Here is a 115343-nt window from a genome sequence, read left to right on the forward strand (position 1 = left end):
GACGGCAAATACCAGCCGCTTGGCCTGCACCACGCCTTCGAGCGCCGCGATCTGCCCCAGTTGCTCGTCGCTCAGCACGCTGTCGATCGAGAGCAACGCAATCGCGTCCTTGCCCTGCTCGAGCCGCCCGAGGTTGAAGTTCGCGATATTGATGCCAAGCTGGCCCAGAAGCGTACCGAGACGCCCGATAAAGCCCGGCTTGTCCTCATTGGTGATATAGAGCATCGAGGAGGTCAGCTCAGCCTCGAGGTTGATGCCCTTGACCTGAATGATGCGGGGAATGCCGCCCGAGAACACCGTCCCCGCAACGCCTCGCTCCTGCCGCTCGGTCAAAACCGTCAGGCGGATATAATTGTCATAGGCCCCCTGCTGGTCGCGGTTGACCGTCTCGATGGCAATGCCGCGATCCTTGGCCAGCGCGGGCGCCGAGACCATGTTCACATCGCCCAGCAAAGGCTTGAGTACACCATTGAGCGCCGCCGCTACCATCGGCTTGGTGTTGAGGCTCGCCACCTCGCCCTCGAACTCGATACGGATGCCCTTGATCGCGGTTTCGGTCAGCTGCCCCGCAAAGGAGCCGAGCAGTTCCGCGAGCTTGACAAACGGCGTCAGGCGCGGCGCTTCTTCCGCCGAGATCGATGGGAAGTTGAGCGCATTGGTCACTTCGCCGGTATTGAGATAGGCCGCAATCTGCTCGGCGACCTGCAAGGCGACATTCTCCTGCGCTTCGGTCGTCGATGCACCCAGATGCGGTGTGCAGATGACATTGGGCAAGGCAAACAAGGGATTATCGATCGCCGGTTCGGTTTCGAACACATCGAGCGCCGCCCCGGCGACCTTGCCCGATTCCAGCGCCGCCCTGAGCGCCGCCTCGTCGATCAGTCCGCCACGCGCACAATTGATGATCCGTACCCCGTCCTTCATCTTGGCGAACGCATCGGCATTGAGAATGTTGCGCGTCGCGTCGATCAGCGGCGTGTGGATGGTGATGAAATCGGCCCGCGCCAGAAGCTCGTCCAGCTCCGCCTTCTCGACCCCGAGATCGACAGCCCGTTCCGGCGTCAGGAATGGATCGAAGGCCACGACCTTCATCCGCAGCCCCTGCGCCCGGTCGGCAACGATCGAACCGATATTGCCCGCCCCGATCAGCCCCAGCGTCTTGGACGTCACCTCGACACCCATGAAGCGGTTCTTCTCCCACTTCGACGCCCGCGTCGAAGCATCCGCTTCCGGGATCTGCCGCGCCAGCGCCAGCATCAGCGAGATCGCGTGTTCAGCCGTCGTGATCGAATTGCCGAAAGGCGTGTTCATGACGATGATGCCCTTGGCCGTCGCTGCCGGAATATCGACATTGTCGACCCCGATCCCCGCGCGCCCGATCACCTTGAGATTGCCGGCCGCTGCGATGATCTTCTCGGTCACCTTGGTCGCCGAGCGAATGGCGAGCCCGTCATACTGCCCGATCACCTCGGCCAGTCTGTCCTTGTCCTTGCCGAGGTCCGGCAGATAATCCACCTCGACCCCTTCACGCTTGAAAATCTCGATCGCCGCCGGGCTGATCTTGTCCGATACGAGTACCTTGGCCATATCCATAGTCCTTGTTCAAAAGGGCTTTCACGCCCGAAAATTGTCTGTCAGCTACTGAGCGACATCGGTTTCTGCCCCGGCCCGCTCAAGCCGAACCGCTTGCGCACAAACTCGAGCCACAACCCATATGGTCGCCCCAGAACCAGCATCAGCCCTGCAAATCCCAGCGCTCCTGTGACGACCCCCATGCCCCTTGCCCCGCTGGCGAATATGATGAGCACGTAGATCGGAACCTGAAACGCCAGCAACGCGATGGAATCCATGATGACGGTCGCTGTCGGAGATGCGGGGCTGGTCGTCGTTAAGAACCAGTCCCGCCAATACCCTTAGGGCCGGGCGGTCAGAACCATGAGTGGCGCACCGATGGAGCGCGACAGCGCCACTTCGGACCAGCTCATACCAGCAATGAACCGCTCGTTGAGCCCACTGACGATGGTGAAAAACACCACCAGCGCCAGCGTATCGGCGACAAAGCTGCGCAGTTTTTCGCTTGCCATGCTGCCAGTTCCTGCTCTGCGTTCCTTAAGCCAGCGCCGCCTTCTTTTCCGCAGCAAACGCCCAATCAAGCCACGGCGTCAGCTTCTCGAGATCGGCCGTCTCCACCGTCGACCCGCACCAGATGCGGAACCCGGTCGGCGCGTCGCGATAGCCGCCGATGTCATAGGCAACGCCTTCCTTGTCGAGCCGCGAGACAATCGCCTTGGCAAGCTTTGCCTGAGCATCATCATCGAGCGCAGTCACCTCAGGATCGACGATCTTGAGACACACCGAAGTGTTGCTCCGCAGCGCCGGATCGGCACAGAGGAAATCCACCCAGGGCGTCTTTGCCACCCAATCGGAAATGGCCTTGGCATTGGCATCGGCCCGGGCCTGAAAGCCCTTGAGCCCGCCCACCGAAAGCCCCCATTCCATCGCATCCACCGCATCCTCGACACACAGCATCGAGACGGTGTTGATGGTCGCGCCTTCGAACACATCCCGCATCAGCTTGCCGCCCTTGGTCAGGCGGAAGATTTTCGGCATGGGCCGGTTGGCCGGGACAAATGTCTCGAGCCGTTCGACAGCGCGGGGCCCAAGGATCAGGATGCCATGCGCAGCCTCCCCGCCCAGCGCCTTCTGCCAGCTGAACGTCACCACATCGAGCTTGGAGAAATCGAGGTTCTGCGCAAACGCCGCAGACGTCGCGTCGCAGATTGTCAGCCCCTCGCGGTCGGCCGCGATCCAGTCCGCGTTCGGCACGCGCACGCCCGAAGTCGTGCCATTCCATGTGAAGACCACATCGCGGGAAAAATCGACTTGGGTGAGATCGGGCAATTCGCCATACCCGGCTTTGAGCACCCGCACATCGTCGAGCTTCAATTGCTTCTGAACGTCCGTGACCCAACCGTCACCGAACGATTCCCAGGTCAGCATGTCGACGCCACGCGCGCCCAACATGCCCCAAAGCGCCATCTCGACCGCGCCCGTATCGGACGCCGGCACGATGCCGATGAGATAATCGTCGGGGACCTCGAGCAACTCCCGCGTCAGATCGATCGCACGCTGAATGCGGGCCTTGGCAGGCTTGGCCCGATGGGACCGCCCTGTCAACGCACCAGCAAGCGCCTCAACCGTCCACCCGGGACGTTTCGCACAAGGACCAGAAGAAAAATTGGGATTGGCCGGACGCACGTCCGGAAGCGCGGCATTGGCCGCCAAAATATCTGTCATGTTGCTCCATCCTTACAGATGGGCGTCCCTCGTTGGGAAGGGATGGCCCGCAGCCCGTATAGGGGAGGATGGGGGTGGTTGGCAAGGGGACTATTCGTGAACTATGAAACGAGCACGTTCTAGCATCTCATCATACGTAACGATCTCAATGCTGGTCATTTCTCGTCGGAAAAGCTCAAAAGTGTCCCTTCGGATGTCTGCATCGCGTGCACCGACTCCCTCGCCAAACTCGCTACTTCTGCCGAAAACCAAAATCGTTTTTGCATTGCGCGTTCGTGCTTCTAGTCGTCGGCTTCCAGCTTTGTCGAAATGTGCCGCCGAATGTGCACAGGATAGCCACTCGGCTTTTTGTTCAAGCGCTTGCGAAACCGCGTCGGTGAACTCTGTGCTAAATCGCCAGACGCCCGCCCTTGCTGTCGATCGACCTTGGAATATCCTCGCAGTCGGCTTTTTGATTTCAACAAGCACTGTATAGTCGGAGAAAGTCATCAAAAAATCGATTATGGGCTTATTTCGATTATCTGCGCTGCCGCCACCGACCACCATCTCGCGGTCGAACTGACGCATGATTCGATAATCGAGTCCGTATCCAAACACCCATTGATTTTGATCGAAAAAATTTTGCCACTCAGCTTCGCTCCAGTGGCCCGAAGTTAATTGTGCCTCGTACTCCTCTAGCCCTTGCTTGCGGCCTAGTAAGAGATTGATCTCATCCTGAGATAATGTTTTTCGAAAGGCTTCGAGCAACGAGTATCGTTGATCAACCGGCAGTTCCTTCACGAGAGATAAAAAGTCGCGATCTGTTGCGTCGGTAAGAATTTTTGCGCCGTTACCACGCGATATATCTTCGATCTGGAACCGATCTTCATTGCTAAAATCGACAAATTTAATCTGCGACAAAAAAGATAGAAGTCGCTCAAACTCGTCGCCTCGGAACGTAAATGAATCTTTCTCGTAGCCTTGTAACCAGTCGCCTTTCCGTGTCTGGAAGGACTGAAATGTAAGCCGCTTAACAGCCTTGTCATCATTTGAAACGAGAGCCGTAACTTGCGTCTTTCGGGTTGTGCCTGACAGGCGCAAACACAGCGCGCCGTCTATCTCACCAATATGGAGAAATTCGTTTCCATCAGTAACCATATTCACGTTTCGAAGTCGCTCTGTATTTGAGTCTCCGAATGTGAAAACCTTACTGATGTACGTTTTTCCTTCTTTGCGAAGGTTGAAGAATTCGTAGTCCGATCCAGAGCCCATTTGCCACCTACACTTCCTACAAGTTAGCTTGGCGTCTTAACGGCAATCATACAAGCGCGTTGCTCGAAGGGTGTTACTATTGCACTCTTGGCAAACCTCCCCCTCCAAGCGTCACCCTTGGGCCCAGCCCGAGGGTCCGCGATGTTTCCGCTGGTCGCAGGGAGAAGCCGAAATGGCAACCGACTACCCACGCATCTCCCTGATGTTGGCGCGGCATGGCAGACCCTCGGGCTGGGCCCAAGGGTGACGACCGGAGAATGGGGAACGCGCGAAGAACAAGGTCCCCTCACCCGGCGCGTTGCTCCCATCCCTCCCCTCGTCGCCCGCGGGCTTGACCCGTGGGTCTCCCTTGCAGCGCCAGAGCGCAAAGTTGAGGTGACCGGGTCAAGCCCGGCCATGACGAAGGAGAGCGCACTTATCCCCGCCACCCCAAACGCCCCCATAATACCCTCACGAACCCGCGCTGATGGACGCAAGCGCTACGAACGTTTGGGCGGGTTTGGTTCGGGTTCCATGCGGGTCGCCGCAGGGAAGGTCCAAAGCGGACAGATGGCCGGATGTGGATAACATGTGAGGGGTGCGGGCCAGAATAAACGGCCCGTGTGCCTCTCCCACGTCGCACCGGGGAAACCCGGAGGGGCAGCGGGAGCCATTGGAAACGGTGTGCTCCCAACAATCCCCAGCCCGGGACGCCGCCATAAGCCCAAAATCCCGGATGCCTGGGGCGATGATCGCTTCATACTAAACAATACCAGTGCGGAGCGTTCATCGCCCCAAGCCGTCTTGAAATGTCTGGAACCACAGCGGGCACCGCGTGTGGCGTATCGGTGCGCGATTGGAGGGCATCGTCCGGCAAAGCGAACGGACGTCGCGTTCGCCCGAAACCTCATCGGGTCATCAGCACGGACAGCGTGGCCCAGATCAGCGGCAGGTCGAAAAGCAGGAAAAATGCCGATATCTGCGCAAAGAGCCCCAGGGCAATCAGATTGAGCGCAATCAATCCGCCGGACGCGATGGCAACGGCCCGTCCGCGGTAGTGCCGCCAGACCCGGAAGTTGCCGATCTGCAGGAGCACCCAAACGAGGTAGAACGCGCCCATATGGAGCACGCTGCCGCGATAGCCCGGAATGCCCCACCCCAAGATGTCCTGCACCAGCCGGAACAGCACGGGAAGAACGATATTGAGAACAACGAAATGGACGGAAATCGCGGCGAGGCGCTGCTCGCGCGTGCGCGGCATCCATGCCTGGAATTCACCGGGATTCAATCGTCCATCCCCCGCTGCAGCTAATGCCGCAACCCCGGCGCCTCGCGCCCGGTGCTCTCGACATATTCGTTATACCCGCCCCCATAAGCCACCACACCCTCGGGCGAAACCTCGAGCACGCGGTTGGAAAGCTTGGAAAGAAAATGCCGGTCGTGGGAGACGAACAGCATCGTGCCCTCATAGCTCTCCAGCGCCGCGATCAGCATTTCCTTGGTTGCGATATCGAGGTGGTTGGTGGGCTCGTCCAGCACCAGAAAATTGGGCGGATCGAACAGCATCATGGCCATCACCAGCCGCGCCTTCTCGCCCCCCGAAAGCACGCGGCATTTCTTTTCGATATCGTCGCCCGGAAACCCGAAGCATCCAGCCAGCGCCCGCAGCGGCGCCTGCCCGGCCTGCGGGAATTCCGATTGCAGCATGTCGAAAATGGAAAGATCGCCGTCGAGCCGGTCCATCGCGTGCTGCGCGAAATACCCCAGCTTTACGCTCGGGCCCCGCGCCACGCTGCCTGCATCGGGCTTGGCATCGCCGGTAACGAGCTTGAGCAGCGTCGATTTACCCGCGCCATTGACCCCCATGATCGCCCAGCGCTCCTTGCGCCGCACATGGAAATCGAGCCCGTCATAAATCACCTTCTCGCCATAGCGTTTCGAGATGTCCTTGAGAACAGCGACGTCCTCGCCCGAACGCGGCGCGGGCCGGAACTCGAACACCACTTTCTGCTGGCGCTTGGGCGGTTCGACCCGGTCGATCTTGTCGAGTTTTTTCACCCGGCTCTGCACTTGGGCGGCGTGGCTGGCCCGCGCCTTGAAGCGCTCGATGAAGTCGATTTCCTTGGCGAGCATCGCCTGCTGGCGCTCGAACTGGGCCTGCTGGTTGCGGTCGGCAATCTCGCGCTGGGCCTGGTAGAATTCGTAATCGCCCGTGTAAGACGTCAGCGTCCCCGCATCGATCTCGATGATCTTGTTGACCACCCGGTTCATGAAGGCCCGGTCGTGCGAGGTCATCAGAAGAGCACCGCTGAACCCGCGCAAAAAATCCTCGAGCCAGATGAGGCTCTCGATGTCGAGGTGGTTCGAGGGCTCGTCGAGCAAAAGCACGTCGGGCCGCGCCAGAAGGATCTTGGCCAGCGCCACGCGCATCTTCCAGCCGCCCGACAGGTTGCCCACATCCCCATCCATCAGGGCCTGCGAAAAGCCGAGCCCGTCGAGCACGTCCCGTGCACGCCCGTCCAGCGCATAGCCGTCGAGCTCTTCAAACTGTTCGGTCACCTCGCCATAGCGCGCGATGATGGCGTCCATCGCGTCGGTCTTGTCGGGATCGCCCATATCCGCTTCGAGCTGGCGCATCTCGGCGATGAGCGCCGCCACTGGCCCAGCCCCGTCCATCACCTCTGCGACGACGGACCGCCCCGCCATTTCGCCGACATCCTGGGAGAAATAGCCGATCGTCGTGCCGCGATCGATCGAGACCTGCCCCTCGTCGGGCGTCTCCTCGCCGGTGATCATGCGGAACAGCGTCGTCTTGCCCGAACCGTTGGGACCGACCAGTCCGATCTTCTCGCCCTTCTGGAGCGCGGCCGAGGCTTCGATGAAAACAAGCTGCTTGCCGTTCTGCTTGCCGATATTTTCGAGACGGATCATTTGGGCAGAATTATCCTTGGAAGGTTCCGCGCCCCTAAATCACCTCACTGGACCCATTGCAAGGTCGGCCTACTCGCGAACCTCAAAAACATGCCGCATCACAATCACATCGAGCATCAGCGGCCCACCCTCGGGGTCCTCGGAGTCCTCCCAGTCCTCGACCATCACATCGGCACCAATGCCGGTCATCCGCATCCCGGACGGATCGCCGGGCATGCTCCATGCGTGTTCGCGATCATGAAAAGTGAGCGGGGTAACGAAATTGCCGGCATCATCGGGCAGATATGCCCCGATGCCGCGCAGGATATTGCTCGCCACGTAATCGAACTCGACCCAATAAAGCGCGGGGCGGCCACGCAACTCCATCTCGAACCCGATCTCGAGCAGCAGCGAAGGATGGCGGACCAGCCAATTGTCGAGCGGGATGGTCCGTCCCTTTCGGGTGACTTCAGCGGTGAGGGCAAAGCGGCCTTCATCATCGGTGGTGACTGTTTGCCCGGACGCCGCACCGCGCGGGTCGGCATCGCTGCCAAACACGATCCGGATGCTCTCCCCGGCAATCGGCGCACCCTGCCCGGTCACCAACTGGCCCGAAAGGTTTAGCACCCCCGACTGATCCGCAGGCGCGGTACAACCGCCCAGAATGCCACCCATCAGTGCTGCCAGCACCAGACCACCCTTGCGCCACATTGCCATTCCCTTCCAATGCATTCGTCCGGCGGTAAAAGAGGGACAAATGCGAGGCAAAGCATAATAAAACCGGGGGCCGATTGGCCCCCGGCAGTGTTCAGCATTTGCCCGATCTCAGTGCGTGCCGAAGAACGCGAACTTCAAAACAAACAGCGCGGCCACCAGCCATGTTGCGGCATGCACCACATTGGCCTTGCCGCTCACGGCCTTGATGACAGCGTAGGAGATGAAGCCCACGGCAAGCCCGTTGGCGATGGAATAGGTAAAGGGCATGGTCAGCGCCGTGAGCGCCGCCGGAACCGCTTCAGTGATGTCGTCCCATTCGATTTCCTTGAACTCGCGCATCATCAGGCACGCGACATAGATCAGCGCCGGAGCCGTGGCATAGGCCGGCACCGACCCGGCAAGCGGAGCGATAAAAAGTGCCGCGAGGAACAACACGCCCACGACGAGAGCGGTCAGGCCTGTGCGGCCACCGGCCTGCACGCCCGAGGCGCTTTCGATATAGGCTGTGGTGCTCGACGTGCCGAGCGCTGCGCCACCGATGATGGCGCTCGAGTCGGCAATCAGCGCACGGCCCAGATTATTGGGCTTGCCCGGCTCGATCAGTCCCGCGCGCTTGGCAACCCCGATCAGCGTGCCGGTGGCGTCGAACACTTCGACCAGCACGAAAACGAGGATCACCTGGATGAACCCGAAGCTCAGTGCCCCGAGAATGTCCATTTGCATGAAAGTCGGCATCAGCGAGGGCGGCATCGAGAAAATGCCCCCGAAGGCCTGAAGTCCGGCGATCATCGCGATGACGGTGACGACGAGAATGCCGATAAGGATCGCGCCGCGTATCTTGAGGGCATCAAGACCTGCCATGATGAACAGGCCAAGTACCGCGAGCAATGCCCCTGGCGCAGTCAGATCGCCAAGTCCGACCATCGTCGCCGGATTGGCCACGACGATCCCCGCGCTATTGAGCCCGATCAGCGCAAGGAACATCCCGATACCGACGACGATTGCGCTCCTGAGCGAAGCGGGAATGCCCGCAATCAGCCACTTGCGCACGCCGGTCACGGTAAGGACGAGGAAGATCACGCCCGAAATGAAGACCGCGCCCAGCGCCTGCTGCCAGGAAAAGCCCATGGCGGCAACCACGGTGAAGGCAAAAAAGGCGTTAAGTCCCATGCCCGGAGCCATCGCCACCGGCCAGTTGGCGGCGAACGCCATGATGAGCGTGCCCAGCGCCGCGGCAAGACAAGTGGCCACGAATACGGCCCCCGCATCCATGCCGGTGGTCGACAGGATCTGCGGGTTTACAAAGATGATATACGCCATTGTGAGAAACGTGGTGACACCGGCCACCACTTCCGTGCGCACGGTTGTGCCGTGCTCCTTGAGCTTGAAGTATCCCTCCAGCACCGGTCTTTACTCCCCTGAAAACGGCGCCTTCGCCCCACGGACTGCGCCTGCTGCCCAGATTTGGCCGCATTTGCGAGTCGCGCAAGGGGTGAGACGATTTGGCGCCAATTATCCGGTGGAGATCGCCTTGCCGTCCTTTTTGCTTAAGGAATCAGCCGGCCATATGCACGCCGAGGAAATAGGGCCAGACGACCAGCGCGAGGACGCCGGTCCAGAACCCCAGCCCGAGATAGCCGATGGTGAACAGCCAGCCGATGAACCAAAGCACGCCGAGCGAGGAGTGTTGAACCACATTGATGCGCCGTTCCATTTTGCAATCCTCAAAAAAGAGTTGGATCGGCATATCCTACCGCCCTTTGGTCAAAGAGCATTGATCGGCGTCAAGCACGGCTTTGTCCTCGGCGTCCTCTCAACTATAAGCACCATTTACACTTTTTGAGTCGTGCCCATGTCCGACCACTCCCCAACGACCATTGCCCAACCGATCTTTGCCGGCGTCCTTGCATCGATCGTCGGGTTTGCCTCTTCGTTTGCCATTGTTCTCCAGGGCTTTGCCGCCGTCGGTGCCACGGCCGAACAGGCCGCATCCGGGCTTTTCGCCCTGACGCTCGCCGTGGGCCTTCTTGGAATCGTACTCGCCCTCTTGACGAAAATGCCGATCACGATTGCCTGGTCGACACCGGGCGCGGCGCTTCTGATCTCGACAGGCATGGTCGAGGGGGGATTCCCCGCGGCCATCGGTGCATTCATCGCCGCCGGTGCGCTGATCGTCGTCGCAGGCCTCTGGAGACCCTTCGGGCGCGCCGTCTCCTCCATCCCGATGCCATTGGCCAGTGCCATGCTTGCGGGGATCTTGTTCAATCTCTGCCTTGCGCCCGTCCGTGCGCTCAGCGAGATGCCGCTCGCGACGCTCCCGATCATACTCATCTGGGCCATCGCCCTGCGCTTTGCCAGGCTATGGGCCGTACCGCTTGCCGTGCTCGCGACCGGTCTCATCATCGGGCTTACGACGCCGCTGCCCGAAGGTGCGTTGAACGCTATCTGGCCGGCCCCCGTCCTCATCGTCCCGGGCTTCTCGCTCGATGCGATGGTCGGCATCGCCATCCCGCTTTTCGTCGTGACGATGGCCTCCCAGAATATCCCCGGCCTCACCGTTCTGCGCTCCAACGGCTACGCGCCCGAGGTCAGACCCATATTTATCTCCACCGGTCTCGTCTCCATGGTCATCGCTGCGTTGGGCGCACACCTCGTCAACCTCGCCGCCATCACCGCCGCGCTTTGCGCCGGCCCGGAAGCTGGCGCGGATAAAACCAAACGCTATATCGCTGTGGTTTCGGGCGGCATCTTCTACATCATCCTCGCCCTCGGTGCAGGCTTTGCCGCGGCCTTCGTCGCCGCCGCCCCGCCGCTGCTCATCGAGGCGGTTGCAGGTCTCGCGCTGATGAGCAGCCTTGCCGGCGCCCTGATGGGCGCAATGGCCGATGACGATCTGCGCCTGCCCGCCATAGTGACCTTCGTTACTGCTGCTTCCGGACTGACCATTTTCGGCATCGGCGCCGCATTCTGGGGCCTCGTGGCCGGCGGCGCACTGCTCGCGCTGTTGCGTATCGAGCGCGCCTAGGACGCAAAACAAAAAACGGCGCCCGAAGGCGCCGTCTGGTGGAAATCTTGTCGGGACGTCTAGTTGAACCGATAGCGCAGCGAGGCGCGGATTTCGTGGATCAATGCGTGATCGATCGAATAGGGATTGGGCGCGGTGGCGTTTTCCAGCTTGTTGATGTAGATGCCGCGATAACCGAGATCGGCCACCACGGCGCCGAAATCGTACCCGACACCGACCATGCCCGCAGCCGCCAGGCTCGTATTACCGCCCCAGTTGGTGGCCGTCGTCGCGCCCGGCTCGACATTGCCCATACGGTTGAAGGCAACGCCGGCGCCCGCGCCAACATAGGCGAATGCGCCACCGGCTGCCGAGAGCCCAAGGTTGCCCAGCCCGAAATCGTAGTAGACATTGGCGAGAGCGAGCGTTGAGCGCAGATGCAGGTCGTGGCGGCCAAGCGCTACCGGGCCCACCCCAGTGACCACCGTGGACATCCCGTCATTGTGCAAGTGGTCGACCGTAACGTCGAACCGCAGCCCGTCGCCGGTCTCGAAACCGGCACCGATGCCAGCGCTGTAGCCTACGCCCCACCGATCGATATCGAATTCGGAGGGGGTCTGCGTCGGGTGGTTGACCCGAGGCGCCCAGGCGAGATTGCCCCCAACGCTTCCACGCAAATAGAACGAGCCTTTCAGCCCGTGATCCACAGGTGGGATATAGGGTGGAACGTAATCCTTGTAGACCGGGTAGTTATACGACACAGGATCGGCTGCAAGGGCAGGAACGGAAATGAACGCCGCAACCCCCAGCGCAATAGATGCGACAAGTTTATTCATTGTTAACTTCCCCTAGACAGCGCAAATTGCCGTTCTCGATAGGGAAAACTATAGGGATTTTCTTAAAGCCTGCTTAACCGTACAATTTAACCGTCGGACTCAACAAAAAAAGGCCATGCGACGCACGGCCCTTTTCGTTCGTCTGTCTAGAGGAAGCGCCGTCAGGCGACCTTGCCGATCGCCGAAACGATCTCTCCGACCACCTGCTTTACGAGCCCGGCGTCATCGCCCTCGCCCATCACGCGGATGACCGGCTCGGTGCCAGATTCGCGGATCACGAGCCTCCCGTTCTGACCCAGCCGAGCCTCGGAGTCCGCGATAAGCTGCTTGATGTGCTTATCCTCAAGCGGCTTTCCACGCTGAAACCGAACGTTCTGCAGGAGCTGGGGGACCGGTTCGAATACATGGCAGACCTCCGACACGGGCCGCCCTTCCGCCTTGACCACTGCCAGCACCTGGAGCGCGGCCACCAGCCCATCGCCAGTGGTCGTGAAGTCGGACAAGATGATGTGGCCCGACTGCTCGCCGCCCACATTGAACCCCTTTCCGCGCATCGCCTCGAGCACATAACGGTCCCCGACCTTGGTGCGCTCAAGCACGAGCCCGCGGTCGGAGAGGAAGCGTTGCAGTCCCAGATTGGACATGATGGTGGCGACGATTCCGCCCCCTTCGAGTCGGCCGCTATCGAGCCACGACTGAGCGATAACGGCCATCAACTGGTCGCCGTCGACCACATTGCCGAGCTCATCGACGATCAGCACACGGTCCGCATCGCCATCGAGCGCGATCCCGATATCGGCGCGGAGTTCCTTGACCTTTTCGATCAACTGCCCTGGCTGCGTGGAGCCGCACCCTTCGTTGATGTTGTAGCCATCGGGAGAAACGCCGATGGATATCACTTCCGCGCCCAGTTCCCACAGCACTTCGGGCGCCGTCTTGTATGCTGCGCCGTTCGCGCAATCGATCACCACCCGCAGGCCCGTGAAATCGACATCGCGTGAAAGCGTGCGTTTTGCGTATTCGACATAGCGCGTACGCGCTTCTTCCACCCGCCGGGCCCGCCCGATATTCCGTCCCTGCGCAAGCCGCGGTCCGAGGTCCTGGTCCATCAGTTTTTCGATTTCGAGCTCAAAGCTGTCCGAGAGCTTATAGCCATCGGGTCGGAACAGTTTGATGCCGTTGTCGTCAAACGGGTTGTGCGAAGCCGAGATCATGACCCCGATATCAGCGCGCATGGAACGCGTCAGCATGGCAACCGCCGGCGTCGGCATCGGGCCGAGGAGCAGAACGTCCATCCCAACCGCGGTAAAGCCCGCCGTCAGCGCGTTTTCGATCATATAGCCCGAGCGCCGCGTATCCTTGCCGATCACGACGCGGTGGGCATAGTCACCGCGCTTGAACGCAAGGCCTGTCGCCATGCCGACCTTGAGCGCGAGTTCGGGGGTCAGCATCCTGCCGTTGACCAGCCCGCGAATTCCGTCCGTGCCGAAATACTTGCGAACCATTCCAGAAATGTCCTTGTTTGCCCGGCCACGGCGACTATACGCCCACCGATGAGTCGCGAAAAGCGGTCCCTGCAATCGCGGTAAACGGCTATTCAGCCGTCACTGCGGCGTTTCAATGACAGGAAGCGATAGGTATTGGCCTTTTCGAACGCCTCGGGACTGCGATAATCGGCCTTGAGCCGCGCGACAATGTTCTCGCGCTCCGCCTTGGGCACGAAGAGCTTGTACAGCGCGTTTCCGATCCAGGCCAGTACCGGACGTCTGGCGCGCAGGAGCGAGATGAGCTGCTCGGCAAGCGGGGCGACGAAGCCGCGATAGACTTGCTGGTCGACGGCCATTGTCTGGGCTACGGCCGCCGTGACGTCGTGGTTTGTCTCCACCTCAAATCCCTGCGCGGCGATCCGTTCGAGAAACAACGAGTAGCGATGCCCTCCCCCCGGTTGCCGGTCGCCCGCATAGGCCTCGCTCCGGAAACAATCGGCAATGACGATCCGCCCGTTCGGGGCGAGAATCCGGTCGAGCTTTTCAAGACTCTGGTCGAGATCGACATATTGAAAGCTTTCCGAAAAGAGGCACACTTCATAAGGCCCCGTCTCGGAAAAATCCTCGAATTTGGTCTCGAATACCCCCCCGTTCGACCCCAGCTTGTCGCGCGCGATTTCCGCCTGGATATGGCTGGGGGTCACCATGTCGACGACGTAACCCTTGTCGAGCAGGAGCTTGGCCATCTCCCCCGTGCCGCCCCCGATGTCAACAAGCCGTCGCGGCGGCGGCGGGATCAGGCTCAGCAAGAGATCGACATATCGTTCCTGCGCCCGGCGGAGCTGGGGGATATTGGGTCGTTCGCCCGGCTCCCAAAGCCCGTAATGAAGCCAGGGACTGTCGGCGAAGGTTTTGGCGACATGGACGTAGAGGTCCAGCCCTTCGGTCTTGGTGTCGATCTTGGCCAAACGCTTGGTCTCCGTTCTTTCCCGTGTGCCTAACCAAGCGACCGCCAAAAGACAAGGGCCGCATCCTGTCTGGATGCGGCCCCTGAGAATCAGGCTCTGGCGCTTAAGTTCCCGGCTGCGGCTCGAGCCCCGCGTCGGGTTCCCCAGCATCGCCGGACTTCTTCTTGCCCAACTTGCCGGCCTTGGGCACTCCGGTGCCCTTTGGCGTGGTGTCGATATCGGCATCGCGTATTGGCTGCTTGCCGTCCATCAGCCCGCGCAATTCGTCGCCCGTCAGGGTTTCGTACTCCAGAAGAGCCTGCGCAACCGTCTCGAACTGGTCGATATTCTCCTGGATAAGCTTGCGCGCTTCCGCTTCTCCGTCTTCGATCAGCTTGCGTACTTCCTCATCGATCAGCTTTGCGGTTTCGTCGGACATGTGCTGGCTCTGGGTGACAGAGTGCCCAAGGAACACTTCCTGATCGTTCGACTTGTAGCGCACGCGGCCGAGCTTTTCACTCATGCCCCATTCCATGACCATCGAACGCGCCAGATTGGTTGCCATCTGAATGTCGCCAGACGCACCGGACGTCACCTTCTCGGGACCGAACTTGTAAATCTCGGCCTCACGTCCACCGAACAGCATGGCCAGACGCGCCACCGCCTTTTCGCGACTGAACGAATAGGTGTCCTTTTCCGGCAGCGTCATCACCATGCCCAGCGCACGGCCGCGCGGGATGATCGTCGCTTTGTGAATCGGATCGAGCTTGCCCGCGAGCTTGAGGTTGATGAGCGCGTGACCAGCCTCGTGATAGGCGGTGAGCTTCTTCTCCTCGTCCGTCATCGCCATCGTGCGCCGCTCGGCGCCCATCAGGATCTTGTCCTTCGCGTCCTCGAACTCGGCGTGGGTAACGAACCGCTTGTTGCGCCGCGCCGCCAGCAGTGCGGCCTCGTTAACAAGGTTCATCAGATCCGCACCCGAAAAGCCCGGCGTGCCGCGTGCCAGCACCTTCAAGTCCACATCGGGCGCCAGCGGCACCTTGCGGACATGGACCTTGAGAATGCGTTCACGCCCCGAAACGTCGGGATTGGGCACCACGACCTGACGGTCGAAGCGGCCCGGACGCAGCAACGCGGGATCGAGAACGTCGGGACGGTTGGTCGCCGCGATGAGAATGATGCCTTCATTGGCCTCGAACCCGTCCATCTCGACCAGCAACTGGTTGAGCGTCTGTTCGCGTTCGTCGTTACCACCGCCAAGGCCTGCGCCACGCTGGCGGCCCACGGCGTCGATTTCGTCGATGAAGATTATGCAAGGGGCGTTCTTCTTGGCCTGTTCGAACATGTCGCGCACGCGGGACGCACCCACGCCAACGAACATTTCGACGAAGTCGGAACCCGAGATCGTAAAGAACGGCACATTGGCCTCACCCGCCACCGAACGCGCCAGGAGCGTCTTGCCGGTACCCGGAGGGCCGACGAGCAGCACGCCGCGCGGGATGCGTCCGCCAAGGCGCTGGAACTTGCCCGGATCGCGCAAGAACTCGACGATTTCTTCAAGATCCTGCTTGGCTTCCTCGACGCCAGCAACGTCCTCGAACGTCACCTTGCCACTCGATTCGGTGAGGAGCTTGGCGCGGGACTTGCCGAACCCCATCGCTCCGCCGCGGCCACCGCCCTGCATCTGGCGGATGAAGAAGAACCAGACCGCAATCAGAACGAGGAACGGCAGCCATGAGGAGAGGAGGATCGACCAGAAGGGCGAGCCCTCCGGTGCGCGTGCGGTGATATTGACCCCACGCTGCTCGAGCCGGGAAATGATATCGGCGCCCTGGGGAATGGTAACCTCGAAGCGGGTCCCGTCATTGAGGCGTCCGGTTATGACGTTGTCGGTGATGGTAACGTCGGAAACTCGGCCGTTTTCGATATCGCTGACAAACTGGCTATAGGTGCGCTCTGTTGCGGCGACGGTCCTTGTCGATGACTGGAAGACCTGGAACAGGCCCATCAGCATCATTAGGATCACCAGCCAGATAGCGAAGTTGCGAAAATTTCCGTTCATTAAACCTGTCCAGCAAACGCGGGGATACGCGCGACATGTCTGGCGCGCGAAAGTTGATCCGAATGTAAGCCCGCCATTCTGGCGATACAAGGGCAAGGTGCCCGGTCGGTGGCCGTTTGCCGCAGTTTCACCCTGTCAGGTTAACGCAACGTGCCACACTTTGATCCGTTCATCGAAGATGCGCGCGCCCACGGCCAGCACGCGCTCTTCCTTGTCGCGGATTGTCGGCGCGGCCCTTAGCGCGGCAACCGGAACGTCCGGCGCGTGTCCGGCGAGTGCGATGAAGCCCTGGCGGGTCATATCGACGCTCGGCTCGATGACAACGGGACATGGCGCCTGGACTGCAAACCGTCCATCCCAGATCGTCACCGCAAATGCTTCCATTTCCACCCTGGGGAGCCCCTTGCGGCCCGCTTCGCGGTAAACCAGAACATGGCCGGGTCCGGGCACGACGACCGCGCCCATCAACGTCGCCTGCGCGGGCGCCTTCCCCCCCACAACCTTTCCGTAAAGCGTCTCCACTGCCGAAAGATCGCCCCGCCGTCCGCCGCCGGCCCGCCGCAACGCCCGCCAGAACACCCTCAGCCCGGCTTCGTCCGGCACGCTCCCGAACACGCTCGCCGCGATATGGACCACGCCGAAATCATCGACCCGCACATCGGTTTTCCAGATGTCGTCCGCGATCTGCGCAGCCAGCCGGTCGAGCCGCTGCATACGCTCGGCGAACTGGGCCAGACGTTCGGGGGTCAACCCAGCTTTTTCCAGGCCCGGACGCATGGCCCGCCAGCGCGCCCGCTCATAATTGAGATCGGCATTGGTCGGATCGTCGGCAGCAACAAGCCCATGGGCATTCACGATTTCCACAAGGGTTTCCTTGCTGACGCCCAGCAAGGGCCTGTAGATACTTACGCCCTCGACCTCGGCGAATGGACGCATGGCACCGAGCCCTTGCGCACCGCTTCCATGAGCAAGCCGCATCAAGACGGTTTCGGCCTGATCGTTAAGATGGTGCGCAGTCATTAGGATATCGGCTCCATCCTGCGCCATTGCCGCACCGATCATCCGGTAGCGCGCCGCGCGCGCCGCAGCGAGCAGCCCCGTCTGGGGTTTCTCCCCTGACCAGGTAAGAACCCTCACCTCGAAACCGCGCTCGACGGCGATCCGGCGAACGAGTTCTGCCTCCTGTGCCCCCTCGGGCCTCAGGCCATGATCGACGGCATACACGATGGCGCCAGGAGCCTTTCCGTGCTCTCGCCAGGCGGCATAAAGAACCAGAAGCGCCAATGAATCGGGCCCACCGGATACGGCGAGCCCGATCTTGGTCCGGTTGGCGACAGGCTTGAACAATGCGTCCGGATCAAGTCCCGCCAGAGCGTCGCCCGTGGCGGTCAGCACCCGGCGCGTGCCTGTTCGCTGGCCACCCTGTCCTTGAAGGCCTGGGTGGAGTCGGGATAGCGGCGCAGCACTTCGCTATAGGTCCGGCACGCGGTGTCGAACTCGCCCGTCCCGTGGAGCGCAACGCCGAGTTTCAAGAGGATGTCCGGCGCGCGGGTGGAGGTGGGATAGCTCTCGAAACCGGTGAGCAGAACGTCTGCCGCCTCGTCGTACGCACCGCGCTGGATCAGAGCGTCTCCGAGCCAGTACACGGCATCGGATGCCTGTGGATGGTCGGGGAAGAGCGAAACGAACTGGCGGAACTGGTCCTCGGCGAATGCATATTCGCCCCGCACCACGGCCTCGTATCCAGCCTGGTATTGGGCGTTGGCGTCGCCTTCGTTGAGCGGACGCTGATTGGGGTCGAAGCTCAGGTTGAGCGGCTGGGAAGGCGGCGTTGCGCCGAGCGGGCCTTCCGGCGCGCCGAGAATGACCCCATCCTGGCCGTAAACCTCGCTGGCATAAAGCCCGTCACCATTGGAAGGGGCATCGCCGTAAAGATCCTCGTCACCCATCAGCACGCTGCCATCGATTTCGACGGGGACATTGGAAAGATCGCTCGGAAGCTGGGAGTCTTGCGGTAACCGATCGGCAGGCATCGCGCCGCCGGAGGAGGTTACCGCATCAGATTCCCCCAGGCCACCGCCCTCCAGCTGCTGGAAGCGGAACTCGTTGTCCTCCTGCATCCTCTCAAGCAGCGTGTGGAGCTGCGTAATCTGGAACTGCATGCCCTCGATCTGGCCCGAATATAGGCGGACCTGCTCCTCGAGTTGATCGAGCCGCACCTGCATGGAAGCAAGGTCGTTCCCCTGCCCCTGCCCGGCAACGGTCATCGCGACCGTCAAAAGACCGGCCACACCGGCGACGGCAAGACCCTGCCGCCCCCTTCTGACCAGACGTGAAACCATATTTGTCACGGGTGTATGCTCCTTGTAGCGCCCCTTTTTGTCCTCACGGACCGAATATAATCACGGGCGGCAAGTAAAGCACCATTTTGGCAAAAAAGAAGCGCCGGAACCAAAATACGCGGCTCCGACGCTATGCCTCCAGTTAACGGAGCGTTCTTTACGTGCTAGTTTGTCAGCACAGTGACCGCGCGGCGGTTCTGGCTCCAGCACGAAATGTCGTTACAGATCGCCACCGGCCGTTCCTTGCCATACGACACCGAGGAGATTCGGTTGGACGGGATGCCGCGCGAGACGAGGTAGTTGACCACCGCCGAGGCACGGCGCGCACCGAGCGCGATGTTGTATTCGCGGGTCCCACGCTCGTCGGCATGGCCTTCGATGACGATGCGATACTGCGAATACTGCTGCAGCCACTGGGCCTGCTTATCGAGGGTGGATTGGGCGTCGGCGGTCAGAACCGAGGAGTCGGTTTCAAAGAAAACCCGGTCACCGACCGAAACGAGAAACTCCTGCTGGCTGCCCGGAGGGCCACCACCCTCGCCGGGCCCGAGATTGCCCACCCCGGTAGAGGGTGTGCGCGCGCAAGCGGCGACAACGACAAGCAGCGCCACCATAAGGAAGCCTTTGCCAAGGCGATAAAGGGGCATGGTCGAACCCATAGCGAGATATGCTCCAGATCGGAAGAATTGTAGTTACCGCTTTTACACCCCGTTATCTTAATCGCGGGTGTGCTGGTGTGGTTAATTGGCGCTTAATCGGGCGCAAATACGGCGCTCGCCGCGAGAACTTGCATTCCTGGGTCGGGTGCGGAGTGAGTGTTGCATTTGTGCCGAAGGGAAAGCCCCAACCGGGTGGCCTAAAGCCATCCCGCCTCCCCCTTTTGCCTAGCGTGGGTGCCTGCTCGGCAGATATGGGACTAGAAAAACCCTCCCCTTGTAGGGGGAGGGTTTTTGGGAGAGGCGTGGTGCGTCACGCCCGAACCGTGGATATGTAACCCTGCCGCGAGAAGGCTAGGTCAGCAGCGGCGACCATGCCGGGTCGGACGCAAAGCCCTCGGTCGGCACGCGGCGTTCGTTGCGGCCCCAGATGTCGATCGAATAGAGCGCCGGTCCATCGTTCCCGCCGGGATCGCGGAAGAACATGAGAACGCGCCCGTTCGGCGCCCAGGTAGGCCCTTCCGCGTGATAGGAGGTCGCGAGAATCCGCTCGCTGCCGCCATCGGGGCGCATGACGCCGATCGAGAACTGTCCGCCCGATTGCCGGGTGAAGGCGATGAGATCGCCCTTGGGCGACCAGACCGGGGTGGAATAGGACCCGTCGCCATAGGAAATGCGTTCCGCGCCGCCACCATTGGCCGACATCACGTAGATTTGCGGACGCCCGCCGCGGTCGGACTCGAAAACGATCCGCTGCCCGTCCGGCGAATAGGAGGGCGAGGTATCGATGGCTGAACCGTTTGTCAGAGCGAAAGGCTGGCTCGAGCCGATGTCGAGCGCATAAAGGTTGGTCGTCGCCCCCTGCGTCACCGAAAAGGCGAGCCGGCGCCCATCGGGCGAAAAGCGCGGCGCAAAGCTCATCTGCCCGAACTGGCCGATGGACTGGTGCTGCCCCGAGGCGAGGTTCAAAAGGAAGATGCCCGAGGAATTCGGTCCGTCAAACGCCATATAGGCGATATTCTGCCCGTTGGGCGAAAGACGCGGTGTGATCGCTGCAAGCCGCCCATCTGTGAGGTACCGCGTGTTGAACCCGTCCTGATCCATGATTGCGAGGCGCTTGACGCGGTTAGCCTTGGGGCCGCTTTCCGAAACATAGACGACGCGCGTATCGAAATAACCCGTCTCACCGGTCAGCCCGGTATAGATCGCATCCGACGCCATATGCGCGATGCGGCGCCAGGAGTTTGCATCGGTTCCATAGGCCTTGCCGGTGACCTGCGCGCCGGCAGTCGTGTCCCAAAGCCGCAGACTCGACTGGATCTGGGCCCCACGATTGACATCGCCCATCACCACCGCATCGGCACCGGTTCCGCGCCAGGATGCAAATTCCGGGGTCACATTGGGGTTGCCTACGCGTTGGGGGTACCCGGCAGGATCAATGACACGGAAAAGACCGGAATTGGCAAGGTTGTTGCGCACGACCTGCGCCACCTCGGCCCCGAAGGTTGCGTCGGCCGAGGAAAAATCGGGAATGGCAATCGGCATCGGCGTGAAGTTACCGCCCGTCACTGTAATGCGCAGCTGCGCCAGGACAGGGCTGGCCGCGAGCATCGCCGCGCCGGAAAGACCAAGCCTCAAAGCCGACCTGCGGGTCAATAGCGTCATTTTCATTCGTCTCCATGTTCCGCCGGGTCACGTCCGGCAAGCCATCCATCCGGGGGCTCAACCCCGGAGAGGCTGAATTCGTTTCGCTCCCTACACGTCAATCGTGTCGGAAAATCGATAGTTCGCGCCCTTTACTCCAACCGATGCAAATGTGTCACTCCACATCTTCATTGCTGCCATTGCTAAAGATCGCGCGGATCGAACGTCACATCCACCTGCCGCCATTCCTCGTATTTGTCTGGCGGTAGCATGGTGTAGGGGCCGCATTGCTGCACAGCGCGCTGAGCGGCAAGCGCGGTCGAACGCACCAGATCGTCGGTGATCGCGGACAGGATCTGCGGCTGGCCGTTGACGGACCCGTTGGAATTGAGCGAGACGAGCAGGCGCACGACGAGCCCATCGGCGCTCATCGCGGCAATCGGCGGGTTCCAGCACCGGCGCATCGCCGCCGCCAGCGCATCCTGCTCGGATTGGGTCAGCCGCGACGCCTGCCCCGTCGGACGGCCGAGCGCCTGCTGGCCACCCTGCCCGGTCGTTGCGCCACGCGAGGTCTCGTTATTGATGAGGTCCTCGATGCGGTCGGCCCGATCCTGCGTGGTCTGCGAAGCGGTTTGCGTCGGTTGCTGCGGCGTCGGCGGCTGAGGGCGCGGCTGTTGTTGCTGCTGCTGCTGTTGCTGCTGTTGCTGGCGCTGCTGACGCGCAAATTCGGCGCGCAACTGCTCGACCGACGCTGTAACGCGGGGCGGCGTGGGCGGGACGATCTGCGGCTCGGGCTCGGGCGCAGGCGCGGGAGTTGCTACCACGGGGGGCGCCTCGACAGGCTGGGGCTCGGGCGCGGGTTCAGGTTCCGGTGCTGGCGCCGGTGCGGGCTCGGGAGCCGGTGCCGGCTGCGGCCGTGCGACAGGCGTAGGCGGGGTCGGCGGCTCGGGTTGCGGCTCGGGCTCCGGCGCTGGCGCAGGCTCGGGAGCCGTCTGGACAGTCGGCGCCGGCGTCACGACATCGGTGACCTCGGGGGTCGGCTGATCGGCTTCGGTATTCCCGGTGCGCTGGGCAAGCTCGGCCGGGTCCGGGGAGTCGACGGCAGAAGGCGCCTCGGTTTCGATGACATCGCTGTCGAGCGTACCGACGCGGATCGAGGAAAACTCCTCGATCGGGATCAGGTCGATGGCAATGGAATCCACCATATTGGGCTCAAGTTGACGCCCGCCCGTGAGGTTTATCAACCCCAGGGCGATTAGCGTCGCATGGCCGAGCACCGATACGGTGGTTCCAAGTTTCATTTCCGGGGCCTGCCCTACTGCCCTGCCGGCAGTGCAGAAGCCTGTTCCGTAATCAATCCGATCCTCGAATATCCCGCCCCCGACAGCGCCCCCATGACTTGCATCACCGCGCCATAATTGGCCGTCGCGTCACCGCGTACATAAATGCGGTCTTCGGTGCTTTCGGCGCGTTCGGAAACGGCGGCAACCAACCCGTCCAGCCCGATCGACTCGTCGTCGATGAACACCGCGCCATCGGGCGTCACCGATACCGTGATCGGCGTACGCGGCGTTTCCATCTCGCGCGCCTGCGTCTGGGGAAGGTCGATGGCGACGCCGACCGTCATCATCGGCGCGGCGACCATGAAGACGATGAGCAGCACCAACACTACGTCCACAAACGGGGTGACGTTGATCTCGCTCATCAGCCGGGCGCCCGATCCGCGCCTGCGGCGCCCGCCACCCCGGCCACCGCCTGAAACGCCCATGCCCATTACTTGCGGCTCCGCGCTTCGAGCTGGCGCCCGAGGATTGCAGCGAACTCATCGGCAAATCCCTCGAGCCGGCCCGAAAGCTTGTTCGCATCGCCCGAGAGCTTGTTGTAGGCGATAACCGCAGGGATAGCCGCCACAAGCCCGATGGCCGTCGCAAACAGCGCTTCGGCAATTGGGCCGGCCACAACACCAAGGCTGGCGCTTTGGGAAGCGGCAATCGATGAAAACGCGTTCATAATGCCCCATACCGTACCGAAAAGGCCGATAAACGGCGCCGCCGAGCCGACCGTGGCTAGAAAGGAAAGGCGTTTTTCGAGCTCTTCGCTTTCGCGCGCGATGGCAACATCGAGCACTTTGTCGAGCCGCGCCTGTACCCCGATATAGGAGGCCGCGTTCTGCTCGTGCGACCGCTTCCACTCCTTCATCGCCGCCACGAACACCGAGGCGAGCCCAGAAGTCGGACGCTGCGACAGGGTCTGGTAGAGTTCTTCGAGCGACTGCCCGGACCAAAAGGTCTTTTCGAACTGATTCATGTCCCGGCGCACACGCGTGAACATCATCGACTTGTCGATGATGATCGCCCAGCACCAGATCGATGCCGCCAATAGCCCCAGCATGACAAACTTGACCACGATATCGGCCATGAGAAACAGGCCGAGCGGTGAGAAGTCCGTATGGGCCGCCGCATTACCCACTGCTTCCATAGCTTCCATTTAGTTCCTATCCCCACGGGACGCACGGTTGCCCGCGCATAAAGACTGTCATTGCTGTGCGATGCGGGTCAAATTTGTCAAAATTAGGTGTCAAATGCCCGCAATCCGGGCGCCAACATGCGCTTGGGCTGCCCGTGCCATATTTATGGTCAAGGATTGGTTAAGAACCGCTCAACAGCGCCAGTAACGCTTTCGGGAGCCGCATGGGGCGCCCCCTCTCGTTCATCAGCACCGCCACCACCCGTGCGCGGGCAATGACCATGCCGTCCAGCGATATCGTCTGATCGAGAACAAACCGCGCCCCCGTCGCCTCGGCCATGCGCGTCTCGATTTCGAGGAGATCATCGATATGGGCCGGCTTATCATAGGAGACCGTGATTTCGCGCACCGCGAAAGCCAGTCCGTCCTTTGCCATCTGCGCATGATGGATTCCGTGCGCCCGCAGATATTCCGTCCGCGCCCGCTCGAAGAACTTGAGATAGGCGGCATGATAGACATTGGTCGAGAAATCAGTGTCCTCGAAATAGACCCGCACCGGAAACCGGTGTGCGCCGTCCTCTCCGAGTTCACCACCGAATACGCTCACGCCTCGCCCTCGCCCTCTTCGAAAAGACTTGCCTGCAAGCCGACAAAGCCCTGCGGCACAGCATAGCCCATGTGCTGGAAGGAAAGCGCGGTCATCATGCGCCCTCGCGGGGTCCGCTGGATGAAGCCCTGCTGGATGAGATAGGGTTCGACAATCTCCTCGATAGCGTCTCGCGGTTCGGAAAGCGCCGCCGAGATCGTCTCGATCCCCACCGGCCCGCCACCATAAAACTCGGCGATGGTCTTGAGGTACCGCCTGTCGAGCTGGTCGAGCCCCTTGGCGTCGACATCGAGCCGCAAAAGCGCGCGATCCGCCACGACGCGGTCGATGGCCTTGGCGCCATCGACCAGCGCGAAATCGGTGACGCGCCTCAGCAACCGCCCCGCGATGCGCGGCGTGCCGCGCGAGCGCCGCGCCACCTCCATCGCGCCATCGGGCGTCATCTCCATCCCCATCAGACGAGCGCCGCGTTCGACGATCTTGACCAGTTCCTCGGGCGAATAGAAGTTCAACCGCACCGGAATCCCGAACCGGTCGCGCAAGGGCGTCGTCAGAAGTCCCGCCCGCGTCGTCGCGCCAACGAGGGTAAACTTGGCAAGATCGATCCGTACCGACCGCGCCGCCGGACCTTCCCCGATGATGAGATCAAGCTGGAAATCCTCCATCGCCGGATAAAGGATTTCCTCAACCGCAGGATTGAGCCTGTGGATCTCGTCAATGAAAAGGACGTCACGCTCCTCGAGATTGGTCAAGAGCGCGGCGAGATCACCCGCCTTGGCAATGACCGGCCCAGAAGTGGCGCGGAACCCTACGCCCAGTTCGCGCGAAATGATTTGCGCCAGCGTGGTCTTGCCGAGCCCCGGCGGGCCGACGAACAGCACGTGATCGAGCGCCGCCTTGCGCTGCCGCGCAGCCTCGATAAAGACCTGAAGATTGGCGCGCGCCGCCTCTTGCCCGATAAATTCGGAAAATCCGCTCGGGCGCAGGGAAACGTCGAGACTGTCGTCACGCCCCGCGGCGGCATCGGTGAGGTCCGTCATCGACGCCACCCACCGGCAGACCGCCGCCCCAAAGGAACGGAAAAAGCAAAGCCCATAAGCGACCATCCAAGCATGCCCAGCAAGGCGATCTGCGGATACATCGCGGTCAGGTCGAAATAGCTGTCCCCGGCCCCCTCAGGCAATTCCTGCGGCGCAAAGGCGGTCATCAGCGCCCAGAGTGCGACATTTACGCCGCCGCCCAGCGTAAAGATAAACGGCCAGCCGGGCCGGCTCGCCCCGTTGTGTTCTCGCCAGGCGGCGACGAGAAAAAGGACTACCAATCCCCCGCCTGTCACCTCAAGGCAAATCGCAATCAAATCGCCAGCACCGAGGCCCGATTGCGCGCCGAGTCCGACAAAAGCGACGAGGGTGGGTACAAAAGCCACCATCACCGCCAGCATGGCATTGGTGTATCGCCTTGGCCTCACGCACTGAGCTCCCGCAATCCGAGACGGATGAGTTTTTCCGTCGCCGCGTCCTCGCCTTCCCGGGCGACCACCCGCGCGACGGCACCCGAAGCCTGGGCCTGTGCATAGCCCAGATTGACGAGCGCCGAAACCGCATCGGCCACATTGCCCCCGGCCGCCCCTTCCCCGAGCGCCGTCTGCAACCCGATGACCCCGGCATCCACCGCCCCAAACGCCGGCACCTTGCCCTTGAGTTCGGAAACGATGCGCTGGGCGAGCTTGGGCCCCACCCCCGGCGCGCGGCCGACCATCGCCTTGTCCTGCAAGGCAATCGCCGAGCTGAGATCGGAGGGCGAAAGCGTCGAGAGGATACCGAGCGCCACGCGCGACCCAACCCCTTGAACCGTCATGAGGAGCTTGAACCAGCTCTTTTCCGCTTCGCTCGCGAACCCATAGAGCCGGATCAGATCCTCGCGCACGATCATCTCTATAAAGAGAACCGTGGCTTCGCCGACCCGCGGCAGCGCCTGCAATGTCCGGCCCGAGCAATGGGCCTCGTAGCACACGCCATTGACGTCGATCAGCGCGTGATCGTCGGCGATGGTCTCGACCAGTCCCTTGAGCTTGCCGATCATGCGCCGACCGCCAGCTTGCGATGTTCCCGATGATGGGCGTGGCAAATGGCAATAGCCAGCGCATCCGCCGCGTCAGTCGACTTGAAGTTGGCTGCAGGCAAGAGTGTCTTGACCATCAACTCGATCTGCGCCTTTTCCGCGTGACCCGTACCGACCACCGATTTTTTGACGAGATTGGCCGAATACTCCCCGACCGGCAGCCCCATGGACGCAGGCGTCATTACCGCGATGCCCCGCGCTTGCCCCAGCAGGAGCGTCGACCGCGCGCCGGCGTTGACAAATGTCTCTTCCACGGCCGCCTCGTGCGGATGGTGCTCGGCAATCAGCCGCATCAAACCTTCGTGGAGATGGACCAGCCTTAACGCCAGGCTCTGATCCACGGCCGGGGTAAGCACCCCGCAGGCGACGAAGCGCAGCCGGTTCCCCTCACTTTCGATGATCCCCCAGCCGGTACGCCGCAGCCCAGGATCGATCCCAATGATTCGCACTTTCTCCACCATGGTCTTTTGATACGCGAGCGAGACCACCCTACCAAGTGCAAAGTGAACAAATGAGAAACATTTGTGCCACGAACGCGCCGCCACGAAACTGTTGACCATGCTGGCGGAGGCTGATTGTGGATGAGCGCATTTTGCCTTTCTGCGCAACGGCCCGTTCACGAATTTGCCCCTAGTGTCCGCACCGGACGCGGAAACGGGACGTTTGACAATCATGCAGCGCAAGCCACGCCTGACAAGGCGGGACTGGAAGTGGATCGCTTTGCGGGCGACTGGGCTCACGGCGATCGGCGTCGTCGCATCGCTCGGAGGAGCGGAACTCGCCCTCGCGACCTTTTCCGAAGGGCTCAGCCCACCGGGCAAGATTACCGCCGCGGTCTTGCCGATTTTTCTGGGCGGCCCGATCACGTTCTACCTCTCACTCCAAAATGCCCAGCTTCAGGCGGCTTACCGGCGTCTGGAAGCCGCGGCGGCCCGCGACAGCCTCACCTCCTGCCTCAATCACGGCGCCTTTGTAGCCCAGGCCAACGAGTTCCTGCACGGCGCGGAAGCCGGGGAGGCCAGGGGGGCGCTGCTGGTTGTGGACGCCGATTACTTTAAGAGCGTCAACGACCGGTTCGGTCACCATATCGGCGATGCCGCCTTGCGCCAGATCGCGGCCCGTATTCAGGGTGCGGTGCGGGAGGGTGATCTCGTGGGCAGGCTAGGAGGCGAGGAATTTGGCGTCCTGCTGCCTGGTGCTTCCCACACGCTTGCCGAAACGATCGCGGAAAGCATCAGACGCGCCGTGCAGACGATCGAATTCGAGATCGAGGGGAGCCGTTTTTCTCTTTCGGTCAGCGTCGGTGGCGCGGTCTTCGAGCAGAAGGTCGAATACGGCCAGCTGTTCCGCTTCGCCGACAAGCGGCTCTACAAGGTCAAGAATTCGGGCCGCAACAATGTCGACCTGATGTCGTTCGAGCCGGCCCCCGAATCCGGTCCCGTACTTCTCAAGGCCGGATAATAGATAGAGGCGCCAGCTGCCGGACGCCTCCCTTTTCACTTAGGCGTCTGAGACTCAGGCCGAGAGTTTGGCCATGTCCTCATCGCTCATCTCGAAATTGGCATAGACGTTCTGCACGTCGTCATCGTCCTCGAGATTGCCGATCAACCGCATCAGGCTTGCACCTTTCTCGGCGTCGACAGCCGCCGTCGTCTGAGGCTTGAACACCGGCTTGACGCTCTCGGCTTCCCCGAGCGCCGCCTCGAGCGCCGAGCTTACTTCCCCGATGTCCTCAAAAGCGCAATAGATCGTGTGACCGTCCTCGGTGCTCTCCACATCCTCTGCACCCGCCTCGATCGCCGCTTCCATCACCTTGTCGGCATCTCCAACGGAGGCCGGATAATAGATCTCCCCAACCCGGTCGAACATGAAGGAAACCGAATTGGTCTCCCCCAGCGCCCCGCCGGCCTTGGAGAATATGGCACGCACGTTCGACGCGGTGCGGTTGCGATTGTCGGTCAGGGCCTCGACGATTACGGCAACTCCACCAGGGCCGTAGCCCTCATAGCGCACTTCCTCGTAGTTCTCGCCTTCCCCCCCGGCGGCCTTCTTGATGGCGCGCTCGATATTGTCCTTGGGCATGGACTGCGCCTTGGCGTTGTTGACCGCCAGCCGCAGGCGCGGGTTCATGTTGGGGTCGGGCAGGCCCGCCTTGGCGGCAACGGTGATCTCGCGCGCCAGTTTGGAGAAGATTTTCGAGCGCACCGCGTCCTGACGGCCCTTGCGGTGCATGATGTTCTTGAATTGTGAATGGCCGGCCATGTGCGGACAATCCCTCGATAGTCAGATGATGTCGATTGGGTGCCGGTTTATAGTCGGCACGTTCGAGAAAATAAAGATCAGGCGAAATCGGGAAGCGCCTGTGCAAGACTCCCCCCGATACGCACCGGAGATACCTTTCGCGCCAGCCCGGTTGCCGGGTCGGTCTCCACCGCGACCCCGCACAGCGTGGCTTCTCCCTCGGCGGGCGTAAACCGGTTATTGGGAATGCCGGTGAGAAACCGGTTGAGCGGCTCCTCGGGCTCCATTCCGATCACGCTGTCATAATCCCCGCACATCCCGGCATCGCTCAAGAGCGCCGTGCCGCCTTTGAGGATTCGATGATCCGAGGTCGGGATATGGGTGTGCGTCCCCACGACGAGCGTCGCGCGCCCGTCGAGAAAATGCCCCATGGCCTGCATCTCCGAAGTCGCCTCCGCATGGAAATCGACAACGATCGCATCGGCCTGGACGCCCAGTGGACACGCCTCGATTGCCGCCTCGACCGCACGGAAAGGATCGTCCATCGGTGGCATGAACACGCGCCCGACCGCCTGCACGACGAGCACTTGGTGCCCCCTGCGCCCCGAAACGAAAGCGGCCCCGCGTCCTGGCGCGCCCTCGGAAAAGTTGATCGGCCGTACGATGGTATCGTGCCGTGCGATGGCGGTCATCATGTCGCGCTGGTCGAACGCATGGTCGCCAAGGGTGACCACATCGGCGCCCGCGTCGCGCAAAAGCTCGAAATGTGGCTCAGTCAGTCCGCGCCCGTGGCTGGCATTCTCGCCATTGACGATAACAAAATCGAAGCCATAGGCTTCGATGAGGTCCGGCAACCGTGCCGCGATGGCATCGCGCCCCGTCCGCCCTACCACATCGCCCAGGAACAAAAGCCTCATGCTGCCGGGAACTTTTGGACGCCGGCCTCGGTGACGAGCATGTCGAGCGGCAGATCGTGGGCTTCGCGCGGAATGAAATCGAGTTCCTGGCCCGAAAAGGCATAACCCACGAGAAGCGGCTTTTTGGCGTATCCCGCAAGTGTGCGGTCGTAATACCCCTTGCCGTAGCCAAGCCGCGTGCCGAGCCTGTCGAACGCAAGAAGCGGAATGACGACCAGGTCCGGTTCAACCACAGGCGCGGTCTCGGCCGGCGCAAGCGTACCGAATCCCGAAGGATAGAGCGGCTGCCCCTGCTCCCAGAGGCGCATCTCGAGCGGCTCGCCGTCGCCCAGAACAACGGGCAGACAGACCGGCTGGCCCGAATCCATCAGTGCCGTCAGGAGCGGTTTGCAGTCGATCTCGTCGCGGATCGGCCAATAAAGCGCCACCACATCGCTCGCGCTAAGCGGAACGCCTGCGAGAAAATGATTGGCCGCGACCTTGGCCATGTCCGCCCAATCCGCCCGCAAGATCGCCTTGCGCTGCTCGAACGCGCGCTGGCGGAGCCGCGATTTTTCTTCCTCGAACTGGGGAACGGGTTCGAACACGTGGAGCCTCGAAAACAACGCAATATTCAGGTGCCGCCCTGGCCGTGGGATGTGTCGATCCCGGGAAACCTACACAAGTAGGTGGGCGCCGTGTGTCCGAACCCACGGGTCCGGTCAGGGACAGCTCCCTTAAGGATCGATAAGGCCCCGGGGATGCAGTATCCTACACGCACCGGGCAGCACTGGTGATATAGGCGCATTTTGGAATACGGCAAAGGGCAAACCTTTTCATTTCCTGCCGAACCCAGAAAAAGAACAAAACAAAAACGGTAAAAATCGGCTAAGCTGCCGTAATGCAAATGAGCCATCTTCGATTCGCCGGTCTGCCAGAGCGCGACCAGCGCATGGCGGTCGAGGCCATCATCCGAGCCGAGCCGATCCTGATGGATGCATTGGAGCGGTTGCTGGCCATGGCGCTGCCCGATCATTACATCGCCTCGGGCGCCATCTACAACACGGTCTGGAACTCGTTGACCGGCAAGCCGCCACTCACCGGCATCAAGGATATCGACGTCGTCTATTTCGATGACGGCGATCTCAGTTACGAGGCGGAGGACGCCGTGATTAAGGCGGTCGATGCCCAGTTGGGCCATTTGCCTGTGCCTGTCGAGACCCGCAATCAGGCTCGCGTCCACCTCTGGTTTCCCGACCGTTTCGGCTTTTCGGTTCCGCCTCTCCGCTCAAGCGCGGAGTCTCTGGGCCGTTATGCCTCCAAAACGCACGCCGTCGCGGCGCGGCTCGAACGCGACGGCAGCCTGACCCTGGAGGCCCCGTTTGGCCTGGACGACATGTTTTCGTTCCGCATTACGCCCAACCCAGCCTGTGACAACCGGAGAACCCACCACGAAAAAGGCGAACGCGCAAAGAGCGTTTGGCCGCAAGTCGAAATCGTGCCGTGGGCCGAATAGGCCCTCAAATCCCGTCCAGCGAGATTTCCTTGAGCGGATCGCCGCCGTCGATGAACAGCTTGCCGCCGGGTACAAGCGCCGCCTTGATCCGAACAAGTGCCTTTTCGCCGGCTTGCGGATGCCGACCATCGAACGCCCCAACTCTTACAGCCACGGCAATGTCGAAGGGCGCCTCGCCGGGTTCCCGCACAAAGGATTCCGCTGCGACCTGCCGGAAGGTCAAACGGCCGGCGGATATTTCGTCGTCCGACCCTGCAACCGCCTGCCCAACGGCTTTGGCGGATCGGTCGATTGCCAGAACATGGCCCGAGCCGATTCTGTGTGACATCGCACGCGCCATCGCTCCTGGTCCGCAGCCGATCTCCAATACCCGCATCCCATCGCGCAGCGGCAAGGCGTCGACGATGGCCAGCAGTCGCGGCGACAATGCAGAAGCCATTTTGCTCGGCCCTCCCCTGGACGGGGCGACTATAGCGCACCCGCAATTCTGACAGCACCGTCCTCGAACCACGCGTCGATCCGATAGACCTCAGCAATCCTCTCAGGCGTCAACACCTTGGTCAGCGCACCTTGCGCCACCACCCGTCCGTGATCGAGCAGGACGGCACTATCGCAAAATCGCGCCGCCAAAGTAAGATCGTGGAACGAAGCCAGGACCGCTTTCCCGCGCGCCTTGACGGCCTCGAGCAGTACATACTGATAGTGCAAATCGAGATGGTTGTGTGGCTCGTCGAGCAGGTAGATTTCGGGGTCGAGCGCTAGGACCTGCGCGAAAAACAGCCGCTGTTGCTCCCCGCCCGAAAGATGCGTCGCGTCCTCTCCGGCACGGGCCAGTAGGCCCACGATGGCCAACGCTTCCTCGGCCCGCCGTTCAACCTCCGCGCCGCCGAGCCGCAACGGCAAGAGGCCCAGCCGCACAACCTCGATGAGCGAAAGCCCGGACAGCGTTACGGCCTCCTGCACCAACGCCCCGGCCATGGCCGCATAATCGCGCCGCGGCCAAGCCGATATCTCGCGGTCATCGATGACGATCCGGCCCCGGCTTGCCCTATCCGCGCGATAAAGCAGCCGCATCAGGCTCGACTTGCCCGCCCCATTTGGGCCCAGCAGCGCATGGAACTTCCCGCGCTCGAGCGTAAAGCTCACCTCGTCGAGCAGGATCGCATCGCCCTTGTTGAGCCCGACGCCATCCACCGCCACAATCGTATTAGAGACCACGGCGGACCCTCCTCAGGATGAGGACGAACGGTGGAGCGGCAAAGAGCGCGAGCAGCACGCCGAGCGGCAATTCCTCTGGCGCCAGAAGAATGCGGCACAGAAGGTCCACGATCACCAGCACGATCATCCCCAGGACAACAGCCAAGGGCACGAGCCGCCTGTGCGAAGCCCCCACCAGCAGCCGCGCCATATGGGGCACGACCAGCCCCACGAACCCCACGATGCCGGCAATCGCCACGGCCAGCCCGGCGAGAAGCGCGGCCGCCGAGAACAAGCCCGTTCTCAATGCATTGAGCGACACGCCCAGGGCGATCGCCCGCTCGTCCCCCAACAGCACCGCATCGAGTTGAGGCGTGAGTGCAAGGACAGCGGCAAAGACCACCGGAAGCACAAGGGCGAGCGGGACGAGATCGCCCCATTTGGTTCCCGAGGCCGATCCCATGAGAATGGACAGCGCGTTCCGCGTGATGTGCGGATCGGCGATGTGCAGGAAAAAAGCCGAAACCGACGAGAAAAAGAGCGATACCGCAATCCCGGCCAGGATCAGCATCAGCTTGTCCATCCCCCGGCCCGGCCGGAACGCCAGCCCGAGTGTGATGAGGAAAGCAGCCATTGCCCCGGCAAATGCCAGAAGCGGCAACCCGATTGCCGTCGTTACCACCGCCGGCAACCAGACAATTCCCGCCGTCGCCGCTGCCGAAGCCCCCGATGACAGGCCCAAAAGATAAGGGTCGGCCAGTGGATTGCGCAACAGCGCCTGCATGATCACCCCCGCAAGGCTCAACGCCCCGCCCACCAAGGCCACGGCAATGACACGCGGCAACCGCCACTCCCAGATGATGAGTTGAAGGTTGCGCTGGGCCTCGGGCAGACGGAACAATGCCTTAAGACGCTCATCGACCGGTAAATCCGCCGTGCCCCAGAAAACACCCGCCGCAATGGCCAGCGCGAGCACCACTGTTGTGCCGGCCAGCACCAGCCCGTATCTCGATCTGGATCGACCCAATGCCTAGTTATCCTGTGCAAGCGCGGCAGCCAGCCGCTCCACCCCATCGACAAAGCGCAGGCCGAGCAGCGTTTCCGAGAACGGCACGACGATGAAGCGCCCGGATTTGACCGCCTCTAGCTCGGAGAGCACAGGATCGTTCAGCAGGTGATTGCGCTTGTCTTCGGCCGTCGACCATTCCGCCTCGATAAGGACGATCACATCAGGATCGGCCGTCATGACGGCTTCCCAGGCCAGATCTGCCCAGCGCCCTTCGACCTCCCCGCCGATATTTTCGAGACCGACGGTTTCGAGCAGCAGACCCGGCGCACCGCAACAGCCGGCCGAAAACGCCGTATTGGTGCCCGAGTCGTAAAGGAAGGCCTTCAGCCCCTCGCCCGACCGTCCCACTGCCTGAAGGCGCGCCCGAATGTCGGCGGAAATGGCTTCACCCTCGACTTCGACGCCGAAGAGCGCGGCAACGCGCTCGAGATCGATAAAGATCGACTCGGTCGTCATGCGCCGATCGGCCGGGTGGAGATTCCGGCATTCCGCATGAACCACATAGGTCGCGACACCGATCTCCTGCCACTCGCTCTCCGCGCCGAGATTTCGATCGTTGAAGGCCGAGCCAAAGCCGGCAAACAGGAAATCGGGATCCTGGGCCAACACCACCTCTCGCGCCGGATACCGGTCAGCAAGAACCGGAACGGAGGCGTATGCCTGGGCCCACTGTTCCGGGATGGCGTCATCGATATAGGCTGTCCCCACCATCTGCCCTTCGAGCCCTAGCGCCAGCATCACTTCTGTTGCCTGCTGGTTCAGCGTAATCGCACGGGACGGTGTCGCATCGAGCGTCGAAACACTATCGCAGCTCTCGATGGAAAGCCCCTGTGCCTGCGCGCCACCGGCGACAAGCGCGATAGCAGCCGCCAAGGCAAGTTTACCTATGGTCATTGCTGTTTACCTCGTGAATGACAAATTGGGGGAGTGGACGGCGCTCGACCAGCACCGTCCTGACGAAAGTGGAAACGGCCTCTTGAGTGGCGAGCCGGTACCAGCGTCCGGCGGGATAGTGCGCGACCATCGGGCCGTTATTGCATGGGAAGAGGCAGCCCGTGGTTGCGACCAGCGTGCTTCGCATCACGCCCTGCCGGGAAAGCTCATCGTTAAGCACGTCCCGTAACAACCCGGCGCGCCGGTAGACACAGCGCGGACCGGTGCAAACCAGAAGATGGTCGGTATAGGGAGGCACCTCGTCCCAGCCCTTGCCGTCGATCGTGCCCTCTTCGGCATCGACCGGCTGGGCAGCGTCGGCGCGTGCCAGCGCGGATTCCGCAATCGTGCGCAGAACCTCCGCATCGCCGATCTGATCGGTTGCCAGGCTCAGCGAAAGACCGGCGATCGCGCTTTCGCGCTGCCAGACCCCGAGCGCGCCGGGCAGCCATGCGAGAAGACTATCCGAAAACGGCAGCCCCACCGGCTGCACGAGAATATCGCGTGCCCCATCCGCGGCCAGTGCGTCGAGCGCATCCATTGCGCTCTGGCCAGTCCCCTCCATGCGCACGACACGCGAAGCCACCCGGGTTGCTTCGGCCAGCCCGGCCTGCAACTGCTTGAAGCGCCGCCCGCTCAGATAAGGCTGGGAGACGAGAAAAAGAATTGCATCAGGCACGAGAACCCGCCCTTCGCGCATGCGAAGGCGGATACGGCACCCACTGCCACGGCAATGTGAAAACAACCATTCCTGCCCCTTGCCGGCACACCTCGTCCGGTCCGATGAGTCGTTAGCTGTCGGCAGGTCTCCTGGCTCGCGGTTCTGGCGCCGTTCCACCCCCTTCCCAGCCCGAAGGCCAGTGGGATTCGGCAAAACGACTCACCGCTTACAGTTGCGAGGGCAGCCCCGGTTTTGGCCCCTTATGGGTAATCCGCACCGTGTTCCCTTTTCATCCGCACTTCAATTTGGCGGAACCGTCAGCAGGATTTGTTTAGGAAAGGAATCCGCCCATGACAAGCCTAAACGCGCTCCAGCCGCACATGCGGCGCGTCGGGCAGTTCAACGGCAATGGCATCGCCGCCCCGCACCACGCCGCCCGTGCGGACGACCCCCATGATCCCCGTGCGCAGCAGCGGTGTTCCGTCCTCACGCTTGCCGACCATGCGCTTGAGCAGGCCCGGCCGGTAATTGTCGATCTGGCTGCAGGGGTTGCGCAGACCGGTAATTTCGACCGCTGCGTCTGTGCCAAACCGCAGAACCGTTCCCCGCGGCAGGTTTATGAGATCGATCCCTCGTGTCGTCATGTTCTCGCCCAGCGCCCCAAAGGCGACATCAAAGCCCTCGCCGTTGACCTCGTCGAGCAGCTCGGACGCAATCAGATGCACTTGCCTCAGATTGGGTTGATCGGGATTGGCGCGCACGCGGCTGCGGTGCCTGACGGTGACGCCGCTATGGGCATCTCCCGCAACGCCTAACCCTGCAATGAGCCGGATTGCATCGGCACTGGTTTTGGAGAACCCGTGCACCGGGCTCGAATGGACCGCGAGAACCTCGCCCCTCATTGCGGAGCCTGGTCTTGACCTGTCGCATCGATTGCTGTGGCGATGGATTCGATCCGCCGCGCCACGTCCGAGAGCTTGGTCGCAAATTTTGCTTCCATAGCCTCGGCTTCCGCCGCAACCGCGCTGCCCGCGCGGGTAACGGAGTCGAGCTCGGCCTTGAGCGCATTGAGCTTGCGTTCCACCTCGACCAGTTCGTCGACCACCGCGATGCCTGCCATGACCGTCAGGCGCGTGTCCCCGATCTCGCCGAATGCGCCTTTATAGTCGTCGATATACCTGTTGAACCGGCTCGCCAGGGAAGTGAGGTGGGTTTCCTGCCCGTCCTCGCATGCCATGCGATATTTGCGGCCGTTGATTTCGACACTCACCTCAGCCACGGGCTTCGCTCCCGAGCACGTCCCTGATCGAATCGATGGCGTTACCCAGCCGCTGGGACACCATGTCGGCTGTATCGTCGATACGCGTGGCGCGCGCGCGCGCCTCATCGAGTTCGGACGACAACCGCCGATTTTCCGCTTCGAGCTTGCCCACCGACCGCATACGGCTCGAAAGCGCACGCATGGATGTATCGAGCCGGTTCATCGCCCGGTCGAGCCGCTCGGCGGCGGCGTCAAAGCTCTCGCCATTGCCCGCTGACATATCCCTCGGCCCTCCGAATCCCGTCCGCGCCACTTCCCCGACAATAACCCAAATCATGGCGGAAATAGCAAGCACGGGCTTCTCCCGCGTCGATATTGTCCCCGGTGGAGCGTCATTGACTCGAAAGCCGGGTCTGTTATGTGTCTGCCTCGCGCGAACATGCCGGTCCGCTCGGCGTTTTCTCGCCTCTTGATCCACACCTGAGACCGGGGCACCCATGACCGACAGAACCAAACACGATGCCATGGCCAACGCCATCCGTGCCCTTTCCATGGACGCGGTGCAGGCGGCAAACTCCGGCCATCCTGGCCTGCCGATGGGCGGCGCGGACATCGCGACGGTTCTCTTCGGCAAGATCATGAAATTCGACGCGTCCGCGCCCAACTGGCCTGACCGCGACCGTTTCATCCTTTCCGCCGGCCACGGCTCGATGCTGCTCTACTCCGCGCTCTGGCTGCTCGGTTATGAGGACATGTCGCTCGACGACATTAAGAACTTCCGCCAGCTGGGCTTCAAGACAGCCGGTCACCCCGAATATGGCCACGCTGCCGGTATCGAGACCACCACGGGCCCGCTCGGCCAGGGCTTGGGCAATTCGGTGGGCTTTGCCATCGCCGAAGCCAAGCTCCAAGCCGAATTCGGCGCCGATCTCGTCGACCACTTTACCTATGTCTATGCCGGTGACGGCTGCCTGATGGAAGGCATCTCCCAGGAAGCGATTTCGTTGGCCGGGCATTTGAAGCTGAACAAGCTCATCGTCATCTGGGACAACAACGACATCACCATCGACGGCAAGGTCTCGCTCGCCGATTCCACCGATCAGCTTCAGCGCTTCGCGGGTTCGGGTTGGAACACGCTGGAAATCGACGGGCACAACCCCGACGAGATTGAGCAGGCGCTTTTGAAAGCGCAGAAATCCGACAAGCCCACGCTGATTTCCGCCAAGACGGTCATCGGTTTCGGTTCCCCCAACAAAGCAGGAACCAACAAGGCCCACGGCTCTCCGCTCGGCGAGGATGAAATCGCGCTCGCGCGGAAGCAGCTCGGTTGGGATCATCCCGCCTTTGTCATCCCCGACGACATTCTAGCCGATTGGCGCGCCGCCGGTTCGCGCGGCGCTGCTGTTCGCCAGGATTGGGAAGCCCGCCTAGCCGCATCGAGCCACAAGGCAGAGTTCTCGCGCCGTGCCGAAGGCAAGCTGCCCGAGGGCTTTAAGCCGGCCATGGCCGAGTACAAAAAGACGCTCGCTGCGGACAAACCCAAGCTCGCAACCCGTGCCTCCTCGCAAAAGGCGCTCGAAGTGCTCAATGGCGTGGTGCCCGAAACGATCGGCGGCTCGGCCGATCTCACCGGTTCGAACAACACCAACACCAGCCAGACCCAGCCCTTCACCGCCCAAAATCGCACGGGCCGCTACCTTCATTACGGAATTCGCGAACACGGCATGGCCGCCGCCATGAATGGCATTGCGCTGCATGGGGGACTTTACCCCTATGGCGGCACCTTCATGTGCTTTACGGACTATTGCCGGCCTTCGATCCGCCTTGCCGCTTTGATGGGCATCCGCGTGGGCTTCGTCATGACCCATGATTCCATCGGCCTTGGCGAAGACGGCCCGACCCACCAGCCCGTCGAGCATCTCGCCGCCCTGCGCGCCATCCCGAATCTTCTCGTCATGCGTCCCGCCGATGCGATGGAAGCTGCCGAGTGCTGGGAAATCGCGCTCGAGATGGAAAGGACCCCGTCCATCCTCGCGCTTTCGCGCCAGAACCTTCCTGCCGTCCGCGAAGACTATTCATCAGAGAACAAGTCGCTGCGTGGGGCCTACACCCTTTGGGGGGCCGATGATGCCGATGTCGTCATCTTCGCCACCGGCTCTGAGGTCCAGTTTGCCCTCGCTGCCGCAAAAGAGCTTAGCGAGACCGGCATTTCCGCCCGTTGCGTTTCGGTACCGTCCTTCGAATTGTTCGTCGGTCAGTCCGACGACTACAAGAAATCGGTATTCGGCAACGCCAAGGCACGCGTCGCGGTCGAGGCCGGGGTGGAAATGGGCTGGTCGAGGTTCCTGGGCGACAGCGGTCGCTTCGTTGGCATGACCGGCTTCGGCGCCTCGGGCGAGATCAACGATCTCTACGAACATTTCGGCATTACGACCAAAGCCGTTATTGAAGCGGCCAAGTCACAGTTGTAAGGACGGGACGCGAAAGCGCCCCTGCCCTCCCCGTCCGCATTTTCTTTCCAAGGAGCACATCCATGACCGTCCGCGTCGCGATCAATGGCTTTGGCCGCATCGGCCGCAACGTCCTGCGCGCCATCATCGAGTCCGGCCGCACCGATATCGAAATCGTCGCGATCAATGACCTGGGCCCGGTCGAAACCAACGCGCATCTCATTCGCTACGACAGCGTGCACGGCAAGTTTCCGGGCACGGTCAAGGTCGATGGCGACACGATCGATGTGGGCCGCGGCCCGATCAAGGTCACCGCTGTGCGCAACCCCGCCGAACTCCCTCACAGGGAGATGGGCGTCGATATCGTCATGGAATGCACCGGCATCTTCACCTCCAAGGACAAAGCCTCGGCGCACCTTGAAGCGGGTGCAAAGCGGGTGATCGTCTCGGCGCCTGCTGACGGCGCCGATCTGACGGTGGTTTATGGCGTCAATCACGACAAACTCTCCAGCGATCACGTCGTTATCTCCAACGCCTCGTGCACGACCAACTGCCTGGCCCCCGTCGCCTACGTGCTGCATGAAGCCGTCGGCATCGAAAAGGGCTTCATGACGACGATCCACTCCTATACCGGTGACCAGCCCACGCTCGACACCATGCACAAGGATCTCTACCGCGCTCGCGCCGCGGCGCTCTCGATGATCCCGACGACCACTGGCGCCGCCAAGGCTGTCGGTCTCGTGCTCCCCGAACTCAACGGCAAGCTCGACGGAACCTCCATCCGCGTGCCGACTCCCAACGTCTCGGTCGTCGATTTCAAGTTCATCGCCAAGCGCACCACCAGCGTCGAGGAGATCAACGCCGCGATCAAGACCGCTGCCGATGGCAACCTCAAGGGCATTCTCGGTTACACCACCGAAAAGCTCGTCTCGACCGATTTCAACCACGACCCGCATTCCTCGGTCTTCCATATGGACCAGACCAAGGTCATGGACGGCACCTTCGTGCGCATCCTCTCCTGGTACGACAACGAATGGGGCTTCTCCAACCGCATGAGCGATACCGCCGTCGCCATGGCAAAGACGCTCTGATCGGCTTGTGCCCCGATTTGCAGGCGCTCCGGAAACGGAGCGCCTTTTTCTTGCCTATCGTTCCGCCTTGCGCCACTGTGTGCCCGAGGGGGACCACAACCGATAATCCCGAACGGGTGCAACATGACCTCGGCCTTCAAGACCCTTGACGACTTCGATCTCACCAACAAGCGCGTGCTGCTGCGCGTCGATCTCAACGTGCCGGTCAACGGTCACAAGGTGACCGACACGACCCGAATCGAGCGCGTTGCCAAGACGATCCAGGAAATCGCGAACAAGGGAGGACTGCCGATCCTGCTGGCCCATTTCGACCGCCCCAAGGGCAAGGTCGTGCCGGAGATGAGCCTCAAGGTCGTCGTTCCCGCTCTGGAGGAAATCGTCGGCAAGCCCGTAATTTTCGCCGATACCAATTGGACCGATACCGCAGGCGTCAAGGCCGCCATCGCCGCTGCCGATCCGGGCAGCGTCATTCTCGTCGAGAACACCCGCTTTCATCCCGGTGAGGAAAAGAACGATCCCGAGCTGATCGCGCGCATGGCTGCACTCGGCGATATCTATATCAACGACGCTTTCTCGGCGGCTCACCGCGCCCACGCCTCGACCGAGGGCCTTGCCCGAGCGCTCCCATCCGGCGCAGGCCGAGCAATGGAAGCCGAACTCAAGGCGCTCGAAGCTGGTCTCGGCAACCCCAAAACACCTGTCATTGCCATCGTTGGCGGAGCCAAGGTGTCGACAAAGATCGACCTGCTCGAAAACCTCGTCACCAAGGTCGAGGCCCTGGTCATCGGCGGCGGGATGGCCAACACCTTTATCTACGCGCTCGGCTACGACGTCGGTAAATCCCTCTGCGAGCGCGACCTCAAGGAGACCGCGCTCCGCATCATGGACATCGCCGAAGATGCCAAATGCGCGATCATCCTGCCGATCGATGGCGTCGTGGCCTGGCATTTCGAAGCCAACACGCCCTCTCGCATCTATGGGCTCGATGCCATAGACAAGGACGGCATGGTGCTCGATGCGGGTCCGCAATCGATCGAAAAGATCAAGGCAGCGATCAACGAGGCGAAAACGATAGTCTGGAACGGCCCCCTCGGCGCCTTCGAGATCGCCCCCTTCGACACGGCAACCGTCGAGGTGGCGAAATACGCCGCGGAACGCACGCGCAAGGGGCTTTTGACCTCGATTGCCGGCGGCGGCGATACCGTTGCGGCGCTCGCTCAGGTCGGGGTCAAGGATGATTTCACCTACGTCTCCACCGCCGGCGGCGCCTTCCTCGAATGGATGGAAGGCAAGCCCCTGCCAGGTGTGGATGCGCTGACGGCGGGCTGACCGGCCCATGGTTCCCCGCCCTGGCATCATCCCTTCGTTCAATACCAGAACGTCTAATCGATCATCCCGCCCTTCCTGCGGTATTTTCGAGGCTCCGGATTTCCACCAATCTATGGAGCCACGCATTCATGTCTGGTCTGAGCGACATTGCCCGCCAACTCGTAGCGCCCGGTAAGGGCATTCTCGCAGCCGACGAATCCACGGGCACCATCAAGAAGCGGTTCGACACCATCGGGCTCGAATCCACCGAAACCGCGCGCCGCGATTACCGCGAAATGCTGTTCGGCGCTGACGAGGCGATGCGCGAATATATCTCGGGTGTCATCCTGTTCGATGAAACCATCCGTCAATCCGCCTCCGACGGCACGCCCTTTGTCGAAATGCTGCGCGCCAACAACTGCCTGGCCGGCATCAAGGTCGATACCGGCGCCAAGCCGCTCCCCTTCCATGAGGGCGAAACCGTGACCGAGGGCCTCGACGGCCTTCGTGAGCGCCTTGCCGAATACGCCAGGATCGGCGCAGCCTTCGCAAAATGGCGCGGCGTCATCGCAATCGGTGAGAACAAGCCCTCCCGCGCCGCCATCGTTGCCAATGCCCAGGCGCTCGCCCGCTATGCAGCGCTCTGCCAGGAAGCCGGCATCGTCCCCATTGTCGAACCCGAGGTTCTGGCGGACGGCAAGCCGGGCAATCATTCGGTCGATGTCTGCGAGCACGTAACCACCGAGACCCTCGCGGAGGTATTCAAGCAACTCCGCCTCGCCGGTGTTGAACTTGACGGCATTATCCTCAAGCCCAACATGGTTATCCCCGGCATTAACGGCCCAAGGGTCAGTGTCGAGGAGGTGGCCGAACGGACAGTGCGCACCCTCAAGGCCACCGTGCCTGCTATCGTGCCGGGCATCGCCTTCCTTTCGGGTGGCCAGACGTCCGAAGAAGCCAGCGCCAATCTCTCCGCCATGCACCAGATCCCGAACCTGCCCTGGGGACTGACCTTTTCCTATGGCCGCGCGCTTCAGGCAGAGGCACTCGCGAAATGGGGTGGCAAGGCCGAAAATGTCGCTTCCGCGCGCAATGCCTTCATCCATCGGGCGAAGATGAACTCTCTGGCCTCGCTCGGCCAATGGGCCCCCGATCTCGACCGCGCCGCTTGATCACCCCGGATTGGTTAGCGACCGGCGTAGACGCGCCGAACCCGCCGCATCTCCAAACAGACTTCCCATGCTCTGCGGGACGCTGTATCCAACGGCGTCCCTTTTTTGTCATAGTTCGTCGCGAGAAGGGGCGGAAACAACGGCAAGATCAATGGCAGAGCAATTATTCCTTATCGCACCGGACAATGCCGATAGCGCCGGCTTGGCCACAAAGCTAGAAGCCGCGCTTTCGGCCGCGCCCGTGTCTGTCCTGCTTTTGCCGGTCGGCGATCGCTCCGAGACCGAATACGCCGATTTCGTCCAAGCCGTCGCCCCTTTTGCCCAGGCAAAGGGCGTTGCCGTCCTGCTCGAAAACCGCCCCGACCTCGTCAGACACCTCGGCGCCGATGGTGTTCACATGACCTCCGGCATCAAGGCCCTGCGCGAAGCCATCGCCCTGGTCAAGCCCGATTTCATCGTCGGAACCGGCGATATCGGTTCGCGCCACGAAGCGATGCTCCGAGGCGAACTCGATATCGATTACCTGCTGTTCGGAGATCGGGATGAGAGCGACGCAGAAATGGCCGATTGGTGGGCAGAAACCTTCGAGGTACCTTCGGTCTATCTTGCTGGAAGTCCCGACGATCCCGCGGTAACCACCGTCCGCACAGAATTCGTCGGTTTTGGTGGCGCTATCTGGGACGAACCGACCAAACTCGTATCCATGGCGGGCGTACCCGCATGAGAGCGCTCCTTGCAGCCGTCTGCGCGCTCTCGATCACGCTGACCTCCGCGCCTGCCGCCTCCCAGCACCAGCAAATGGACGAAGCCCTCGACATCTCCCGGATGCTGCTTGCCCCACCCCCGGGCGTCGATCCGGCCTATGGCGCCTTCCAGCGCGGCTACTACCTTACCGCCCTACGGCTCGCGATGCCACGCGCGCAGCAAGGGGATGCCACAGCGCAAACCTTGATCGGCGAAATCTATGCCAATGGCCTCGGTGTCCCCCAGGATATCCCGCGCGCCATAAGCTGGTATGCACAGGCCGATGCCAATGGCGATATTCAGGCCAGTTTCCAGCTCGCCATGATTTACCACACCGGTACCGGTGTCGAACGCAACCGCCGCCGCGCCGGGACGCTCTTCAAGAAGGCCGCCGATGGCGGGCATGTCGCCGCCAAATACAATCTCGGCCTGCTCCATGTCGAAGGTGTTTATGCCGAACCCAGTCTCACCCTCGCGGCCGAACTCATAGGCGCCGCCGCCGAAGCCGGTTATGCCGAAGCCCAATACGATTTCGCAATCATGCTTCTTGAAGGGGCTGGCATCGCCCCGGATACCGAACGCGCTGTCGCTCTCATGCGCGAAGCGGCCAACCAGGGTCTCGTCGAAGCCCAGATCGAATACGCAACCCTTGTCTATCTCGGTCAGGGCGTCGAGCGTAACCGCCAGGAAGCTGCCCGCCTTTACGGGCTCGCGGCCCAATCCGGCAATCCCGTCGCTCAGACTCGCTATGCCATGATGCTCGCCGCCGGCGAGGGCGTCGAAGTCGACATGGAAACCGCCGCCATGTTCCGTGCGCTGGCCCGACGCCAAGGCCTTTCCGACGCCAATCTCGATCGGCTTCTGCAGTCGGCTTCGAGCGAAGAGCTCGGCGCCGGCGAGGAGCGCGCCCGCTTCTGGCCCGGCACCGCGCCGACCATTTCCGCGCAGGCTCTCGATCCCGGTGAACCGCTCCCCGCCGAGATCGATTGGACCAACGGCTGACGCGGCACTTGAACGCCGCGCCATTCTGGGGCAAAAGCCAGCCCCATACTCCTTTACCCGATACGGCGGACCCTCTCGCCGGCGCCAACCGAAAAGCAATCAGCCCATGAAGATCAACGGCAACGAAATTCGCCCCGGCAATGTGGTCATGCACAAGGACCAGCTCTGGGTCGCGGTCAAGGTCGATCACGTCAAGCCCGGCAAGGGCGGCGCATATGCTCAGGTCGAACTCAAGTCCATCCTTGGGAACACCAAGCTCAACGAACGCTTCCGCTCCGCCGAAACCGTCGAGCGCGTTTCGCTCGAGCAGAGGGATTTCCAGTATCTCTACGCGCAAGGCGACGCCCTGGTGTTCATGAACACCGACACCTATGAGCAGATCGAGCTCAAGACCGATTTCGTTGGCGAGCGCGCCGCCTTTCTCCAGGACGGCATGATGGTCACGGTCGAAATGCACGAGGACACCCCGCTTGGCGTTCAGCTGCCCCAGCAGGTCACGCTGGAAGTCACCGAGACCGAGCCTGTGGTCAAGGGCCAGACGGCCGCCAACTCCTTCAAGCCCGCCATTCTCGAAAACGGCGTCAAGGTCATGGTCCCGCCTTTCATCTCGACGGGCCAGAAGATCATCGTGTCTACCGAAGACGTTACCTACGTCCGCCGCGCGGACTAACCGGAGGGCTTTCAGCAGAAGTGGGCGGCCACTTTTGCGGTTCGAAAGCGCGACAAGGAAAGAGGCATTATCGCCATGGCCCGTTCGGCGCTCATGAATGTGATGGTCAATGCCGCCCTCAAGGCGGGCAAGGGACTCATCCGCGATTTCGGCGAAGTCGAGAACTTGCAAGTTTCACGCAAGGGGCCCGCCGATTTCGTCTCGGTCGCCGACAAGCGCGCCGAAAAGATCGTCATGGACGAGCTCATGAAAGCCCGCCCCACCTATTCGCTGCTCATGGAAGAGGGCGGAGAGATCAAGGGCACCGACGGGCTGCACCGCTGGATCATCGATCCCATCGACGGCACCACCAATTTCCTGCATGCCGTGCCGATCTTTGCCGTCGCCATCGCGCTCGAACGCAGTGGGGAAATCGTCGGATCGGTCATATACAACCCGGTGATGGACGAGCTCTTTACTGCCGAAAAGGGTAACGGCGTCTGGCTCAACAACCGCCGCCTGCGTGTTGGCAGTCGCAAGCACATGGCCGATGCCCTGCTCGTCACCGGCATCAATTCACGTGGCAATGCAATCGATGCGCTGCAATTGCGCCAGCTTGCCCACATCACGCCCTCGGCTGCAGGTATCCGCCGCTCCGGCTCGATCTCGATTGACCTCGCCTGGCTCGCCGCCGGTCGCTTCGACGGTGTCTGGGAAGCCGGGCTCCAGCCCTGGGACGTTGCCCCAGGCTCTCTGATGGTCAGGGAGGCGGGCGGCTTCATCACCGATTATTCAGGCGGCAATGACGCCATCGCCAAGGGCGAGGTCGTCGCGGGCAATCAGTACCTCCAGCCCGAACTGCTCAAGGCCATCCAGGCGGTCAAATAGTCCAAACGGTAAAAACCGTTAACCAAGTCATTGTCAGGCCACAACGGTCTGAATAAGCTGCCCTCGAAATATGGAGGGAGCGCGGATGCTCCTGCGGAGCTGGACTGAATGACGCAAGCGTACGATCCCTATCATCTCGCGAGCCCTCTGGTATATCTCATCAAGATGGTGATCTTCCTCGTCCTTGTGGCGCTGGTCGCGATCATTCTCCTGCCTCAACTGCTCGAAGCCTTCTGGTCCTCGCCCTTTATCAACGGACTGATCCTATTCGTCCTCCTGGTCGGCATCGCGCTATCTTTCCGGCAGGTCATACGTCTCTTTCCCGAGGTCAACTGGGTCAACTCGCTCCAGAATGGTTCGAGCACCGGTGCACAAAAGCCGCCTGTCCTGCTGGCGCCCGTGGCCGCCATCATGCGCGACCGCCTGGGGGAAACCGTCATCACGCCGGCCTCCATGCGTTCGATCCTCGATTCCGTGGGCATCAGGCTCGACGAGGCTAAGGATACCTCGCGATACCTGACCGGACTTCTCGTTTTCCTCGGCCTGCTGGGTACCTTTTACGGCCTGTTGCAGACGGTCGCCGCCGTCTCCGGCGTCATTCAGGGGCTGGACGTTTCGACCGGGGACACCGGCAACATTTTCGGCAACCTGAAGGAAGGCCTTGAAGCCCCGCTCGCCGGCATGTCGATTGCCTTTGCCTCCTCGCTGTTCGGCCTTTCCGGCTCGCTGGTGCTCGGCTTTCTCGACCTCCAGACCGGCCAGGCCCAGAACGCCTTTTATACCGATCTCGAGGACTGGATGAGCTCGATGACCGAGCTCGACCATCCCATGACCACCATGCAGGCCAATAATTTCGGCGTTTCCGGCTCCGAGATGCAGCAGATGTTCGAGCGGCTGGGCGCCACCATGCAGACCCAGAACTCCTCCCAGAACGCCATCCGCGCCATGGCTGAACTCGCCAAGGGGATCGACGGACTCGTCAAACATATCCGCGCCGAGCAGGAGGATCTGCGCAGCCATATCGTGGAACAGGCCGAGGTCAACAAACGCCTCACAAAATTGATAGATACGCTTCTAGAGGATAGTGATCGCTCCGGCGGACAAGGATAACAGCAATGGCACTCGTCAAGGGCCGCTCGCGCGAGCGGCCGAGCTTCTGGCCGGGCTATGTGGATGCGCTTTCGAGCCTGTTGCTCGTCATCATCTTCCTGCTTTCGCTGTTCATGATCGCCCAGTTCTTCCTCAATCAGGAGATTCTCGGACGCGACACGGCCCTCCAGCGTCTCAACGCGCAGATCGCCGAATTGACCGAATTGCTCCAGCTCGAACGCGCCAATGCCGATGATCTGGAACTGACCATATCGGCGCTCTCGGCCACCCTGGCAGGCGCCGAATCCGAGCGCGACGCGCTCGAAAGCCAGCTGGCCGGGATCGGTTTCGGGCTCGATGAATCCGACGCGCAGATATCCTCCCTCACCTCCGAGCTCGCCTCGGAACGCGAACTTTCGCGCGAGGCATTGGCGCAGGTCGCGCTCCTGAACCAGCAACTTGCTGCCCTCCGCCAACAAATCGGCGCGCTGGAAGCGGCCCTCGAAGCCTCCGAACTGCGCGACCAGGAAAGCCGCACCCAGATCGCCGACCTTGGCAGGCGGCTCAATGTCGCCCTTGCCCAGCGCGTGCAGGATCTCTCGCGCTACCGCTCCGATTTCTTCGGTCGCCTGCGCCAGATTCTCGAAGGCCGCTCGGACGTACAAGTTGTCGGGGATCGTTTCGTCTTCCAGTCCGAAGTGCTGTTCGACGCGGGTCAAGCCCAGATTTCTGCCGAAGGCCGGCAGCAGATCGCATCGCTCGCCGCCGCCATCCTCGAACTCGAAAACCAGATTCCAGCCGATATACCCTGGGTATTGCGCATCGACGGCCATACCGACCGCCGCCCGATCTCGACCCCGCAATTCCCTTCCAACTGGGAACTCTCCGCCGCCCGCGCCATCGCGGTCGCCAAGCTGCTGGTCGAACAGGGCGTCTCCCCCAACCGCCTCCTCGCCGCCGGCTTCGGCGAATTCGCCCCTCTCGATCCTGCCGATACCGACGAGGCCTACCGGCGCAACCGAAGGATCGAGTTCAAGCTGACGGAAGCATAAGACACGGCAAAGAGCGCGAAGAGCTGGTACGCAGCGTCACCACTACAACCCCTGTTCGCTGTTCGCCCCTGTTCACCCTGCCGCCGCCAACCGGAACTGCAACTTCGCCAGTTCCGCGTAGCGCCCGTCCTTTTTGACGAGTTGGTCGTGCGTACCCTCGTCGATCAGCTTGCCCTTTTCGAGCACGAGAATGCGGTCGGCGTTACGGATCGTTGCCAGCCGATGCGCGATGACCAGCGTCGTCCGGCCCTCCATCAGCCGTTCGAGCGCCATTTGCACCAGATGCTCGCTTTGCGCATCGAGCGCTGAGGTTGCCTCATCGAGCAGCAGGATCGGCGCGTCCTTCAAGAGGGCCCGCGCAATCGCCACACGTTGCTTCTGTCCACCTGAAAGCATCACGCCCCGCTCGCCCACCATGGTGTCGAAACCATCGGGCAGGCTCGATGCAAACTCGCCCACGAGCGCCGCATCGGCCGCCGCGATGACGTCCTCCATGCTCGCCTCCGGCTTTCCGAAGCGGATATTGTCCGCGATCGTGCCGGCAAAGATCACCGGGTCCTGATCGACCGAGGCAAACCGCCGCCTTAGCTCGCCCGGCTCGGCGTCCCGCACGTCCACGCCATCGACCGTGATCCGCCCGCCCGCAACATCGTAAAAGCGCTGCAGCAGGGCAAAAACTGTCGATTTGCCCGCGCCGGACGCGCCTACCAGCGCCACGGTCTCTCCTGGCCCCACCGCAAAGCTCAGGCCAGAAAGAATTGGCGCTTCGTCGCGCGTGATATAGGTGAAATCAACGTTTTCGAACGCCACGGTTCCCTTGGCCGGCACCGGCAGCGGGACCGGATCGGGCCGAATGGGCAGGCCGGGCTTGGTATCGAGCAGTTCGATCAGCCGCTCGGTCGCCCCCGCCACCTGCTGAAGCGTTCCGAAAAGATCGCTCATATTGGTGAGCGCGCTTGTCGCCACCACGGCATATATTCCGAACTGGGTCAGCTCGCCCACCGTGACGCTCCCCGCGAACACGGCTCGCGTACCGAGCCAGACGAGCCCCACCAAGGCCACCATCGAGACGAACAGCACCAGGCCGATCAGCCCCGAGCGGGTCAACAGGCGCTTGAGCTCGGCCCGGTAGCTTGCCTCGGCAAAACCCCGGAAAAGCTGCTGCTGCTTGTCTTCCTGAACGAAGGACTTGACCGTTTTCACCGAGGCCAGGGTTTCGGTGATCATCGCCGAAAGGTCGGCCAGAGAATCCTGGGTGACCCGAGAAACCCGCCGCATCCGCTTGCCCATGAAAACCAGCGGCAACACGATGATGGGGATGACGATCACTACGCCCAGCGCAAGCTGGAAGTTGGTGAGGAACATCATGACGACCGCGCCGACCATCAGGATGAACGAGCGGATGGCGAGCGATGCCGACGAGCCCACCGCCTGCCGGATCGTTGCCACGTCGGCATTGAGCCGTGAGGTCAGCTCCCCCACGCGATTGACATCGAAGAATGTCGCATCGAGCGTCAGGAGATGGTCGAACACCTGTTGGCGCAGGTCCGCGATCACCCGCTCTCCGATAACGGAAATGAAATAGAACCGCGCCGACGCGGCGACGGCCATGATCGCAGCGATGATAATGACGACCCAGGCGTAGCTGGAAACGACGTCGAGATTTTCCGCCGCAAACCCCTCGTCGATAAAACCGCCGGCCAGATACGGGATCGAAAGCGAGGTGATCGCAGCAATCAGCAGGAACAGAAGCGTCAATGTCAGCCGCACGGGATAGCGGAGCAGAAACGGGAGCAACCGTTGAAGAGGTGCGAGCGAACGCGCCTTCTCCCCTGCCTTGAGACGCGGTGGCTGGGGTGTCGCGGCCGTTTGGCTGTCGGAAGTCTCGGTCATCGGGGCCATATAGCACGGGTTGAGAAGGTGACCCTAGTTAGGCTCTCGCGTCTCCACCCGCAACCGGGTTCTCACTTGGGGGTCAGTTTGCGACGATGTTTCGCGCCTCTTGCGTTCGCCGCCACCTTTGGGTAAAAGGCCGCCAACGCATTTACTGACAGTACCGTCCGGGCGCGAGCAGCGCCCGTTTGATTTAGGGCCGAAGCCATGAAGAAAGACCTGCATCCCGACTATCACTTCATCACCGTGGTGATGACCGACGGGACCCAGTACAAGACCCGCTCGACCTACGGCAAGGAAGGCGACACCCTGCAGCTCGACATCGACCCCAAGACCCACCCGGCCTGGACCGGCGGTTCTGGCCACCTTGTCGACCGCGGCGGCCGCGTCTCGCGCTTCAAGGAAAAGTTCAAGGGTATTCTGGGTTCGTAAGCAACCCGGACATCCTCAAAAGACAAGAAACCCGGCCATCGCGCCGGGTTTTTCGTTTCTGCGGCCGTGACTCGGATCGTTTGGCATTTTAGTGTTGTCAGGACATAGTAGCACGACTGCCGAGCCCTATGATAACCGCAATATTCCAATCGCCTTGGCGAGCCCTGATTCTCGTACTGGTACCGCTGGCTCTAACGCACGCACTTCTTATTGCCGGTCCACAAACCGGAGCACCATTCTACCTCGCGTACGCCGCCATAAACATCGCAGCAATTACCTTCGCCCATTTCTGGACGCCGGTACCAACAGCAAAGCCGGTGCTGCTATTCCGCTGGTATGCAACGGCGCTTGGATCTCTAGCGCCGATTGGGTTTGTCGTGTTTATCAATCTTTACTTGGGCACGCATCATCCACTTTTGCTTTGGCTAGCTCATGCCGCAAATCTGGTAGGGTGCTGGTGGGTAAACGATCAACTGCCCAAAAGCATCGGCCCAAGCGCCAGCGTGCCTACCCGCCAAACGCCGCCTTGAGCTTGTCCAACTGCGCCGCCACCGCGTTCCCGCCGTTGGGATCGGGCTTTTCCTCACCCCGCTCGATCCTGTCGAACTTGACGACACGCGTAAAAAGCCGATCTCCCTTTTCGATGAGGGCATGCATCCGCTCAGGCAATTCGTCCCACCCTGGACCGCCGCGATCGGAAGGAAGCGTCGAGAATTTGACCTTGGACTTCTCGGCCCGCGCCTGATCGGCACTGATTTCCCCTTCGTTGACGGCCCGTTGCAGCAATAGCCATGAGGCAATCTGCATCAGCCGCGTCGTCATGCGCATGCTTTCGGTCGCATAAACGAAGGACGCCTCCCGGCTCAGATTCTGGCTCTCGGCGCGGCCATTGCCATCGAGATAGGCAGCCACTTCCTCGATAAGACTCATGCCCTCGCGATAGAGCAGATCGAACCCACCCGAGGCCAGGAGCCGCGGGGTCAAGGCAACCGCGTCTTTCTTTCCGGTAATGTTATCGTCCACGCTTTGGTCCTCTTGCCGGTCGCGGATGGCATAGTGGTCCGATATTAGGGCGAAAAGGGGAAAAGGTCATTAACGGGCCATATCGCATATGCCGTTAGCCTTAATTTCCACCACCCCTGAAAAGAAAAAAGAGCCGTCAGATGAACGGCTCTCGAAAGTTAACAGGGAGGCGTCAAACAGAGGGAAGGAACCGCTCTGAAGACCCAGTCGAAACTGGATAACCAAACCCTAAGCCGATCGGGTTAATTTTAACTTAACGCGACTCTTTTTCTTAACCCTGACGGATCATGAATCGCCAATAAGACTCAAAACTTGAAAACTGCGTCTGCTGCAGAGCGGCTTTTCGCCTTGGTTTCAATGACCTTTTCCAGCCGCACGATCTCGTCGCGCAAGAGCCCGATCCTCGCCTCGAGCTCCTCGATCGAAAGCGCGTCGAGTACCGCACCGACCTCGTGAACCGGTTTTTTGCTGGTTATTTCCTCGTCCACCGCCGTCCTCCTCAAAAGGAAATCAGTCGGATCGAATGTCCTGATAGTCTTTTGTAGCGGGCTTCCCCCGGAACGTCACCCAGAAGAAATTGAGCGCGTAATCCATGCCGGTCTTGAAGACGCCCTCTTTCTTCAAACGCCGTCCGGACGTCTTCATCTTGAGCCGGAACGTCCATTTGACCTTGCCGATCCGCGCAAGCCTCACCGCGACGTCGGTATCCTCGCCATAAAAGACGATGGACTTGTCATAGCCGCCGGCCTGAGCCCAGGCTGCGCGCCGGAAGATGAAGTTGCCGCCCTGGATCACCGAGCCCACCCGGAGAATAAAGCGGTTGAGGATGTAGATCGCGTAGGTGACGCCATAAAAAAGCTTCACCAGGAACTGGTCCCACGTCGAAAGGTCGTAGTAGACGTAAGGCCCGCTCAGCGCGACGAGCTTTTCGTCGGCATCGAATTCGGAAATCACCGTGTCGAGCCAGCCCGGCGGCACGATCGTGTCGCCGTCGATATTGGCGACAAGGTCCGCCTGTGTGGCATCAAAACCCGCGGCGCGCGCGTGGACCAGCCCCTTTTGCGGTTCGTCGACCACCCTGACGCCTGCAAATGACCGTGCGATTTCCCCCGTGCGGTCTATCGAGGCGTTGTTGACGACGATCACTTCAGCCTCCGCGCCCAGCCCCGACCTTTCAATTTCGGCCAGAACCGATTCAAGGCAACGGCCGATCAGCACTTCCTCGTTATAGGCGGGGATGACAAAGGCTAGTTTCATCTCGATGTCCCGATCTTGAATTGCCCGGGCAATTACAGGGCTTTGCCCCCCTTAGCAATAAAAAGCGGTCCCTATGTGTCCCTTCTCCTATGATTAACATTGCGCAAATCGGCCTTGTTCCCTATATTGGCTGACGAATTTCCCCTCATCCCCCATGGCGATGCGGGCGGCCCGATCAGAAAACCGGGCCGCAGCGACAGGAGACTATTGTCAATGGCCACACAACTGCTCATGCCCAAGGCAACCGCCGTATGGTTGGTTGAGAACACTGCGCTCACCTTCAAGCAGATCGCCGATTTCTGCGCCCTGCACCCGCTCGAAGTCCAGGGCATCGCCGACGGCGATGTTGCAGGCGGCATCAAGGGCGTGAGCCCGATCCAGAACGGGCAATTGTCCCGCGATGAAATTGCCCGCGGGGAAGCGGACGGGACCTACAGGCTCAGGATTTCCGAACCCAAGGTGAAGGTGGCCGCCCCCAAGCGGCGCGGCCCGCGTTACACCCCGACCTCGCGCCGCCACGAGCGTCCCAACGCAATCAAATGGCTGGTGCGCAACCATCCCGAACTCAAGGACGCCCAGATCATGCGGCTGGTCGGGACGACGAAATCGACCATCGAGGCCGTCCGCGAAGGCGCGCACTGGAACAGTGCCAACCTCACGGCGATGGACCCGGTAACGCTCGGGCTCTGCAGCCAGATCGAGCTTGATATGGAAGTGCGTAAGGCGGCCCGCAGCGCCGGGATCACCGAAGATGCGCCGGAAGGTACCCGCCTGTTGACTGCCGAGGAAGCCCTGTCCCGCGCCCAATACGCATCCGAGGAAGAAGGCGAAGCCGGTGCTGACGCGGCCCAGACCGAATACGCCGCCGAGCGGGAAGCCGAATCGGTCTTTGCCAAGCTCAAATCCCTCAAAGGCAACAATGCCGACGAGGAACAGGACTAAGGTCCGATCGGCCCACCCCAACCCCGGCAATCCTTGCCGGGGTTTTCTTTTCCAGCCTAACCGCGCAACCGCCCATGTTCGATCCAGCATTTTTCGCCGTGGCCATTGCGGCGGTCTTCATCGTTGGGCTTTCGAAGTCCGGGCTCGTTGCCTCGATGGGCATGGTCGGCGTGCCGCTTCTGACCCTCGTCATGCCCGCCCGCGATGCGGCGGGAATGATGCTGCCTCTCCTCTTGATCATGGACGCCATCGCACTCGTCGTGTACCGCCGCGAGGTCGACTGGCGCATCTTCTGGATCCTGCTGCCCGGCGCCATGCTCGGCACGGTGATCGGCTGGGCGCTCTCGGCTGTGGTCAGCGAAGCGATGGTCCGGCTCGCGATTGGCGTCGTGACGCTGTTGTTCGTCCTCGACGCCTGGCTGCCCCTGCGCAAGAAGCTCGAGGGCCTGCCCCCCTCGCGCCCGTGGGGTACATTCTGGGGATCGATTGCCGGGTTTACGAGCTTCATCAGCCACACCGGGGGACCGCCGGTCCAGATTTACATGCTGCCCCTAAAGCTGCCACCGGTCCTTTTTGCCGGCACCAACGCGGTGCTCTTTGCGGTCATCAACGCGGCCAAGATAGTTCCCTACTTCTTTCTCGGCCAGCTCTCCGTCTCCAACATGCAGGCGGCAGCAACGCTCGTACCCGTTGCGATCGGGGCGATGCTGCTCGGCGTCTTCCTCGTGCGCCGCATCTCCCAGACGCTATTCTACAGGATCGCCTATATCCTGATCTTCCTTCTGTCCATCAAGCTCATTTACGACGGGATCGTCGGGGTATTCTGGGCATGAAAAAAGGCCGCAGCGGCAAGCTGTGGCCTCACATTCCCATCCAGTCGAACCTCTCGATAAAGAGAAAGCGCCAGATCAGAAACAGATCAGTGAAATTCGCTCTTAGTGCTGGGTCTCACGCTGCGCGCGTGTCATCTGATCCTTGACTTCGAGCTTCTTGCGCTTGAGAGCGGCGATTAGGAGTGCATCGCGCGCCGGATGGCGCATCTCCTGTTCGATCTTGCGTTCCAGATCCTGGTGTCGCCGCTCCAGAGAGGTGATGTAAGTCTGTGAGGTCATAGTCACTCCTTTCATCATTGGACGACAATATGGTCACAGACTTTGCCGCCTTTGTCCAATGGCAAATCTGTGGCAAGAAGGTGCAAAGGAAAAGGCCCCACCGTCGTGGTTAGCGGGGGGTAAAAACGGAGCGGGCGGAAACCGATCAATGCTGCCACTCGATAAGGAACAGGAAGCCCGCTTGGGGCTGGAACTCGCGACCAAGCGGCAGGAGCATGCCGATCTTGACGCCGCCATCACCACTCTCACAAAATCGGGCCTCGCTGACGCCACGCTCCTTCAGCGACTCAAAAAACGCAAGCTGGCGCTCAAGGACAGGATCGTTCAGCTCGAGCGCATTCTGCTTCCCGATATCATTGCGTAACATCAGATCCCGGACAAAAGGAAACGCCGCCCAAATGGACGGCGTTTGCAACTAAGCGTTCTTACAAATGTCGATTAGCGACGGCCGGTGGAAACACCTGCCTCACGCTGAGCGCGCTTACGAGCCAGCTTGCGGGCCCGGCGGATTGCCTCGGCCTTCTGGCGTGCCTTCTTTTCAGAGGGCTTCTCGTAATAATTGCGCAGCTTCATCTCACGAAAAACGCCTTCGCGCTGAAGCTTCTTCTTGAGCGCCCGGAGCGCCTGATCGACATTGTTATCGCGAACGACTACTTGCACGCGGAACACCGCCCTTTCGGTTTGAGTATCGGCTGAAATTGAACGCACGGGGCCAATAGAACCCTTGCGCCGACCGGCACGTGCCAGTCACCGTGGTGGCGCACTTACCAGAGCCAAGCCGGTTTGTCCACCGTTCAGGCCGAAAATCAGGCGGTTTCGCTCTTGGGCAAGCCAACGATATTGATATGCCCCATCTTCCGGCCCGCCCGGATTTCACCCTTGCCGTAGTGATGAGGCTGGACCCCGCGCGTCGAGCGCACCGCTATGGCGGCCACCTCTTCGCCGATCAGGTTTTCCATCACCACATCCGCGAGCCGGACCGGATCGCCCAGCGGCCAGCCGCAGATCGCCCTGATGTGATTCTCGAACTGGTCGGTGACGCAGACAGCTTCCGTCCAATGCCCGGAATTGTGCACCCGCGGCGCGATTTCGTTGACCATCAATTGAGGGTCGTCGCCGTCCCTGACGACGAAGAATTCGACCCCCATCGCACCCACGTAATCGAGCGCATCGGCCACGGCCCGAGCCATTTCGCTTGCCCTGCGTGCCGTTGCCGGGACGATTTTCGCAGGCAGCGTCGATGTCTTGAGAATATGGTCCGTATGGACGTTCTCGGCCGGATCGTATGTAACCGATTGCCCGTCAGCGCCGCGCACGACGATGACGGAAATCTCTTTCTCGAATGGAATGAACTTCTCTAGAACGAGTTGAACGCCGCCGATCTCGGCCAAGGCCTTTTCGGCCTCCTCCCTGACGCGGATCGTGCGCTGCCCCTTGCCGTCATAGCCCAGCCGCGTTGTCTTGAGGATGGCGGGATAACCGATTTCAAGCAGCGCCGCATAAAGATCGCCGCGCACCATCACCGGCTTGTAGGGCGCCACGGCAACACCCGCGCGCTTCAAGAACCGTTTCTCGGCCAACCGGTCCTGCGAGAATTCGAGCGCCTTGGGACCGGGACGTACCGGGGCGTGGCGCGCGATAACCGCCGCGGTCTCGACCGGCACGTTTTCGAATTCATAGGTGACGACATCGACCGCTTTCGCGAACGCCTCGAGCGCAGCCTCGTCGTTATAGGCCGCGACGGTCTTGTGCGGGGTCACCTCGAACGCCGGACTTTCGGGATCGGGGCAAAAGATATGCGTCTTCATTCCCAGCCGGCTCGCGGCCAGCGAAAGCATCCGCCCAAGTTGTCCGCCCCCGAGAATCCCGACCCGGGAGCCAGACCGCAACACAGTTCTCTCACTCATCGTCGCGTGGGAACTCCGCCACCGCATCGGTCTGCGCCTGCCGCCAGTCGGCCAGCCGTTCGGCCAGCCCTTCGTCGCTCAGCGAGAGCACGGCGGCTGCCAGCAACGCGGCGTTGATCGCTCCGGCCTTGCCGATGGCAAGCGTACCCACCGGAATCCCGCCGGGCATCTGGACGATGGACAAAAGACTGTCCTCGCCACGTAGCGCCTTGCTTTCGACCGGAACTCCGAACACGGGCAGCGTCGTCAGCGATGCAATCATCCCCGGAAGATGCGCGGCCCCGCCGGCGCCCGCGATGATCACCTGAAATCCGTTGCTCCGGGCAGTTCGCGCGAAATCGACCATCCGCAACGGGGTTCGATGCGCCGAAACGATGCGCGCCTCGTAGTCGATCCTCAACGCCTCGAGCGTTTCGGCGGCAAACCGCATGGTCGGCCAATCCGACTGGCTACCCATGACGATGGCGATCGGGGGAGATGTCAGCACGCAAGGCCCTCTCATCGCATTCAAAGCCCGGCTTTAGCGGATTAGGCCCGTGCCCGCAAGCATGGCGAAGCAGGGGCGCATCTCATGGGATCATGACCCCCACCTGTCCGCTCGGCAGACTGATAGCCGGGTCAGCGATTCTGGTTGCCGTTGCCGCCGTGGCTCTGATTGGGATTGTTGCAGTTGTTGCCCTGGCCGTGCCCGCCGCTGTTGCCCGCGCAATTGCCATTTCCGGTTCCACCGCCAGACCCGGACTGTCCGGACCCTGCGCCCTGCCCCGAATAGGTAAAGCCTTCCGACCGTGGGACGTGGAAGGCGCGCTTATAGAGCGGAATGTCGGCCTCGATCGCGTAGCCGACGACGGGCGTGTACCGGTAACATCCTTCGGTCGCGATGATGAAATGGCCGCGCGCCAGATCAATCATGGCCTGCGGCAATGTCATGTCACCCGAACATCCTGCTGCGCTGCCCTCGCGCGTTACCGGCTCGAAAAAGGTGTAGGTGCCATCCTGTGCAACCCTGGCGACCGCGATGCGGAGCGTGGTGCGGCCGGTTTCAAAGGGGCGCAGTATGGTATCGCCCAAAGCCAGCGCTCCGGTGAGCTCGTCCCGCGTAACCCGCCCCGACATCTGCGAGGAAACATCGCCGATCGTATGAGTAAGCTGGGCGAGCTTGCGGTCCGCATCAAGTCCCTGGCTCAGATCCACCGCGCCGAGGTAAACGAGAAGCAGGATCGGAACCAGAAGAGCGAACTCGACTGCTGCCACACCGGCCTGTGCGAGGGCGAATGCAGCGGCCCTGGTCCGTACAGCGCTCAGAATTGACAGCCCGTATTTCAAAGGTCCACTCCCCGTGCAGATCGTTTCCACACAGGATTCAGCCTAGAAAACCCGGCCTAAGCCGGACTTAACCGGCAGGTCCGATTGCTTTCATGGTGAACGATCGATTGACTGAAGTCAGGACACGTCCGCAAAAAACGCCTTTGCTCGCTCCCAGATCCCGCGTGCCCACATGTCGCCATGCCCCGCACCTTCTTCGATCCATAGATCGTAGGTCACCGGGATTTCCTCATAAAGCCGGTACGCATTGCTCACGGAAATCGTGCTGTCCGCAGTCCCGTGTGCAACAAGCACCGGCGCGCCAACCTCCCCAATCCATTGATTGGAGGGAAACTGATCGAGCATCAAAAGCCCTACCGGCACATAGGGATAACGCTCCGCGGCCACGGACACTGCCGAATAGAACGGCGTTTCGAGTAGCAGCGCAGGTGTCTCGCGCTGGCTCGCCACCCAAACGGCGGGCGAGGCGCCGAGCGAACGCCCCCAGACCATTATCGGGTCGCCCTTATCCGCCACCCAGTCGTAGGCCGCCAGCGCATCGGCAAGGATATTGTCCTGGGTAATCGTTCCCGGCGAGAGCGGGAAACCCCTGTAGTCGAATGACAAGAACCCGTATCCATCTGCTTGGAAAGCGGCAAACCGCCGGTATTCGGAGGAAAAGCTCTGGGAGTTCCCCTTGAGGTAGAGGATTACCGGCATTCCCGGCGCCGGCCTGCCGTACCAGCCGGTAATCGTCTCCCCATTCGAGGTCGGAATGGTCACCACCTCCCCTTCGAGGCCCACCTCGGCGATCTCGAAAACATCGCCCGTGGGGGCAAAGAAAAAGGCGCGCTGATTGACGTAAAGATAAGCCAGCACGCCCACATAGACGGCGACGAGCACGATGACGGCACCAGCGGAAATCCGGCGAACAATACGCATCCGATTCTACCCTCGAAAAATCACACTTAGACTCAACCCAATGCAGCAGACGTTGGCAAGTCCTTGCCCTAAAGCTCCTCCTCGCCCAGCGCCACGCGGAACGCCCGCGCGAAAATCTCTGCCGGCTGCCCGCCCGAAATGGCAAACCGGTTGTTGAAGATGAAGAAAGGCACCCCGTTTATCCCCTGTTGGGACGCCGAAAGTGCCATTGCCCGGGTCGTGTCGTGCTCGCTTTCGTCCGTCAGCACCACCAGCGCCGCCTCGCGCGTATAGCCATGTTCCTGCGCGATGTCGGCCAGCAGTTCCCAGTCGGCGATGTTCCTGCCTTCGAGAAAATAAGCCGCTGCATAGGCCTTGGCGAGGCCATACTGGTGCTCAATCGGCGCCAGACGGATCAGCGTGTGCACCTCGATGGTCGGATAGCTCAATGGTTGTACGGAAATATCGAGTGGCACGCCCGCGTCGCGCGCCACCTGTTCGACCCGTGCCTGCATGGCATCGACGTCCCCGCCATATTTGGCCTTGAGCCGTTCCTTGGTGTTCACCCCTTCCTTGGGCGTCGACGGATCGAGCAGGAACGGATGATGGGTAATCTGGACATCGACTTCCGGGTCGAGCGCCGACAGGGCTTCATCGAGCCGCGCGGTCCCGATGAGACACCACGGGCAGACGACATCGGTGAAAAGGTCGATGTGGATCGATTTGGTCATGGGACGTCCTTTGCGTTCGGCCCGCAACATGGTCGCCAGGAAGAGGGTCCGCAAGTACGTACACCGATGTTAGCGCGTGGAAAACGCCAGCCACGCCGCAACCACGACAAGCAGTACGCCGAAAACCGCCCCGAGCACCTTGCGACGGTCGTCGCGCACAAAAAACGGCTGCAGGCTTCCAGAGGCAAGAACGATAAGGGTATGCACCAGCGTCGCCGCGAATACATAGACCGCCGCCAGCATGGCGAACGCCCAGCCGCCCGCCTCGGCGGGAAGAAAATTGGGCAGGACCGCCAGATAGAATACTGCGGCTTTTGGATTGAGCAGGTTGGTGATCAGCCCGCGTCGGAAATACACCGCGCCGCGGTCGGAAAACCCGTTGTCCGGTACTGGTTTTTGCGCATCGCGCCAGCTGTCATAGCCTAGCCAGACGAGATAAATCACACCTGCCCACCGGATGGCCTGATAGAGGACGTCGTTCTGGGCGATCACCGCCGCAAGCCCGATCGCTGCAAGCGCGCCGACAATCGAAAGTCCAAGCGAAACGCCCGCCACGGCGAACATCCCGGGTTTGCGCCCCCGCTCTGCGCTCAAGAGCGCCAGATACGCCATGTTCGGCCCCGGCGTTATCTCCACAGCCAGCGAGGTGAGTAAGAAGGCCAAAAGAGTGGCGAGCGGAATTACGTCCATCGATACCTGTTACCGTTGTCCTCAAGCGGGCAGTCGCAATGCGGACGGTATCGCATCTCAAGCCGTTCAGGCCAGTGCGGTCGCTATCACGCGCATACCAGCCCGACTGCTGACACGTCCTGACGCATTGTTGCACGAGGATGAAAGTCACCCCCACCACTAAGGAACCGCCCATGCGCCCCCTTGCCCTCAAAATGGGAATCAAACCCCAGGCCAATGCGTTCTTTGCGGGCGCGCCCCCAGGGGTTCTCGACCGCATGAACCTGCCGCCCTTGGCGATCGCCGAGAGACTGGATGGACCGATGGACTACGTCCACCTCTTCGTCACGACCCGCGCCGCGCTCGAAGCCGCCCTACCCGATCTCCGCAAACATCTGGCGTCCGGAGGCAAGCTCTGGGTTTCCTGGCCCAAGGGTGGCCGGCTCGGCACAGACCTCAACCTCCGCGAGGTCATCCGCATCGGTTACGATCACACCCTCGTCGAAAGCACCTGCCTCAGCATCGACGACATCTGGTCGGCCCTCAAATTCACCCATCCGGTGCCCGGCCGTGTCTACAACAACAGCTATGGCACACTGCCGGATCGATAAGTCGAAAAAAAGGGGAGCCCGCAGGCTCCCCTTTTCATGGCGCCCCACCGCGCTTTCTTGATCGCATCAATGGTGCATCGATTTGACGATAGTCTCGGTGACCTTCTTGGCGTCGCCGAACAGCATCATGGTGTTGTCGCGGAAGAAGAGTTCGTTCTGAACCCCCGCATAGCCCGCTGCCATGCCACGTTTGATGAACAGCACCGTCCCGGCCTTTTCGACATCGAGGATCGGCATCCCGTAGATGGGGGAGGTCTTGTCGGTCTTCGCCGCAGGGTTGGTGACGTCGTTGGCGCCGATCACGAAGGCGACGTCCGCCTGCGCGAATTCGGAATTTATGTCCTCGAGCTCGAACACCTCGTCATAGGGCACGTTGGCCTCCGCCAGGAGCACGTTCATGTGCCCCGGCATACGCCCCGCCACCGGATGGATGGCGTATTTGACCTCGACACCGGCCGCCTTCAATTCGTCCGCCATCTCGCGCAGCGCGTGCTGGGCCTGCGCCACCGCCATGCCGTACCCGGGGACGATGATCACCTTGGACGCATTGGACATGATGAATGCAGCATCCTCGGCCGAACCTTGCTTGACCGGACGTTCTTCTTCTCCAGCCCCGGCGGCGGTGGCATCGTCGCCCCCGAACCCGCCTAGGATCACCGAGATAAACGAGCGGTTCATAGCCCGGCACATGATGTAGGAGAGGATCGCGCCTGAAGAACCGACCAGTGCGCCGGTGATGATCAGCGCCGTGTTGCCGATGGTAAAGCCGATACCGGCTGCCGCCCACCCCGAATAGGAGTTGAGCATCGAAACGACCACCGGCATATCCGCGCCCCCAATGGGGATGATCATCAACACACCCAGCGCAAAGGCGATGAGCGCGATGATCCAGAACAGCACCGGATCGGCCGTGACCGCGAAAATGGCGATAAGCACCACCAGCGCGATACCCAATCCCAAATGGATCAGGTGCCGCGACGGCAGCAGGATCGGCTTGCCCGACATGCGCCCGTCGAGTTTCAGAAACGCGATGACCGAGCCGGTGAAGGTGAACGCACCCACCGCCGTGCCGATGCTCATCTCGATGAGCGCCTGGGTGTGGATATGCCCGATTTCGCCGATGCCGAAGGCGGTCGGCGCATAGAGCGCGGCAGCCGCCACGAACACGGCCGCCATGCCCACCAGCGAGTGGAATGCAGCGACCAGTTGCGGCATCGCCGTCATCGGCACGCCACGCGCGATATAGGCGCCGATCCCGCCGCCGATGCCGATACCGGCAATGATCAGCACCCAGGTGAACGGGTCGGTCGGCGCAGCGATGGCCAAGGTCGTCACGAGCGCGATGCCCATGCCCACCATGCCGAAATAATTGCCCCGCCGCGCCATCGCGGGATGGGAGAGCCCCCTCAGGGCCAGAATGAACAGCACGCCCGATACGAGGTAAAGGACAGCCGCAAGATTTGCTGAAAACATCTCCGGTCAGCCCTTCTTCTTGTACATGGCCAGCATGCGCTGGGTGACGAGGAACCCGCCAAAAATGTTGACCGATGCCATAATGAGGGCGAAGAACCCGAACCAGCGCGCCGGGCCATCCTGCCCGACATTTTCAACCGCCACCGCCAGAAGCGCACCCACGACGATCACCGAGGAGATCGCGTTGGTCACCGCCATCAGCGGCGTGTGGAGCGCCGGCGTCACGCTCCAGACCACGTAGTAACCCACGAAGATCGCCAGAACGAAGATCGAGATGAAAAAGAAGAAGTAGTCGATTTCGCCGCCCATCACTGGCCTCCATCTTTCCTGGCTGCGGGCTTCTTGGCCAGAGCTTTTGCCGTGGTCGCCTTTGCGGCAGGTTGTTTTGCCGCCGCCGGTTTGGCCGCAGGCTTGGCGGCCGCAGCTTTGCCGCTCTTGTTCGCCGCCCCGGTCTTGGCGGGCGCTTCAGGAACCGGCTTGTCGTCTGCCTTCTTCGCAGCGGGCTTTTTTGCCGCGCCGGACTTCGACGCCGCACCGGTTTTTGCCGGCGCTTCCGCCTTGGCCTCGGCGGGCTTGGCTGCCGGCTTTTTGGCAGCAGACTTTTTGGCCGTCGCGGGCTTGGGCGCGGGCGCATCGCCTGCAAAGCCCGGATGCACCACCGCGCCGCCGCTGGTCAGGAGCGTCGCCTTGACCAGTTCATCTTCGGCATTGACCGCGATGGCCTTCTTGTCCTTGTCGATCATCGTCTCGAGGAAGGCGAGAAGGTTCTTGGCATAAAGCTGGGAAGCGGTCGCTGCGACCTTGCCGGCCAGGTTAAGCGTACCCAGGATGGTGACGTCCTTGTGCACCACCACCTTGCCCGGTTGCGTCAATTCGACATTGCCCCCACGCTCGGCAGCCAAATCGACAATCACCGATCCCGGCGCCATCGATTCCACCATCGCCTTGCTGACAAGGCGTGGCGCCGGACGGCCTGGAATGAGCGCAGTGGTGATGACGATGTCCTGCTTGGCGATATGCCCGGCAACCAGTTCGGCCTGCGCCGCCTGTTCTTCCTTGGTCAATTCGCGAGCATAGCCACCCGTGCCCGACGCGTCTTTGAGCGCTTCGGTCATGATGAATTTTGCGCCCAGCGATTCCACCTGCTCACCTGCCGCCGCCCGCACATCGGTTGCCGACACCGCCGCGCCGAGACGCCGCGCCGTCGCAATCGCCTGCAACCCTGCAACGCCGGCACCCATCACGAACACCTTGGCCGCACGCACCGTGCCCGCCGCCGTCATCATCATCGGCAGCGCCCGGTCGAAGGCCGCGGATGCGTCGATCACCGCCTGGTAGCCCGCAAGGTTGGCCTGTGAGGACAGAACGTCCATCACCTGCGCGCGGGTGATGCGCGGCATCAGCTCCATCGCGAACACCCGGAGCCCTGACTTGGCCAGCGCCTTGAGCGCGGCCTCGTTGCCATGGGGATCCATGATCGCCAGAACCAGCGCATCCTTGTTGAGGCCCGCAAGCGCGGAAGCCTCGGGCCGCCGCACCGCGAGCAGCACATTGGCGCCCTTGAGCGCCGCCGCAGCCGTCGCCGCCACATCGGCGCCCGCGGCTTTGTAAAGTGCGTCCGGAATACGCGAGGCCTCACCGGCCCCCTTTTCTACGCTCACCGTCGCCCCGAGGCCGATCAGCTTCGTGACGCTTTCGGGCGTCGCCGCAACGCGGGTTTCACCCCCGATGCGCTCGCGCAATACGGCAATCTTCATTTGCCCCTACCCTTTCACAGCCCGACCGGATGTTCCCGGCCGGCACCCCACACTATCTGCGCCCGGAATTGCCGACCGGCCGAAGACGAGAAAATTCTAGAAAATGAACAGGAAATAGAGAACGGCCAGGATGATTACGTTGGCAATGATGCCCCATTTGACGAGCTGAAGAAACGCCTTGTAGGTCCCGGAATGCTCCTCGAAATCCTTGTCCTTCTGCTTTGCGCTGATCGGCTTGTTCGAAAAGGTCGCTACATGCTGTTCGGCCATATCTATCCTCTAAAGTCAGTCCGTCTGTCGCCCATCAAGGGCGCGTTGCATCCAACTCGTCGATCAGCCTTTCGATCATCGAAAGCCCGAGCGACCAGAACCCGGGATCCCGGGCATCGAGCCCGAAGGGCGCAAGCAGTTCGGAGTGATGTTTAGATCCCCCAGCCTCGAGCAGCGCGAAATACCGCTCGGCAAACCCTTCGTTCGCTTTCTCATACTGCGCATAAAGCGAGTTCACAAGGCAGTCCCCGAAAGCATAGGCATAGACGTAGAAGGGTGCGTGGATGAAATGCCCGATATAGGTCCAGAGCGTTTCGTATCCCTCATTGAGATTTATCCCTGAACCCAGGCTTTCCGCTGAAACCTCCATCCAGAACGTCTCGATCTCTTCGGTCCGCAATTCCCCTTGGCGCCGTGCCGTGTGCACCTTGCGCTCGAAGCTGTAAAACGAGATCTGCCGCACCACGGTGTTGAGCATATCCTCGACCTTGGAGGCCAGAAGCGCAAACCGCTGTTTCGGATCGGTCGCCGCATCGAGCAGCGAGCGGAACGTCAGCATCTCGCCAAAGACGCTTGCCGTCTCTGCCAGCGTCAGGGGCGTTGGCGCCATCAACTCGCCCTGCTTGGCCGCGAGCCGCTGATGCACCCCGTGTCCCAACTCGTGCGCGAGTGTCATCACGTCCCGCGCCTTGCCCATATAGTTGAGCATCAGATAAGGGTGCACGGTTGTGACCGTCGGATGTGCAAAAGCGCCCGAAGCCTTGCCCTCGCGAACCGGCGCATCAATCCAGCCTTTTTCAAAAAACGGCGCGGCGATCTCGACCAGTCTTGGCGAGAACCGCCCATAGGCATCGAGCACTGTGGTCTTTGCCGTTTCCCAGTCGAATATCCGGTCGTCGCTCATCGGCAGTGGCGCATTGCGGTCCCAGGCGTCGAGCCTGTCTTTCCCGAACCACTCTGCCTTCATCTTGTAATAGCGGTGCGAGAGCCTGGGATAGGCCTCGCGCACCGCGGTCTCCAGCGCTTCCACCACCTCGCGCTCGACCGAGTTGGCAAGGTGCCGGCTATCGGCAATGTCCTTGTAGCCGCGCCAGCGGTCAGAGATTTCCTTGTCCTTGGCGAGCACGTTGGTGATGTGGGTGAAGAGCCGCTTGTTCTCGGAAAGCGTCTTGGTCAGCGCCCCGAACGCCGCCTTGCGCTTTTCCTCTTCCTTCTCGCTCATCCGCGAAAGCGTCTGTTCGAGCCCGAGCGTTTCACCCGCCACATCGAACTTGAGCGCCGCCATCGTCTCGTCGAACAGGCGATTCCACGCTGCATGGCCGGTCACGTACTTGTCGTGGAAAAGCTCTTCGACCCGGTCCTCGAGCTGGTAGGGCCGGGACTTGCGCAACTCCTCGAACCAGGGCTTGTAGCGTGCTAGCCCCACGTCCCGCGCAAAGGCCGCATCGAGCACGCCATCCTCGATACGGTTGATCTCGAGCGTAAAGAACAAGGTCCGCGTCGAAAGCGTGGTGAGCTTCTCCTGCGTATCGCCGAGGAATTTCACCCGGTTCGGATCCTGCGTGTTCTGCGCATAATTGAGATAGGCAAAGGCGGACAGCCGCCCGAATACCGCGTCGAGCTTCTCATACCGCCCGACCGCCTCGATGAGCTTGTCTCCAGCCGCAAGCTCCGAGAGTTTCCCCTTGTATTCCGCCTCGAACGCGTTGGTTTCCTTCTCGAGGAACGCCAGATCCGCCTTGACCTCGTCCGACCCGGTGCCGGGATAAAGATCGGAAAGATCCCACTCGGGCAATTCTCCGAACGCGTTGTGACCCGCTTGCGGCTGGGAAACGGCCATCGGCAAAAGCTCCTCGAAATTCCTTCTAAACCGGGGCGCACCTTATCCAGTCGCCCCCTCAGTGCCAAGCGGCTACCGCCCGTCGGTGAATTGCACCAGATCCCAGAGAGTCCCGTAAAGATCCTCGAACACCGCCACCGTACCGTACGGCATTTCTTTCGGCGCGCGCACGAAGTTTACCCCTGCCGCGAGGAAGGCCTGATAGTCGCGCGTGAAATCGTCGGTGCCCAGAAAAAGAAACACGCGCCCGCCGGACTGATTGCCGATGAACTCTTGCTGATGCGGAGTTGCCGCTCGCGCCAGAAGGATGGAAGCCGACCCTCGCCTTTCGGCTTCACCACAACCCAGCGTTTGTCCTGCTCGGGCTGATAGCTGTCCTCGACAAGCTCGAAACCGAGCTTGTCGACATAAAAATCGATCGCTTCGTCATAGTCGCGCACCACCAGCGCGACGTGTACGAGCTTGCGGTTCATCCCGGCCTTCCCGCGTTCTTTAGCTTAAAACCCTGTTAAGCCATCGCCCCTAACCTGACCCAAATCGGCACACATTGCGATTCGCTGCAATGTGCCGGACAAGTTGGCGTTTCCGGGAGTGATCTTTCCTTTATGCATAAGGTTTTGATCGTCGACGACGATCCGGTTCAGTGCCGGTTGGCGAGCGAAGTTGTCGAGCGGGCGGGCTTTGCCCCCTACGTCGCCCATTCCGGCGTGGAAGCAATGACATTGCTCAGGGAAGTGCCGGGTATTGCGGCCATGCTGCTCGATCTCGTCATGCCCGATATGGACGGCATGGCCGTCCTCGAAGCGCTCAGGCGCGAGGATTACGCGATTCCCGTGATCGTGATGACCGCACAATCCTCGCTCGATACTGTCGTGTCGGCCATGCGGCTAGGCGCCACCGACTTTTTCGTCAAGCCGGTTGCCCCCGAACGCATCACGGTTTCGCTGCGCAACGCACTGAAACTCGGCACGCTCGAAACCACGCTCCAGGCCGAACGCGCCCGTAAGTCGGGCACGTTCACCTTTTCCCATATCATCTCGAAAAGCCCGGCAATGGCCCGCCCCCTGGCGCTCGGCCGCAAGGCCGCCGGAAGCACCATTCCGGTTCTCATCGAAGGGGAATCCGGTGTCGGCAAGGAACTGCTTGCCCGCGCCATCCAGGGCACCGGCGAGCGGGCCGGCAAGCCCTTCGTCGCCGTCAATTGCGGCGCCATTCCCGCCAATCTCGTCGAATCCATCCTTTTCGGCCACATCAAGGGTGCCTTTACCGGCGCGGTCGCCGACGCACCCGGCAAATTCCGCGAGGCGCATAACGGCACCCTGTTCCTCGATGAGGTGGGCGAGCTTCCCCCCGAAACACAGGTCAAGCTCCTGCGCGCCCTCCAGGAGGGAGAGATCGAGCCTGTTGGGGCCGCAAAGCCTGTCCGCGTCAATGTCCGAGTCATATCAGCAACCAACCGCCGCCTTTTGAACCTCGCGCGCGACGGCGTCTTTCGCGAGGACCTTTACTACCGCCTCAACGTCTTTCCCATTTACGTGCCACCGCTGCGCGATCGCATGGACGACGTTCCGGCCCTCGTTGAAGCCTTCATTGCCCGCTTTGCTGCCGAGGAGGGCCGCCGCGTTTCGGCGATCTCGCCAGAGGCGCTCGAACTCCTCATGGCGCACGATTGGCCCGGCAATATCCGCCAGCTCGAAAACGCGGTCTTCCGCGCCGTCGTATTGGCCGAGACGCCCGCCCTACAGCCCGCCGACTTCCCTCAAATTCTCGCTGCCCACCGCGGCGCCGACGAAGCGCGCATTGTTCCCCCTTCCCTCTTTACCCCCGCCGAGCCTGTCCATATCGACGCGGCGGTAGCGCTCCCGCGCCTACCGGATCCCGTCCCCATCGCCATCCCCGACCGTTTTCTCGACGCTTCGGGTAACCTGCTGCCCCTGGCCGAAATCGAAAAGGAGTTGATCGCCTTCGCGATTTCCCACAACGCAGGCCGCATGGCTCAGGTCGCCCGCCAGCTCGGCATCGGGCGCTCGACCCTTTATCGCAAGCTCAGGGAATACGGGCTCGACAGCGATGTTGCCTGAAAGCCGCACCTGCCGGTTTGTTGTGTTCACAAGCGCGGCACAGTGTTGGCCGGTTAATCGCCCTTTTGTAGATTTCGCTCAAAGTTCGTGCGGAATCGGACAGAATTAAAGGTCTGGCGCGCAACCGCATGTTTAAAGAGGGCTTGGGTGAATTTTAAAACCTTGATTTTGGGACTGGGGCTGGGCGGCCTTACTGCCCTTGCGCCGCTTCCGCTTGCCGTTCCTTCCGCCGCCGCTTTTGAAACGGTCCTGGTCGGTGAAGTCGCCACCACTCGGATTGTCGTCGCGCCTCCGCGCAATGCGCTCGAGCGCACCATCCGCGACGGCCTGCGCGATGCCATCGCCGCCGCCCCAGCTGGCAGCCGCGCCCGCACCGATGCCGAGCAACTCTATTATTTCTACGGCGCCCGACACTTCGCCCCCTTGTGGCTGGTTGAGGACGAGACCGGCCGCACTGTCTTTACCCCCGCCGCCCAGGGCGTCGTCGACCTTTTCGGCCGCGCCCATCTGGAGGGGCTCGACCCCACCGACTACCTCACCCCGGCCCTCGATATCCCGGCGGCAATGAACGACCCCCAGCGTTTGGCTGCGCTCGAAGGCGAATTTTCCGCTGCCATGCTGCGCTATGCCCAAGACGCGCGCTCTGGCCGGCTAGACCCGAGGTCCGTTTCCGGCAATATCGATGTCCCGATCAAGCGGGTCAACGAGAAGGCCCTGCTCGAAAGGCTTTCGGCATCGCGCGATCCCGCCGCGATCCTCCAGACCTTCCATCCCGCCCACCGCGAATTTCTTGCCCTGCGCGACCTGCTCGCCCGCCATTACGACGGCTCCATTGCGCCGGTTCAGGCCATCCCGGACGGCAACCTCATTCGGGTTGGCATGACCGACCCACGCATTCCGCTCCTGCGTGAGCGGCTCGGCTCCTCCGCCGGCGACGCCGATCTCGCTTCGGTCTACGACGAAGCGCTCGCCACCGAAGTCCGAAAATTTCAGTCCGGCATGGGGCTCAACCCCGACGGCGTTGTCGGGCCGGCCACAATCGCTGCGCTGAACGGCACCGGCGGCGCCACCCGCGCCGATATCATCGCAAACATGGAACGCTGGCGCTGGATGCCCGAAGACCTTGGCGATTTCCACGTCTTCGTCAACATTCCCGAATACCGGCTCGAAGTCGCGAGATATAACGAGGTGGTCTGGGAGACGCGCGTGATTGTGGGGCAGACCCGCCGCCAGACTCCCATCTTTTCCGATCGTATCCGCCACGTGGTAACCAATCCCTATTGGAACGTGCCGCCCACCATTCTGCGCCAGGACGTGATGCCGCGCGTCGCTGCCAATCCGGGCTATCTCGCCAGCCAGAACATGGAGCTTTTCTATGGCGGCCGGCAGGTCGACCCCTGGTCGGTGGACTGGTCGACGGCCAATCCGACCTCCTTCCGCGTACGACAGCGGCCGGGGACATCGAATGCGCTGGGCATGGTCAAGTTCCTTTTCCCCAATACCCACGACGTCTATCTGCACGACACCAATTCGCCCGGCCTGTTCGCACGCTCGGTGCGCGCAATCTCGTCGGGTTGCGTTCGTGTCGAAAACCCCTTTGAATTTGCCCGTGCGCTCCTGGAGTTCGAGCCAAACTTCACTGTCGCCTCGCTCGAAAACTCGCTCGGAGCCGCCAGCGAGCGCTGGTTCAACATGGACCGTCAGGTTCCTGTGCACCTCGCCTATTTCACCTTGCGTATCGGCAAGGACGGCACCGTGCGCTCCTATGCCGACGTCTACGATCACAATGCCCGGATCATCGACATGCTGGGGCTCAAATAGGAGCCATCTGCCGGCGTCGCCCTGAGCACCGATCCGGCAACCATCCGTTAACCACGATGAACATTAACGCCACGGCAATGCCCCATTTCCTCGCTATTGAAGGCACTTAGCGGGGCAGGGCTGGCGTTGACACCTCGTTAGCGTTAAGATTCTCTCATCAACTTGCTGCTAACTTCGCCGCAGTTTGAATCAAATAACGGGCATGACCGGGCGTGACTTTCGGGGGAATACAAACCATCAAGCGTATCGGGCGAGCTGTGCTCGCGGGCATCCTTGCGGTGGCGACCCTTCTTCCCGCGACGACCGTTCAGGCCTCCAACGAACGCGCCCTCTATCTCCATTATACGCACACCAAGGAAACCGCGCGCATCGTCTTCAAGCGCAACGGGCAGTATGTGCGCGAGGGCCTCAACCAGCTCAACGTCTTTCTGCGCGATTGGCGGCGCAACGAGCCGGCCAACATGGATCCCGCGCTCTTTGACCTTCTCTGGGAGGTCTATCAGGAGACCGGCTCCAACCAGCCGATCCACATCGTTTCGGCCTATCGCTCACCGGCCACCAATGCGATGCTCGCCTCGCAATCCTCGGGGGTCGCCGGCAACTCCCAGCACATGGCCGGCAAGGCGATCGATTTCTATATCCCCGGATTTCCCGTGAACACGCTGCGCGAAATCGGCTTCCGCAAGCAGGTCGGTGGCGTGGGCTATTATCCGTCCTCGGGCACGGCATTCGTCCATCTCGATACCGGCTCGGTGCGCGCCTGGCCGCGCATGACCACTGCCCAGCTCCAGCAATTGTTTCCCGATGGCCGCACCCTGCATCTTCCCTCGAACGGTAAGGTGCTCTCCCAGGAGGGCTATAACCTCGCCCAGGCCGATTATCAGCGCTGCGGTCGCGTGCCTTGCTCGGGCGGCAACAATTGGGGGAGTTCGGACACCCGTACCGCGAGCGCCAATTCCGGCCCGAACCGCACACTTTGGGATTGGCTGACCGGCACCGACGGCAACCAGACCCAGCAGGCGCCGGTGCAACAGGCCGCCGTGCAGGCGGCGCCGGCACAGGCCCCGGCCAGCCGCGCGGTTACCTCGGTTTCCGTCCAGCAGGCCGTCATCGCGCCCCCCACGCCCCCTACCCGGCCTACCGCCGTTGCCGCCGCCCAGCCCCAGAACATTCCATTCGCCGTGGTCGATGCCGATACCATCCGGACCGAGGTTGCAGCGATCGCCAGTGCTCCTGCGGCACCGGTTCCGCCCGCGATGTCGCGCACGATCGCCGAACTTCGCGCTGGCACACCATCCGCTACGGCCCAAGCCAGCAACGAAGGTGCGTTGGCCATCGCGGCGATCGACCAGCAGCCTCCCGCGCGACCTGATTTCGGCGCCAGTGTAGCTGCTACGGCCTATGCCGCGCCCAACGCCCGCATCCAAGCCAGCCCCGCCCCCCAAGCCGCTGCAGTGCCGCTGGCGCGCCCGGCTTCCGCTGCCACGCCGCAGCCTGCGGCCGTGCTCGAACCCGAATCCATGGCAGCCGCTTCGCTCGCGCCCGAAGTTGGCCTCGATAGCTTCGCCGCTCTTTTCGAAGGGCCGATCCTGCCTCTGGACGGCCGGCCCGATGCGGCCACCGAGAACGCCCTGACAGCGCTCAAGGCCCGCGATGGTGAACTTTTTGCGCCAGACCTCGACCACGTGACCGAACTCTTCACGCACCCCTCTTCGATGTCGAGCGCCCAGTTCGCCTTCTTCTCGGATCCCGACAATGCCGATTTCAGCCCAGAAACCGAACTGGGGACCGGCACTCATGGCTATGCCTTCGCCCGCACAGCCTCCCTCGGCACCGGGGCGTCCGGCGGCGACGGCGGAACGATCTGGGTGACCTTGCGTTAATCTGCGGCGGTCTGCCCCGGTCTAGCCTCTTCGGTTGCCAAAAGCCGCCGGTCTGGCTACACCAGCGGAAACGTTCCTGCGTGTCGGGGGAATGATCCAAAGGTCCGGTCTGTTGTCAGAAAATTCCAAGACCCCTCTGCTCGATACCATTTCAGCGCCCGCAGACCTCAAGGATCTCAAGCGCGAAGACCTGTTCCAGCTTGCCGATGAGTTGCGCACCGAAATCATCGACGCCGTTTCCGTAACCGGCGGCCATCTGGGAGCGGGACTGGGCGTCGTTGAACTGACCGTGGCACTTCATCATGTCTTCGACGCTCCTGACGATCGCATCATCTGGGATGTCGGCCATCAGGCCTATCCCCACAAGGTCCTGACCGGGCGCCGCGACCGCATCCGCACCCTGCGCCAGAAGAATGGGCTATCGGGCTTCACCAAGCGCGGCGAGAGCGAATTCGATCCCTTCGGTGCCGGCCACTCCTCGACCTCCATCTCCGCAGGTCTCGGCATGGCGGTCGGTGCACACCTCAAGGGCGAAAGGCGCAATGTCGTGGCCGTCATCGGCGACGGCGCGATTTCTGCGGGCATGGCCTATGAGGCTATGAACAATGCCGGTGCGATGGATGCCCGTCTTATCGTCATTCTCAATGACAACGACATGTCGATTGCCCCACCCACCGGGGCGATGAGCGCCTATCTCGCAAAGCTTGTTTCCGGGCCCGCCTATCGCGGCCTGCGCGACGCCGCCAAGCATTTCGTCGAAAACGTCATGCCGCCCTTCATCAAGGAGCAGGCGCGCAAGACCGAGGAATACGCCCGCGGCTGGTGGACCGGCGGCACGCTCTTTGAGGAGCTGGGCTTTTATTACGTCGGCCCCATCGACGGACACAATCTCGACCACCTTCTCCCGGTGCTCAAAAATGTCCGCGACGCCGAAAGCGGGCCGATCCTCGTTCATGTCGTGACGCAGAAGGGCAAGGGCTATGCCCCGGCCGAAGCCTCGGCGGACAAGTATCACGGCGTCTCCAAGTTCAACGTCATCACTGGAGCCCAGGCCAAGACGCCGTCCAACGCCCCGTCCTACACCTCGGTTTTCGCAGAGAGTTTAATTGCCGAAGCCGAGCGCGACGAGAAGATCGTCGCCATCACCGCCGCCATGCCTTCGGGCACCGGGCTCGACAAATTCGCGAACACCTTCCCTGCCCGCACCTTCGATGTCGGGATTGCCGAACAGCATGCCGTGACCTTCGCGGCCGGGCTAGCGACCGAGGGCCTCAAGCCTTTCTGCGCCATCTATTCCACCTTCCTCCAGCGCGCCTACGATCAGGTGATCCACGACGTCGCGATCCAGCACCTGCCGGTCCGTTTCCCCATCGACCGTGCCGGCTATGTCGGTGCCGATGGTCCCACCCATGCCGGCGCGTTCGATATTGCCTATCTCGCGACCTTGCCTGGCATGGTTGTAATGGCGGCGGGCGACGAGGCCGAGTTGCGCCACATGGTGACGACCGCCGCGGCCTATGACGAGGGTCCCATCGCATTCCGCTATCCGCGCGGCGAAGGAATGGGCGTCGAGATGACCGAGCGCGGAAAGATACTCGAGATCGGCAAGGGCCGCATCCTTCGGGAAGGTTCGGCTATCGCGCTATTGTCCTTGGGCACGCGGCTCGGGGAATGCCTCGCCGCCGCCGAAACGCTCAATGGCCTCGGTTTCTCGACCACCGTGGCCGACGCCCGTTTTGCCAAGCCGCTCGATGAAGATCTGCTGGCCCGCCTTGCCCGCAACCACGCGGTGCTGCTGACCGTCGAGGAAGGCGCCATCGGCGGCTTCGGTTCCCACGTCGCGACCCGCCTCGCGCAATTGGGCCTGCTCGACGGCGGCCTCAAATTCCGCCCCCTCCTCATGCCGGACCGCTATATCGATCAGGCGGGCCAGGACGACATGTACGCCCAGGCCGGTCTCGACCGGAACGGTATTGTCGCCACGGCCCTCACCGCCATTGGCGACGAGGCCCTCGCGCTGCAGGCACTGAAGGCCGGACGGGAAGGAAGCTGACGATCGAGGCGACATGAACCTGCCGCCGGATCTTCGATATGAACGTTTCGCGCCCACATCTGGGCTCGCCGATTACATAGAGCACTTCTGGATCATCGAAGCCGATGTCGGCCCCACGAAGCGGCTTGAAATCCTCACACCCAACGGCAGGCCGGTCATTCTTGTAAGTCTCGCCGAACCCGGCGAGCGTATCGATCCCCAAACCGGAACAAGCGAACTCAATCAAAGCGCCGTAACAGGGATAGCCACACGCCCGGTCATAATAGGCCAAACGGGCCGTTCCCGACTTGTTGCGGCGCAACCGACGCCCTTCGGCTTGAGCGCGTTGGGTGCGCCGCTTGCGGTCGACGGCTCGGTGCCACTCGCGGACTGGCTGGGAAATGTTGAGGCGGACAGGCTCGTCGCGGCCCTCGCGGAAAGCCCTTTGGGGGAAGAAGCCGCGCGCCGTCTGGAAAGGGCGCTATCTCGTCACCTCTGCCCCTTGGCGCCGGCCGTGCTCACCCGGCTTCAGCGCGCCATCGCGCAGATCGAGGCTGCCAGCGGCGACATCGAAGTGGCCGCCCTCGTCCGCAATCTTGATACCGATTATGACCGGCTCTATCGCGATTTCCGCCTCCATCTCGGCATTTCGCCCAAGACGTTCATCGCCATCGTCCGGTACCATAACCATGTCGGCCGCCTGCTTGCTGACACCACCGGAGGTGGGCTGGCCCAGCTCGCCGTGATGCAGGGCTATTACGACCAAGCCCATGCCAACCGCGACTTCCGCCGGTTTACCGGCGTTTCACCTACGCACTTCCGCGAGACGCTGAACGGCATTGCCAAGATGATGCACGGAATCTGACCCGGCTCCAGATTTGTCCAATCACGGTTGGCGGCATTTCGTTATCCCACTCCCGTGAAAACCAACTGGAGACACGGCAATGACAAAGCTCGTTCATTTTGAACTCACCGCGAGCGATGCTGAAATGACGGCAAGATTCTATTCCGACATTCTCGGCTGGACTGCCGGACCCTCGCCCCATGTGCCGAACTACATGCTTCTGTCCGGCAACGATGGTGCGACCGGCGCGGTCATGTCCGACCGTTACCAGTCACAACCCGCCATTTTGTGGTTTGAAGTGGCCGATATCGACTTCGTCCTCTCGTCGATTGCAAAGAACGGCGGCAAGCAGCAGGGCGATATCAACACCATACCCGGGCAGGGCCGGGTGGTTTATGCAAGCGACCCCAACGGCACAATTTTTGGCCTCAAGCAGCCAAAGTAAGGGTCAAACGGTCCCTTCCCGACGCTGGGAAGGGACAACCCGTGCCAGGAACCCCTAAATGGGTCGTCGACCCCGCCTCAATCCTCGTTCTGATCCGCCGCGGGCGCGTCGAAAACCATGCCCAGCGCATGCATGTAGAGATCGAGGATCGCTTCCTGCTCGGCGCGCTCGTTGCGGTCCAGCTTACGGATGCGCACGATCTGCCGCATTACCTTGGTGTCGAACCCCGAGCCCTTTGCCTCGGCATAGACGTCCTTGATGTCATCGGCGATCGCCTTCTTTTCCTCTTCAAGTCGCTCGATGCGTTCGATGAAAGCGCGAAGCTGGTCGCGGGCGATGCCGTGATCGGACATGGGTGTTTCCCTGAAATTGCGTGAGTCTTTGATGGGCCGGAAGGCCGCGCTGCCCCTATCAAAACCAAGGGGGCCCGCTTCGCAAGACTTGCCGCCGGTTACCCACAGCCAACATCCCCCCTGGGACCAATTGCGATATCATTCCGCCAGGCATCCCTCTGCCATCCCCCTCGGAGGAGCGAATCTGCTCCGGGATTTTTAACTGAACGAACTATACGATTTTCGTTCAATTCGTTCAGGAAAGCGCTGAACGATCTCTTTTCATGCCTTAGCGCAGCGAGCCTGAACCAATTTATGCCCTACGAAGGTCTTAGACATTGACATCCCCGGACCCCTTGAGCAGAAACGTCATGCCTTGCAAATTACCCTCGCGAACCGCCATCGTGCAGCACGTCTTCCGTCATTGCCTTCTCGTTTGCCTTGCCATCGCGGCGTTGGCAGTCGTCCTTCCGTCCGAGGCGCGCGCCGATCTCAAGATTTGCAATCAGACGCCCAACACCGTCTCGATCGCCCTTGGCTACCGCGCGAGCGCGGGCTGGCAGTCCGAAGGCTGGTGGGTTGCCGGCTCGGGCGCCTGCGCGACCGTTTATCAGGGCGCGCTCTCCTCGCGTTATTATTACCTTTACGCAGTCGATGACATCGGGGGCGGCGCTTGGGACGGCACGGTCTATATGTGCACCCAGGACGCCAGCTTCACCATATTCGGCGTTGAAGACTGCCTTGCCCGCGGCTATGAGCGCACGGGCTTTTTCGAGCTCGACACCGGCGACAACACCGAATGGACGGTGCAGTTGACCGAAACCAACATCAACCTGGACCCGCAATGAGAAGAAACCGCCGCGTCAAGATTCTCGCCACCCTCGGCCCCGCCTCGTCAGATCAGAGCGTGATCGAGGAACTCGTCCGTGCCGGCGCGGATGTCTTCCGCATCAACATGAGCCACGCCAGCCACGACCTGCTGCGCGAAACCGTGGCCAAGATCCGCTCCATCGAAAAGTCCGCCAAATACCCCATCGGCATTCTGGTGGATCTCCAGGGCCCCAAGCTGCGAATCGGGCGTTTTGCGGATGGCGCGGTGACCCTCGCCAAGGGCGAGACCTTTACCCTCGATGCCTCCGACGCACCGGGCGACAAGACCCGTGTCCACCTTCCGCATCCCGAAATTCTCTCGGCTGCAAAGCCCGGCGAACGCTTGCTGCTCGATGACGGCAAGATCGAATTGCGCGTCACCGCCTGCTCGCCCGAGGCAATCAATTGCGAAGTGGTCTATGGCGGCAAGCTGTCAGACCGAAAGGGCGTTTCGCTCCCCGACACTATTCTCGAGGTCGGCGTTCTGACGGACAAGGACCGCGCGGACCTGCAAGCCGCATTGGAAGTGGAAGCCGATTGGATCGCCCTTTCCTTCGTCCAGCGGCCCGAGGACATCATCGAGGTCCGCAAGACCGTTCAGGGCCGCGCCGGCGTGATGGCCAAGATCGAAAAGCCGCAGGCAATCGACCGGCTTGAGGAGATCATCCGGCTTTCGGACGCCATCATGATCGCCCGCGGTGACCTTGGCGTCGAAATGCCGCTCGAATCCGTTCCCGGGCTGCAAAAGCGCATGATCCGCATGTGCCGCCGGCTCGGCAAGCCCGTCGTCGTCGCCACCCAGATGCTCGAATCGATGATCACCGCGCCGGTCCCGACCCGCGCCGAGGTGTCCGACGTCTCGATTGCTGTCTTCGAAGGCGCCGACGCAGTGATGCTCTCGGCAGAAAGCGCCTCGGGCGCCTATCCGGTGCAGTCGGTGTCCACCATGAACCGCATCGCGGTGGCCGTCGAGCAGGACGCGCTCTACCACGGCATCATCCGCGCCCAGGCCACCGAGCCCGAGGCCACCGCCGCCGACGCCATTTCGGCCGCCACTCGTCAGGTCGCCGAAACGCTCGATCTTGCCGCTATCGTCACCTACACCTCCTCGGGCTCCACCGGCATCCGCGCCAGCCGCGAACGCCCCGCGAAACCCATTATCGCGCTCTCGCCCAAGATTACGACGGTGCGCCGCCTCTCGATCGTCTGGGGCCTGCATTGCGTCCAGACCGACGATGCCATCTCGCTCGACGACATGGTCGACCGCGCCTGCTCCATCGCCTATCTCGAAGGCCTCGCCCGCCCCGGCGACCGTATCGCCATCACCGCGGGTGTCCCCCTGGGCACACCCGGCGCCACCAACATGCTCCGCATCGCCTTTGTGGGACAGGACGGGGCGGGGGGATCGTAAGGGGCACAGACATCGAGCCGGGCAAGTCCATCAGCATCGTCACCACTGCGGACGCCCCGATTCTGGCAAAGACGACGGGTGTCTGGCGCTGGGAGGCGTTCTTTAATGAGGGACCGCCCAGCCTGGCTGAGACTCTTGAACTCGACGCTCAGTGCGCCGGTTCCCATGAGCTGATACCATCGGTTCTGGTTTTGCTCGAAGACGGGCTCCCCGCGGGAATGGTCGCCTTGTGCCTGGACGACCTGGAAGGCAGGCCAACGATGAATCCATGGCTCGCCGGCCTTTATATCGACCCCCCGTACCGCAACAGGGGATATGCTCTGCGGTTAATCGAGGAACTCGAGACGCGGGCCCGGAAGGGCGGACTCGAACGACTCTTCCTCTATACCGCTGGCGCGGCCGGCCTTTACTCCAAGGCAGGCTGGACAACCATTGAGACCTTCGAAAAACAAGGCAGGGCGTTCTCCGTTATGCAACGCAGACTTTGAAAGGTACGGCGTGACGCCCCGACTGCCTTCCCGCAAAACAAAAAACCCGCCTCGAAGGCGGGTTTTTCAATTCCGGTACAGCGCCGGTCTCAGCCCTGGCGGGCCTTGAAGCGCTTGTTGACCTTGTTGATGATATAGACGCGGCCACGACGGCGGACCAGCTTGTTGTCCCGGTGCCGGGTCATGAGCGCCTTGAGCGAATTGCGGATCTTCATTTCTAGCCTCAGACAATAAGAAAACGGGCGGGGCTCAAGGCGCCGCTTGAAGTTGGCCGGAACATAGGGGCAAAGCCCTCGCCTGTCAACGCGAGTCATGGCGTCCGCAAGCGCGGAATTGGAGCCGCTTGCGCATGGTCCGCAGCCCCCTCTTTAAGCACCCCTTTACGCCAATTCCCGATCCCGGATGCACCAGGGCGCCAACCGGTTTATCGTGTCTGCTGGAACCCGGTGACTTGCCATGTCAAACCCTACCACCACAGTTCCCCCCCTGCCCGACAAGCTCCATATTCTGGTGGCCACCCCCCATCGCGAGTTCGGCTCGGCGCTGGGGGCGATGCTCAAAAGCCTGGGCATAAAGGAAATAGCCAAGGCACACGAAAGCGATGTCGTAGCGAGACTTCTCAGGGCAAACGCCTACGATGCGATAATCCTCGATAGAGCCATGGGACCCGAGGACGGGGTGGCGCTCACCCGGAAGCTGCGCACCAGCGCGGACAGCCCCAACGCCACGGCGCCCATCATCATGATCTCAGGGATATCGGACCGGAAATTCATCGAAATGGCCCGCGACGCAGGCGTAAACGAGTTCATCCGGATGCCGGTCAGCGGGGATATCCTGCACGCCCGGCTCCATGCTGCCTTGAGCCATCCCCGGGAATTCGTCGCCAGCCAAGCCTATTCGGGCCCCGATCGCCGACGCCACAAATTCGAATATCGCGGGCCCGAACGGCGCCAATCGCGCCAACGCGGGTCGTAGGAGGCTTCAGTCGATTTCCTTCCAGCGATGGCACGCCACCAGCCGCCCGGTGGAAATCTCCTCAAGCGGCGGTATGACCTCGGCGCATTTGGTGATGGCGTAGCGGCAGCGCGTGCGGAAGCGGCAGCCCGAGGGCGGGTTGATCGGCGAGGGGATTTCGCCCATCAGCGCCACGATGTTACGTTCGCGCGCCTTCTTGGGATCGGGGATAGGCACGGCGGTCAGCAACGCCTGCGTATAGGGATGCTTGGGGTCGGTATAGAGCTGTTCGCCCGTCGCCAGTTCCGCGATCCGCCCCAGATAAAGTACGAGGATGCGGTCCGATACGTGCCGGACGACCGAAAGGTCGTGACTTATGAAGACCAGCGTAAGGCCGAACTCGTCCTTGAGCTCGGAGAGAAGATTGAGAATCTGCGCCTGGATCGAAACGTCCAGCGCCGACACCGGTTCATCGCAGACGATGAGCTTGGGCTCGGTAATGAGCGCGCGCGCAATCCCGATGCGCTGCGCCTGCCCGCCCGAAAACTCGTGCGGATAGCGGTTGATCATCTCGGGCAAAAGACCCACCGCCTCCATCATCCGGATCACGCGCGCCCGGCGTTCGGTGCGCGAGACGTCCGGGCGCAGGGTCTTGAGCGGATCGGCGATGATCTCGCCTACCGTCATGCGCGGATTGAGCGAAGCGAGCGGATCCTGGAAAATGATCTGCAGGTCCTGGCGTTTCCGGCGCATCTCCTCGGAGCGCAATTCCGTAAGATCCTGCCCAAGCCAGAGCACCTTGCCTTCATCGGGGGCAATGAGTTGGAGGATGCAGCGCCCCAATGTCGATTTCCCGCATCCCGATTCCCCCACGATCCCGAGCGTCTCGCCCTTCTGGACCGTGAAGTTGATGTCCTCGAGCGCGGTCAGCGTCAGCGGACGGCGGAACAGCGACGTGGGGATCGAGAAGGTCTTCTTGAGATTCTCGATTTTGAGCAGCGGGATTTCCGCCGTGACGGCAGGCTCAACAAAACTCATGCCGAACGCTCCTCGGGCAACAATTCGCCTTCATAAAAACATGCCTTCCGGCGCTCGCCTGCCCCGTAGGGCGCAAGCGGTGGACGCTCCTCAAAACACCTTTCGAACCGGAACGCGCAGCGCGGATTGAAAGAACATCCGGGCGGAAGATGCTCGAGGCTGGGTGGCAACCCGCTGATTGGGTTGAGCCGCTGCGCCCTCGATTCGGGGTTGGGCGTCGAGGACAGGAGCCCCAGCGTATAGGGGTGGCGAGGATCGTAGAACAGTTCGTCGACCGCCCCCGTTTCCACCGCCCGCCCCCCATACATCACCATCATCCTGTCGGCGAGACCGGCAACAACCCCCAGATTGTGGGTGATCATCACGAGCGCAGTACCGAAATCGGTGGTGAGTTCCTTGAAGAGATCGAGCATCTGCGCCTGCACGGTCACATCGAGCGCCGTGGTCGGCTCGTCGGCGATGAGAATCTTGGGCCGGCACAAGAGTGCCATGGCAATCATCACGCGCTGCCTCATACCGCCAGAGAGCTCGTGCGGATAGGCCGCCGCCCGTCGTTCCGGCGCTGGAATACCGACCCGCTCAAGCATTTCTATCGATTCCTTGAGCGCCTTTTTCTCGTCATAGCCCTGGTGCTTGACCAGGACCTCCGACAACTGCGTGCGCACCCTGAGCGACGGATTGAGCGAGGTCATCGGATCCTGGAAGATCATCGCGATGTCCTTGCCCCGGTATTTGTCGAGCTTTTCGGGCGCCATGCCGACAAGTTCGACCTCCCCCATCTTCGCCGACCCCGTCGCGCGGCCGTTCCTGGCCAGGAGCCCCATGATGGCGAGAAAGGACTGGCTCTTGCCCGAACCGCTCTCGCCAACCACGGCCAGCGTTTCCCCCGCATGAAGCGAGAAATCGAGGTTGCGCACGGCGTGCACTTCGGAGTCGTGGAGCGCAAAGCTCACATTGAGATCGCGCACATCGAGAACATTGGTCATGTCAACGGTCCTTCGGATCGAGTGCGTCCCGCAAACCGTCTCCGAGATAGGAGAGGCAAAGCAACATCGTTACCAGAACGACGGCAGGAAATACGAGGAGCCACGGCATCACCTCGGCCACCGACGAGCCGTCGGAAATGAGCGTGCCGAGCGACGTCAGCGGTTCCTGCACGCCCAGTCCGAGATAGGAAAGGAAACTTTCGGTGATGATGATCTCGGGGATAGTGAGCGTCGCGTAGATCACCACGGGACCGGCGAGATTGGGCACGATATGGCGCATGATGATGGTGAACGGCTTGGCACCGCTGGCCCGCGCCGCCTCGACGAACTCGCGCTCCTTGAGACTGATTGTCTGTCCGCGCACGATGCGGGCCATCGTCAGCCACTCGATCGCCCCGATCCCGATGAACAGCAGGATCGGCGAGCGGCCGAATATGACGACGAGAATGATGACAAAGAGGATATAGGGCAGGGCGTACATGACGTCGACGAAGCGCATCATCACCGCATCGACCTTGCCGCCGAAATACCCTGCCACCGCACCATAAATGACGCCAATCACCACCGAGACGAGCGTCGCCACCAGCGCAACCACAAGGCTCATCTGGGTGCCCTGCAACGTGCGCGCGAGGAGATCGCGCCCGTTCTGGTCGGTCCCGAAATAATGAGCCTTTTCGAGGTCGGGTGGAGAGCGGAAAGCCGTCCAGTCCACCTGCCCCACACCCCAGGGCACAAAGAAAGGGCCAACAAAGGCGATAATGATGATGCCCACCATCACGAAAAGCGACACCAGTGCCGCCTTGTTGGCGAAGAGCCGGCGCATCGCGTCCTGCGAGAGCGAGCGCCCCTTGGGAGCGTCAAGATTGGCAAGCTTTTCCGCATAGGCGGTCAGCACCGCGTCCTTGCCTGTCAGACCGGCCATCAGCGGTACCTCACTTTTGGGTCGAGCCAGGCATAGACCAGGTCGACGATCAGGTTGAGAATGAGGATCAGGACGACGTAGAAAATTGTCGTTCCCAATACGAGCCCATAATCGCGGTTAAGCGCAGCGTTGACAAAATAGCGCCCGATTCCGGGCAGGCCGAAGACGTTCTCGACCACGAGCGAACCGGTCAGGAGATAGGAAAGCCCCGGCCCCAGATAGGAGACGACGGGTATGAGTGCAGGCTTGAGCGCATGGCGCGCCAGCACCAGCCGGGAGCCCAAGCCTTTGGCCCTGGCGGTGCGCACATAATTGGTGCCCAGCGTCTCGATCATCGACCCACGCATCAGCCGCGAAATGCGCGCCGCGTGGGGCCAGGACAGAACGAGGACCGGCAGGATGAGATGCGGAATGGAAAATCCAGGCCACCCGCCCGCCGGCAGCCACTTCAAATGGACGCCGAACGCAAGCTGGAGTAACGCAGCCATCAGGAAGTTGGGAATGATCAGCCCGATCATCACCGCCAGCACAAGGAGGTAGTCGGGCCATTTGTTCTGGTAAACCGCCGCAACGGCGCCCGCGAGCATTCCGGCCGCCGTCGCAAAGACGAACGCCGTCATGCCCAGCATCAGCGTAAACGGCATCCCGATGGCCAGAAGCTGGCTCACCGAGAAATCGTAGGATGTCATCGAAGGGCCGAGATCGCCCCGCAACACCCCACTCAGGTAAATCCAGTATTGCTCCCAGAGAGGCTTATCGAGGTTGTAGTGCGCCATCACGTTCTGGAGAACGGTAGGGGGGAGCGGACGTTCGCCGTCGAACGGGCCGCCCGGCGCAAGGCGCAGGATCACGAAACAGACCGTGATCGCGATTAACATGATTGGAAGCGCCGAAAGCACCCGGCGCAGCGCATAGTTGATCATGGTGGCTCACCGATCTCGCATCCGGCAGCGTGCGCCCGATGCGGCAAAAACCGATAGGGGTGCAGGACGCATCGTCTGCGCCTTGCACCCCTCGACGTCAGGAGACTATTCCGACTTGGAAAGCCAACGCGTGCGGTGGATGTCCTTGGCGTTGTCTTCATAGCCCGAAATGGCCGGGGAGACGACGTTCTTGGACACGTAGTAGTAGATCGGGATGCCGGCAGTTTCGCCCATCGCGATCTCTTCGGCCTGCCGGAGCACTTCGGCGCGAGCATCCATGTCGGTGATCAGGGCGCTCTCACGCAGCAGTTCATCATACTCGGCGTTGTTGTAGCGGCCGTAGTTGTAGCCGATGTCCGAACGGAGCAGTTCGAGCATGTTGATGGCATCGTTGTAGTCCATCAGCCAGCCAGCGCGGCCGACGCCGTCGAAGTCGTTATTCTGAAGCGCGTCGTAGTGAACTGCCACTTCGGAGTTGAACAATTCGACATCGACATACAGCGGCTCCCACATGGCCGCGATGGCCACGGCGATACGCCGGTGGTTTTCGTTGGTGTTATACTTGAGCTGCAGGTTGAGACGGTTGCTCGCTGAATAGCCGGCCTCTTCCATCAGCGAAATAGCCTGCGCGACGCGCTCGCCATATTCGAGATCGGCCCAGTCGGGACGGTATTCGTCGAAGTCGTAGTTCGCCGTTCCCGGAGGCACCCAGCCATAGGCCGGCAATTCACCTGTGCCAAGAATATCGGGGCCGATGATCTCACGGTTGATCGACATGGACAGAGCCTGACGCACGTTCGGATCGGCAAGCTCTTCCTTGTTGTGGTTGACCACGTAGTAGTAGAGTCCGAGGAACGGTGCGACATGCGCCTGGCCAGGATACTGATCCTGCAGGAGCTGGTACTGGTCGGCGGGGAAATCGGTGAGAATGTCGAACTCGCCGGCACGGTAGCGTGCGAGCGCAGCCGAAATATCGTCCATCGAATAGTAGACGACTTCATCGATCTGGACATTCTCGGCGTCGTAATAGGTCTCGGACTTTACCGCCCGGATATGGCTGTTGGGAATCCACTCGACGATCTGGTAAGCGCCATTGCCAACGATGTTCTCAGGCCGGATCCACTCCGAACCATGCTGTTCGACGACATGCCGGGGAACCGGATAGGCGGTGTAGTGCGTCAGCGCGTCGAGGAAGTACGGCGCCGGCGCCTCGAGCGTGAACTCGATGGTCTTGTCGTCGATGACACGGATGCCGACCTCATCGAGCGGAACATCGCCCGCATTGGCCGCCTCGGCGTTCTTGATCGGATATTGCAGATAAGCGTAGTCCGCAGCGGTCTCCGGATCGAACAGGCGCTTGAACGCAAAATCGAAATCCTGCGCGGTGACGGGGGTACCATCGGACCAGACCGCATCGTCGCGAATGGTGAAGGTATAGACGAGACCATCGTCAGAAACCGTATAGCTGGATGCCTGGCCCGGGATCGGCTCCGCATGGGCATCTTCGGTCATCAGGCCTTCAATGTAATCGCCTACAATGCGGTTTTCCCAGTCGCCCGACACGCGGTGCGGATCGAGCGAAGCCGGCTCACCGCCGTTGAACGAGTGCAGCGTTACGGCAAGCGCCGAGCCGGACATGGCTAAAGCCATGAGGCCGGCCAACAGGCCGCCCTTTATAACCGTTCGAAATTGCATGATGATCGTCTCCTTTGTTGGACGTTTCAGTGTTTCCGACCCATGGCCACCCTCTTTTGAAACGGGATGGCTATTATTGCGATGCTTGAGGAAAAACCGTTCCCTTCCTGCAACGGAACGGAGCGTATCCTTGCTCAATTCCCGTTTGCAAGCATTAATCTATGCCCTTTCTACAATCGCTGCGACACCCATGCCCCCGGCCGTACAAACCGAAAGCAGCGCTCGCGATTTATCGAGCGTATTCAGCATCTTGGCGGTCATCCCGAGGATGCGGGCACCGGTGGCCGCGAAGGGGTGTCCATAAGCGAGCGAGGACCCCATTACGTTTATTTTATCAACAGGAATTGTGCCCAGCGGCTCCTCGCGCCCCAGTACCGACCGGTTGTAGCCTGGATCTTCCCATGCCTTGAGCGAGCACAGAACCTGCGCGGCGAACGCCTCGTGGAGCTCAAACAGATCGATATCGCCGAAGGTGAGCCGCGAACGGCGCATGAGGTCGGACACCGCGATGGTGGGCGCCATCAGCAACCCGTCGCCATGGGCAAAATCGTTCGCCGAAACCGCACCCATCGTAAGATAGGCGAGGATCGGTAAGCCTCGCTCTTTCGCCCAATCCTCGCTCGCGAGCAGCACCGAAGAGGCGCCGTCGGTCAACGGGGTGGAGTTGGCCGCAGTCAACGTGCCCTTGCCCGACCTCTTGTCGAAGGCTGGCTTCATCGTCGCCATCTTGTCGAGCGTTGTGTCGGGGCGGATGTTGTTGTCCTTGACGATCCCTGCGCAGGGCACGACGAGATCGTCGTGAAAGCCCTCTTCGTAGGCGCGTGCCGCGTTCTGGTGGCTTCTTAGCGCCACCTCGTCCTGCGCCTCGCGGGTGATCCCCCATTCCTTTGCCATTAGCTCGCAATGCTCGCCCATCGAGAGCCCGGTGCGCGGCTCCTGCGTTGAAGGTGCGACGGGGGTGATCTCGCCGAAATTGAAGCCCTTGAAGGCCGCCAATCTCTCACCGGCGGTCCGAGCGCGCGAAAGCGCGATCATGCGCTTTTGCATCTTGGGCCCGAGAACCACTGGGCTGTCGGAAACAGTGTCCGAGCCCCCTGCTATTGCGCTGTCGATCTCGCCGGTGGCGATCTTGGCCCCGAGCAGCAACGCCGCCTGCAGCGAGGTGCCGCAAGCGATCTGCATGGTCGTGCCTGGCGTCATCGGGGAGAGCCCCGCATCGAGCAGGGCCTCGCGCGCGAGGTTGAAGTCGCGCGAATGGGATATGACGGCGCCAGCCGCGACCTCGCCGATCCGCTCGCCCTTGAGCCCGTATTTGTCGGCCAGCCCGCCGATGGCGGTGGCCAGCATCGAAAGGTTGGTCTCGTTCTCATAGCCCGTATAGGCACGGCAGAAGGGAATGCGCGCGCTGCCGACAATGGCCACTCTGCGAAGGGTCTGTGTCATGGTGCTGCTCATGCCTTTCCATCCTGCCGTGCCTTGAGCGGTCCGCCGAGGAATGGCGCGAACCCGGTGCCAAGGATCATGCCGATATCGGCATGATCGGTATTTTCAACCACGCCCTGTGCAACGATCTCCTCGGTCGCATCCACGAGGGGCTGGACGAGATCGCGTCCGAGCCCCGGCAGGTTCGCATGGGCCGGCGGTTTCTGTTTTTGCGGCTTGCCGTCTACCCACTTGTAAAAGCCTTCGCCGGTCTTCCGCCCGAGCTTGCCGGCAGCGATGAGTTTGGCGAACTTGCTGTCCTCGGACACCTTCTGCCCGAGTTCGCGCGCCACGGAAGCGCCCACGTCGAGACCAACGGTATCCATCAATTCGATCGGCCCCATCGGCATCCCGAAGGCGACGGCAGCCGCATCTAGCTGCTCGGGGCTTTCGCCCTTTTCCACCCGATCCACGGCTTCGAGCATGTAGGGCATTAGCGCCCGGTTGACGAGGAAGCCCGGCGCGGACTTTACCACCACCGGCGACTTGCCCATGGCGAGGACGAACGACGCACCCTTGCGGATCGCCGCGTCGTCATTGAGTGTCGAGCGGATGACCTCGACCAGCGGCAACTGTGCCACGGGATTGAAGAAATGCAACCCGATCAATCGCGAGGGATTGTCGAGCTTTTCTGCGATGCGCTCGAGCTCGATCGAAGAGGTGTTGGTCGCCATGATCGCATCAGGCTTCATGCGTTTTTCCGCCGCCCCGAAAATCTGCTGCTTGACCTCGAGCTTTTCAACAACCGCTTCGATGAGCACATCGGCACGTGGGATACCTCTGCCCTCAACGTCCGCTTCAAGGCGTGCCATGGCGGCCTCCACGGCCTGCCTGGTCTTGAGCCGCTTCTTAAAGAGCGACTTGGCGCGGTCGAGAGCGGGCTTGATGCGGTCGAGATCCATATCCTGGAGCGTCACCGCCATGCCGCGCATCGCGCACCATGCAGCAATATCGCCCCCCATGACCCCGGCACCGACGACATGCACGCGCGAGAAGCTCGGCCTGTCCTTACCCTTGGCCCCGAGCTTCTTGAGGCTTTCGGAAAGAAAGAACACCCGGCGCAGGTTCTGCGCGGTCGGCGAACCCATGAGCGGTATGAAAGCATCGATCTCGGCCCTCATCATCGCCTGGGGATTGTCGCCGTGCTTTTCAAAGAGGTCGATCAACGCAAAGGGCGCAGGGTAATGCGCCTTGTTGACCTTCTTTGCGGTCTCGGTGCGCATCTTCTCGGCCACCCGGCCTCGCATCGGCCCCATCGCCATCACGCGCTTGCCAAAGGGTGCCGACGCGGATTTGCGTTTGGAAAGGATCGCCTTGCGCGCTTCCCAGCGCAGCATGTCGGGATGCCGCACGAGCTTGTCGACGAGGTTCAGTCGCCGCGCGGCGCCGGCGGAAAGATTGCGGCCTGTCAGCATCAATTGCATGGCATCAAGCGGCCCGGCCTGACGGATCGAACGGCCCGTTCCGGCAAAACCGGGAAAAATACCGAGCTTGACCTCGGGAAAGCCGAGCTTGGTCGTATCGTCGTTGACCGCGATGCGATAATGGCTGGCCAGGGCCAGTTCGAGCCCTCCCCCGACACAGAAACCCGATATTCCGGCCACGAAGGGCACCGGCAAATCCTCTATTCGCTGGAACAGCGCATGCGTGAACCTGAGCGCTTCGGGCAGTATGGCGGGGTCGCTCATCGAATCGAATTCCGAAATATCCGCCCCGGCGATGAACCCCGGCTTGCCCGACAAAAGCGCGACCCCGGCGATCGAACCGGCTTTGACAAGGTTTTCGACGTGGGAAATGACCGCATCGAGTTCGGTCAACACTTCGCGGCTCAACACGTTAACCGGCGATTCCGCCACATCGAGGATCAGCCAGCCGATCCCTTCGACATCGACCGAAAAGCGCCAGTGGCGCAGATTGGAAATATCGGATTGTGCCAAGGCTCGTTCCTTTCGAGGGTTCAGCGGTTGGGCACGAAGATTTAAAAGGCCCCGCTAGCCGCCTATTCGGCGGCTGCGGTGATGCCGTTTGCTGGAGCAATTTGCGGTCGGGCGAGTTCGTCGGCGGCGAAATCGTCGACGCGGACGACACGGTCGGTTGCATCGTCGGCGATACGCAGGATCGCGGCCTCCTCGACCGTGAGCACGCCGGCCGCGACCGCGTCATCGATCGCATCGCGGTCGAGACGACGGTGAATCGCGCCCCGCTTGATGGCGCGGAAGAATTTCTTCTCGATCTCGGCCGCCGCCTCGACCTTGATCAACGCATCTTCGAGCAGCCCCATGCGGTCGTTGGGGTCGAAACTGACATAGACCCCGCGGGTCAGCCGGTCGCGCAGGACAGACTGGCCGAGCACCGAGCGGGCGAGGCGGAAATTGTCGCGATCCCTCGCCGGGCGCGCATGGCGACCGAGCGGGAAGATGAAGAAATTGAGCGCAAAGCGCATGAAGGGATTGGGGAAATTGTCGACGACTTCGCCCAGCGCCTTTTCCACCCCCGCAATGCGATCGCGCGCGATGGCGTCGATGATCGCGATGTCCTCGGGCATCCGTCCATCATCCTCGAAACGTTTGAGCGCCGTCGAAAGCAGGTAGAGATCGGAGAACGCATCGGCCATGCGACCCGAAAGCATCTGCTTGCGCTTGAGGTCGCCCCCAAGGAAGGCAACTGTCCAGTCGCCGGCCAAGGCAAAACTCTGCGAATAGCGGTGCAACTGCCGATACCAGCCCTTGAGCTCGTGTTCGACCGGGCTCGAGGCAAAGCGCCCGAAGGTGAGGTTGTGCCAGAAGGAGGCGATCATGTTGCGCAGCATGAAGCCCAAATGGCCGGAAAAGGCAGCGTCGAACGCCTTGAGCCCGGCACGTTTGTCCGGGTTCTGCGCCGCCTCGACTTCCCTCAGCAGATAGGGGTGGGCGCGGAGCGCGCCCTGCGCGAAGGTGATGAGTGTGCGCGTCAGAATATTGGCGCCCTCCACGGTAATCGCGACGGGGACGTTGGAATAGCCCGAAAACAGGTAGTTCGAGGGACCGTCCTGCACCGCGCGGCCCCCATGGATATCCATCGCATCGTCTATCCGGTGCCGCATCTCGTCGGTCGTGCGATATTTGAGTGCCGCCGATATCACCGCAGGCTTCTGCCCGTCATCGACGATCGCCGCCGTAACCGAGCGCGAGGCTTCAAACTGGTAAGCGGATTTCACTAGACGCGCCATGCCCTCGCCAACACCTTCCATCATGCCGATGGCGATGCCGAACTGGCGGCGGATGCGGGCGTAGGCCGAGGTCGCGCGCAGCGCGGCCTTGATCGAAACCGTGCCGATGGCCGGGAGCGAGATAGCCCTACCGGTGGAGAGACACTCCATCAGCATCCGCCAGCCCTGCCCGGCATAATCGGGGCCACCGATCAGGAAATCGAGCGGGATGAACACCTCCTTGCCCGACGTCGGACCGTTCATGAAGGCGGCGCGTGCCGGAAAGTGGCGGCGGCCGATATTGACGCCGGGATAATCGGCGGGGATGAGCGCGAGCGTGATGCCCACCTCTTCGCCCTTGCCCAGATGATTGTCAGGGTCATAGAGGTTGAACGCCACGCCAAGCAGCGTCGCGACGGGGGCGAGTGTGATGTAGCGCTTGTCCCAGGAGAGCCTAACCCCGAGGACGGTCTTGCCCTCGTATTCCCCATGAGTGACGACGCCGACATCGCGCATCCCAGCCGCGTCAGAGCCGGCGTGAGGACCGGTGAGTGCAAAGCAGGGAATTTCCAGTCCCTTGGCGAGACGGTGGAGATATTTCCCCTGCTGCTCGGGCGTGCCGTATTTTTCCAGCAGCTCGCCCGGACCCAGAGAGTTGGGCACCATCACGGTGATGCCCGCTGCCACCGAGCGCGAGGCGATCTTTGATACGACCTGGCTCTGCGCCTGCGCCGAAAAGCCCAGGCCTCCGTGCTCCTTGCCGATGAGCATGCCGAGGAAGCCCTTGTCCTTCAGGAACTGCCAGACTTCGGGGGGAAGATCGAGGCGATTGTGGCGCGTGTCCCAATCGTCGATCATCGCGCAAACCTCTTCGCACGGGCCATCGAGGAAAGCCTGTTCCTCTTCGGTCAAGTCGGGCTTGCGGATGTCGAGGAGCTTGTCCCAATCGGGACGACCCGAGAAGATTTCGGCGTCCCAGCCGATCGTCCCCGCATCAAGCGCTTCCTGCTCGGTGCGGGAGATGCGCGGCAGTATGGCCTTGACCATGCGATAGGCGGGCCCTGTAAGCACCGCGCGCCGGACGGCACCGATCGAAAGCAACCCGAGGATCACTGCAGGCAAGAGGGCCAGCGCCCACCCGGCGATCGAGTTCGAGAACGCAAGCCCGTCTTCGGCCCGGAGCATTGCAAGTGTGCCCAGGATCAGGGCCGCAAGCGCCCATTGCCAAAGCGGGGACTGACGGATGGCCAAAACGAAAAATGCAACGATAGAAAGAACGAGTATTGCCCAACCCATCTGACAGTCCTCCTCGACTGGCCGGGGCTTGGCGGAAGCATCCCGGCAGGTTCGAAATCGGGGCAGTCAATACCGGTCTCGGTTCTTCAGTGCCGGCAATTTCCCCTATTGGTACAGCATACACGCATAGACGTTAACGTCAATCTATTGCCTTATGCGTCAAATTGAACGCCCTCCTCGGCCGGCAGTCGAAAAAACCCGCCGAACGGCAACGCTGTACGGCTGCATCGGGTTGCACCCAATCGAACGCGATGCCGCTCCGCACAGAAGCGTCAGTCATGCTGCCCTAGGTAACTTATTTGACGCTTACGTCAGCCTATGACATATTTCATTTGAGGAGAAGGGTAAAAAGCCCGCCCGGAGGAGAACAGCCATGACCGATACCACGTCCACTGCCCCTCGCCCCTGGATCAAGTCCTACCCCGAGGGCATCGACTGGCAGAACGGCATCGTCACCACGCCCGTTCATGAGCAGTTTCTCGCCTCATGCGCCAAAATGGGCGATGTCACGGCCATCGATTTCCTCGGCGCCACCACAAGTTATCGGGAACTGAGCACGAAGGTGAATGCGCTCGCGGGCGCACTCCAGAAGGAGCTCGGCATCAAGAAGGGCGACCGCGTAGCCTTGCTCCTGCCCAATACGCCCTATTATGTGATTGCCTACATGGCCGTGCTGCGCACCGGTGCCACCGTCGTCAACTGCAACCCGCTCTATTCGCTCCACGAGCTCACCCACATCGTCTCCAATGCCGGCGCGGACGTGATGATCACCCTCGACCTCAAGGTGACGTTCGATAACGCTGAAAAGCTCGTGGCGCAGGGCCACATCAAGAAGCTGATCGTCGCGCATTTCCCCGATGTGCTACCGGGGCTCAAGAAATTCCTCTTCAAACTTGTCAAGCGCAAGGATCTTGCCCACCCCACCCGGTCACCGGCCGCTGGCGCGGTCATAGGCTTTGCCGATCTGATCGCGAAAAACGCCGCGCCCGCCCCGGTCGAGATCGATGCGGAAAAAGACGTTGCGGTCCAGCAATATACGGGCGGCACGACAGGCATCCCCAAGGGTGCGATGCTCTCGCATGCCAATATCGCGGCCAATATGAGCCAGATCGACAAATGGGGCGACGGGCTGTTCTATCCTCCCTCCAAGATCCTGGCGGTCCTGCCCTTCTTCCATATCTTTGCGATGACGGTGTGCATGAACGTGCCTTTGTGCTCGGGCGCTCAGGTGATCATGTTTCCCCGCTTCGAGATGAAGACCTTCCTTGCGACCCTCAAGCGCACGCGGGCCAATGTATTGCCGGCCGTGCCGACCCTGCTGCATGCGCTGGCGACAAAGCCCGAGGCGACCCCCGAACTGCTATCCTCGATCGAGGTGGCCATCTCCGGCGGCGCGGGTCTGCCCAACGAGACGCGCGACGCTTTTGCACTCAAATCCAAGGCCTTGCTTGCCGAAGGCTATGGCTTGACCGAAACCTCGCCGGTCGTCGCCTGCGCCGCGCTACGCAAGCCGTCCAAACGCGGGTCGATTGGCCTGCCGCTGCCCGGAACCGACGTCCGGTTCGTGAGCCTTGAGGATCCCGAAACGGAAGTGCCGTTGGGCGAGCGCGGCGAACTTGCCGTCAAAGGCCCCCAGGTCATGCTCGGCTACTACGAGAACGAGGAAGCCACCAGGGAGGTCTTCACGGCCAATGGCTACCTGCGTACCGCGGACGTTGGCTATATGGACGAGGATGGCTATCTCTTCCTTGTCGACCGCATCAAGGACCTTATCATCTGCTCGGGCTTTAACGTCTATCCGCGCGCCATCGAGGATGCGATCTACCGTCACCCGGCGGTGGACGAAACCAATGTCATCGGCGTAAAGGACGACTATCGCGGTGAGGCTCCCATCGCTTACGTCAAGCTCAAGCAAGGCGAAACCCTCGACGAGGATACGCTGATGGCGTTCCTCAAGGAGCAGCTCTCCAAGCTCGAAATGCCGCGCGAAATCATCTTCCGTGACGAGCTGCCCAAAACCATGATCGGCAAGCTCTCCAAAAAAGACCTTCGGGAAGACTATGAGCGAACCAAGGGTAAATGAGTTGAGCACCGTCGACGCCGAAAAAACCGAGCTGTTCGCCATTGCCGATCTGGCCAAGGAGTTCGGGATTTCGACCCGTGCCATCCGCTTCTACGAAGCCAAGGGGCTCCTTCAGCCTGAACGCGTCGGGGGGACGCGCGTGTTCCGCCGCCGCGATCGCGCGCGGCTGATCCTCATCCTGCGCGGGAAGCGGCTCGGCTTCTCGCTGCGCGACATTTCCGAATATCTGAGCCTTTACGACGCCGATGGCTCCCGAACCGCCCAGCATACACTGCTGGTGGAAAAGGTGGACGAGCGCCTCGCCCTGTTGCGCCGACAGCTCGATGATCTGAAGACCACGATCGACGAATTGTTGGAAATCCGATCACTCGCCGACGAGCGGCTTCACTCGCAAGGCTGACAGCCCTTCAGGCGCTGCGGCGGACCTGCCTGGCAATCCGTCCGCTCATCCAGCCCTCGAACGACTCCCGGCTCATCGGCTTTGCATAATGATAGCCCTGGTGAACCGCACATCCCAAGGCCATCAGGAACTGGCGTTGCGCCTCGGTCTCCACCCCTTCGGCCACAAGGGTCATGTTGAGGCTCTGCCCGATGCCGATGACCGCCATTACCACCGCCTGCGCAGTGGCATCGGTCTCGATCCGGTCCATGAAACTCCGGTCGATCTTGAGTTCGGTCACGGGCAGGCGCGCGAGCAGCGACAGGCTCGAATGTCCGGTACCGAAATCGTCCATCGACAGCCTGATGCCCATCTCGGCGAGGCTGCGCACATTGGCGACGACGGCGGGCGTTTCCTCGAGCATCACGCCTTCGGTGATCTCGACGGTCAGGTCGGACGGGACCAGCTTGTAACGTTCGAGGCAAACGGCAACGCTCTCGCAAAAACCGCGGTTGCGGAACTGCTGAGGAGATATGTTGACGGAGATCGCCGGCACGTCGAACCCCCGGGCCCGCCAGTCGGCCAGCTGCGCGCAAGCGGTACGCATTGCCCAGTTGCCGATGGCTTCGATAACACCGATCTGTTCGGCAATCGGGATGAACCTGCCGGGGCTCACCGGCCCGAATTGAGGATGCGTCCAGCGTGCCAGAGCCTCGGCCCCATAGATCGCACCGCTATTGCCATCGACCTGGGGCTGGTAGACGAGTTCGAGTTGATCGAGCGCGATTGCCTCGCGCAAGGCGGTGCCCAGAACCAGGCGCTCCTTGTTGAGCGCCCGAGCCTCGGGGTCGTAAAATCCGTAGGACCCCCGCGCCTCGGCCTTGGCTTCGAACATCGCCGTTTCGCAATGGCGCAGCAGTCCGTCTATGTCCTTCGCATCGTCGGGATAGAGCGCGATCCCAACGCTCGATGAGATGGGAAGCGTCACATCCGCCGCCTGGACCGGCTCGAGAAGCGCAGCGATTACATCGCGTGCGTGACGCGCCGCGTTTTCCCGGTCTGTATCCTCAAGCGCAATGATGAAGGCATCCCCGTTCAGCCGGCAAACCGCGCCCTGATAGCCGAAGTGGTCAGACAAACGCCGCCCAACTGCCGTCAACACGCCATCGCCCACCGGCGCGCCGAAAGTGTCGTTGATGTCCTTGAAACGATCGATGTCCACGCACAAGAACGCCATGCGCATCCTGCGGCCGGTATCGCGACGCAGCTTTTCGCCGATTCGGCGGCGAAGAGAGGCACGGTTTTGCAGACCCGTCAGCCCGTCGAAATAAGCCAGTTGGTTGATGCGCGACTTGGCTTCCTCGCGCTCGATCGCCATCCCGCATAAATGAACGCAGGTATCGACGATCTGCTGATGCCAGGCACTAGGACCGCGCTCGTCAGCGAAATAGAAGGCAAAGGTTCCCGTAACCTTGCCGTCCCGCATCAGCATTGGAGTCGACCAGCATGCCCGGATTCCCAGTCGCATGAATGGCTCGCGATACGCCTCCCATGCCGGATCGCTGGCAATGTCAGGGGTCACGACCACCTCGCCGCGCCATGCGGCCGTCCCACAGGTGCCGACACCCTCGCCAACCGGAAGGCCGTCAATGAACTCGGCTATCGAGGACGGCAGCGAGGGGGCGGCAAGCGGGCGCAGACGTCCCTCGTTGTCAATCGCAATTACCGAACTCACGATATCGGGCGCCAGCGCCTCCACCTGCGAGCAGATCGAATTCATGAGCTCGACAAGCGGCACGTCGCGCGCCATCGCCTCGAGCACCTCGCGCTGAAGGACCTGCAGCCGCTTGGTGTTGGTGATATCGGCTAGGAGGGCAACCACGTGGGTGAGCTGGCCTTTCTCGTCAAGGACAGGCTCGAGCCGCGCTGAAACCCAGATTGGGTCGCCACTTTTGGTGCGCAGCAGCAAATCGTCGTGAAAGGCGGTTTCCCCGTACAGGCTGTGCTGAGCGCGCTCGTGCACCTTGATGTCGGTCAGCGGTCCGGCCAGCAACTCCCATGGGCGCGTTGCCAAAATATCGTCGAGGGTATAGCCGAAGAGCGTCGTGAAGGCAGGATTGACGTAGCAGACTTCACGGTCTGAGCCCGAAATCAGGATGGCCCGGTCGGTACGCGACATGGCCATCTCTATGAAGTCGAGCATGTCCCCTCGCTTTTCTGGCAGACCCTTGTTTCGCTCGCTGAGCATGACCCCCGCCCGCGCCCCTCGCTGTGTTGACGGCCTTCTCGCCGCGGGAGACAGTCTGCGAGTCAAGACTTAACGATTTGTCGCGCCGCGGCACGCCCGCGCCAGACGGTTGACTCTGGGGTTAACAAACAGCTTCCCGAAGCCGGATAATACCGCCCAAACCTATTGTCAGGAGGCGAGCAGCTCGTGCCGGGGCATGGCCACCGCGTCTGCTATCGTCGTCTGGTCGAGCACCTTGCGCGTGGCATCGGCCACATGAGCAAAGACCTGGCGCGTTTCACAGTTGGTCTCATCGAGGCAATCCGCGCATTTCCTGTACGCCGTGATCGAAAGGCACGGCAGCGGGGCGATCGGTCCATCCACGATGCGCAGAACCTCGCCATAGGTAATCTTATCGGCCGGACGTAAAAGCACATACCCACCGCCCTTGCCCCGCTTGCTGGTCAGCAGGCCCTGACGCTTAAGGTCGAGCAGGATCTGTTCAAGGAACTTCTTGGGAATTCTGTGCACCCTTGCGATGTCGGAAATGACCAACGGCTCGCTTTGCGGCGCACGCGCGAGGGCGATCAGAGCGCGCAACGCGTATTTTGCTTTCTGTGAAATCATAGCCATGACAATGCCTTGGCAATAGGACGCGCGGAAAATCCGCCAACCCGATAGGATTTGTCAACTATACCGCAAATCCGGCAGGTCTGCAATCTGGGGGATGGTGGGAGTAACTGGGATTGAACCAGTGACCCCTGCCGTGTGAAGGCAGTGCTCTCCCGCTGAGCTATACTCCCGTCAGACGGCCTGTGCGTCTGGTTTCCTGCCGTCAATGCCGGCCGGAAGAGAGAATGGTGGGCGTAACTGGGATTGAACCAGTGACCCCTACGATGTCAACGTAGTGCTCTCCCGCTGAGCTATACGCCCATCTCTCATTCGCCGGGCCACCGGGAGCGGCCCTGCTGGCGCGGATACACCATAAAACCCCCGCCCGGGTCAATAGGGTATGTCCCCCAATTCGCGCGTTCAAGTCCCGAGGCGTATTTCCGGACCGGTCAGGCCGCCAGAAGCCGCTCGACCTCGCCCACGAGATCCTTGAGATGGAAGGGCTTGGACAATACAGACGCCCCCTTGGGTGCCTGGCTGTCGGGGTTAAGCGCGACGGCGGCAAATCCCGTGATGAACATGACCTTGAGATCGGGATCGAGTTCGGTCGCGCGGCGCGCGAGCTCGATCCCGTCCATTTCCGGCATCACGATATCCGAAAGCAGGAGGGTGAACGGTTCCTCGCGCAGCCGCTCATAGGCGGCCCGGCCGTTGTCGAATGCCACGACGTCGTATCCTGCGTTCTTGAGCGCCCGCGTGAGAAATCCGCGCATATCGTCATCGTCTTCAGCCAGAAGAATCCGGTTCATCATCGTCCCTGTGCCCGTGAACGCCCCATGAAGGTGATTCGCATGTTTTACAATAGCCTCGCGCCATGCAACAGCGATTGCATTGTCCGGTGGACAAGTACCCAAAGGCCATGCACACTCATTCCCAACAGGGCATTGATTTGCCCCATGTCGAGGAGGCGCCGTGGATTCGGACTTCAAGGACCGGCCTGCATTCGAGACGATCCGTCCGCGCCGCCAGCTTGCGCCCATCGTCTTCAATTCTCCCCATTCGGGCTCCGACTATCCCGAGCGGTTCCTGAGGCAGTCGCGGCTCAACAACCTCGCGATCCGTCAATCCGAAGATGCCTATGTCGACGAGATCTTCGCCCGCGCCCCGCATCTGGGCGTACCGCTCCTGCGCGCGCGCTTTCCCAGGGCCTATCTCGACGTCAACCGCGAGCCCTACGAGCTCGATCCGCGCATGTTCCGCGAGCCCTTGCCCGACCATTTCAATACGTCGAGCCCTCGGATTGCCGCCGGGCTCGGGACAATCGCCCGCATCGTTTCGGAAAATCGCCCCATCTATCGCGAGCTTCTGACGCTCGAAGACGCGGCCATGCGGATCGAGGGAATCTACAAGCCGTATCACCTGGCCCTGCAGGGCCTGTTGTCGGACACACTCGCGCGCTTCGGGGTCGCCGTCCTGATCGACTGCCATTCCATGCCCCGCCTCTCGCGCGGCAACGACCGGTCGGCTCCCGATGTCGTTTTGGGCGACCGCTACGGTGCGGCCTGCGCGCCGGCGATTGTCGATCTGGTTGAAAACGTCTTCGCCGGAGCGGGGTTGAAGGTCGCGCGCAACCGCCCCTATGCCGGCGGGCATAATACCCGCACCTATGGCCGTCCGCGCTACGGCGCCCATGCGATCCAGATCGAGATCAGCCGCCATCTCTATATGAACGAATCGACTCTCGAACGGCATGAGGGTTTTGCAGCGCTATGCCAGCTCGCCAACAGGCTTGTCGCCGCGCTCATCGATTTCGACGCCCTGGCACTGGCCCGTACGCAAGAGGCCGCCGAATAAGGCGGACCGAATTTCCAAATCTGCCGGGAAGAAAAGAGTGGGCCGCTCAAAGCGGCCCAAGTCAAGGGAGGAAACGTTGGCAGTTCTCTCGATTTCCACAAGTGGAAAAGAACCACCAAACCATCATGCAATATTGTGCTTGAACCTTTTTAAGGGCGAGCGCAAGTCACTGGCTTGCGCGATTGCCTACAAACGGGACCCCCTGTTGCAAAAAGGAATCACTTTTTGAAACGTTTCGTTAAGGTTCATGACCAAAGGGTTTACAATCGCCCTCCCGCGCCCGTTCTCATCAAGATTTTGGCAAGACATGACTATTTCCCCCGGCCAGCCGCCTGACGCTGCGGCAATCACCCGAACCCTGCTCGCGGCGGCCGAGGCGGCACGCCGTCCGACGCTGGAAAATTTCCGCACCCATTTGGCTGTGGACAACAAACATGCCAGTGGCTTCGACCCCGTGACCGCCGCCGACCGCGAAGCGGAGACGGCGATCCGGGATGTTATCTCCGCGCACTTCCCCGAACACGAGATCATTGGCGAGGAGTGGGAGAAGAAGACCACCGGCAGTCCCTATGCCTGGATCATCGACCCGATCGATGGCACGCGGGCCTTTATTTCGGGTGTTCCCGTCTGGGGAACGCTGATTGGCCTTGTTTGCGAAGGGAAGGCGATCGCCGGCCTGATGGAACAGCCCTTTACGGGAGAGCGATGGATGGCCGCGGGCGGCAAGGCCACATATTCACGCGGGGGCCGCAGCGAGCCGTTGAACACCAGCACCGTCGAGGCGCTCTCGTCCGCGCGGCTGTCGACCACGTCCCCCGAACTGTTCCAAGGCACCAGCGCCGCCGCCTGGTCGGCGATCCGCGACGCCTCGCTCGTCGTGCGCTACGGGCTCGATTGCTATGCTTACAGCCTGCTGGCCTCCGGCCATATCGATCTCGTGGTGGAAGCCGGGCTCAAGGACGTGGACATCGCTCCGCTCATCCCGATCATCGAGGCTGCCGGAGGCGTCATCACCACATGGGATGGCGGGCGGGCCGAACATGGTGGCACATGCGTCGCGGCAGCCACGCCGAAGCTGCACACCGATGCCCTGCGCATTCTGCGCGAAGCGATGCTGGGCACCGCCTAGAACCCCGGTCTAGGGCGCCTGCTCGGTGATGAAGGCGTCGAACGCGGCGAATACCTGCTCGCGAATGGCATCGGTTTCCATGAACAACTCGTGCCGCCCTCCCGGGATCACCACGTGATGGCCATTGCGCATGCGCAGGCCCAGCATTTCCGTAGCGGCGGTATCGACCACGCGATCGAGTGCGGCCGCGCAGATAAACACCGGTATCTTGAGACGGGCCGAGAAGTCGTCGGCATTGACCTGACGCATGGCATCGAGCGAGGAACCGATCCATCCCAGCGTCGGGGACCTCACCTCAAGATCGGGCCGGGCCGCCAGAATATCCACCGCGCGCATATAGCGTGCCTTGTCGCCGGTGAGAGGATTGCCTGGAAACCGCGTCTCGCTTTGCGGTTCATCCTGGGGACGACGGAGGGGTAGACGCGAGAGCCCGGCAAATCGCAGTGCCCGGACAATCCGCGCCGCGCCCTTGAGCCCGAACGGCAGGCCGGGCAAGGAAACCAGCGGAGATGTCAGAAACACACGATCGAACATCAGCCGGTCGCGCGTTGCGGCCAAGAGCCCAACCAGCCCGCCGGTCGAGTGCCCCACAAGGTAAAATGGCGGCGGGCATTCGGGCAGCAGTATCTGGGTGTGAAACGATGAAAGGTCGGTCCAGTAATCGTCGAAATGCTCGACGAAACCGTGCCGGGCATCGGCAATCAGCCGCGCCGACCCGCCCTGCCCCCTGAGATCGAACGTCGCGACCGCAAAGCCGCGTTTCTGGAAATCGGCAATCGTTTCGAAGTATTTTTCGATGAACTCGGCCCGCCCCTGCACGAGGCATACCGTGCCCTTGCTGACCGTCCCCTTGCGCGGAAAGGTGGCGTAGCGGATACGGACTTTGTCCTGGGTTTCGATAACCCCGACCTGCGCGCCCTCGGGCATGGGATTGGATGGCACTTCGCACAACAGGGGGGTGGCGGCATCGATAGTTGCGGTCATGGTCCGGAGCTTGTCTCACTTGCAATCGCAAGTCACTCTAGAGCCAATCCCTTACCGGACCCTGCATGGAAGGCTCAAAAAAAGCGAGAGCGCGCCTGCCGGGTGGACAGACGCGCCCTCTTTTTACAGCTAGCACCGTTGCGGGGGGCGGTGAACGGCGCCGCTGTCGAACACGGGAACCCCCCGCGTTCTTGAACCCGTTATAGGCCCCCCTCCCTGAACCGCTTCCGAGCAGGCCGTTCATATGGCATTCATCGCCGCGCCGCCCCCTCTTGAACCTGAAATTTCCCGTTCCTATCTCCTTGTTGTCCGCCGGATGACCCGGGGACGCCGACCGGAAAAGTCCTTGCCTTTTTGGGAGCCAACTCCGGCCAGCAGAGATGTGATTCTTGCTTTCACGAACCAGGAGAACACAAGATGCAACGACTTGATTTCACCCCGTTCTACCGCTCGACGGTAGGATTTGACCGGCTGTTCTCGCGCCTCGACAATCTTGTCGGCGAAGACGCCAAGACCTATCCGCCCTATAACATCGAGCGCACCGGCGATGATGCCTACCGCGTCTCGATTGCCGTTGCCGGTTTTGCGCCGAGCGACATCGCCATCGAGACCAAGGAAAACAGCCTGCTCGTCAAGGGTGCGCGCGGGAACGGCACCGAGGACAAGAACCGGGAATTCCTCCATCGCGGCATTGCCGAGCGCGCCTTCGAGTTGCGCTTTCAGCTTGCCGATTATGTAGAGGTGTCCGGTGCCAGCCTCGAAAACGGTCTGCTCCACATCGAACTCAAGCGCGAACTGCCCGAATCCAAGCGTCCGCGCCAGATCGAGATCAAAGGCGGCACCCCGCCCACGATCGAGAACAAGACCGTCAACTAACCTTCGATCTCCTCATCCGCCTCCGTGGATGAAAGGGCGCATAGCCGAACAGGCTATGCGCCCTGTTTGTGTTGAGCGCCTCCGGCGGCTAATAATGATGGCAACACTTGCCGCCGCCCTAAAAATCTGCCAATGTCGGCCCTAAAATAGGACAGCACTATTGTCCATTAGGGGATAACCCCCTATTAATCGCCCGCTTCTGCCGTCTCCCGGCATGAACGGACGTCAAAGGCTCAGGGCCGCCCGGCTGATGGACGGAGGAGGCGGTAGAGCTTTTGCGGGACCTTCAAGGTCCTTTTGAGTGGCCATTTGGATGCAGCGCCGCTCCATAGTAAAGAAACCGGTCTGCTCACCCGAGCCGTACATGCGACCCTGTACGACCCGAGCGACGGACCTGCACGGACCAAGGGCGTACCCGAGAGTTCGGATTTTTTGGCGAGGACTTGATATGGGCGAAATGGACAAGAGTTTGACGGGCAGAGCAACGCAGGTTTCCGGCGCCGCTGCAACCAAACGCGCGTCTGCGCTGGGCCTCTATGATCCGCGCAACGAGCACGATGCCTGCGGCATCGGCATGATCGCCAATATCAAGAACAAGAAAAGCCACGAAGTGGTGCAGAAGGGGCTCGAAATCCTCGAGAACCTCGAGCATCGTGGCGCGGTTGGCGCCGATCCCCTCATGGGCGATGGCGCGGGTATCCTCGTGCAGATACCGCACGCCTTCTTCAAGAAGACGGTGGGTTTCGACCTGCCCGATATGGGCCATTACGCGCCCTTGATGATTTTTTATCCCAACGATCCGGCGTTGCGGGACCGCTGCGCCGCACTCGTGCGCAAGACGATCGAGGCCGAGGGTCTTTCCGTTCTCGGCGAGCGCGTCGTGCCATTCGACAATTCATGCCTTTCCGACGGCGTTATCGCGACGCAGCCGATCATCGAGCAGATGTTCGTTTCGCGGCCCGAAGGCCTGGCCGATCTCGACGCATACGAGCGCCGGCTGCTCATTACACGCAAGGTCATCTCGAACACCGTTTACGGCGAGATCCCCGAAGTCCAGGACGACAACGGCTTCTACATCGTCTCGATGTCGGCCCGCACCATCGTCTACAAGGGCATGTTCCTTGCCGACCAGCTCGGCCGGTTCTATCCTGACCTCCACGACGAGGATTTCGAGAGCGCGATTGCCCTCGTTCACCAGCGGTTCTCGACCAATACTTTCCCATCCTGGAAGCTGGCCCACCCTTACCGGATGACCATCCACAACGGGGAGATCAACACCATCCGCGGCAACGTCAACTGGATGGCGGCGCGGCAGGCTTCCGTCGCTTCGGATCTGTTCGGCGACGAGATTTCCAAGCTCTGGCCGATCTCCTATGAGGGCCAGTCCGACACGGCCTGCTTTGACAACGCGCTCGAATTCCTCGTGCGTGGCGGCTATACGCTGCCCCACGCGGCAATGATGCTGATCCCGGAAGCCTGGGCCGGCAATCCCCTGATGGACGAGGAGCGCCGCGCCTTCTACGAATACCACGCAGCGCTGATGGAACCGTGGGACGGCCCTGCCGCCATGTCCATGTCCGACGGACGCTATGTGGTCGCGACACTCGACCGCAACGGGCTGCGGCCCGCGCGCTATCTCGTGACCCGTGAGGGCCATGTGGTGCTGGCGTCCGAATCCGGCGTGCTCGACATCCCCGAAGAAGACGTCCTCGAGCGCTGGAGGCTCCAGCCGGGTCGGATGCTGTTCATCGACCTCGAAGAAGGCCGCATCGTCTCGGACGACGAGATCAAGAAGACGCTGGCGGGCAAGAACCCTTATGCCAAGTGGCTGGGCAAGACCCAGATCGTCCTCGAGGACCTGCCCGAGACCGAACCCAAGGCCCCGGCAACGACCGAGAGCCTGCTCGACCGCATGCAGGCTTTCGGCTACACCCAGGAAGACATCAAGCTCCTGATGGCGCCGATGGCGACGACCGGACAGGAAGCGGTCGGCTCAATGGGCACCGATACCCCGCTCTCGGCGCTCTCGGACAAGCCCAAGCTGCTCTACACCTATTTCAAGCAGAACTTCGCGCAGGTCACCAACCCGCCCATCGATCCGATTCGCGAGGAATCGGTGATGAGCCTTGTGTCCTTTATCGGCCCGCGCCCGAACCTCTTCGACCTCGAGGGGCTTTCGACCGTCAAGCGCCTTGAAGTGCGCCAGCCCATCCTCACCAACGAGGATCTCGAAAAGATCCGGGCGCTGGGGGACATGGCCGACAACCAGTTCCAGACCGTCACCCTCGACATCACCTACGATGCGGAAAAGGGTGCCGAGGGCATGGAAGCGGCGCTCGATGCGCTGTGCCAGCGCGCCGAAAGCTCGGTGCTCAACGGCTACAACATCATCGTACTCTCCGACCGGCTTGTTGCCGCCAACCGCATGGCGATCCCCGCGCTCCTCGCCACTGCAGCGGTTCATAACCACCTGATCCGCAAGGGACTCCGGACGTCCTCGGGGCTTGTTGTCGAGACGGGCGAAGCGCGCGAGGTGCATCACTTCGCAGTGCTCGCGGGGTATGGCGCTGAAGCGATCAATCCCTATCTAGCCTTTGAGGCACTGGCCGCCTTCCATGCCGAAAGCGAATTTCCGCCCGAGGTCGACGCCCATGAGGTGATCCACCGCTACATCAAGTCGGTGGGCAAGGGGCTTCTCAAGATCATGTCCAAGATGGGCATTTCGACCTATCAGTCCTATTGCGGCGCGCAGATTTTCGACGCCATAGGCCTGTCGTCGGAATTCGTCGAGCGCTTCTTCTTCGGGACCGCGACCTCCATCGAAGGTGTCGGACTATTCGAAGTTGCAGAAGAGACCCGCCGCCGGCACGAACTGGCCTTCGGAGAAGATGTCGTCCTGCGCAAGGCGCTCGATGTCGGCGGCGAATACGCCTACCGCATCCGCGGCGAAGCCCATGCCTGGGACCCCGGCATTGTCGCAAACCTCCAGCACGCCGTCCGCACAAAGGACATCAGCCCGGAAGAGGCGCAGGCGCGCTACGACGCTTTTGCGCAGGCCGCAAACGGCGACAGCGCCAGCCGGATCGCCATCCGCTCGCTGTTCGAGGTCAAGCCGCTCGACACCGAAATCGACATCTCAGAAGTCGAGCCCGCCGAAGCCATCGTCCGGCGTTTTTCGACCGGTGCCATGAGCTTCGGCTCGATTTCGCGCGAAGCACACACGACTCTTGCCATCGCCATGAACCGGATCGGTGGCAAGTCCAACACCGGCGAGGGCGGCGAGGAGCCCGACCGTTTCAAGCCCCTGCCCGATGGGACGATGAACCCGCAGCGCTCGGCCATCAAGCAGGTTGCCTCGGGCCGGTTCGGTGTCACGACCGAATATCTCGTCAACGCCGACATGCTCCAGATCAAGGTTGCGCAGGGCGCCAAGCCTGGCGAGGGCGGCCAGTTGCCCGGGCACAAGGTCGATTGGGTGATCGCCAAGACGCGTCACTCGACGCCTGGCGTGGGCCTGATTTCGCCTCCGCCCCACCACGATATCTATTCGATCGAAGACCTGGCACAGCTCATCTACGATCTCAAGAACGTCAACCCCGCGGCAGACGTTTCGGTCAAGCTCGTCTCCGAGGTCGGCGTTGGCACGGTTGCGGCCGGCGTCGCCAAGGCACGTGCCGACCACATCACGATCTCGGGATTTGACGGCGGCACGGGGGCCTCGCCCCTGACGTCGCTAAAGCACGCGGGAGGGCCCTGGGAAATCGGGCTTGCCGAAACCCACCAGACGCTCGTGCTCAACCGGCTGCGCTCGCGCGTTGCCCTGCAGGTTGACGGCGGGTTCAAGACCGGCCGCGACGTGTTGATCGGTGCCCTGCTCGGGGCGGACGAATTCGGCTTTGCCACCGCGCCGCTTATCGCGGCCGGCTGTATCATGATGCGCAAGTGCCATCTCAACACCTGCCCAGTCGGCGTCGCCACCCAGGACCCTGTGCTGCGCAAGCGCTTCAAGGGCACGCCTGAACACGTCATCAACTACTTCTTCTATGTCGCTGAAGAGTTGCGGGGGCTGATGGCCAGGATGGGCGCTCGGACGCTCAATGAATTGATCGGTCGTTCTGACCTGCTCGACCAAACCCGGCTCGCCGATCACTGGAAGGCGCACGGGCTCGATTTCTCGCGGCTGTTCTACAAGCCCGCGCCCATCGGCGGCGATACGCTCCATCATTCCGAGCGCCAGAACCACCATCTCGAGGCGGTGCTCGACCGCGAACTGGTCGCCAAGGCGCGCGACGCCATCGACACCAAGGTCCCAGTTCAGTTCGAAATGCCGATCCGGTCGCTCAACCGCTCGGTGGGCGCGATGCTTTCGGGCGAAGTTGCCAAGAAGCACGGCCATGCGGGCCTGGCCGACGATACGATATCGGTCACCTTCCGCGGCACGGCAGGCCAGAGCTTCGGCGCATTCCTCGCCAAGGGTGTGAGCTTCGATCTCATTGGCGACGCCAACGACTATGTCGGCAAGGGTCTCTCGGGCGGCCGTCTCGTCATCCGGCCTTCGGAAAAGGCACAGATCGTCCCTGAGGAGTCGATCATCGTCGGCAACACCGTGCTTTACGGTGCGATCGCCGGGGAGTGTTATTTCCGCGGCGTCGCAGGAGAGCGTTTCGCCGTACGTAACTCGGGCGCCATCGCGGTCGTCGAGGGTACAGGGGATCACGGCTGCGAATATATGACCGGCGGCCTCGTCGTTGTCATCGGCAAGACCGGCCGCAACTTTGCTGCCGGCATGTCGGGTGGCATCGCTTATGTGCTGGACGAGGACGACACCTTCCGCTCGCGCTGCAACCTTGCGATGGTCGATCTCGAACCCGTCGCCGAGGAAGAAGAGCTCATGCAAAAGCTCCACCATCACGGGGGCGACCTCGAATGGCATGGCCGCGTCGATATTTCGGGCGACATGACCGGACACGACGACGAGCGCCTTTACCAGCTCATCTCCAACCATCTGCACTACACCGGTTCGGGCCGGGCCAAACATATCCTCGACAATTGGGAGCAGTACCGGCCCAAATTCGTGAAGGTGATGCCCGTCGAATACCGCCGGGCCATGCAGGAAATGGAAGCGCGGCGCGCCGGCAAGATCGCCCGGCCGGCCGCCGAATAGGAGGGAAAGCTATGGGTAAGGTCACAGGCTTTCTGGAAATCGACCGGCAGGAACAGCGCTACGAGCCCGCCTCGGACCGCGTGCGGCATCATCGCGAGTTCACGATCCCGCTCACCGAGCCCGAGGTGCGCAACCAGGCGGCGCGTTGCATGGATTGCGGCGTCCCCTATTGCCACGACGAAACGACGGGCTGTCCGGTCAACAACCAGATCCCCGATTGGAACGACCTCGTTTACAACGGCAAATGGGAGGATGCGGCGCGGAACCTGCATTCGACCAACAACTTCCCCGAGTTCACCGGCCGCATCTGCCCCGCCCCCTGCGAGGAAGGCTGCACGCTGAATCTCGAGGACATTCCTGTTGCGATCAAGACCGTCGAGCAATCCATCGCCGATAAGGCGATTGGAAGCGGCTGGATCAAGCCCCAACCGCCAAAGTCGAGCACCGGGAAGAACATCGCTGTCGTCGGGTCCGGCCCGGCCGGACTTGCCGCCGCCCAACAGCTTGCGCGGGTCGGGCACGAGGTGCACGTCTACGAGCGCGAGCCAAAGCCCGGCGGGCTTTTGCGCTATGGCATTCCCGACTTCAAGATGGAAAAGCACCACATCGATTTCCGTCAGCACCAGTTGGAAGCCGAAGGCGTGATCTTCCATTTCGGGGAGAATATCGGGGTGACCCGCCCGCTCTCGGACCTGCAGTCCGGCCATGACGCCGTGCTGCTCTGTGGCGGCGCTGAGCACCCGCGCCATCCGGGCTGCGAGGGTACCGAATATGAAGGCGTGCACTATGCCATGCCCTATCTGGTCCAGCAGAACCGCCGCAATGGCGGGGAACAGGTGACCGACGAGCCCATCCTTGCCGCGGGTAAATACGTCGTGGTGATCGGAGGCGGCGATACCGCGTCAGACTGTATCGGTACCGCCTTCCGCCAGGGTGCGGTTTCGGTCACCCAGCTCGACATCAGACCGCAACCTCCGCAAAAAGAAGACAAGCTCACCAACTGGCCAAATTGGGCCGTCAAGATGCGCACCTCCTCCTCGCAAGCCGAGGGTGCCGTGCGCGAGTTCTCCGCCGGAACGCTTGAGATCGTTGCCGACGAGGCCGGTCACGTTGCAGGCGTCAAATGTGCACGCGTCGGGATTTCCCGCCAGCCCATCGAAGGCACCGATTTCATCCTCAAGGCCGATCTCGTCCTGATGGCCATCGGCTTTGCCCATCCGGTCCATGAAGGCATGCTCGAACAACTGGGCGCCAGGCTGGACAAGCGCGGCAACCTTTATGCCGACACCTTCAGTTACAAGACCTCGGTCGAGGGCGTCTACGCCGCCGGCGATATGCGGCGCGGCCAGTCTCTCGTCGTCTGGGCGATCCGCGAAGGTCGTCAGGCCGCCCGTGCCATCGACCTCGACTTGATGGGGAAAACCGCGCTGCCGCGCTGAGGCCCGAGTGATAAATTGAACGAATTGGACAAATAACGTTCAATTCGTTCAATTAAAAATTTTGCCCCGTTACTTCATCACCGTCCTGCGGCGCATCGACAGTATATTCCCGCGCGCTCCGGGCGGGGATCGAGAGGTCAACGCCCGGAGGGATTGTCCACCGCCACCGGATCACGGCGGGGTACGCCGAAGGCATCAATGCGGCCGGCAGGTGCGCTCAGCATGTCTTCGATGTCGAAGCCTTGGCTGGCCGCGATCGGCGTGCCGGCCACGATCAGATCATTGGCGCGATGGGTCTGGGTGCCGATCTGCTGCACGGGGCTGGCCATGTCGATGAGCCGGCTTTGTCCCAGCCCCTGAAAGGGCGGGCGCAGCATGTTGGCGGCATCGGTTCCAGCCAGAGGATCGGCCACCTCAAGCCTCGAGCCGCCCCCGCCGTGATATTGGCTGATTGCCCGGTCGACATAGAAGGCGAGCTTGTCCGAGCCGGCGGCGGAAAAATGGATGCCGTCCGCCTTACGCATGGTGGTGATGTTTCCGTTGAGGTCCGGCCCGGTCGGCGTATAGCCGCCCGTCTCGCTCATGTAGCGCTCGAAGGTCTCGACCCACTCGCCACCCGCCGCCTGAACCGCAGCCCGATGCAACGCCGATATCTGGGCCATATCCGCACCGTACTGGGCGCGCTCCATAGGCGGCAGTTCGATCCATACCACCGGCTTGCCGGCCCCATTGAGGGCAGAAAGAAACCGGGCGACCCGCTCCGAATAGGCTGCACGCCAGGCCTCGCTCAAGGGCGCAGATGAACCGATGGCCTGCCGGTCGTTGACGCCGATGATCACGACGGCAATATCGAACCCATTCGCGGCGATGGCCTCTTCGAGCGCCGTCTGCCAATTGAAGTAGTCTTCGCGTACAAAGCCAGAGGAGCCGACTCCGCGCTCGATGATGCGCACATTGTCGTCCTCGGCGTAGAACCGCTCGAGGCCTCGTGCCAAGTCGACCGCCATCGAATCCCCGAAGACCATCACCCGCTTGGCATCCGCGGCCTTCTGGACCTCCGGACGGGGCGGCGGAGGCGCTGCGGCTTGTGCCGGCGCGCGCGGCGGAGCCGCTCGGCTGGGCGCTGGCGCCGGCGCAGGCTGAACCTGTTGCTGCTGTTGGGGCGGACCGAACAGAAGCTCGAAAAGATTGCGCGGCCGCTGTTCCTGCCCGAACGCCGGCCCTGCCGCAAACAGCAGCATCGCGACGGCGAGAGGAATGAGTGGGTACCGGCTCATGGAAGCAAGTGATACCCCATTCGGGCGTCGGCTCAAAGCGGACCCGTCAATAGATCGACGGCCTGTCATTGCGGGTATTGAGATACTGCTCCCAGCGATGGGCCATATCGACAATCTCGCGCAGGTCGTCATGCCTCGGCGTCCAGCCCAACGCCTTGATGCGGTCGGCGCTCGCCACGATTGACGCCGGATCGCCTGCCCGCCGAGGACCGCGCTCCACTGGAAAATCGACGCCAGTCACCGACTTGACGGTATCGATGACCTCATCGACCGAGAACCCCCGGCCATAACCGCAATTCATCGTTTTGCTCTCCCCGCCCCTACGCAAATGATCGAGCAAAACAGCGTGAGCGGAAACGAGATCGCTGACATGGATATAGTCCCGGACGCAGGTGCCATCGGGGGTGGGGTAATCGTCGCCAAAAACGCTCATCTTTTCGCGCAGTCCCAGCGCGGTCTGAACCGCGACCTTTATGAGATGGGTCGCCCCTGCCGCTGACTGGCCCGACCGCAATTGGGGATCGGCGCCCGCGACGTTGAAATAGCGCAGGACGCCGTACGTCATGGGATGGGCCGCTGCAACGTCTGCCAGCATCCATTCGGTCATCAGCTTGGAACGCCCATAGGGCGAAACCGGATTGAGAACGGCATCCTCGGAGACCGGTTCGAGCCCCACCATGCCGTAGACCGCAGCGGTCGATGAAAAGATGAAGTGCTTAACCCCGCCCGCAACGCATGCCTCGATAAGATCGCGCGAGGCGGCAGTGTTGTTCTTGTAGTATTTGAGCGGGTTTTCGACCGACTCCGGCACGACGATCGAACCTGCGAAATGAACCACGGCCTCGACATTGTGCTGCGCGATAAGCTCACCGACCAAGGCCTGGTCGGCAACGCTTCCCTCGATGAAAGTCACCCGGTTGTCGACCAGCCATCCGAACCCGGTGATGAGGTTGTCAAGTACCACGACCTCTTCGCCCGCATCGGCCAGCGCCAGCACCATATGGCTGCCGATATAACCCGCACCACCTGTCACGAGAATGCTCATCTGATATCTTCCGGTTCGCCAATTGGTTGGGATTGCATACCGATCTGCAAATAGGGGTGCAACCACCGGGCGAAAAATGGCATTAAACAGTTTGAAAATGCATTACCCGCCAGCCGGGATAACCATTTGATTTGAGGGAGAGTTGGTTTTGGTAAACCGTGTCCGCACTGCCGTATTCCCCGTTGCCGGTCTCGGCACCCGCTTTCTGCCCGCGACCAAGGCGATGCCCAAGGAAATGCTCACGGTGGTGGACAAACCCATCATCCAATATGCGGTGGATGAGGCGCGCGAGGCGGGAATCGAGCATTTCGTGTTTGTCACCGGCCGGAACAAGGGCGTTATCGAAGATCATTTCGACCGCCAGTTCGAGCTCGAGGCCACCCTCGAGGCGCGCGGCAAGGAAAAAGCCCTCGCCGAATTGCGCCGCGATCTTCCCCGCCCCGGACAGACGAGCTTCACACGCCAGCAGGAACCGCTGGGCCTGGGGCACGCGGTGTGGTGTGCACGCGATATCGTGGGGCGCGAGCCCTTCGCGCTGCTCCTGCCCGACATGATCTTTCAATCCTCCCCCGGTGTTCTCAAGCAGATGATGGATGCCTACGAGGAAACCGGCGGCAATGTCATCGCGGTCGAGGAAGTGCCGATGGAGAACATTTCATCCTACGGCGTCGTTGCCCGGGGGGACGGACCCGATTCGAGCTTCAAGATCACTGGCATGGTCGAAAAACCCAAGCGCGAGGACGCGCCATCCAACCTCATCATTTCGGGGCGCTATATCCTGCAGCCCGAGATCTTTTCGCTTCTTTCCGAGGCAACGGCCGGCGCAGGCGGGGAAATCCAGATCACGGATGCCATGCACCAACTGATGGATCGCCAACCTTTTTCCGGCGTCAAGTACAGGGGCCGCTCCTTCGACTGCGGCTCGAAAATCGGTTTCCTTACAGCCAATGTCGTGTTTGCGCTGGACCGGCCCGATATCGCCTCCAGTTTCATGGCCGAGCTCAAGACGCTTACCGGCGACCTCCCCATCAGTATTGAAGCGTGACCCCTGCGCTCATTCTATGTTCGCTCGCGTCCTGCGGCGTCGCCCCAGGGTCGCTGCGCCAGCCATAGCCATAATCGAGGGCGAACACAGAATGGGGACCCAGAATGACGTCTGCCCCTACGCCCGCGCCGTAGCGCCGGACGAGCGTGCCCGTACCCTGCGCCTCGGCCCATGAACCGCTGGCGCTGCCCCGCAGGGACAGCCACTGGTTGACCTTGTAAGCGGCTTCGAACGCGAGCGTGTGGTCGAGGCTGGCGACCACGCCATTCCGGCCCGGCTCGATTGCCGTGTCGAATGCGAGGCGCAGGCGCAGAGTTGGGTCCGGGCTGAAACCGAGCGCTACCCCATAAAGCAGCGCCTCTGTGCCGGGGAGAACAGCCGCATCGAACGTGCGCCAGCCATATCCCACGGAGGCTTCGAAACTCGTCATGTCGTGCCAATTGGCAGTAACGCCGGCACGGGTCGCATAATCCCATCCGCTACGGCTCGCGCCGATATCGGCCGAAACCCTGTCGAACTCTTCGCGCGCGACATCCCCCGAGACGAAGACCCCGAAAATCGGCGTCAGCGCATAGCCGAGCCGCATGCCACCCGAGAAACGGGTGTGGTCCGACCCGGAATTGTCGATCACCCCACCCCCCGCCAATACCGTCTCTCCGGTCTGACTTCGGGCGACACCGAGCGAGCCCGTGAGATCGAAATGGCCAAACTGCCGAGACAGGGCCGCGTCCGCGGAAGCGCGGAATTGGAGCGGAGCTGTCATCACGCCCGAAGGCGTGACGTCAATTCCTCCGGGATCATCCTGGGAGACCTCGATGGCGCCGTTGAGACTGAGCCGGGTTGAAGGGCCGAGCGCATGGTCGAGGTTCGCATCAAGGCTTGCGGCCCCCACTCTCGCTTGGCCATCAAGCGGCTGCACGATCGTCGCCGTTCCCGACACGGCGGCGTTCGTGCCCTGCCCGCGATAGACGAGCCCGGCATTTGGGACGAGGTGCGCTTCGTAACGGTTCGTGCCGCCCGAGTGAACGAAAGACCCCCGCAACGCTACGCCATAGGTGGCGCGCCAGACCGTGGAGGGCCTAACGGGGTACTGGCCCGGATCGTGGAGTGGCACGGTGGAGACAGCCGGCTGCACGGATGGCGGCGTCTGGGATAGGGGCGCAGCGAGAACGAGCGGGGCGGACGGCGGCGGCACCGGAGGCGCCGGTGGAGAGGGCGTGTCCTTCGAATAATGGCAAAGCATTGCGGGTTCGCAGAAGGGCGAGAACGACCCGCGCAAAAGATCAGGATTGTTCGTGAACGAACCGTCGCCCTGGCCATGAACAAGCGTCGCGGAAGCTGCGCAAAACGCGCCCGCGAGCAGCAGCGTCCTCAAAGTCCTCTTGGCAAACGGCACAGATCGTCTCCACGGGTGCCGAAGCACCCTGAAACGAGGCTTTCAACTTATGGTTAACAAAGCCTTACGATCGGGGTCGAACGAAACGATTTCTTAAGACGACCCGACCGGCTCGACGTGGAGTACAGAGCTTTGGGCGCCGACGATGCGCACCACGGTCCCCGCCGGAAGCTCTGGGCCGGTAACCTGCCAAACCGTGTCCTCGATTCTGACACGGCCCACGCCGCCTTCTATGGCCTCGGCCAGAGCGACCTCGCGCCCAAGATAGCGCGCGGTCCGCCGATTGAGCATCGGGCTGTCCGAGGGCAACGCCTTGCCGAAGCGCCGCCGTTGATAACCCGTCCAACCGGCCACCAGCACGAGAGAAAGAACGCCGAACAGCCCCCACTGCAGCGGCGCTCCGATACCCGAAACGATGGCCGCAAGCCCGGTAATGACTGCCGCTGCGCCCAACCAGACGAGAAACACGCCGGGCGCCGCAAGCTCGAGCGCAAGCAGGATCAGCCCAAAGACGATCCACGACCATCCCCCGTACTGCGCGATGAATTCGATGACGGCCATTTCCGGCTCCTAGTTCTCCGACCGCGTCGAGGGCGGGCGGCTGCCCGAACTCGCCTGCCGCTTGGGCGCATCGCCCCCGAACGTTTCGCGCGCGATCTCGGCAATGCCGCCGAGCGCGCCGATGACGTTGGCGGCTTCGACGGGCAGCATCAGCACCTTTTGGTTGGGCGCCGACGCCACCGACTCAAGCGCCTTGATGTAGTTGTTTGCTACGAAATAGTTGATTGCCTGCACATCGCCCTTGGCAATGGCTTCCGAAACCATCGTCGTTGCCTTGGCTTCCGCCTCGGCCGAGCGCTCGCGCGCTTCCGCATCGCGGAACGCTGCCTCGCGCCGACCCTCGGCTTCAAGCACCTGCGCCTGCTTTTCGCCCTCGGCTTTCAGGATCTGGGCCTGTCGCTTGCCCTCCGCCTCGAGGATCACGGCGCGGCGGTCGCGCTCGGCCTTCATCTGCCGGCCCATGGCATCGACGAGATCCTTGGGCGGATCGATATCCTTGATCTCGATGCGCGTGATCTTGACGCCCCATGGCGCGACCGCCGCATCGACCACCCGTAAAATGCGCGCATTGATTTCGTCGCGATGGCTCAAAAGCTCGTCGAGATCCATCGACCCCATCACCGAGCGGATATTGGTCATGGTGAGGTTGAGCACCGCAAGTTCGAGATTGGCCACCTCATAGGCGGCGGCCGGCGCGTCGAGGATTTGATAGAAGGTGACGCCATTGGCGGTGATCGAGGCGTTGTCGCGGGTGATAACCTCCTGATGGGGCACATCGAGCACCTGCTCCATCATGTTGAGCTTGCGCCCGATCCCGTCGATGAACGGCACGATGATGTTGAGGCCAGGTTTGAGTGTCCGCGTGTAGCGCCCGAACCGCTCGACGGTATAATTATAGCCCTGCGGGACCGTCTTAACCCCTGCCAGCAGCACCAATACGGCCAGAATGCCGATGGTGATCAATACGATGCTTATCCCGTCCATGCCCCAACCCTCCGACTATGTGAGTCGCCCCGAATGAAGTTTCCGCAAAATAGGTGTGATGCGCGGCGCTGGCAATCGGCAACGCTTCCCCGGCCGAATGCACACGATTCTTGACATCAGACCAAAGACGACCGTAATTGAAGCGATGGGGATCCGCGACCTCCCCACGAGGCGCCAGCCAAAGTTCGCGTTCCATTCAAAGCCCGAACAAAGGAACGCACATGCCTGCGCCTAATTCCATATCGCCCGAAAAGCTCGCCCGCATCATTGGCACGCCCAAAGCGCCCCTCCTTCTCGACGTAAGATCCGACGAGGATTACGCGACAGACCCACGCATCCTGCCCGGCAGCGTTCGTGCCGACGATCGATCGCTGGGCCACATCGCCGCAAGACTCGCCGGTCAGCCCGCCATAGCATACTGCCAGGCCGGGCACCGTCGCGCCCAAGGTGCCGCAGCCTGGCTGCGAGCCGAAGGGTGCCCGGCCGAATATCTCGAAGATGGTTTCGAGGGCTGGCGCACCGCTCATCTGCCGCTGATCGATCCGGCCAAATTGCCGGCACGCGACGCGCAGGGCCGCACGGTCTGGGTTACGCGTTCGCGGCCCAAGATCGACCGCATCGCCTGCCCCTGGCTCATCCGCCGTTACCTCGACCCGCGTGCCGTCATTCTCTTTGTCGCCCCTGCCGAGGTGATTGGCGTCGCCGAGCGCCACGACGCCGCCCCCTTCGACGTCGAAGGCGTATTCTGGAGCCATCGGGACGAGCTTTGCACCTTCGACGTCATGCTGGCAGAGTTCGGGCTGTCGATCCCGGCGCTCTATCGACTGGCCGCTATCGTGCGCGGCGCCGATACCGCGCGACCTGACCTTGCGCCCGAAGCCGCCGGGCTGCTCGCGGTATCCTTGGGATTATCGCGGATGTATAGCGACGACCTGGAACAGCTCGACGCTGGGATGATAGTATATGACGCCCTCTTCCGCTGGGCGCGGGACGCCGGCGACGAAACCCACAACTGGCCCACCAACAAGCCTAAGGCCCAATAATGAGCGAAAACGGTTTTCCCACGCTCGCCCAAGCCACCCGGATCTGGGCCCGCATCGGCTTCTTGAGTTTTGGCGGTCCGGCGGGCCAGATTGCGCTGATGCATCGCATTATCGTCGAGGAGAAACGCTGGATTGGCGAGCAGCGCTTCCTCAACGCGCTCAATTTCTGCATGCTGCTTCCCGGCCCGGAAGCCCAGCAACTGGCGATTTATCTTGGTTGGCTGATGCACCGAACCCTGGGCGGGATCATCGCGGGCGTACTGTTCATCACGCCGGGCTTTTTTGCCATCCTGGCGTTGAGCTATCTCTATGTGGTTCTGGGGTCCGTACCGGTCGTTGAGGGGCTTTTCTTCGGGCTCAAGGCCGCCGTGCTCGCCATCGTCGTCCAGGCGCTGATCCGCATCGCCAGCCGCGCCGTGCGCAATCGCGTGATGATCGGCATCGCCGCAATGGCCTTCGTTGCGCTGGCTGTCTTCAATATCCCTTTCCCCATAGTGGTGCTGGGCGCCGGGCTTATCGGCTATGCCGGGACGCGAATGGGCATGACCCAGTTCTCGGGAGGCGGTGGCCACGGCGGGGCCAAGGGCGAGGCCCTGGCCGACGCCGATTCGGCACTTGGCGCTAACCTGCCCGCCCACGCCCGGCCCAATCCGGGATGGGCGTTCAAGATTTCCGCGGTCTTGGCCGCGCTCTGGCTCGGCCCGGTTGCTCTGCTCGTTCTAGTGCCGGGGCCCGAGAACGTCTTCACGCAGATAGCGCTCTTTTTCTCACAGATGGCGGTCGTCACCTTCGGTGGCGCCTATGCAGTGCTTGCCTATGTCGCGCAGGAGGCCGTGCAGAACTACGGATGGCTCGCCCCTGGGGAAA

At 61.8% G+C, this 115343-nt stretch carries 109 protein-coding genes, 2 tRNA genes, 1 other RNA gene, 2 pseudogenes and 1 riboswitch (2 of these 115 only partly in view); of the genes and pseudogenes, 38 read left to right on the forward strand and 76 right to left on the reverse strand.

What is annotated here, in order from left to right:
* From serA to I2G20_RS14725, 9 genes and pseudogenes are all read right to left on the reverse strand, one after another.
* Positions 1-1587: the 5' portion of a phosphoglycerate dehydrogenase gene (gene serA / locus I2G20_RS14685; RefSeq protein WP_196260497.1), read on the reverse strand. Its footprint begins 3 nt before the window's first position; 1587 of the gene's 1590 nt are visible here — the first part of the coding sequence; the start codon lies at positions 1585-1587; its stop codon lies off the left edge, out of view.
* A 47-nt stretch (positions 1588-1634) separates the two neighbouring features.
* A pseudogene (gene alaE, locus I2G20_RS14690) lies at positions 1635-2084 on the reverse strand (L-alanine exporter AlaE).
* A 25-nt stretch (positions 2085-2109) separates the two neighbouring features.
* A complete protein-coding gene (locus I2G20_RS14695; RefSeq protein WP_196260498.1) occupies positions 2110-3297 on the reverse strand; it encodes a phosphoserine transaminase in 1188 nt (395 codons plus the stop codon).
* 90 nt (positions 3298-3387) lie between these two features.
* A complete protein-coding gene (locus I2G20_RS14700; protein WP_196260499.1) occupies positions 3388-4548 on the reverse strand; it encodes a Shedu immune nuclease family protein in 1161 nt (386 codons plus the stop codon).
* Between the two features lie 886 nt (positions 4549-5434).
* Positions 5435-5815 carry a hypothetical protein gene (locus I2G20_RS14705; protein ID WP_196260500.1) on the reverse strand — a complete coding sequence of 127 codons (381 nt, stop codon included), beginning with the start codon at positions 5813-5815 and terminating at the stop codon, positions 5435-5437.
* Positions 5816-5835: 20 nt separating this feature from the next.
* Positions 5836-7458 (reverse strand): ABC-F family ATP-binding cassette domain-containing protein, encoded by a 1623-nt coding sequence (locus I2G20_RS14710; protein ID WP_196260501.1) that lies wholly within the window; start codon positions 7456-7458, stop codon positions 5836-5838.
* Positions 7459-7527: 69 nt separating this feature from the next.
* Complete coding sequence (locus I2G20_RS14715; protein ID WP_196260502.1) at positions 7528-8148, reverse strand: carboxypeptidase-like regulatory domain-containing protein; 621 nt, start codon at positions 8146-8148, stop codon at positions 7528-7530.
* Between the two features lie 114 nt (positions 8149-8262).
* On the reverse strand, positions 8263-9558 hold the full coding sequence (locus tag I2G20_RS14720) for a solute carrier family 23 protein (RefSeq protein WP_196260503.1): 1296 nt from the start codon (positions 9556-9558) through the stop codon (positions 8263-8265).
* Positions 9559-9709: 151 nt separating this feature from the next.
* Positions 9710-9868 (reverse strand): hypothetical protein, encoded by a 159-nt coding sequence (locus I2G20_RS14725; protein WP_196260504.1) that lies wholly within the window; start codon positions 9866-9868, stop codon positions 9710-9712.
* A 138-nt stretch (positions 9869-10006) separates the two neighbouring features.
* On the opposite strand from I2G20_RS14725, the gene I2G20_RS14730 reads away from it, so the two are divergent.
* Positions 10007-11179: a benzoate/H(+) symporter BenE family transporter gene (locus tag I2G20_RS14730; RefSeq protein WP_196260505.1), complete on the forward strand. Its 1173-nt coding sequence runs from the start codon at positions 10007-10009 to the stop codon at positions 11177-11179.
* A gap of 59 nt (positions 11180-11238) precedes the next feature.
* On the opposite strand, the gene I2G20_RS14735 is transcribed toward I2G20_RS14730, so the two are convergent.
* The 16 genes from I2G20_RS14735 to ruvC all read right to left on the reverse strand — a co-directional run bounded on the left by I2G20_RS14735 (position 11239) and on the right by ruvC (position 26787).
* Entirely contained in the window at positions 11239-11994 is a 756-nt protein-coding gene (locus I2G20_RS14735) for an outer membrane protein (RefSeq protein ID WP_196260506.1), read from the reverse strand.
* Between the two features lie 161 nt (positions 11995-12155).
* On the reverse strand, positions 12156-13499 hold the full coding sequence (glmM, locus tag I2G20_RS14740) for a phosphoglucosamine mutase (protein ID WP_196260507.1): 1344 nt from the start codon (positions 13497-13499) through the stop codon (positions 12156-12158).
* Between the two features lie 92 nt (positions 13500-13591).
* Positions 13592-14449: a class I SAM-dependent methyltransferase gene (locus tag I2G20_RS14745; RefSeq protein ID WP_196260508.1), complete on the reverse strand. Its 858-nt coding sequence runs from the start codon at positions 14447-14449 to the stop codon at positions 13592-13594.
* A gap of 103 nt (positions 14450-14552) precedes the next feature.
* A complete protein-coding gene (ftsH, locus tag I2G20_RS14750; RefSeq protein WP_196260509.1) occupies positions 14553-16490 on the reverse strand; it encodes an ATP-dependent zinc metalloprotease FtsH in 1938 nt (645 codons plus the stop codon).
* Positions 16491-16625: 135 nt separating this feature from the next.
* Positions 16626-17885 (reverse strand): tRNA lysidine(34) synthetase TilS, encoded by a 1260-nt coding sequence (tilS, locus tag I2G20_RS14755; protein WP_196260510.1) that lies wholly within the window; start codon positions 17883-17885, stop codon positions 16626-16628.
* Positions 17879-18832, reverse strand: a complete 954-nt coding sequence (gene ybgF / locus I2G20_RS14760; protein WP_246473112.1) for a tol-pal system protein YbgF — start codon at positions 18830-18832, stop codon at positions 17879-17881. Before ybgF ends, tilS begins: the two co-directional genes overlap by 7 nt.
* A 164-nt stretch (positions 18833-18996) precedes the next feature.
* Positions 18997-19479, reverse strand: a complete 483-nt coding sequence (pal, locus tag I2G20_RS14765) for a peptidoglycan-associated lipoprotein Pal (protein WP_246473101.1) — start codon at positions 19477-19479, stop codon at positions 18997-18999.
* A 363-nt stretch (positions 19480-19842) separates the two neighbouring features.
* On the reverse strand, positions 19843-21159 hold the full coding sequence (gene tolB / locus I2G20_RS14770) for a Tol-Pal system beta propeller repeat protein TolB (protein WP_196260513.1): 1317 nt from the start codon (positions 21157-21159) through the stop codon (positions 19843-19845).
* 176 nt (positions 21160-21335) lie between these two features.
* Positions 21336-22433 carry a hypothetical protein gene (locus tag I2G20_RS14775; protein ID WP_196260514.1) on the reverse strand — a complete coding sequence of 366 codons (1098 nt, stop codon included), beginning with the start codon at positions 22431-22433 and terminating at the stop codon, positions 21336-21338.
* Between the two features lie 14 nt (positions 22434-22447).
* Positions 22448-22906, reverse strand: a complete 459-nt coding sequence (gene tolR, locus I2G20_RS14780) for a protein TolR (protein WP_196260515.1) — start codon at positions 22904-22906, stop codon at positions 22448-22450.
* A complete protein-coding gene (gene tolQ, locus I2G20_RS14785; protein ID WP_196260598.1) occupies positions 22906-23610 on the reverse strand; it encodes a protein TolQ in 705 nt (234 codons plus the stop codon). Before tolQ ends, tolR begins: the two co-directional genes overlap by 1 nt.
* A 169-nt stretch (positions 23611-23779) precedes the next feature.
* Positions 23780-24205: a YbgC/FadM family acyl-CoA thioesterase gene (locus I2G20_RS14790; protein WP_196260516.1), complete on the reverse strand. Its 426-nt coding sequence runs from the start codon at positions 24203-24205 to the stop codon at positions 23780-23782.
* Entirely contained in the window at positions 24202-25245 is a 1044-nt protein-coding gene (gene ruvB, locus I2G20_RS14795) for a Holliday junction branch migration DNA helicase RuvB (RefSeq protein ID WP_196260517.1), read from the reverse strand. The genes I2G20_RS14790 and ruvB overlap by 4 nt, the downstream gene beginning before the upstream one ends.
* On the reverse strand, positions 25242-25673 hold the full coding sequence (locus I2G20_RS14800) for a hypothetical protein (protein WP_196260518.1): 432 nt from the start codon (positions 25671-25673) through the stop codon (positions 25242-25244). The genes ruvB and I2G20_RS14800 overlap by 4 nt, the downstream gene beginning before the upstream one ends.
* Positions 25670-26287 (reverse strand): Holliday junction branch migration protein RuvA, encoded by a 618-nt coding sequence (gene ruvA / locus I2G20_RS14805; protein WP_196260519.1) that lies wholly within the window; start codon positions 26285-26287, stop codon positions 25670-25672. The genes I2G20_RS14800 and ruvA overlap by 4 nt, the downstream gene beginning before the upstream one ends.
* Positions 26284-26787, reverse strand: a complete 504-nt coding sequence (ruvC, locus tag I2G20_RS14810; protein ID WP_196260599.1) for a crossover junction endodeoxyribonuclease RuvC — start codon at positions 26785-26787, stop codon at positions 26284-26286. The genes ruvA and ruvC overlap by 4 nt, the downstream gene beginning before the upstream one ends.
* A 211-nt stretch (positions 26788-26998) precedes the next feature.
* On the opposite strand from ruvC, the gene I2G20_RS14815 reads away from it, so the two are divergent.
* Positions 26999-27787, forward strand: a complete 789-nt coding sequence (locus I2G20_RS14815; RefSeq protein ID WP_196260520.1) for a GGDEF domain-containing protein — start codon at positions 26999-27001, stop codon at positions 27785-27787.
* Positions 27788-27841: 54 nt separating this feature from the next.
* On the opposite strand, the gene I2G20_RS14820 is transcribed toward I2G20_RS14815, so the two are convergent.
* The 4 genes from I2G20_RS14820 to ssrS form a co-directional block, all read right to left on the reverse strand.
* Positions 27842-28588: a YebC/PmpR family DNA-binding transcriptional regulator gene (locus tag I2G20_RS14820; protein ID WP_196260521.1), complete on the reverse strand. Its 747-nt coding sequence runs from the start codon at positions 28586-28588 to the stop codon at positions 27842-27844.
* Positions 28589-28665: 77 nt separating this feature from the next.
* Positions 28666-29484 (reverse strand): TIGR00282 family metallophosphoesterase, encoded by an 819-nt coding sequence (locus I2G20_RS14825; protein ID WP_196260522.1) that lies wholly within the window; start codon positions 29482-29484, stop codon positions 28666-28668.
* Positions 29481-30071 carry a 5-formyltetrahydrofolate cyclo-ligase gene (locus I2G20_RS14830; protein WP_196260523.1) on the reverse strand — a complete coding sequence of 197 codons (591 nt, stop codon included), beginning with the start codon at positions 30069-30071 and terminating at the stop codon, positions 29481-29483. The genes I2G20_RS14825 and I2G20_RS14830 overlap by 4 nt, the downstream gene beginning before the upstream one ends.
* A 26-nt stretch (positions 30072-30097) precedes the next feature.
* A non-coding RNA gene (gene ssrS, locus I2G20_RS14835) (6S RNA) lies at positions 30098-30257 on the reverse strand.
* 113 nt (positions 30258-30370) lie between these two features.
* On the opposite strand from ssrS, the gene I2G20_RS14840 reads away from it, so the two are divergent.
* Positions 30371-30979, forward strand: coding sequence for a nucleotidyltransferase family protein (locus I2G20_RS14840; protein ID WP_196260524.1), 609 nt, complete (start codon positions 30371-30373; stop codon positions 30977-30979).
* Between the two features lie 4 nt (positions 30980-30983).
* Here I2G20_RS14840 and I2G20_RS14845 read toward each other — a convergent pair whose 3' ends face one another.
* The 8 genes from I2G20_RS14845 to I2G20_RS17320 all read right to left on the reverse strand — a co-directional run bounded on the left by I2G20_RS14845 (position 30984) and on the right by I2G20_RS17320 (position 36455).
* Complete coding sequence (locus I2G20_RS14845; RefSeq protein WP_196260525.1) at positions 30984-31418, reverse strand: SAM-dependent methyltransferase; 435 nt, start codon at positions 31416-31418, stop codon at positions 30984-30986.
* 29 nt (positions 31419-31447) lie between these two features.
* A complete protein-coding gene (locus I2G20_RS14850) occupies positions 31448-32197 on the reverse strand; it encodes an ATP-binding cassette domain-containing protein (RefSeq protein ID WP_196260526.1) in 750 nt (249 codons plus the stop codon).
* Positions 32187-33203 (reverse strand): FecCD family ABC transporter permease, encoded by a 1017-nt coding sequence (locus I2G20_RS14855; RefSeq protein ID WP_207747644.1) that lies wholly within the window; start codon positions 33201-33203, stop codon positions 32187-32189. Before I2G20_RS14855 ends, I2G20_RS14850 begins: the two co-directional genes overlap by 11 nt.
* A gap of 3 nt (positions 33204-33206) precedes the next feature.
* A complete protein-coding gene (locus tag I2G20_RS14860) occupies positions 33207-34139 on the reverse strand; it encodes an ABC transporter substrate-binding protein (protein WP_196260527.1) in 933 nt (310 codons plus the stop codon).
* On the reverse strand, positions 34126-34857 hold the full coding sequence (locus I2G20_RS14865) for a (2Fe-2S) ferredoxin domain-containing protein (protein WP_196260528.1): 732 nt from the start codon (positions 34855-34857) through the stop codon (positions 34126-34128). The genes I2G20_RS14860 and I2G20_RS14865 overlap by 14 nt, the downstream gene beginning before the upstream one ends.
* A gap of 104 nt (positions 34858-34961) precedes the next feature.
* Positions 34962-35173, reverse strand: a riboswitch (cobalamin riboswitch).
* A gap of 25 nt (positions 35174-35198) precedes the next feature.
* Positions 35199-35741, reverse strand: coding sequence for an MOSC domain-containing protein (locus I2G20_RS14870; RefSeq protein ID WP_196260529.1), 543 nt, complete (start codon positions 35739-35741; stop codon positions 35199-35201).
* The gene (locus I2G20_RS14875) at positions 35738-36118 is read right to left on the reverse strand and encodes a cell division protein ZapA (protein WP_196260530.1); all 381 of its coding nucleotides are present in this window, start codon (positions 36116-36118) and stop codon (positions 35738-35740) included. The genes I2G20_RS14870 and I2G20_RS14875 overlap by 4 nt, the downstream gene beginning before the upstream one ends.
* Entirely contained in the window at positions 36111-36455 is a 345-nt protein-coding gene (locus I2G20_RS17320) for a DUF4164 family protein (protein WP_196260531.1), read from the reverse strand. The genes I2G20_RS14875 and I2G20_RS17320 overlap by 8 nt, the downstream gene beginning before the upstream one ends.
* Positions 36456-36597: 142 nt before the next feature.
* Between I2G20_RS17320 and tkt the strand changes: the two genes are divergently transcribed.
* The 10 genes from tkt (at position 36598) to I2G20_RS14930 (ending at position 47545) form a co-directional block, all read left to right on the forward strand.
* Positions 36598-38571 (forward strand): transketolase, encoded by a 1974-nt coding sequence (tkt, locus tag I2G20_RS14885; RefSeq protein ID WP_196260532.1) that lies wholly within the window; start codon positions 36598-36600, stop codon positions 38569-38571.
* Positions 38572-38633: 62 nt separating this feature from the next.
* A complete protein-coding gene (gap, locus tag I2G20_RS14890; RefSeq protein ID WP_196260533.1) occupies positions 38634-39641 on the forward strand; it encodes a type I glyceraldehyde-3-phosphate dehydrogenase in 1008 nt (335 codons plus the stop codon).
* A 123-nt stretch (positions 39642-39764) separates the two neighbouring features.
* Positions 39765-40970, forward strand: coding sequence for a phosphoglycerate kinase (locus I2G20_RS14895; RefSeq protein WP_196260534.1), 1206 nt, complete (start codon positions 39765-39767; stop codon positions 40968-40970).
* A gap of 128 nt (positions 40971-41098) precedes the next feature.
* A complete protein-coding gene (locus I2G20_RS14900; RefSeq protein ID WP_196260535.1) occupies positions 41099-42121 on the forward strand; it encodes a class I fructose-bisphosphate aldolase in 1023 nt (340 codons plus the stop codon).
* Positions 42122-42272: 151 nt separating this feature from the next.
* Positions 42273-42845 carry a thiamine phosphate synthase gene (locus I2G20_RS14905; RefSeq protein WP_196260536.1) on the forward strand — a complete coding sequence of 191 codons (573 nt, stop codon included), beginning with the start codon at positions 42273-42275 and terminating at the stop codon, positions 42843-42845.
* Entirely contained in the window at positions 42842-43867 is a 1026-nt protein-coding gene (locus tag I2G20_RS14910; protein WP_196260537.1) for a tetratricopeptide repeat protein, read from the forward strand. The genes I2G20_RS14905 and I2G20_RS14910 overlap by 4 nt, the downstream gene beginning before the upstream one ends.
* Before the next feature lie 106 nt (positions 43868-43973).
* Positions 43974-44537: an elongation factor P gene (efp, locus tag I2G20_RS14915; RefSeq protein ID WP_196260538.1), complete on the forward strand. Its 564-nt coding sequence runs from the start codon at positions 43974-43976 to the stop codon at positions 44535-44537.
* Between the two features lie 75 nt (positions 44538-44612).
* Entirely contained in the window at positions 44613-45404 is a 792-nt protein-coding gene (locus I2G20_RS14920) for an inositol monophosphatase family protein (protein WP_196260539.1), read from the forward strand.
* A gap of 108 nt (positions 45405-45512) precedes the next feature.
* The gene (locus tag I2G20_RS14925) at positions 45513-46514 is read left to right on the forward strand and encodes a flagellar motor protein MotA (protein ID WP_196260540.1); all 1002 of its coding nucleotides are present in this window, start codon (positions 45513-45515) and stop codon (positions 46512-46514) included.
* Between the two features lie 5 nt (positions 46515-46519).
* The gene (locus I2G20_RS14930; protein WP_196260541.1) at positions 46520-47545 is read left to right on the forward strand and encodes a peptidoglycan -binding protein; all 1026 of its coding nucleotides are present in this window, start codon (positions 46520-46522) and stop codon (positions 47543-47545) included.
* Positions 47546-47617: 72 nt separating this feature from the next.
* Here the strand turns inward: I2G20_RS14930 and I2G20_RS14935 are convergent, their stop codons facing one another.
* Complete coding sequence (locus tag I2G20_RS14935) at positions 47618-49438, reverse strand: ABC transporter transmembrane domain-containing protein (RefSeq protein ID WP_196260542.1); 1821 nt, start codon at positions 49436-49438, stop codon at positions 47618-47620.
* Between the two features lie 207 nt (positions 49439-49645).
* Between I2G20_RS14935 and rpmE the strand changes: the two genes are divergently transcribed.
* On the forward strand, positions 49646-49870 hold the full coding sequence (gene rpmE, locus I2G20_RS14940; RefSeq protein ID WP_196260543.1) for a 50S ribosomal protein L31: 225 nt from the start codon (positions 49646-49648) through the stop codon (positions 49868-49870).
* A gap of 507 nt (positions 49871-50377) precedes the next feature.
* Here rpmE and rcdA read toward each other — a convergent pair.
* The 3 genes from rcdA to I2G20_RS14955 all read right to left on the reverse strand — a co-directional run bounded on the left by rcdA (position 50378) and on the right by I2G20_RS14955 (position 52150).
* The gene (rcdA, locus tag I2G20_RS14945; protein WP_425502649.1) at positions 50378-50893 is read right to left on the reverse strand and encodes a protease adaptor protein RcdA; all 516 of its coding nucleotides are present in this window, start codon (positions 50891-50893) and stop codon (positions 50378-50380) included.
* 305 nt (positions 50894-51198) lie between these two features.
* Positions 51199-51381 carry a DUF1192 family protein gene (locus tag I2G20_RS14950; protein ID WP_196260544.1) on the reverse strand — a complete coding sequence of 61 codons (183 nt, stop codon included), beginning with the start codon at positions 51379-51381 and terminating at the stop codon, positions 51199-51201.
* 22 nt (positions 51382-51403) lie between these two features.
* A complete protein-coding gene (locus tag I2G20_RS14955) occupies positions 51404-52150 on the reverse strand; it encodes a glycosyltransferase family 2 protein (RefSeq protein ID WP_196260545.1) in 747 nt (248 codons plus the stop codon).
* Positions 52151-52363: 213 nt separating this feature from the next.
* Between I2G20_RS14955 and I2G20_RS14960 the strand changes: the two genes are divergently transcribed.
* The gene (locus tag I2G20_RS14960; RefSeq protein WP_196260546.1) at positions 52364-53092 is read left to right on the forward strand and encodes a DUF1013 domain-containing protein; all 729 of its coding nucleotides are present in this window, start codon (positions 52364-52366) and stop codon (positions 53090-53092) included.
* A 74-nt stretch (positions 53093-53166) separates the two neighbouring features.
* A complete protein-coding gene (locus I2G20_RS14965) occupies positions 53167-53925 on the forward strand; it encodes a sulfite exporter TauE/SafE family protein (RefSeq protein WP_196260547.1) in 759 nt (252 codons plus the stop codon).
* Between the two features lie 102 nt (positions 53926-54027).
* Here I2G20_RS14965 and I2G20_RS14970 read toward each other — a convergent pair whose 3' ends face one another.
* Positions 54028-54204: a YdcH family protein gene (locus I2G20_RS14970; protein ID WP_196260548.1), complete on the reverse strand. Its 177-nt coding sequence runs from the start codon at positions 54202-54204 to the stop codon at positions 54028-54030.
* 148 nt (positions 54205-54352) lie between these two features.
* Here I2G20_RS14970 and I2G20_RS14975 point away from each other — a divergent pair, with 148 nt between their 5' ends.
* Positions 54353-54568: a YdcH family protein gene (locus I2G20_RS14975; protein WP_196260549.1), complete on the forward strand. Its 216-nt coding sequence runs from the start codon at positions 54353-54355 to the stop codon at positions 54566-54568.
* Positions 54569-54642: 74 nt separating this feature from the next.
* On the opposite strand, the gene rpsU is transcribed toward I2G20_RS14975, so the two are convergent.
* The 7 genes from rpsU to I2G20_RS15010 all read right to left on the reverse strand — a co-directional run bounded on the left by rpsU (position 54643) and on the right by I2G20_RS15010 (position 59758).
* The gene (gene rpsU / locus I2G20_RS14980; RefSeq protein WP_116654799.1) at positions 54643-54864 is read right to left on the reverse strand and encodes a 30S ribosomal protein S21; all 222 of its coding nucleotides are present in this window, start codon (positions 54862-54864) and stop codon (positions 54643-54645) included.
* A 146-nt stretch (positions 54865-55010) separates the two neighbouring features.
* Positions 55011-56111, reverse strand: a complete 1101-nt coding sequence (locus I2G20_RS14985) for a 5-(carboxyamino)imidazole ribonucleotide synthase (protein ID WP_196260550.1) — start codon at positions 56109-56111, stop codon at positions 55011-55013.
* On the reverse strand, positions 56104-56568 hold the full coding sequence (purE, locus tag I2G20_RS14990; RefSeq protein ID WP_246473117.1) for a 5-(carboxyamino)imidazole ribonucleotide mutase: 465 nt from the start codon (positions 56566-56568) through the stop codon (positions 56104-56106). Before purE ends, I2G20_RS14985 begins: the two co-directional genes overlap by 8 nt.
* Before the next feature lie 161 nt (positions 56569-56729).
* The gene (locus I2G20_RS14995; RefSeq protein WP_196260552.1) at positions 56730-57437 is read right to left on the reverse strand and encodes a TadE family protein; all 708 of its coding nucleotides are present in this window, start codon (positions 57435-57437) and stop codon (positions 56730-56732) included.
* A gap of 117 nt (positions 57438-57554) precedes the next feature.
* A complete protein-coding gene (locus tag I2G20_RS15000; RefSeq protein ID WP_196260553.1) occupies positions 57555-58358 on the reverse strand; it encodes an alpha/beta hydrolase in 804 nt (267 codons plus the stop codon).
* A 68-nt stretch (positions 58359-58426) separates the two neighbouring features.
* The gene (locus tag I2G20_RS15005) at positions 58427-59068 is read right to left on the reverse strand and encodes a DsbA family oxidoreductase (protein ID WP_196260554.1); all 642 of its coding nucleotides are present in this window, start codon (positions 59066-59068) and stop codon (positions 58427-58429) included.
* A 69-nt stretch (positions 59069-59137) separates the two neighbouring features.
* The gene (locus I2G20_RS15010) at positions 59138-59758 is read right to left on the reverse strand and encodes a LysE family translocator (RefSeq protein ID WP_196260555.1); all 621 of its coding nucleotides are present in this window, start codon (positions 59756-59758) and stop codon (positions 59138-59140) included.
* 173 nt (positions 59759-59931) lie between these two features.
* On the opposite strand from I2G20_RS15010, the gene I2G20_RS15015 reads away from it, so the two are divergent.
* The gene (locus I2G20_RS15015; protein WP_196260556.1) at positions 59932-60348 is read left to right on the forward strand and encodes a hypothetical protein; all 417 of its coding nucleotides are present in this window, start codon (positions 59932-59934) and stop codon (positions 60346-60348) included.
* Positions 60349-60414: 66 nt separating this feature from the next.
* Here I2G20_RS15015 and I2G20_RS15020 read toward each other — a convergent pair whose 3' ends face one another.
* The 6 genes and pseudogenes from I2G20_RS15020 to I2G20_RS15045 form a co-directional block, all read right to left on the reverse strand.
* Complete coding sequence (locus tag I2G20_RS15020; protein ID WP_196260557.1) at positions 60415-61821, reverse strand: NAD(P)(+) transhydrogenase (Re/Si-specific) subunit beta; 1407 nt, start codon at positions 61819-61821, stop codon at positions 60415-60417.
* Between the two features lie 6 nt (positions 61822-61827).
* A complete protein-coding gene (locus tag I2G20_RS15025; RefSeq protein WP_196260558.1) occupies positions 61828-62130 on the reverse strand; it encodes a proton-translocating transhydrogenase family protein in 303 nt (100 codons plus the stop codon).
* Positions 62130-63578, reverse strand: a complete 1449-nt coding sequence (locus I2G20_RS15030; RefSeq protein ID WP_196260559.1) for a Re/Si-specific NAD(P)(+) transhydrogenase subunit alpha — start codon at positions 63576-63578, stop codon at positions 62130-62132. Before I2G20_RS15030 ends, I2G20_RS15025 begins: the two co-directional genes overlap by 1 nt.
* A gap of 96 nt (positions 63579-63674) precedes the next feature.
* On the reverse strand, positions 63675-63848 hold the full coding sequence (locus I2G20_RS15035) for an aa3-type cytochrome c oxidase subunit IV (RefSeq protein WP_196260560.1): 174 nt from the start codon (positions 63846-63848) through the stop codon (positions 63675-63677).
* A gap of 34 nt (positions 63849-63882) precedes the next feature.
* Positions 63883-65688, reverse strand: a complete 1806-nt coding sequence (locus I2G20_RS15040; RefSeq protein WP_196260561.1) for a M3 family oligoendopeptidase — start codon at positions 65686-65688, stop codon at positions 63883-63885.
* A 72-nt stretch (positions 65689-65760) separates the two neighbouring features.
* A pseudogene (locus I2G20_RS15045) lies at positions 65761-66161 on the reverse strand (VOC family protein).
* Positions 66162-66293: 132 nt separating this feature from the next.
* On the opposite strand from I2G20_RS15045, the gene I2G20_RS15050 reads away from it, so the two are divergent.
* The 6 genes from I2G20_RS15050 (at position 66294) to I2G20_RS15075 (ending at position 74794) form a co-directional block, all read left to right on the forward strand.
* Positions 66294-67769, forward strand: coding sequence for a sigma-54-dependent transcriptional regulator (locus I2G20_RS15050; RefSeq protein ID WP_196260562.1), 1476 nt, complete (start codon positions 66294-66296; stop codon positions 67767-67769).
* A 147-nt stretch (positions 67770-67916) separates the two neighbouring features.
* Positions 67917-69590: a L,D-transpeptidase scaffold domain-containing protein gene (locus I2G20_RS15055; RefSeq protein WP_196260563.1), complete on the forward strand. Its 1674-nt coding sequence runs from the start codon at positions 67917-67919 to the stop codon at positions 69588-69590.
* A gap of 212 nt (positions 69591-69802) precedes the next feature.
* On the forward strand, positions 69803-71473 hold the full coding sequence (locus I2G20_RS17155) for a peptidoglycan L,D-endopeptidase MepK (protein ID WP_343070351.1): 1671 nt from the start codon (positions 69803-69805) through the stop codon (positions 71471-71473).
* Positions 71474-71585: 112 nt separating this feature from the next.
* Positions 71586-73526 (forward strand): 1-deoxy-D-xylulose-5-phosphate synthase, encoded by a 1941-nt coding sequence (dxs, locus tag I2G20_RS15065; protein WP_246473102.1) that lies wholly within the window; start codon positions 71586-71588, stop codon positions 73524-73526.
* Positions 73527-73539: 13 nt separating this feature from the next.
* Positions 73540-74370, forward strand: a complete 831-nt coding sequence (locus I2G20_RS15070; RefSeq protein WP_196260565.1) for a helix-turn-helix domain-containing protein — start codon at positions 73540-73542, stop codon at positions 74368-74370.
* Positions 74371-74449: 79 nt separating this feature from the next.
* Positions 74450-74794: a VOC family protein gene (locus I2G20_RS15075; protein WP_196260566.1), complete on the forward strand. Its 345-nt coding sequence runs from the start codon at positions 74450-74452 to the stop codon at positions 74792-74794.
* Between the two features lie 77 nt (positions 74795-74871).
* Here the strand turns inward: I2G20_RS15075 and I2G20_RS15080 are convergent, their stop codons facing one another.
* Positions 74872-75147, reverse strand: coding sequence for a DUF2312 domain-containing protein (locus I2G20_RS15080; RefSeq protein WP_196260567.1), 276 nt, complete (start codon positions 75145-75147; stop codon positions 74872-74874).
* A gap of 350 nt (positions 75148-75497) precedes the next feature.
* Here I2G20_RS15080 and I2G20_RS15085 point away from each other — a divergent pair, with 350 nt between their 5' ends.
* From I2G20_RS15085 to I2G20_RS17550, 3 genes are all read left to right on the forward strand, one after another.
* Positions 75498-75974, forward strand: a complete 477-nt coding sequence (locus I2G20_RS15085; protein WP_196260568.1) for a DUF1036 domain-containing protein — start codon at positions 75498-75500, stop codon at positions 75972-75974.
* The gene (gene pyk / locus I2G20_RS15090) at positions 75971-77407 is read left to right on the forward strand and encodes a pyruvate kinase (protein WP_196260569.1); all 1437 of its coding nucleotides are present in this window, start codon (positions 75971-75973) and stop codon (positions 77405-77407) included. Before I2G20_RS15085 ends, pyk begins: the two co-directional genes overlap by 4 nt.
* A gap of 62 nt (positions 77408-77469) precedes the next feature.
* Complete coding sequence (locus I2G20_RS17550) at positions 77470-77895, forward strand: GNAT family N-acetyltransferase (protein ID WP_425502653.1); 426 nt, start codon at positions 77470-77472, stop codon at positions 77893-77895.
* An 89-nt stretch (positions 77896-77984) separates the two neighbouring features.
* Here I2G20_RS17550 and ykgO read toward each other — a convergent pair whose 3' ends face one another.
* Positions 77985-78110, reverse strand: a complete 126-nt coding sequence (ykgO, locus tag I2G20_RS15095) for a type B 50S ribosomal protein L36 (RefSeq protein ID WP_116655134.1) — start codon at positions 78108-78110, stop codon at positions 77985-77987.
* Between the two features lie 241 nt (positions 78111-78351).
* Between ykgO and I2G20_RS15100 the strand changes: the two genes are divergently transcribed.
* Positions 78352-78870, forward strand: a complete 519-nt coding sequence (locus I2G20_RS15100) for a response regulator transcription factor (RefSeq protein ID WP_196260570.1) — start codon at positions 78352-78354, stop codon at positions 78868-78870.
* A gap of 6 nt (positions 78871-78876) precedes the next feature.
* Here the strand turns inward: I2G20_RS15100 and I2G20_RS15105 are convergent, their stop codons facing one another.
* The 8 genes from I2G20_RS15105 to I2G20_RS15140 all read right to left on the reverse strand — a co-directional run bounded on the left by I2G20_RS15105 (position 78877) and on the right by I2G20_RS15140 (position 90378).
* Positions 78877-79887 (reverse strand): ABC transporter ATP-binding protein, encoded by a 1011-nt coding sequence (locus I2G20_RS15105; protein WP_196260571.1) that lies wholly within the window; start codon positions 79885-79887, stop codon positions 78877-78879.
* Positions 79884-80873 (reverse strand): ABC transporter ATP-binding protein, encoded by a 990-nt coding sequence (locus I2G20_RS15110; protein WP_196260572.1) that lies wholly within the window; start codon positions 80871-80873, stop codon positions 79884-79886. The genes I2G20_RS15105 and I2G20_RS15110 overlap by 4 nt, the downstream gene beginning before the upstream one ends.
* A gap of 1 nt (position 80874) precedes the next feature.
* Positions 80875-81795, reverse strand: coding sequence for an ABC transporter permease (locus I2G20_RS15115; protein WP_196260573.1), 921 nt, complete (start codon positions 81793-81795; stop codon positions 80875-80877).
* Entirely contained in the window at positions 81795-82718 is a 924-nt protein-coding gene (locus tag I2G20_RS15120) for an ABC transporter permease (protein WP_196260574.1), read from the reverse strand. The genes I2G20_RS15115 and I2G20_RS15120 overlap by 1 nt, the downstream gene beginning before the upstream one ends.
* A 105-nt stretch (positions 82719-82823) precedes the next feature.
* On the reverse strand, positions 82824-84413 hold the full coding sequence (locus I2G20_RS15125) for a peptide ABC transporter substrate-binding protein (RefSeq protein ID WP_196260575.1): 1590 nt from the start codon (positions 84411-84413) through the stop codon (positions 82824-82826).
* Positions 84414-84572: 159 nt separating this feature from the next.
* On the reverse strand, positions 84573-85856 hold the full coding sequence (locus I2G20_RS15130) for an acetyl-CoA C-acetyltransferase (protein WP_196260576.1): 1284 nt from the start codon (positions 85854-85856) through the stop codon (positions 84573-84575).
* Positions 85857-85864: 8 nt separating this feature from the next.
* Positions 85865-87832, reverse strand: a complete 1968-nt coding sequence (locus tag I2G20_RS15135; protein WP_196260577.1) for a 3-hydroxyacyl-CoA dehydrogenase NAD-binding domain-containing protein — start codon at positions 87830-87832, stop codon at positions 85865-85867.
* 62 nt (positions 87833-87894) lie between these two features.
* Positions 87895-90378, reverse strand: coding sequence for an acyl-CoA dehydrogenase (locus I2G20_RS15140; RefSeq protein WP_196260578.1), 2484 nt, complete (start codon positions 90376-90378; stop codon positions 87895-87897).
* Positions 90379-90751: 373 nt separating this feature from the next.
* On the opposite strand from I2G20_RS15140, the gene I2G20_RS15145 reads away from it, so the two are divergent.
* Both I2G20_RS15145 and I2G20_RS15150 read left to right on the forward strand, forming a co-directional pair.
* On the forward strand, positions 90752-92461 hold the full coding sequence (locus I2G20_RS15145; protein WP_196260579.1) for a long-chain-fatty-acid--CoA ligase: 1710 nt from the start codon (positions 90752-90754) through the stop codon (positions 92459-92461).
* On the forward strand, positions 92439-92861 hold the full coding sequence (locus I2G20_RS15150; protein WP_196260580.1) for a MerR family transcriptional regulator: 423 nt from the start codon (positions 92439-92441) through the stop codon (positions 92859-92861). The genes I2G20_RS15145 and I2G20_RS15150 overlap by 23 nt, the downstream gene beginning before the upstream one ends.
* 7 nt (positions 92862-92868) lie before the next feature.
* Here I2G20_RS15150 and I2G20_RS15155 read toward each other — a convergent pair whose 3' ends face one another.
* The 5 genes from I2G20_RS15155 to cpdR all read right to left on the reverse strand — a co-directional run bounded on the left by I2G20_RS15155 (position 92869) and on the right by cpdR (position 96488).
* Positions 92869-95088, reverse strand: coding sequence for an EAL domain-containing protein (locus I2G20_RS15155; protein WP_196260581.1), 2220 nt, complete (start codon positions 95086-95088; stop codon positions 92869-92871).
* A gap of 168 nt (positions 95089-95256) precedes the next feature.
* Positions 95257-95694, reverse strand: coding sequence for an RrF2 family transcriptional regulator (locus I2G20_RS15160; protein ID WP_196260602.1), 438 nt, complete (start codon positions 95692-95694; stop codon positions 95257-95259).
* 101 nt (positions 95695-95795) lie between these two features.
* Positions 95796-95870: transfer RNA gene (locus tag I2G20_RS15165), tRNA-Val, on the reverse strand.
* A 55-nt stretch (positions 95871-95925) separates the two neighbouring features.
* Positions 95926-96000: transfer RNA gene (locus I2G20_RS15170), tRNA-Val, on the reverse strand.
* A 128-nt stretch (positions 96001-96128) separates the two neighbouring features.
* Positions 96129-96488: a cell cycle two-component system response regulator CpdR gene (gene cpdR / locus I2G20_RS15175; RefSeq protein ID WP_196260603.1), complete on the reverse strand. Its 360-nt coding sequence runs from the start codon at positions 96486-96488 to the stop codon at positions 96129-96131.
* Between the two features lie 163 nt (positions 96489-96651).
* On the opposite strand from cpdR, the gene I2G20_RS15180 reads away from it, so the two are divergent.
* Positions 96652-97533: an N-formylglutamate amidohydrolase gene (locus I2G20_RS15180; RefSeq protein ID WP_196260582.1), complete on the forward strand. Its 882-nt coding sequence runs from the start codon at positions 96652-96654 to the stop codon at positions 97531-97533.
* A 307-nt stretch (positions 97534-97840) separates the two neighbouring features.
* Positions 97841-98662, forward strand: coding sequence for a histidinol-phosphatase (gene hisN, locus I2G20_RS15185; protein WP_196260583.1), 822 nt, complete (start codon positions 97841-97843; stop codon positions 98660-98662).
* Positions 98663-98671: 9 nt separating this feature from the next.
* On the opposite strand, the gene I2G20_RS15190 is transcribed toward hisN, so the two are convergent.
* Entirely contained in the window at positions 98672-99646 is a 975-nt protein-coding gene (locus I2G20_RS15190; RefSeq protein WP_196260584.1) for an alpha/beta fold hydrolase, read from the reverse strand.
* Between the two features lie 417 nt (positions 99647-100063).
* Here I2G20_RS15190 and I2G20_RS15195 point away from each other — a divergent pair, with 417 nt between their 5' ends.
* From I2G20_RS15195 to I2G20_RS15205, 3 genes are all read left to right on the forward strand, one after another.
* Complete coding sequence (locus I2G20_RS15195; protein WP_196260585.1) at positions 100064-100522, forward strand: Hsp20 family protein; 459 nt, start codon at positions 100064-100066, stop codon at positions 100520-100522.
* 448 nt (positions 100523-100970) lie between these two features.
* Positions 100971-105686, forward strand: a complete 4716-nt coding sequence (gene gltB / locus I2G20_RS15200; protein ID WP_425502650.1) for a glutamate synthase large subunit — start codon at positions 100971-100973, stop codon at positions 105684-105686.
* A gap of 11 nt (positions 105687-105697) precedes the next feature.
* Positions 105698-107125: a glutamate synthase subunit beta gene (locus I2G20_RS15205; protein WP_196260586.1), complete on the forward strand. Its 1428-nt coding sequence runs from the start codon at positions 105698-105700 to the stop codon at positions 107123-107125.
* Positions 107126-107262: 137 nt separating this feature from the next.
* On the opposite strand, the gene I2G20_RS15210 is transcribed toward I2G20_RS15205, so the two are convergent.
* A complete protein-coding gene (locus I2G20_RS15210; protein WP_196260587.1) occupies positions 107263-108402 on the reverse strand; it encodes an SGNH/GDSL hydrolase family protein in 1140 nt (379 codons plus the stop codon).
* Positions 108403-108448: 46 nt separating this feature from the next.
* A complete protein-coding gene (gene galE / locus I2G20_RS15215) occupies positions 108449-109447 on the reverse strand; it encodes a UDP-glucose 4-epimerase GalE (protein WP_196260588.1) in 999 nt (332 codons plus the stop codon).
* A gap of 148 nt (positions 109448-109595) precedes the next feature.
* Between galE and galU the strand changes: the two genes are divergently transcribed.
* Entirely contained in the window at positions 109596-110492 is an 897-nt protein-coding gene (gene galU, locus I2G20_RS15220) for a UTP--glucose-1-phosphate uridylyltransferase GalU (protein ID WP_196260589.1), read from the forward strand.
* On the opposite strand, the gene I2G20_RS15225 is transcribed toward galU, so the two are convergent.
* The 3 genes from I2G20_RS15225 to I2G20_RS15235 all read right to left on the reverse strand — a co-directional run bounded on the left by I2G20_RS15225 (position 110476) and on the right by I2G20_RS15235 (position 113433).
* On the reverse strand, positions 110476-111888 hold the full coding sequence (locus I2G20_RS15225) for an outer membrane beta-barrel protein (protein ID WP_196260590.1): 1413 nt from the start codon (positions 111886-111888) through the stop codon (positions 110476-110478). The genes galU and I2G20_RS15225 overlap by 17 nt on opposite strands.
* A gap of 93 nt (positions 111889-111981) precedes the next feature.
* On the reverse strand, positions 111982-112449 hold the full coding sequence (locus I2G20_RS15230; protein ID WP_196260591.1) for an NfeD family protein: 468 nt from the start codon (positions 112447-112449) through the stop codon (positions 111982-111984).
* A 9-nt stretch (positions 112450-112458) separates the two neighbouring features.
* A complete protein-coding gene (locus tag I2G20_RS15235; RefSeq protein WP_196260592.1) occupies positions 112459-113433 on the reverse strand; it encodes an SPFH domain-containing protein in 975 nt (324 codons plus the stop codon).
* A 221-nt stretch (positions 113434-113654) separates the two neighbouring features.
* Here I2G20_RS15235 and I2G20_RS15240 point away from each other — a divergent pair, with 221 nt between their 5' ends.
* Positions 113655-114476 carry a chromate resistance protein ChrB domain-containing protein gene (locus I2G20_RS15240; RefSeq protein WP_196260593.1) on the forward strand — a complete coding sequence of 274 codons (822 nt, stop codon included), beginning with the start codon at positions 113655-113657 and terminating at the stop codon, positions 114474-114476.
* A protein-coding gene (gene chrA / locus I2G20_RS15245; RefSeq protein ID WP_196260594.1) for a chromate efflux transporter crosses the window boundary here: on the forward strand, positions 114476-115343 show its 5' portion. Its footprint extends 500 nt past the window's final position; 868 of the gene's 1368 nt are visible here — the first part of the coding sequence; its start codon is at positions 114476-114478; its stop codon lies beyond the right edge, outside the window. The genes I2G20_RS15240 and chrA overlap by 1 nt, the downstream gene beginning before the upstream one ends.

Source organism: Pelagibacterium limicola, from assembly GCF_015694405.1.
Taxonomy (GTDB): Bacteria; Pseudomonadota; Alphaproteobacteria; order Rhizobiales; family Devosiaceae; genus Pelagibacterium; species Pelagibacterium limicola.

Bases quoted from the DNA above. Each gene is read 5' to 3' on its own strand.
- I2G20_RS14695 (WP_196260498.1), bottom strand. From the start codon at position 3,297: ATGACAGATATTTTGGCGGCCAATGCCGCGCTTCCGGACGTGCGTCCG.
- ybgF (WP_246473112.1), bottom strand. From the start codon at position 18,832: ATGGTTTCACGTCTGGTCAGAAGGGGGCGGCAGGGTCTTGCCGTCGCC.
- I2G20_RS15040 (WP_196260561.1), bottom strand. From the start codon at position 65,688: ATGGCCGTTTCCCAGCCGCAAGCGGGTCACAACGCGTTCGGAGAATTG.
- I2G20_RS15190 (WP_196260584.1), bottom strand. From the start codon at position 99,646: ATGACCGCAACTATCGATGCCGCCACCCCCCTGTTGTGCGAAGTGCCA.
- ruvC (WP_196260599.1), bottom strand. From the start codon at position 26,787: ATGGTGGAGAAAGTGCGAATCATTGGGATCGATCCTGGGCTGCGGCGT.
- I2G20_RS15125 (WP_196260575.1), bottom strand. From the start codon at position 84,413: ATGCAATTTCGAACGGTTATAAAGGGCGGCCTGTTGGCCGGCCTCATG.
- I2G20_RS15155 (WP_196260581.1), bottom strand. From the start codon at position 95,088: ATGCTCAGCGAGCGAAACAAGGGTCTGCCAGAAAAGCGAGGGGACATG.
- ykgO (WP_116655134.1), bottom strand. From the start codon at position 78,110: ATGAAGATCCGCAATTCGCTCAAGGCGCTCATGACCCGGCACCGGGAC.
- I2G20_RS14965 (WP_196260547.1), top strand. From the start codon at position 53,167: ATGTTCGATCCAGCATTTTTCGCCGTGGCCATTGCGGCGGTCTTCATC.
- I2G20_RS14730 (WP_196260505.1), top strand. From the start codon at position 10,007: ATGTCCGACCACTCCCCAACGACCATTGCCCAACCGATCTTTGCCGGC.
- ftsH (WP_196260509.1), bottom strand. From the start codon at position 16,490: ATGAACGGAAATTTTCGCAACTTCGCTATCTGGCTGGTGATCCTAATG.
- I2G20_RS15000 (WP_196260553.1), bottom strand. From the start codon at position 58,358: ATGCGTATTGTTCGCCGGATTTCCGCTGGTGCCGTCATCGTGCTCGTC.
- I2G20_RS14925 (WP_196260540.1), top strand. From the start codon at position 45,513: ATGACGCAAGCGTACGATCCCTATCATCTCGCGAGCCCTCTGGTATAT.
- purE (WP_246473117.1), bottom strand. From the start codon at position 56,568: ATGGGTAGCCAGTCGGATTGGCCGACCATGCGGTTTGCCGCCGAAACG.
- I2G20_RS14700 (WP_196260499.1), bottom strand. From the start codon at position 4,548: ATGGGCTCTGGATCGGACTACGAATTCTTCAACCTTCGCAAAGAAGGA.
- I2G20_RS14840 (WP_196260524.1), top strand. From the start codon at position 30,371: ATGAGCCATCTTCGATTCGCCGGTCTGCCAGAGCGCGACCAGCGCATG.
- I2G20_RS15100 (WP_196260570.1), top strand. From the start codon at position 78,352: ATGTCAAACCCTACCACCACAGTTCCCCCCCTGCCCGACAAGCTCCAT.
- I2G20_RS15205 (WP_196260586.1), top strand. From the start codon at position 105,698: ATGGGTAAGGTCACAGGCTTTCTGGAAATCGACCGGCAGGAACAGCGC.
- glmM (WP_196260507.1), bottom strand. From the start codon at position 13,499: ATGGTTCGCAAGTATTTCGGCACGGACGGAATTCGCGGGCTGGTCAAC.
- I2G20_RS14930 (WP_196260541.1), top strand. From the start codon at position 46,520: ATGGCACTCGTCAAGGGCCGCTCGCGCGAGCGGCCGAGCTTCTGGCCG.
- I2G20_RS15130 (WP_196260576.1), bottom strand. From the start codon at position 85,856: ATGACACAGACCCTTCGCAGAGTGGCCATTGTCGGCAGCGCGCGCATT.
- I2G20_RS14920 (WP_196260539.1), top strand. From the start codon at position 44,613: ATGGCCCGTTCGGCGCTCATGAATGTGATGGTCAATGCCGCCCTCAAG.
- I2G20_RS15080 (WP_196260567.1), bottom strand. From the start codon at position 75,147: ATGTCCGATCACGGCATCGCCCGCGACCAGCTTCGCGCTTTCATCGAA.
- I2G20_RS15015 (WP_196260556.1), top strand. From the start codon at position 59,932: ATGCGCCCCCTTGCCCTCAAAATGGGAATCAAACCCCAGGCCAATGCG.
- I2G20_RS15020 (WP_196260557.1), bottom strand. From the start codon at position 61,821: ATGTTTTCAGCAAATCTTGCGGCTGTCCTTTACCTCGTATCGGGCGTG.
- I2G20_RS15050 (WP_196260562.1), top strand. From the start codon at position 66,294: ATGCATAAGGTTTTGATCGTCGACGACGATCCGGTTCAGTGCCGGTTG.
- I2G20_RS15085 (WP_196260568.1), top strand. From the start codon at position 75,498: ATGCCTTGCAAATTACCCTCGCGAACCGCCATCGTGCAGCACGTCTTC.
- I2G20_RS14825 (WP_196260522.1), bottom strand. From the start codon at position 29,484: ATGAGGCTTTTGTTCCTGGGCGATGTGGTAGGGCGGACGGGGCGCGAT.
- I2G20_RS14935 (WP_196260542.1), bottom strand. From the start codon at position 49,438: ATGACCGAGACTTCCGACAGCCAAACGGCCGCGACACCCCAGCCACCG.
- gltB (WP_425502650.1), top strand. From the start codon at position 100,971: ATGGGCGAAATGGACAAGAGTTTGACGGGCAGAGCAACGCAGGTTTCC.
- I2G20_RS14905 (WP_196260536.1), top strand. From the start codon at position 42,273: ATGGCAGAGCAATTATTCCTTATCGCACCGGACAATGCCGATAGCGCC.
- I2G20_RS15210 (WP_196260587.1), bottom strand. From the start codon at position 108,402: ATGAGCCGGTACCCACTCATTCCTCTCGCCGTCGCGATGCTGCTGTTT.
- I2G20_RS15240 (WP_196260593.1), top strand. From the start codon at position 113,655: ATGCCTGCGCCTAATTCCATATCGCCCGAAAAGCTCGCCCGCATCATT.
- I2G20_RS14725 (WP_196260504.1), bottom strand. From the start codon at position 9,868: ATGGAACGGCGCATCAATGTGGTTCAACACTCCTCGCTCGGCGTGCTT.
- I2G20_RS15110 (WP_196260572.1), bottom strand. From the start codon at position 80,873: ATGACCAATGTTCTCGATGTGCGCGATCTCAATGTGAGCTTTGCGCTC.
- I2G20_RS15120 (WP_196260574.1), bottom strand. From the start codon at position 82,718: ATGATCAACTATGCGCTGCGCCGGGTGCTTTCGGCGCTTCCAATCATG.
- I2G20_RS15150 (WP_196260580.1), top strand. From the start codon at position 92,439: ATGAGCGAACCAAGGGTAAATGAGTTGAGCACCGTCGACGCCGAAAAA.
- tkt (WP_196260532.1), top strand. From the start codon at position 36,598: ATGACCGACAGAACCAAACACGATGCCATGGCCAACGCCATCCGTGCC.
- rpmE (WP_196260543.1), top strand. From the start codon at position 49,646: ATGAAGAAAGACCTGCATCCCGACTATCACTTCATCACCGTGGTGATG.
- ruvB (WP_196260517.1), bottom strand. From the start codon at position 25,245: ATGACGGACCTCACCGATGCCGCCGCGGGGCGTGACGACAGTCTCGAC.
- I2G20_RS15235 (WP_196260592.1), bottom strand. From the start codon at position 113,433: ATGGACGGGATAAGCATCGTATTGATCACCATCGGCATTCTGGCCGTA.
- I2G20_RS14815 (WP_196260520.1), top strand. From the start codon at position 26,999: ATGCAGCGCAAGCCACGCCTGACAAGGCGGGACTGGAAGTGGATCGCT.
- efp (WP_196260538.1), top strand. From the start codon at position 43,974: ATGAAGATCAACGGCAACGAAATTCGCCCCGGCAATGTGGTCATGCAC.
- I2G20_RS15025 (WP_196260558.1), bottom strand. From the start codon at position 62,130: ATGGGCGGCGAAATCGACTACTTCTTCTTTTTCATCTCGATCTTCGTT.
- tolR (WP_196260515.1), bottom strand. From the start codon at position 22,906: ATGGGCATGGGCGTTTCAGGCGGTGGCCGGGGTGGCGGGCGCCGCAGG.
- I2G20_RS14820 (WP_196260521.1), bottom strand. From the start codon at position 28,588: ATGGCCGGCCATTCACAATTCAAGAACATCATGCACCGCAAGGGCCGT.
- ruvA (WP_196260519.1), bottom strand. From the start codon at position 26,287: ATGATCGGCAAGCTCAAGGGACTGGTCGAGACCATCGCCGACGATCAC.
- I2G20_RS14960 (WP_196260546.1), top strand. From the start codon at position 52,364: ATGGCCACACAACTGCTCATGCCCAAGGCAACCGCCGTATGGTTGGTT.
- I2G20_RS15145 (WP_196260579.1), top strand. From the start codon at position 90,752: ATGACCGATACCACGTCCACTGCCCCTCGCCCCTGGATCAAGTCCTAC.
- hisN (WP_196260583.1), top strand. From the start codon at position 97,841: ATGACTATTTCCCCCGGCCAGCCGCCTGACGCTGCGGCAATCACCCGA.
- I2G20_RS15140 (WP_196260578.1), bottom strand. From the start codon at position 90,378: ATGGGTTGGGCAATACTCGTTCTTTCTATCGTTGCATTTTTCGTTTTG.
- I2G20_RS14715 (WP_196260502.1), bottom strand. From the start codon at position 8,148: ATGTGGCGCAAGGGTGGTCTGGTGCTGGCAGCACTGATGGGTGGCATT.
- I2G20_RS14895 (WP_196260534.1), top strand. From the start codon at position 39,765: ATGACCTCGGCCTTCAAGACCCTTGACGACTTCGATCTCACCAACAAG.
- I2G20_RS15105 (WP_196260571.1), bottom strand. From the start codon at position 79,887: ATGAGTTTTGTTGAGCCTGCCGTCACGGCGGAAATCCCGCTGCTCAAA.
- I2G20_RS15075 (WP_196260566.1), top strand. From the start codon at position 74,450: ATGACAAAGCTCGTTCATTTTGAACTCACCGCGAGCGATGCTGAAATG.
- I2G20_RS14975 (WP_196260549.1), top strand. From the start codon at position 54,353: ATGCTGCCACTCGATAAGGAACAGGAAGCCCGCTTGGGGCTGGAACTC.
- I2G20_RS15115 (WP_196260573.1), bottom strand. From the start codon at position 81,795: ATGGCCGGTCTGACAGGCAAGGACGCGGTGCTGACCGCCTATGCGGAA.
- I2G20_RS14970 (WP_196260548.1), bottom strand. From the start codon at position 54,204: ATGACCTCACAGACTTACATCACCTCTCTGGAGCGGCGACACCAGGAT.
- galE (WP_196260588.1), bottom strand. From the start codon at position 109,447: ATGAGCATTCTCGTGACAGGTGGTGCGGGTTATATCGGCAGCCATATG.
- gap (WP_196260533.1), top strand. From the start codon at position 38,634: ATGACCGTCCGCGTCGCGATCAATGGCTTTGGCCGCATCGGCCGCAAC.
- I2G20_RS14870 (WP_196260529.1), bottom strand. From the start codon at position 35,741: ATGAGGGGCGAGGTTCTCGCGGTCCATTCGAGCCCGGTGCACGGGTTC.
- I2G20_RS15005 (WP_196260554.1), bottom strand. From the start codon at position 59,068: ATGACCAAATCGATCCACATCGACCTTTTCACCGATGTCGTCTGCCCG.
- I2G20_RS14955 (WP_196260545.1), bottom strand. From the start codon at position 52,150: ATGAAACTAGCCTTTGTCATCCCCGCCTATAACGAGGAAGTGCTGATC.
- I2G20_RS15230 (WP_196260591.1), bottom strand. From the start codon at position 112,449: ATGGCCGTCATCGAATTCATCGCGCAGTACGGGGGATGGTCGTGGATC.
- I2G20_RS14910 (WP_196260537.1), top strand. From the start codon at position 42,842: ATGAGAGCGCTCCTTGCAGCCGTCTGCGCGCTCTCGATCACGCTGACC.
- I2G20_RS15195 (WP_196260585.1), top strand. From the start codon at position 100,064: ATGCAACGACTTGATTTCACCCCGTTCTACCGCTCGACGGTAGGATTT.
- I2G20_RS14845 (WP_196260525.1), bottom strand. From the start codon at position 31,418: ATGGCTTCTGCATTGTCGCCGCGACTGCTGGCCATCGTCGACGCCTTG.
- I2G20_RS15010 (WP_196260555.1), bottom strand. From the start codon at position 59,758: ATGGACGTAATTCCGCTCGCCACTCTTTTGGCCTTCTTACTCACCTCG.
- cpdR (WP_196260603.1), bottom strand. From the start codon at position 96,488: ATGAACCGGATTCTTCTGGCTGAAGACGATGACGATATGCGCGGATTT.
- I2G20_RS14985 (WP_196260550.1), bottom strand. From the start codon at position 56,111: ATGAGTGAGAGAACTGTGTTGCGGTCTGGCTCCCGGGTCGGGATTCTC.
- tolB (WP_196260513.1), bottom strand. From the start codon at position 21,159: ATGAAAATGACGCTATTGACCCGCAGGTCGGCTTTGAGGCTTGGTCTT.
- I2G20_RS15160 (WP_196260602.1), bottom strand. From the start codon at position 95,694: ATGATTTCACAGAAAGCAAAATACGCGTTGCGCGCTCTGATCGCCCTC.
- I2G20_RS15070 (WP_196260565.1), top strand. From the start codon at position 73,540: ATGAACCTGCCGCCGGATCTTCGATATGAACGTTTCGCGCCCACATCT.
- I2G20_RS14710 (WP_196260501.1), bottom strand. From the start codon at position 7,458: ATGATCCGTCTCGAAAATATCGGCAAGCAGAACGGCAAGCAGCTTGTT.
- I2G20_RS15030 (WP_196260559.1), bottom strand. From the start codon at position 63,578: ATGAAGATTGCCGTATTGCGCGAGCGCATCGGGGGTGAAACCCGCGTT.
- I2G20_RS14775 (WP_196260514.1), bottom strand. From the start codon at position 22,433: ATGAAACTTGGAACCACCGTATCGGTGCTCGGCCATGCGACGCTAATC.
- I2G20_RS14900 (WP_196260535.1), top strand. From the start codon at position 41,099: ATGTCTGGTCTGAGCGACATTGCCCGCCAACTCGTAGCGCCCGGTAAG.
- pal (WP_246473101.1), bottom strand. From the start codon at position 19,479: ATGCCCCTTTATCGCCTTGGCAAAGGCTTCCTTATGGTGGCGCTGCTT.
- I2G20_RS14860 (WP_196260527.1), bottom strand. From the start codon at position 34,139: ATGACCATAGGTAAACTTGCCTTGGCGGCTGCTATCGCGCTTGTCGCC.
- I2G20_RS14735 (WP_196260506.1), bottom strand. From the start codon at position 11,994: ATGAATAAACTTGTCGCATCTATTGCGCTGGGGGTTGCGGCGTTCATT.
- I2G20_RS15035 (WP_196260560.1), bottom strand. From the start codon at position 63,848: ATGGCCGAACAGCATGTAGCGACCTTTTCGAACAAGCCGATCAGCGCA.
- tolQ (WP_196260598.1), bottom strand. From the start codon at position 23,610: ATGGAAGCAGTGGGTAATGCGGCGGCCCATACGGACTTCTCACCGCTC.
- pyk (WP_196260569.1), top strand. From the start codon at position 75,971: ATGAGAAGAAACCGCCGCGTCAAGATTCTCGCCACCCTCGGCCCCGCC.